Origin of the sequence: Vibrio sp. B1ASS3 (genome assembly GCF_905175355.1) — a bacterium.
GTDB lineage: Bacteria > Pseudomonadota > Gammaproteobacteria > Enterobacterales > Vibrionaceae > Vibrio > Vibrio owensii.
Map to the genome: position 1 here is coordinate 1,787,815 of NZ_HG992743.1, position 115,343 is coordinate 1,903,157.

General features: G+C 46.0%; 103 protein-coding genes and 6 pseudogenes (1 of these 109 running past the window's edge). 61 read left to right on the forward strand and 48 right to left on the reverse strand.

The genetic code is table 11. The features are described from left to right. Positions 1–197, reverse strand: a pseudogene (locus tag KJB05_RS26235) (IS5 family transposase) (its annotated part extends 586 nt beyond the left edge of the window); the annotation flags it as partial. Positions 198–252: 55 nt separating this feature from the next. After that, entirely contained in the window at positions 253–1,173 is a 921-nt protein-coding gene (locus tag KJB05_RS26240) for an IS5 family transposase (protein ID WP_213053073.1), read from the reverse strand. A 422-nt stretch (positions 1,174–1,595) separates the two neighbouring features. Here KJB05_RS26240 and malI point away from each other — a divergent pair. After that, positions 1,596–2,480: pseudogene (malI, locus tag KJB05_RS26245) on the forward strand (Mal regulon transcriptional regulator MalI); the annotation flags it as partial. Here malI and KJB05_RS26250 read toward each other — a convergent pair. Further along, on the reverse strand, positions 2,477–3,217 hold the full coding sequence (locus KJB05_RS26250) for a DNA-binding transcriptional regulator YciT (protein WP_005436345.1): 741 nt from the start codon (positions 3,215–3,217) through the stop codon (positions 2,477–2,479). The pseudogene malI and the gene KJB05_RS26250 sit on opposite strands and share 4 nt — an antisense overlap. Positions 3,218–3,308: 91 nt before the next feature. Next, positions 3,309–3,698, reverse strand: a complete 390-nt coding sequence (locus KJB05_RS26255) for a VOC family protein (protein ID WP_017189619.1) — start codon at positions 3,696–3,698, stop codon at positions 3,309–3,311. Between the two features lie 158 nt (positions 3,699–3,856). On the opposite strand from KJB05_RS26255, the gene KJB05_RS26260 reads away from it, so the two are divergent. The 12 genes from KJB05_RS26260 to KJB05_RS26315 all read left to right on the forward strand — a co-directional run bounded on the left by KJB05_RS26260 (position 3,857) and on the right by KJB05_RS26315 (position 24,160). After that, on the forward strand, positions 3,857–4,336 hold the full coding sequence (locus KJB05_RS26260; RefSeq protein WP_038894437.1) for a peptide-methionine (S)-S-oxide reductase: 480 nt from the start codon (positions 3,857–3,859) through the stop codon (positions 4,334–4,336). A 450-nt stretch (positions 4,337–4,786) separates the two neighbouring features. After that, positions 4,787–5,227, forward strand: coding sequence for a PTS sugar transporter subunit IIA (locus KJB05_RS26265; protein WP_009697925.1), 441 nt, complete (start codon positions 4,787–4,789; stop codon positions 5,225–5,227). Positions 5,228–5,238: 11 nt separating this feature from the next. Next, complete coding sequence (locus KJB05_RS26270) at positions 5,239–6,639, forward strand: fructose-specific PTS transporter subunit EIIC (RefSeq protein WP_005453038.1); 1,401 nt, start codon at positions 5,239–5,241, stop codon at positions 6,637–6,639. Between the two features lie 121 nt (positions 6,640–6,760). Further along, positions 6,761–9,592, forward strand: coding sequence for a GH92 family glycosyl hydrolase (locus KJB05_RS26275; protein ID WP_017818465.1), 2,832 nt, complete (start codon positions 6,761–6,763; stop codon positions 9,590–9,592). A gap of 134 nt (positions 9,593–9,726) precedes the next feature. Further along, entirely contained in the window at positions 9,727–12,147 is a 2,421-nt protein-coding gene (locus KJB05_RS26280) for a GH92 family glycosyl hydrolase (protein WP_208444639.1), read from the forward strand. A gap of 47 nt (positions 12,148–12,194) precedes the next feature. Then, positions 12,195–14,900 carry a GH92 family glycosyl hydrolase gene (locus KJB05_RS26285; RefSeq protein ID WP_208444640.1) on the forward strand — a complete coding sequence of 902 codons (2,706 nt, stop codon included), beginning with the start codon at positions 12,195–12,197 and terminating at the stop codon, positions 14,898–14,900. 72 nt (positions 14,901–14,972) lie between these two features. After that, the gene (locus tag KJB05_RS26290) at positions 14,973–17,429 is read left to right on the forward strand and encodes a GH92 family glycosyl hydrolase (RefSeq protein WP_208444641.1); all 2,457 of its coding nucleotides are present in this window, start codon (positions 14,973–14,975) and stop codon (positions 17,427–17,429) included. Positions 17,430–17,518: 89 nt separating this feature from the next. After that, the gene (locus KJB05_RS26295) at positions 17,519–19,999 is read left to right on the forward strand and encodes a GH92 family glycosyl hydrolase (RefSeq protein WP_208444642.1); all 2,481 of its coding nucleotides are present in this window, start codon (positions 17,519–17,521) and stop codon (positions 19,997–19,999) included. Positions 20,000–20,215: 216 nt separating this feature from the next. Next, entirely contained in the window at positions 20,216–21,778 is a 1,563-nt protein-coding gene (locus KJB05_RS26300; protein WP_208444643.1) for a bifunctional UDP-sugar hydrolase/5'-nucleotidase, read from the forward strand. A gap of 34 nt (positions 21,779–21,812) precedes the next feature. Then, complete coding sequence (locus KJB05_RS26305) at positions 21,813–23,240, forward strand: hypothetical protein (RefSeq protein WP_208444644.1); 1,428 nt, start codon at positions 21,813–21,815, stop codon at positions 23,238–23,240. Positions 23,241–23,369: 129 nt separating this feature from the next. Next, positions 23,370–23,549: a hypothetical protein gene (locus KJB05_RS26310; protein WP_009706408.1), complete on the forward strand. Its 180-nt coding sequence runs from the start codon at positions 23,370–23,372 to the stop codon at positions 23,547–23,549. Between the two features lie 107 nt (positions 23,550–23,656). Then, positions 23,657–24,160 (forward strand): ankyrin repeat domain-containing protein, encoded by a 504-nt coding sequence (locus KJB05_RS26315; protein ID WP_050567178.1) that lies wholly within the window; start codon positions 23,657–23,659, stop codon positions 24,158–24,160. A 53-nt stretch (positions 24,161–24,213) separates the two neighbouring features. Here the strand turns inward: KJB05_RS26315 and KJB05_RS26320 are convergent, their stop codons facing one another. Further along, positions 24,214–24,579: a VOC family protein gene (locus KJB05_RS26320; protein WP_104038138.1), complete on the reverse strand. Its 366-nt coding sequence runs from the start codon at positions 24,577–24,579 to the stop codon at positions 24,214–24,216. A gap of 81 nt (positions 24,580–24,660) precedes the next feature. Next, entirely contained in the window at positions 24,661–25,527 is an 867-nt protein-coding gene (locus tag KJB05_RS26325; RefSeq protein WP_208444645.1) for a LysR family transcriptional regulator, read from the reverse strand. 103 nt (positions 25,528–25,630) lie between these two features. On the opposite strand from KJB05_RS26325, the gene KJB05_RS26330 reads away from it, so the two are divergent. Beyond that, entirely contained in the window at positions 25,631–26,242 is a 612-nt protein-coding gene (locus KJB05_RS26330) for a LysE family transporter (RefSeq protein ID WP_208444646.1), read from the forward strand. A gap of 108 nt (positions 26,243–26,350) precedes the next feature. Continuing rightward, the gene (locus tag KJB05_RS26335) at positions 26,351–26,713 is read left to right on the forward strand and encodes a rhodanese-like domain-containing protein (RefSeq protein WP_208444647.1); all 363 of its coding nucleotides are present in this window, start codon (positions 26,351–26,353) and stop codon (positions 26,711–26,713) included. Between the two features lie 41 nt (positions 26,714–26,754). Here KJB05_RS26335 and KJB05_RS26340 read toward each other — a convergent pair whose 3' ends face one another. Then, on the reverse strand, positions 26,755–28,116 hold the full coding sequence (locus KJB05_RS26340; RefSeq protein WP_208444648.1) for a serine hydrolase domain-containing protein: 1,362 nt from the start codon (positions 28,114–28,116) through the stop codon (positions 26,755–26,757). Positions 28,117–28,209: 93 nt separating this feature from the next. Between KJB05_RS26340 and KJB05_RS26345 the strand changes: the two genes are divergently transcribed. The 5 genes from KJB05_RS26345 (at position 28,210) to KJB05_RS26365 (ending at position 34,012) form a co-directional block, all read left to right on the forward strand. Continuing rightward, the gene (locus tag KJB05_RS26345) at positions 28,210–29,178 is read left to right on the forward strand and encodes an AraC family transcriptional regulator (protein ID WP_208444649.1); all 969 of its coding nucleotides are present in this window, start codon (positions 28,210–28,212) and stop codon (positions 29,176–29,178) included. 105 nt (positions 29,179–29,283) lie between these two features. Further along, positions 29,284–30,186 (forward strand): LysR family transcriptional regulator, encoded by a 903-nt coding sequence (locus KJB05_RS26350; protein ID WP_208444650.1) that lies wholly within the window; start codon positions 29,284–29,286, stop codon positions 30,184–30,186. A gap of 78 nt (positions 30,187–30,264) precedes the next feature. Then, a complete protein-coding gene (locus KJB05_RS26355) occupies positions 30,265–31,260 on the forward strand; it encodes a linear amide C-N hydrolase (RefSeq protein WP_208444651.1) in 996 nt (331 codons plus the stop codon). A 231-nt stretch (positions 31,261–31,491) separates the two neighbouring features. After that, a complete protein-coding gene (locus tag KJB05_RS26360) occupies positions 31,492–31,923 on the forward strand; it encodes a DUF2000 domain-containing protein (protein ID WP_208444652.1) in 432 nt (143 codons plus the stop codon). Between the two features lie 340 nt (positions 31,924–32,263). Then, positions 32,264–34,012, forward strand: coding sequence for an ABC-F family ATP-binding cassette domain-containing protein (locus KJB05_RS26365; protein WP_208444653.1), 1,749 nt, complete (start codon positions 32,264–32,266; stop codon positions 34,010–34,012). 108 nt (positions 34,013–34,120) lie between these two features. On the opposite strand, the gene KJB05_RS26370 is transcribed toward KJB05_RS26365, so the two are convergent. Beyond that, the gene (locus tag KJB05_RS26370; protein WP_162998343.1) at positions 34,121–34,291 is read right to left on the reverse strand and encodes a hypothetical protein; all 171 of its coding nucleotides are present in this window, start codon (positions 34,289–34,291) and stop codon (positions 34,121–34,123) included. Positions 34,292–34,389: 98 nt separating this feature from the next. Between KJB05_RS26370 and KJB05_RS26375 the strand changes: the two genes are divergently transcribed. Next, positions 34,390–35,274, forward strand: a complete 885-nt coding sequence (locus KJB05_RS26375) for a LysR family transcriptional regulator (RefSeq protein WP_208444654.1) — start codon at positions 34,390–34,392, stop codon at positions 35,272–35,274. A gap of 75 nt (positions 35,275–35,349) precedes the next feature. Here KJB05_RS26375 and KJB05_RS26380 read toward each other — a convergent pair whose 3' ends face one another. Continuing rightward, positions 35,350–36,135, reverse strand: a complete 786-nt coding sequence (locus KJB05_RS26380) for a hypothetical protein (RefSeq protein WP_009706425.1) — start codon at positions 36,133–36,135, stop codon at positions 35,350–35,352. 180 nt (positions 36,136–36,315) lie between these two features. Continuing rightward, positions 36,316–36,858: an NADPH-dependent FMN reductase gene (locus KJB05_RS26385; protein WP_208444655.1), complete on the reverse strand. Its 543-nt coding sequence runs from the start codon at positions 36,856–36,858 to the stop codon at positions 36,316–36,318. Positions 36,859–37,006: 148 nt separating this feature from the next. On the opposite strand from KJB05_RS26385, the gene KJB05_RS26390 reads away from it, so the two are divergent. After that, positions 37,007–37,957, forward strand: a complete 951-nt coding sequence (locus tag KJB05_RS26390) for a LysR family transcriptional regulator (RefSeq protein WP_208444656.1) — start codon at positions 37,007–37,009, stop codon at positions 37,955–37,957. A gap of 123 nt (positions 37,958–38,080) precedes the next feature. Here the strand turns inward: KJB05_RS26390 and KJB05_RS26395 are convergent, their stop codons facing one another. The 6 genes from KJB05_RS26395 to KJB05_RS26420 all read right to left on the reverse strand — a co-directional run bounded on the left by KJB05_RS26395 (position 38,081) and on the right by KJB05_RS26420 (position 44,095). Beyond that, positions 38,081–38,512, reverse strand: coding sequence for a VF530 family DNA-binding protein (locus KJB05_RS26395; protein ID WP_208444684.1), 432 nt, complete (start codon positions 38,510–38,512; stop codon positions 38,081–38,083). A gap of 165 nt (positions 38,513–38,677) precedes the next feature. Next, complete coding sequence (locus tag KJB05_RS26400; RefSeq protein ID WP_078609968.1) at positions 38,678–40,282, reverse strand: ABC-F family ATPase; 1,605 nt, start codon at positions 40,280–40,282, stop codon at positions 38,678–38,680. A gap of 206 nt (positions 40,283–40,488) precedes the next feature. Beyond that, positions 40,489–40,947, reverse strand: a complete 459-nt coding sequence (locus tag KJB05_RS26405; RefSeq protein ID WP_009702257.1) for a hypothetical protein — start codon at positions 40,945–40,947, stop codon at positions 40,489–40,491. A gap of 13 nt (positions 40,948–40,960) precedes the next feature. After that, the gene (locus tag KJB05_RS26410; RefSeq protein WP_208444657.1) at positions 40,961–42,634 is read right to left on the reverse strand and encodes an LruC domain-containing protein; all 1,674 of its coding nucleotides are present in this window, start codon (positions 42,632–42,634) and stop codon (positions 40,961–40,963) included. 236 nt (positions 42,635–42,870) lie between these two features. Further along, positions 42,871–43,290 carry a VOC family protein gene (locus KJB05_RS26415; RefSeq protein ID WP_208444658.1) on the reverse strand — a complete coding sequence of 140 codons (420 nt, stop codon included), beginning with the start codon at positions 43,288–43,290 and terminating at the stop codon, positions 42,871–42,873. 4 nt (positions 43,291–43,294) lie between these two features. After that, on the reverse strand, positions 43,295–44,095 hold the full coding sequence (locus tag KJB05_RS26420; RefSeq protein ID WP_208444659.1) for a PhzF family phenazine biosynthesis protein: 801 nt from the start codon (positions 44,093–44,095) through the stop codon (positions 43,295–43,297). A gap of 346 nt (positions 44,096–44,441) precedes the next feature. Between KJB05_RS26420 and KJB05_RS26425 the strand changes: the two genes are divergently transcribed. Then, the gene (locus KJB05_RS26425; RefSeq protein ID WP_244142904.1) at positions 44,442–45,341 is read left to right on the forward strand and encodes an MBL fold metallo-hydrolase; all 900 of its coding nucleotides are present in this window, start codon (positions 44,442–44,444) and stop codon (positions 45,339–45,341) included. 10 nt (positions 45,342–45,351) lie between these two features. Then, on the forward strand, positions 45,352–45,459 hold the full coding sequence (gene cydX, locus KJB05_RS26435) for a cytochrome bd-I oxidase subunit CydX (protein WP_010453186.1): 108 nt from the start codon (positions 45,352–45,354) through the stop codon (positions 45,457–45,459). 75 nt (positions 45,460–45,534) lie between these two features. Here the strand turns inward: cydX and KJB05_RS26440 are convergent, their stop codons facing one another. From KJB05_RS26440 to KJB05_RS26450, 3 genes are all read right to left on the reverse strand, one after another. Further along, complete coding sequence (locus KJB05_RS26440) at positions 45,535–46,029, reverse strand: GNAT family N-acetyltransferase (RefSeq protein ID WP_208444660.1); 495 nt, start codon at positions 46,027–46,029, stop codon at positions 45,535–45,537. An 11-nt stretch (positions 46,030–46,040) separates the two neighbouring features. After that, positions 46,041–46,370: a hypothetical protein gene (locus tag KJB05_RS26445; protein ID WP_208444661.1), complete on the reverse strand. Its 330-nt coding sequence runs from the start codon at positions 46,368–46,370 to the stop codon at positions 46,041–46,043. A gap of 114 nt (positions 46,371–46,484) precedes the next feature. Beyond that, positions 46,485–47,438 (reverse strand): AraC family transcriptional regulator, encoded by a 954-nt coding sequence (locus KJB05_RS26450; protein WP_244868327.1) that lies wholly within the window; start codon positions 47,436–47,438, stop codon positions 46,485–46,487. A gap of 306 nt (positions 47,439–47,744) precedes the next feature. Between KJB05_RS26450 and KJB05_RS26455 the strand changes: the two genes are divergently transcribed. Then, positions 47,745–48,989 carry a membrane dipeptidase gene (locus KJB05_RS26455; RefSeq protein ID WP_208444663.1) on the forward strand — a complete coding sequence of 415 codons (1,245 nt, stop codon included), beginning with the start codon at positions 47,745–47,747 and terminating at the stop codon, positions 48,987–48,989. 61 nt (positions 48,990–49,050) lie between these two features. Here the strand turns inward: KJB05_RS26455 and KJB05_RS26460 are convergent, their stop codons facing one another. Together KJB05_RS26460 and KJB05_RS26465 are read right to left on the reverse strand one after the other, a co-directional pair. Next, positions 49,051–51,474, reverse strand: a complete 2,424-nt coding sequence (locus tag KJB05_RS26460) for a formate C-acetyltransferase/glycerol dehydratase family glycyl radical enzyme (protein ID WP_208444664.1) — start codon at positions 51,472–51,474, stop codon at positions 49,051–49,053. 2 nt (positions 51,475–51,476) lie between these two features. After that, on the reverse strand, positions 51,477–52,418 hold the full coding sequence (locus tag KJB05_RS26465) for a glycyl-radical enzyme activating protein (RefSeq protein WP_033906693.1): 942 nt from the start codon (positions 52,416–52,418) through the stop codon (positions 51,477–51,479). A gap of 256 nt (positions 52,419–52,674) precedes the next feature. Between KJB05_RS26465 and KJB05_RS26470 the strand changes: the two genes are divergently transcribed. After that, positions 52,675–53,349 carry a fructose-6-phosphate aldolase gene (locus KJB05_RS26470; protein ID WP_199459670.1) on the forward strand — a complete coding sequence of 225 codons (675 nt, stop codon included), beginning with the start codon at positions 52,675–52,677 and terminating at the stop codon, positions 53,347–53,349. 112 nt (positions 53,350–53,461) lie between these two features. Here the strand turns inward: KJB05_RS26470 and KJB05_RS26475 are convergent, their stop codons facing one another. Further along, positions 53,462–54,463 carry a GGDEF domain-containing protein gene (locus KJB05_RS26475; RefSeq protein WP_208444665.1) on the reverse strand — a complete coding sequence of 334 codons (1,002 nt, stop codon included), beginning with the start codon at positions 54,461–54,463 and terminating at the stop codon, positions 53,462–53,464. Between the two features lie 146 nt (positions 54,464–54,609). On the opposite strand from KJB05_RS26475, the gene KJB05_RS26480 reads away from it, so the two are divergent. Beyond that, on the forward strand, positions 54,610–55,788 hold the full coding sequence (locus KJB05_RS26480; protein WP_208444666.1) for a linear amide C-N hydrolase: 1,179 nt from the start codon (positions 54,610–54,612) through the stop codon (positions 55,786–55,788). A gap of 187 nt (positions 55,789–55,975) precedes the next feature. After that, positions 55,976–56,488 (forward strand): DUF2799 domain-containing protein, encoded by a 513-nt coding sequence (locus KJB05_RS26485; protein WP_208444667.1) that lies wholly within the window; start codon positions 55,976–55,978, stop codon positions 56,486–56,488. Positions 56,489–56,522: 34 nt separating this feature from the next. Here KJB05_RS26485 and KJB05_RS26490 read toward each other — a convergent pair whose 3' ends face one another. Continuing rightward, the gene (locus KJB05_RS26490) at positions 56,523–56,981 is read right to left on the reverse strand and encodes a GNAT family N-acetyltransferase (RefSeq protein ID WP_020195349.1); all 459 of its coding nucleotides are present in this window, start codon (positions 56,979–56,981) and stop codon (positions 56,523–56,525) included. Between the two features lie 162 nt (positions 56,982–57,143). Here KJB05_RS26490 and eno point away from each other — a divergent pair, with 162 nt between their 5' ends. Further along, a complete protein-coding gene (gene eno, locus KJB05_RS26495; protein WP_038879500.1) occupies positions 57,144–58,427 on the forward strand; it encodes a phosphopyruvate hydratase in 1,284 nt (427 codons plus the stop codon). A gap of 70 nt (positions 58,428–58,497) precedes the next feature. Here the strand turns inward: eno and KJB05_RS26500 are convergent, their stop codons facing one another. Continuing rightward, the gene (locus tag KJB05_RS26500) at positions 58,498–58,968 is read right to left on the reverse strand and encodes a GNAT family N-acetyltransferase (protein ID WP_208444668.1); all 471 of its coding nucleotides are present in this window, start codon (positions 58,966–58,968) and stop codon (positions 58,498–58,500) included. A 132-nt stretch (positions 58,969–59,100) separates the two neighbouring features. Here KJB05_RS26500 and KJB05_RS26505 point away from each other — a divergent pair, with 132 nt between their 5' ends. From KJB05_RS26505 to KJB05_RS26515, 3 genes are all read left to right on the forward strand, one after another. Continuing rightward, positions 59,101–60,291 carry an MFS transporter gene (locus KJB05_RS26505; protein ID WP_005436248.1) on the forward strand — a complete coding sequence of 397 codons (1,191 nt, stop codon included), beginning with the start codon at positions 59,101–59,103 and terminating at the stop codon, positions 60,289–60,291. After that, a complete protein-coding gene (yidZ, locus tag KJB05_RS26510) occupies positions 60,266–61,237 on the forward strand; it encodes an HTH-type transcriptional regulator YidZ (protein ID WP_208444669.1) in 972 nt (323 codons plus the stop codon). The genes KJB05_RS26505 and yidZ overlap by 26 nt, the downstream gene beginning before the upstream one ends. A gap of 183 nt (positions 61,238–61,420) precedes the next feature. After that, a complete protein-coding gene (locus tag KJB05_RS26515; RefSeq protein WP_208444670.1) occupies positions 61,421–62,260 on the forward strand; it encodes a class I SAM-dependent methyltransferase in 840 nt (279 codons plus the stop codon). 92 nt (positions 62,261–62,352) lie between these two features. Here the strand turns inward: KJB05_RS26515 and KJB05_RS26520 are convergent, their stop codons facing one another. Both KJB05_RS26520 and KJB05_RS26525 read right to left on the reverse strand, forming a co-directional pair. Next, the gene (locus tag KJB05_RS26520; protein WP_208444671.1) at positions 62,353–63,225 is read right to left on the reverse strand and encodes an aspartoacylase; all 873 of its coding nucleotides are present in this window, start codon (positions 63,223–63,225) and stop codon (positions 62,353–62,355) included. Positions 63,226–63,286: 61 nt separating this feature from the next. Next, entirely contained in the window at positions 63,287–64,165 is an 879-nt protein-coding gene (locus tag KJB05_RS26525) for a 6-carboxytetrahydropterin synthase (RefSeq protein WP_208444672.1), read from the reverse strand. 202 nt (positions 64,166–64,367) lie between these two features. Here KJB05_RS26525 and KJB05_RS26530 point away from each other — a divergent pair, with 202 nt between their 5' ends. The 8 genes from KJB05_RS26530 to KJB05_RS26565 all read left to right on the forward strand — a co-directional run bounded on the left by KJB05_RS26530 (position 64,368) and on the right by KJB05_RS26565 (position 73,323). Then, the gene (locus KJB05_RS26530) at positions 64,368–65,237 is read left to right on the forward strand and encodes a DMT family transporter (protein WP_208444673.1); all 870 of its coding nucleotides are present in this window, start codon (positions 64,368–64,370) and stop codon (positions 65,235–65,237) included. 391 nt (positions 65,238–65,628) lie between these two features. Beyond that, complete coding sequence (locus KJB05_RS26535; protein ID WP_208444674.1) at positions 65,629–67,809, forward strand: FUSC family protein; 2,181 nt, start codon at positions 65,629–65,631, stop codon at positions 67,807–67,809. 10 nt (positions 67,810–67,819) lie between these two features. Next, on the forward strand, positions 67,820–69,505 hold the full coding sequence (locus KJB05_RS26540) for a TolC family protein (RefSeq protein ID WP_208444675.1): 1,686 nt from the start codon (positions 67,820–67,822) through the stop codon (positions 69,503–69,505). Further along, a complete protein-coding gene (locus KJB05_RS26545) occupies positions 69,505–69,708 on the forward strand; it encodes a DUF1656 domain-containing protein (RefSeq protein WP_005453214.1) in 204 nt (67 codons plus the stop codon). Before KJB05_RS26540 ends, KJB05_RS26545 begins: the two co-directional genes overlap by 1 nt. Positions 69,709–69,720: 12 nt before the next feature. Continuing rightward, positions 69,721–70,608, forward strand: coding sequence for an HlyD family secretion protein (locus KJB05_RS26550; RefSeq protein ID WP_005436231.1), 888 nt, complete (start codon positions 69,721–69,723; stop codon positions 70,606–70,608). A gap of 19 nt (positions 70,609–70,627) precedes the next feature. Beyond that, positions 70,628–71,314, forward strand: a complete 687-nt coding sequence (locus KJB05_RS26555) for a potassium channel family protein (RefSeq protein ID WP_005436230.1) — start codon at positions 70,628–70,630, stop codon at positions 71,312–71,314. Then, positions 71,307–72,458, forward strand: a complete 1,152-nt coding sequence (locus tag KJB05_RS26560; RefSeq protein WP_005436229.1) for an AI-2E family transporter — start codon at positions 71,307–71,309, stop codon at positions 72,456–72,458. The genes KJB05_RS26555 and KJB05_RS26560 overlap by 8 nt, the downstream gene beginning before the upstream one ends. A 193-nt stretch (positions 72,459–72,651) precedes the next feature. Further along, on the forward strand, positions 72,652–73,323 hold the full coding sequence (locus KJB05_RS26565; RefSeq protein WP_199455160.1) for a DUF2057 domain-containing protein: 672 nt from the start codon (positions 72,652–72,654) through the stop codon (positions 73,321–73,323). Positions 73,324–73,382: 59 nt separating this feature from the next. Here KJB05_RS26565 and KJB05_RS26570 read toward each other — a convergent pair whose 3' ends face one another. The 3 genes from KJB05_RS26570 to KJB05_RS26580 all read right to left on the reverse strand — a co-directional run bounded on the left by KJB05_RS26570 (position 73,383) and on the right by KJB05_RS26580 (position 75,675). Beyond that, positions 73,383–74,219 (reverse strand): DUF481 domain-containing protein, encoded by an 837-nt coding sequence (locus tag KJB05_RS26570; RefSeq protein WP_208444676.1) that lies wholly within the window; start codon positions 74,217–74,219, stop codon positions 73,383–73,385. A 126-nt stretch (positions 74,220–74,345) separates the two neighbouring features. Beyond that, positions 74,346–74,789 (reverse strand): RDD family protein, encoded by a 444-nt coding sequence (locus tag KJB05_RS26575; protein WP_038894516.1) that lies wholly within the window; start codon positions 74,787–74,789, stop codon positions 74,346–74,348. Between the two features lie 121 nt (positions 74,790–74,910). Next, positions 74,911–75,675 carry a ferredoxin--NADP reductase gene (locus KJB05_RS26580; protein WP_208444677.1) on the reverse strand — a complete coding sequence of 255 codons (765 nt, stop codon included), beginning with the start codon at positions 75,673–75,675 and terminating at the stop codon, positions 74,911–74,913. Positions 75,676–75,884: 209 nt separating this feature from the next. Between KJB05_RS26580 and KJB05_RS26585 the strand changes: the two genes are divergently transcribed. Beyond that, a complete protein-coding gene (locus KJB05_RS26585) occupies positions 75,885–76,337 on the forward strand; it encodes a thioesterase family protein (protein WP_005436218.1) in 453 nt (150 codons plus the stop codon). 174 nt (positions 76,338–76,511) lie between these two features. Here KJB05_RS26585 and KJB05_RS26590 read toward each other — a convergent pair whose 3' ends face one another. Continuing rightward, complete coding sequence (locus KJB05_RS26590) at positions 76,512–76,730, reverse strand: VF530 family protein (RefSeq protein WP_005429327.1); 219 nt, start codon at positions 76,728–76,730, stop codon at positions 76,512–76,514. Positions 76,731–76,862: 132 nt separating this feature from the next. On the opposite strand from KJB05_RS26590, the gene KJB05_RS26595 reads away from it, so the two are divergent. After that, complete coding sequence (locus KJB05_RS26595; protein ID WP_208444678.1) at positions 76,863–77,792, forward strand: LysR family transcriptional regulator; 930 nt, start codon at positions 76,863–76,865, stop codon at positions 77,790–77,792. Here the strand turns inward: KJB05_RS26595 and KJB05_RS26600 are convergent. Together KJB05_RS26600 and KJB05_RS26605 are read right to left on the reverse strand one after the other, a co-directional pair. Further along, positions 77,789–78,079, reverse strand: a complete 291-nt coding sequence (locus KJB05_RS26600) for a putative quinol monooxygenase (protein WP_005436210.1) — start codon at positions 78,077–78,079, stop codon at positions 77,789–77,791. The two genes, KJB05_RS26595 and KJB05_RS26600, sit on opposite strands and share 4 nt — an antisense overlap. A gap of 5 nt (positions 78,080–78,084) precedes the next feature. Next, a complete protein-coding gene (locus tag KJB05_RS26605) occupies positions 78,085–78,738 on the reverse strand; it encodes an oxygen-insensitive NAD(P)H-dependent nitroreductase NfsB (protein WP_009706468.1) in 654 nt (217 codons plus the stop codon). A 195-nt stretch (positions 78,739–78,933) separates the two neighbouring features. On the opposite strand from KJB05_RS26605, the pseudogene KJB05_RS26610 reads away from it, so the two are divergent. Both KJB05_RS26610 and KJB05_RS26615 read left to right on the forward strand, forming a co-directional pair. Beyond that, positions 78,934–80,111: pseudogene (locus tag KJB05_RS26610) on the forward strand (helix-turn-helix transcriptional regulator). Between the two features lie 129 nt (positions 80,112–80,240). Further along, entirely contained in the window at positions 80,241–82,898 is a 2,658-nt protein-coding gene (locus KJB05_RS26615; RefSeq protein WP_208444679.1) for an alpha-amylase family glycosyl hydrolase, read from the forward strand. A gap of 128 nt (positions 82,899–83,026) precedes the next feature. Here the strand turns inward: KJB05_RS26615 and KJB05_RS26620 are convergent, their stop codons facing one another. Continuing rightward, positions 83,027–84,193 (reverse strand): D-alanyl-D-alanine carboxypeptidase family protein, encoded by a 1,167-nt coding sequence (locus tag KJB05_RS26620; protein WP_208444680.1) that lies wholly within the window; start codon positions 84,191–84,193, stop codon positions 83,027–83,029. Positions 84,194–84,446: 253 nt separating this feature from the next. Here KJB05_RS26620 and KJB05_RS26625 point away from each other — a divergent pair, with 253 nt between their 5' ends. From KJB05_RS26625 to KJB05_RS26640, 4 genes are all read left to right on the forward strand, one after another. After that, positions 84,447–85,742 (forward strand): alpha/beta fold hydrolase, encoded by a 1,296-nt coding sequence (locus tag KJB05_RS26625; protein ID WP_208444681.1) that lies wholly within the window; start codon positions 84,447–84,449, stop codon positions 85,740–85,742. Between the two features lie 188 nt (positions 85,743–85,930). Beyond that, positions 85,931–86,146: a DUF4177 domain-containing protein gene (locus KJB05_RS26630; RefSeq protein WP_005447484.1), complete on the forward strand. Its 216-nt coding sequence runs from the start codon at positions 85,931–85,933 to the stop codon at positions 86,144–86,146. Between the two features lie 20 nt (positions 86,147–86,166). Beyond that, positions 86,167–86,373: a membrane protein insertion efficiency factor YidD gene (yidD, locus tag KJB05_RS26635; protein ID WP_226982152.1), complete on the forward strand. Its 207-nt coding sequence runs from the start codon at positions 86,167–86,169 to the stop codon at positions 86,371–86,373. After that, positions 86,373–86,762, forward strand: coding sequence for a hypothetical protein (locus tag KJB05_RS26640; RefSeq protein WP_208444682.1), 390 nt, complete (start codon positions 86,373–86,375; stop codon positions 86,760–86,762). The genes yidD and KJB05_RS26640 overlap by 1 nt, the downstream gene beginning before the upstream one ends. An 82-nt stretch (positions 86,763–86,844) precedes the next feature. Here the strand turns inward: KJB05_RS26640 and KJB05_RS26645 are convergent, their stop codons facing one another. From KJB05_RS26645 to KJB05_RS26670, 6 genes are all read right to left on the reverse strand, one after another. Continuing rightward, entirely contained in the window at positions 86,845–87,333 is a 489-nt protein-coding gene (locus tag KJB05_RS26645; RefSeq protein WP_208444683.1) for a GNAT family N-acetyltransferase, read from the reverse strand. Between the two features lie 231 nt (positions 87,334–87,564). After that, on the reverse strand, positions 87,565–87,807 hold the full coding sequence (locus tag KJB05_RS26650) for a glutaredoxin domain-containing protein (protein WP_026000276.1): 243 nt from the start codon (positions 87,805–87,807) through the stop codon (positions 87,565–87,567). 25 nt (positions 87,808–87,832) lie between these two features. Then, on the reverse strand, positions 87,833–88,765 hold the full coding sequence (locus KJB05_RS26655; RefSeq protein ID WP_005447479.1) for a ribonucleotide-diphosphate reductase subunit beta: 933 nt from the start codon (positions 88,763–88,765) through the stop codon (positions 87,833–87,835). Between the two features lie 156 nt (positions 88,766–88,921). Next, a complete protein-coding gene (locus KJB05_RS26660) occupies positions 88,922–89,842 on the reverse strand; it encodes an IS5 family transposase (RefSeq protein WP_213053073.1) in 921 nt (306 codons plus the stop codon). Between the two features lie 311 nt (positions 89,843–90,153). Further along, the gene (locus KJB05_RS26665) at positions 90,154–91,167 is read right to left on the reverse strand and encodes an IS110 family transposase (RefSeq protein ID WP_102778931.1); all 1,014 of its coding nucleotides are present in this window, start codon (positions 91,165–91,167) and stop codon (positions 90,154–90,156) included. 28 nt (positions 91,168–91,195) lie between these two features. Further along, positions 91,196–92,716: a ribonucleoside-diphosphate reductase subunit alpha gene (locus KJB05_RS26670; RefSeq protein WP_279612218.1), complete on the reverse strand. Its 1,521-nt coding sequence runs from the start codon at positions 92,714–92,716 to the stop codon at positions 91,196–91,198. 465 nt (positions 92,717–93,181) lie between these two features. Here KJB05_RS26670 and KJB05_RS26675 point away from each other — a divergent pair, with 465 nt between their 5' ends. Then, a complete protein-coding gene (locus tag KJB05_RS26675; RefSeq protein ID WP_208446458.1) occupies positions 93,182–94,162 on the forward strand; it encodes a rhodanese-related sulfurtransferase in 981 nt (326 codons plus the stop codon). Between the two features lie 57 nt (positions 94,163–94,219). On the opposite strand, the gene KJB05_RS26680 is transcribed toward KJB05_RS26675, so the two are convergent. Continuing rightward, complete coding sequence (locus KJB05_RS26680) at positions 94,220–94,531, reverse strand: DUF6482 family protein (protein WP_208446457.1); 312 nt, start codon at positions 94,529–94,531, stop codon at positions 94,220–94,222. Between the two features lie 110 nt (positions 94,532–94,641). Here KJB05_RS26680 and KJB05_RS26685 point away from each other — a divergent pair, with 110 nt between their 5' ends. The 3 genes from KJB05_RS26685 to KJB05_RS26695 all read left to right on the forward strand — a co-directional run bounded on the left by KJB05_RS26685 (position 94,642) and on the right by KJB05_RS26695 (position 97,435). Then, the gene (locus KJB05_RS26685; RefSeq protein WP_208446456.1) at positions 94,642–96,123 is read left to right on the forward strand and encodes a deoxyribodipyrimidine photo-lyase; all 1,482 of its coding nucleotides are present in this window, start codon (positions 94,642–94,644) and stop codon (positions 96,121–96,123) included. A gap of 80 nt (positions 96,124–96,203) precedes the next feature. Further along, positions 96,204–96,704 carry a fasciclin domain-containing protein gene (locus tag KJB05_RS26690; RefSeq protein WP_208446455.1) on the forward strand — a complete coding sequence of 167 codons (501 nt, stop codon included), beginning with the start codon at positions 96,204–96,206 and terminating at the stop codon, positions 96,702–96,704. 41 nt (positions 96,705–96,745) lie between these two features. Then, on the forward strand, positions 96,746–97,435 hold the full coding sequence (locus KJB05_RS26695) for a flavin reductase (protein WP_208446454.1): 690 nt from the start codon (positions 96,746–96,748) through the stop codon (positions 97,433–97,435). 17 nt (positions 97,436–97,452) lie between these two features. Here KJB05_RS26695 and KJB05_RS26700 read toward each other — a convergent pair. After that, positions 97,453–97,635, reverse strand: a pseudogene (locus KJB05_RS26700) (DUF6363 domain-containing protein); the annotation flags it as partial. A 106-nt stretch (positions 97,636–97,741) separates the two neighbouring features. Here KJB05_RS26700 and KJB05_RS26705 point away from each other — a divergent pair. Further along, positions 97,742–99,121, forward strand: coding sequence for an IS4 family transposase (locus tag KJB05_RS26705; RefSeq protein WP_213053075.1), 1,380 nt, complete (start codon positions 97,742–97,744; stop codon positions 99,119–99,121). Here the strand turns inward: KJB05_RS26705 and KJB05_RS26710 are convergent. Both KJB05_RS26710 and KJB05_RS26715 read right to left on the reverse strand, forming a co-directional pair. Then, positions 99,050–99,838, reverse strand: a complete 789-nt coding sequence (locus KJB05_RS26710) for a patatin family protein (RefSeq protein ID WP_348542145.1) — start codon at positions 99,836–99,838, stop codon at positions 99,050–99,052. The two genes, KJB05_RS26705 and KJB05_RS26710, sit on opposite strands and share 72 nt — an antisense overlap. Before the next feature lie 182 nt (positions 99,839–100,020). Next, a complete protein-coding gene (locus tag KJB05_RS26715; protein WP_005437917.1) occupies positions 100,021–100,662 on the reverse strand; it encodes a MarC family protein in 642 nt (213 codons plus the stop codon). 212 nt (positions 100,663–100,874) lie between these two features. On the opposite strand from KJB05_RS26715, the gene nfsA reads away from it, so the two are divergent. Next, entirely contained in the window at positions 100,875–101,597 is a 723-nt protein-coding gene (gene nfsA / locus KJB05_RS26720; protein WP_208446416.1) for an oxygen-insensitive NADPH nitroreductase, read from the forward strand. A gap of 77 nt (positions 101,598–101,674) precedes the next feature. Here nfsA and KJB05_RS26725 read toward each other — a convergent pair whose 3' ends face one another. Then, positions 101,675–102,574 carry a hypothetical protein gene (locus tag KJB05_RS26725; RefSeq protein WP_208446415.1) on the reverse strand — a complete coding sequence of 300 codons (900 nt, stop codon included), beginning with the start codon at positions 102,572–102,574 and terminating at the stop codon, positions 101,675–101,677. A 459-nt stretch (positions 102,575–103,033) separates the two neighbouring features. On the opposite strand from KJB05_RS26725, the gene KJB05_RS26730 reads away from it, so the two are divergent. The 3 genes from KJB05_RS26730 (at position 103,034) to KJB05_RS26740 (ending at position 106,916) form a co-directional block, all read left to right on the forward strand. Further along, complete coding sequence (locus KJB05_RS26730; protein ID WP_208446414.1) at positions 103,034–104,152, forward strand: polysaccharide export protein; 1,119 nt, start codon at positions 103,034–103,036, stop codon at positions 104,150–104,152. Positions 104,153–104,255: 103 nt separating this feature from the next. Then, on the forward strand, positions 104,256–104,693 hold the full coding sequence (locus tag KJB05_RS26735) for a phosphotyrosine protein phosphatase (protein WP_045414366.1): 438 nt from the start codon (positions 104,256–104,258) through the stop codon (positions 104,691–104,693). 54 nt (positions 104,694–104,747) lie between these two features. Continuing rightward, the gene (locus KJB05_RS26740; RefSeq protein ID WP_208446413.1) at positions 104,748–106,916 is read left to right on the forward strand and encodes a polysaccharide biosynthesis tyrosine autokinase; all 2,169 of its coding nucleotides are present in this window, start codon (positions 104,748–104,750) and stop codon (positions 106,914–106,916) included. A gap of 39 nt (positions 106,917–106,955) precedes the next feature. On the opposite strand, the pseudogene KJB05_RS26745 reads toward KJB05_RS26740, so the two are convergent. The 3 genes and pseudogenes from KJB05_RS26745 to KJB05_RS26755 all read right to left on the reverse strand — a co-directional run. Then, positions 106,956–107,600: pseudogene (locus KJB05_RS26745) on the reverse strand (IS3 family transposase); the annotation flags it as partial. Positions 107,601–107,619: 19 nt separating this feature from the next. After that, entirely contained in the window at positions 107,620–108,999 is a 1,380-nt protein-coding gene (locus tag KJB05_RS26750; RefSeq protein ID WP_213053097.1) for an IS4 family transposase, read from the reverse strand. A 107-nt stretch (positions 109,000–109,106) separates the two neighbouring features. Continuing rightward, positions 109,107–109,708: pseudogene (locus tag KJB05_RS26755) on the reverse strand (IS3 family transposase); the annotation flags it as partial. A 279-nt stretch (positions 109,709–109,987) separates the two neighbouring features. Here KJB05_RS26755 and KJB05_RS26760 point away from each other — a divergent pair. Next, on the forward strand, positions 109,988–111,259 hold the full coding sequence (locus tag KJB05_RS26760; RefSeq protein WP_208445837.1) for a DUF1835 domain-containing protein: 1,272 nt from the start codon (positions 109,988–109,990) through the stop codon (positions 111,257–111,259). Positions 111,260–111,276: 17 nt separating this feature from the next. Here KJB05_RS26760 and KJB05_RS26765 read toward each other — a convergent pair whose 3' ends face one another. Further along, positions 111,277–111,873: a TetR/AcrR family transcriptional regulator gene (locus KJB05_RS26765; RefSeq protein ID WP_009706494.1), complete on the reverse strand. Its 597-nt coding sequence runs from the start codon at positions 111,871–111,873 to the stop codon at positions 111,277–111,279. A gap of 281 nt (positions 111,874–112,154) precedes the next feature. On the opposite strand from KJB05_RS26765, the gene KJB05_RS26770 reads away from it, so the two are divergent. Genes KJB05_RS26770 through KJB05_RS26780 form a run of 3 tightly spaced genes read left to right on the forward strand, consistent with a single transcriptional unit; the run spans position 112,155 to position 115,172 of the window. Beyond that, positions 112,155–112,961 (forward strand): TonB-dependent receptor, encoded by an 807-nt coding sequence (locus KJB05_RS26770; protein ID WP_199481891.1) that lies wholly within the window; start codon positions 112,155–112,157, stop codon positions 112,959–112,961. A gap of 12 nt (positions 112,962–112,973) precedes the next feature. Then, positions 112,974–114,098 carry a BamA/TamA family outer membrane protein gene (locus KJB05_RS26775; RefSeq protein WP_208445838.1) on the forward strand — a complete coding sequence of 375 codons (1,125 nt, stop codon included), beginning with the start codon at positions 112,974–112,976 and terminating at the stop codon, positions 114,096–114,098. Positions 114,099–114,107: 9 nt separating this feature from the next. Next, a complete protein-coding gene (locus KJB05_RS26780; protein ID WP_208445839.1) occupies positions 114,108–115,172 on the forward strand; it encodes a DUF4056 domain-containing protein in 1,065 nt (354 codons plus the stop codon). The last annotated feature ends 171 nt before the right edge of the window (positions 115,173–115,343 follow it).

Here is a 115,343-nt window from a genome sequence, read left to right on the forward strand (position 1 = left end):
CGGTATTTGACCTGGACTGTTTTCGAGCGTTTACTGATACAGGTGTAGTCTGGGGACGTCAGCGGCGCATCCAATAACTTAAAGATAGAGTCGATAAAACCTTGAAGAGCACGCAATGGTAGTGAGAATATTCCTTTAATCATCAAGGCAGTATCAATCGCTGTATCAGAGTATTGAAAGCCTCTACCACGTTTACCAGGCTTTGTTGCTTAATTCGGTGAGAAGACATGGCAGTCCCATGTTGAACGCTTCTTAAACAACATACTGAGTTTCAGGCATACCAAGCCCTGTTAGCTTGTTCAGCGCTTTGATCATGGCATAAGTTTCGCCAACCTGAGCGTTGTAGTTTCTTAAGCTTAATTTTCCACCTAACAACTGTTTCACCCGATGCATTGTTGTCTCTGATAGTGAGCGCTTATGATAGCCATACCGCTTTTTCCACTTCTCGTTGGAACCGTAGAGCTTCTGGCAACCTACTGCTAAATTTCGAGGGTGTCCTTGCTCCCAGAAGGCTGCCCCTTCTCGTGGCGGAATGAGCGGAACTGCTCCCTTGATTCGTATAGCATCGTGACAACTCCTTGTGTCATAAGCACCATCACCTGATATCTCGATGATTTTACGACGTGTCTGCTTGAGTAAGTTGGGGAGCACTTCGGCATCGGTTACGTTCGATAAACTCAGCTCTGCTGCGATTATCTCGTGGGTGCTCGTATCTACTGCGATATGCAACTTACGCCATACTCTGCGCTTCCCATCAGTACCATGCTTCTTAGCCTTCCATTCACCTTCGCCATAAACTTTGAGGCCAGTGGCATCAATTGCCAGGTGTTGTATCGCACCTCTGGTTTTAGTTTTAAATGAAATCTCAACTTCCTTGGCTCGACGGCTTATACAGGTGTAGTGTGGACAAACTAGCGGGATATTAGCTAGCTTAAATACAGAGTCTAGAAAACCTTGTAGCGCTCTCAATGGCATAGAGAAAATGCGTTTCACCATCAGTGCAGTAGTAATGGCTAAGTCGCTGAACCGGCGAGGTCTACCACGCTTGCCTTGTTTGTTTTGTTTCCACTCAGCTATCGTTTCCTCATCAATCCAAAAGGTCAGAGAACCACGGTTGATTAAGGCTTTGTTGTACTGCTTCCAGTTAGTTGTTTTGTAACGAGGTTTAGGCATGAGGCTACGACGATTGATGGGTGTAGCCGATCAGATCGTAGCTTCTAGATTTAGTTCCATCGATTTAAGCAACAAAGCCCAACAACGCCTTTATTGTCAACTAACAAAGCAAATTTCAGGCATACCAATCCCCAGAACGCAGCCCCTTCTCTTAACTTTATCTTAATCACGAATCTAGTATTCGAACAGTTTGGCTTTTCGGTTACTGACCGAGATAACATCTAACCTTTTATCGCTTAGGCGTTCAAAAACACCGCTAGAAGGTTGTTCCAATCTGTAGCTCTCTTTCTGATTAAAAGGAACGCGAGCGGGTTGGTGTTTTTGCCCACGCTTAGTAATATCTCGGCTCCATAGTTGTGGCTCTATGAGACCTCAAATGGTCAGACTTTGTGGGGCAAAAAGTATAGTAGAATGTGCGCAGAGAGCTCGGCTATATCCGTAACCGTGCCGCTGCCAACCTACGATCCAATTCCAGCGAAATCATTGGATTGATCCTCAAAGACATCAGTGATCCCTATTACGCAGAAGTCGCAGCAGGATTGAGTGAAGAAATCGAGCAGCAAGGTTACATGCTGTTTCTGGCTCAAAGTGGGGATAGCCAAGAAAAGTTTGAGAAGTGTGTATTAACCATGGCACGCCAAGGTGTCGGTGGTATCGCATTTTGCCCGATTGGTGAAAGCCAGCAGTTCAACGTCGAAAACCTCAAGCAACACAATCTGCCAATGGTGTGCATTTCACGCGCTTCGGTGGATAAGCAAATCGACTATGTAGGGCCAGACAACATGTACGCAGCCAAGTTGGCGACGGAGCATCTGGTTAAGCAAGGTCATCGCAGAATCGCTTATGTCGGCGGTGCGAGCAGTTCTTTGTGTCGTGCTGAGCGTATTGGGTATTGTTCAACTCTGATGCAGTTTGGTTTGCCTTTCAAACCAGAGTGGGTGGTCGAATGTGAGAAAAGCCAAGCATCTGCCGCTCAAACTGTGCAGCAATTGTTGTTGGAGCATCCACAGATTACCGCGGTTCTTTGTCACCATTCCTCGACGGCACTAGGCGCGGTTTATGGCATACATCGAGCAGGGAGATCCATCGGTAAAGATCAGTTTATCGGCGAGCAAGTCTCGGTAATTGGTTTTGATGACGTTGAAGAAGCAGAGTTAATTGAACCGCCGCTCACCTTCGTTAATTCCAATGCACGAGAGATGGGAAGACAAGCGGCAAAACGATTGATCAATCAATTGAAGCAAGAAGACAGTGAGCCTTACAGCTTGATCCTGCCTCCCAAACTCATTGTTCGTGAGTCGGCTTAACCCAACACCACTTCCACACCTTGCTTTCTCAGTTGTTCGAGGTCGCTTTTCGGAGCGGCTTCGTCGGTTAACAGCACCGAGATTTCACTCGTTTTACCAATCGAAGATGGGTAGATTTGCCCAAACTTGCTTGAGTCCGTCAGTACGATGTTACGACGCTTTTTCGCAATAATGGTTTCAGCGATTTCTGCACGCATCATGTCTCGGCTAGTAAAGCCTGTGTCTTGATGGAAGCCGTCAATACCCAAGAAAGCCGTGCTGAAATGAATGTTCTCAATACACAGCTTAGTCAGCGGTCCAACCAAGCTCTCGCCTTGATGCTGATACACACCACCAAGCAAGATGATGTTGGCTGAAGTGTTTCGGATGAGATGGGCGATGTACGCCGATGGAGTAATGATGGTGACGTCACCACGTTCAGCTAACGTGCGAGCCAAAAGCGCATTAGCACTGCCCCCTTCGATCAATACAGTTTCATTTGGTGATACCAAATCTGCCGCTTTGTTGGCTAACGCTTGTTTGATGTCGAAGCGCACTTCGAGTCGCGTATCAATATCGTCACTTTGTAGCGCCGTCGCAGCGCCATGAACACGCTTTAAGTAGCCTTGTTGCTCAAGGAAGTTCAAATCCTGCCTGATGGTCACGCCCGACACGCCAATGATGTCAGAAAGCTCCGTCACTTGAACGCGTTTGCGGTCATTAACCAATTGCAGGATTTCATTTTGTCTTGAGTTCACAGGCTCGCTCCTTATAGATGAGCTTGCAGTATACGCCCGAACACTTTCATATGAAAGCAGCCTGTGAACGATAGAATTAAGCTAAGTCGCGTTACACCGTAAGCTCAAGACGGTTGCCATCCGGATCTAAGATGCAGCTTTCGTAGTAACCGTCACCTGTTTGTCTCGGGCCGTCGATCCATTGGTAGCCATCATCCACTAAGGTTTTGGTTAATTGATCCACTGCCTGCTCTGATCCTAAGGCGAAGGCAAAGTGTGCTAATCCTGTTACCTGCATCGCATGAGATTTTTCACAGGCGGTCACACCTTCCATCGACATTAACTCCAGTCGTGCACCACTTTCAAACGAAAGAAAGTAAGATGAAAACTGTTTAGTTGGGTTGTGGTATTTGTCGTTAGACACGGCGTTAAAGTATTTCTCATAGAAGGCTTTTAGCTCTTCCAAACGTTCAGTCCAAATCGCGATATGTTCAATTTTCATTAGGATTCCCCCTAGCTCTTAACTGCGTTCAATCTAACGAGGAAAAGCAGCACAAAAAAGAGAGCAAATCACCACCGAGTTGTTCCTGTTTTATGGTTGGAGTTGTGTTTGAGTGAAAGTGATGCCCATAATGGCGCAAAGTTTTTCAGGACAGAATGATGGAAGAAATTTACTTCGCAGGCGGCTGCCTTTGGGGCGTTCAAGAATTTATGCGCCACCTTCCGGGCGTAATTAGCACCGAAGCAGGACGAGCAAATGGCACGACGGACAACACTCAATCCGAATACGATGGCTACGCAGAATGCGTGAAAACCCAGTTCGACCCTGAGCAGGTTTCGGTTGAAACTTTAATCGGGTATCTGTTTGAAATCATCGACCCGCACAGTGTTAACAAGCAAGGTGAAGACGTAGGTGAGAAGTACCGTACTGGTGTCTATAGCCAAAACGAACAACACCTAGCAATTGCTAAAGCGTTTATCGCAGCAAGACCAGATGCCGATAAGATCGCCGTAGAAGTGCTGCCACTCACAAACTACGTACCAAGTGATGATGAGCACCAAGACCGACTCACGCGCTTTCCCAATGACTACTGCCATATCCCGTTAGATTTGCTGCATAAGTACAAGAATCCGTCTTAATGGATTAGCCAAATTCAACGTAGCAACCCTTCCTAACCTCCTCTTGGCTTCAAATTAGGAGCTTACATTCGCCAATGTGTATCAAGGGGAGGAACTAGCTGGGTTCACTATCAGCTCTCCTAAGCGCTTTATTTCTTTTCTCAAAGAGACAGAAAATTACCTTAAAAAAAGGTTATTGGAGGAGCTTTAGCACAAAGCATCTTTTTTATAGCAAAATTGAACCATATTTGATTCCCTTCTCGTTTATTTTCAAGCTTCATTATTAATTTCAAAATAAATGGAATATAAGTCACAATACTAATTCCCTTCTAGCTCATTGATATTAATGACTTCTATCACACTTAGCTCTCAGTGATACAAAAATATAGTTATTGGATTTTTTTTACTATTTCAGAAAACCGTAACATTAATTAAATTTGCCTCATTACTTCAGTACCAATGAGTCAAAAAATGATTACAGAACTAACAAACGTCAATTTAATTAAAGGCAACCTTCAAGCAAATAATAAAAAAGAAGTCTTTGAAGAGTTAGCGCAAATGCTATTCGAAAATAATCGAATCAGCAGCAGAGAGGCTTTTTTAACCGACATCGAAGCGCGTGAAGCATTAAGCGTAACTTCAATGGACGGCATCGCTTACCCACACGCAAAAAGCAAAGCGGTTACAGAGCCTGCAATCGCTGTTGGCGTAAAGCGCGAAGGCATCGAGTATGGCGACGAAGAGGGAGTCAAACCGACCGTATTCTTCATGATTGCCTCACCAGATAACGGTGCCGACCACCATATTTATGTTCTTCAAGAATTATTCGGTAAATTTAGCGAAGAGTTTATTGAAGATATTCATAACGCAAAAGACGAAAACCAAATACTAAATATTTTAATTAATTCATAAGGCGTGAAATTATGAGTACAATCACAGCTCAAGCTAGTAATAATAGCGATTTCAAAAAAATCCTAAGTACCATGAAAGGTCACCTTTTATTCGGTACTTCTCACATGCTTCCATTTATCGTTGCGGGTGGTGTACTACTGGCGCTGGCGGTAATGGCATCAGGTAAAGGTGCGGTTCCTGCGGACGGTTTATTGGCTGATATTTCTAATATCGGTATTAAAGGTCTGGTGCTGTTCCCAATTATTCTTGGTGGCTTCATCGGTTACTCAATTGCAGACAAACCAGCACTAGCGCCAGCGATGATCTCTTCTGGCATCATGGCTGACATGGGCGGCGGCTTCCTTGGTTGTATCGTAGCGGGCTTCATCGCAGGTGGTGTGGTATTCCAACTTAAGAAGATCCCTCTTTCTGCTAACATGACTGCGTTGGGCGCTTACTTCATCTACCCTCTACTAGGTACGCTTATCTCTGCAGGTATCGTTCTATGGGGTATCGGTGAGCCAATCAAGATCTTCATGGCGTCTATGAACGAATTCCTAGCTTCTATGGCTGGCGCTTCTAAAGTGGTTCTAGGTACGATTCTTGGTGGTATGACTGCATTCGATATGGGCGGTCCAATCAACAAAGTAGCAACGCTATTCGCTCAAACTCAAGTTGATACTCAACCATGGCTAATGGGCGGTGTTGGTATCGCAATCTGTACGCCTCCTCTAGGTATGGCACTAGCAACATTCCTATTCAAGAAGAAGTTCACTAAGCAAGAACAAGAAGCAGGTAAAGCAGCAGCAATCATGGGTTCTATCGGTATCTCTGAAGGTGCTATCCCATTCGCAGCAAACGACCCTGTACGCGTTCTTCCTTCAATCGTTGCTGGTGGTATCGTTGGCTGTGTGTTCGGCTTCCTAACAGACGTACTACTACACGCACCATGGGGCGGTCTAATCACAGCTCCTGTATCAAGCAACATCCCAATGTACGTTGTGGGTATCGCACTAGGCTCACTAACAACAGCAGTTATCGTTGGCTTCTGGAAACCAGTTGCAGAAGAAGAAGCAGAAGACGAAATCGTTGAAGCAGCACCTGCACAAGCTCAAGCGGCTCCAGCAGCAGGCGAAGGCGAGTACGACATCGTAGCAGTAACATGTTGCCCATCTGGCGTAGCACACACATTCATGGCAGCGAAAGCACTAGAGAAAGCAGGTGCAGCAGCAGGTCTGAAAATCAAAGTAGAAACTCAAGGTCAAAACGGTATCCAGAACCGCATCACTGACCTAGATGTAGCAAACGCGAAGCTGGTTATTCTAGCTCACGATATCCAAGTAAAAGACGCTCACCGCTTTGCAAAAGCAAACGTTGTTGAGTGTTCAACGAAAGAAGCGATGCGTAACGCAGCGACTCTTGTGAAAGCTTAAACCTTAAGCTCCTCCCCCTAAGAGCCCTTTCCCCCAAAGGGCTCTATTTCAAGTTTTTAAGTTTTAGTAATACCCCTGATTTTTTTAATTATATAACCCTACAATTTACAAGGCTTTAAAAATGAAATTCAAACCTTCCCTACTCGCTTGCGCAGTTCTCAGTGGTCTAGTCGGTCTGACTGGCTGTAACGACGACACAACCAACATTTATGAAGGCGGTGACACCAACCCTGCACTGCCGGATATTCCTGACGGCGGCAAGCCAGTATGTCCTCCAGTTGGCGATGGCGACTGTGATGACAAGCCAAACCCAGAAACACCTGAAATCGACATGGGCGTTCACATCCCAGTAGATTTCGCCGATATGGACGTAACACGCTACGTCAACCCATTCATCGGCACAGGTAACCTAGGCAACACCTACCCTGGTGCAACCACACCACACGGCATGGTGCAGCTTTCTCCAAACAACGGTTCTAACGGCTGGGAATACATTTCAGGCTACTACTACCACGACGCACGTACTTCCGGTTTCTCTCATACTCACCTTTCCGGAGCAGGTGCTGGCGACTTGAACGACATTCTCGTCATGCCAATCAACTCGCGTTCGGATTACATGATTGATGAAGGTTCGGCAACGCTAAACCTAGAAGCGTCTCGCTTCCAACATCGTGACGAGCAAGCGACGGCAGGCTACTACAAAGTCGATCTATTGGATTACGACATCAAAGCTGAGTTGACAGCATCTGATCGCGTTGGTGTACACCGTTACACCTTCCCTCGTGATGAGAAGTCAGAAATCATCGTGAACACTGGCTTCAAAATTAACTGGGACTACACCTCTGATTCTTACTTGAAATGGGACAAAGACAATAACCGTCTAGAAGGTCACCGTTTCTCTGATGGTTGGGCCCCAAGCCAAAAAGAATTCTTCGTGATGGAATTCGACCAGCCAATCAAAAACGTTCGCTTTGCTTACTACGATAAAGAGCAAGGTCGTTACATGGACGTGCCAGAAGGCATTACAGAAATCGGTAACGAAACACGCGGCAAGTACCAATACGCGCGTGCTTACGTAGAGTTCGACACATCCAAAGACGGCTTAACGGTTGAAGCGAAATTGGCGCTATCAAACGTTGAGATTGGCGAAAATGGCAAGTCTGGTGCTTCTCTTAACATGACAGAAGTTGCGGGCATGAACTTCGACCAAGTACGCGAAGCGGCAACGAAGAAGTGGGAAGACGAACTCGGCAAGATCCAAGTCTCTGGCGACGAAGATTACAAACAGACGTTCTACACCGCGATGTACCACTCGTACCTAGGTCAAACCATTCACTCTGACTTAGATGGTCGCTACCGCCAAGTTCACCAAGGTCGCAACGCTTACCCAGATGGCAACACACCTTGGGGTGATAAGATTGATACGCTGAAGGAGTCAATCCGCACTGCCGATGCTAACAAAGATGGCAAAGCAGACTTCACGCGCTACGACACTTTCTCTTTGTGGGATACCTACCGCGCAGTTCAACCGCTGTCTTCGATTCTTGAACCTGACCGCCTAGCAGACGTGGTGCTGTCTATGTTGTCTTACGCTGAAGAAGAATGGGTGGATGACAAAGGCAACGTGCGCAAAGGTCGCCTGCCTGAGTGGACATTCAAAGGCAACGAAACAGGCATGATGATGGGCATGCACTCAACGCCTGTGATTCACGATGTGTTGTCGAAAGGCTCACTAGAAAAACGCATGATCGATCTTGGCTTCACAGAAGCAGAGCGCAAAGACGTTAAAGAACGTTTAGTTGAAGCGATGATCACTGACGCGCGCGCCGCAACGAGCCAAGGCGTAGCATGGATCAAAGAGTACGAAGAACAAGGTTACGTGCCAGCGCAATTGCACGATACTCCACCAGATTCTTACGGCGGTCACTCACCATTTAAAGACTCTTGGACAGCATCTTACTCGCTTGAATACTCAATGAACGACTGGGCAATCGCGCAATCGATCAAGGAAGTCTTCGGTGAAGAAGATCCACGCTACACCGAGTTCGCTAACCGTTCTAAAAACTGGCAAGCGCAATTCGACTTCGGCGGTAAGCAATACCAAGGTTGGTTTAAAGCACGTGACTATGATGGCGAGTTTATCGATGCAGGTTGGGTAGACCCAATCACCGGTCGCGCGGTTGGTAAAGACTGGCGTCCAGACATGTTCAACTGGTCATTCTCTGAATCGAACGGCTGGCAATACTCGTTCAGTGTTCAGCACGACATTCATGGCTTGATTGACCTGATGACACGCTTCGACAAGACACAAAACCCTGAAGCAGAACGCGGTGACTTGTTCGCAGCACGCTTGGATGAGTACTGGTCAACCTACCCAGACCGCAACGCAGGCGACAACCAATTCCCAGTGTTCAACACAGGTAACGTTGGTCAGCACGTGCAAGGTAACGAACCAGATATCCACGTACCGTACCTGTACAACTACGTGGGTCAACCTTGGAAAGGTCAGGCAGCCATCGCCGCAGCAACCAACATTTGCTACAAGAACACCGCTGACGGCATTTGTGGTAACGACGACTTCGGTACGCTCTCTGCGTGGTTCGTGTTCCGTGCACTTGGCTTCTACCCAGTGAACGCTTCTTCTGGCATCTACGAAATCGGTACTCCGCTGTTTGAAAGCGCGTCTATCGATGTCGGCAACAACCAGAAGTTCACGGTGACCGCGAAGAACGTTAGCCGCGAAAACATCTTCATTCAATCGGCTCGCTACAACGGCAAAGACTTCAACCGTACTTACTTGACTCATGACGAAATCATGTACGGCGGTGACTTGGAGTTCGTGATGGGCGACAAACCAAATCAACGTTGGGGCTCTCTAGAACAAGATCTTCCACCAGCACAAGGCATCGGTGAGTTCTTGCATGAAGACGAGATGCCAGCAGGTTCTCGTTAATCCCAATAGTGACAACTCAGCCGGGGGGAGCGCATCTCCCGGCTATTCCTACAAGCAAATTTTATAAGCAGTCCTTTATAAACAGTCTCTTATAAACACTTTTTATATACGAATAACGACAAAACGGTATGCACATGTTTAAACGTAATCTTATCTCTTTGGCTATCCTGGTTGGTCTGACGGGTGGCTTGGCTGGCTGTAACAGCGACAACGATTCTTCCTCTTCACTACCGGGCGATCCAATTGTTGATCTTGCGGTATTGAAATACGTCGATCCTATGATCGGCACAGCAGCTTCTGGTCATACATTCCCGGGCGCGACGGTACCGGCAGGTATGGTTCAACTGTCTCCAGATACTTTCATCGGTTCTAACACTGATCACGAATCAGGACTTAACCCTTGGCACTCGGCATCTGGCTACTGGGATTCATCCAACTACGAAACTGGCGAAGTAGTTAACACTGACGTTCCGCTGTACGGCTTCTCCCATACTCACCTTTCAGGTACAGGCGCAACGGACTTAGGCGACATCTTGGTTCTGCCATACGCAGACATGGCAAACACACAACTGAACTCTTTCGACAAAGCCAATGAAGAAGCAAGCGCGGGCTACTACAAAACCAAGCTGAACCAAGGTCAAATCGAAGTGGAACTGAGCGCAACCAAACGCGTTGGTTTACACAAATACACCTTTGCTGATGGCGCAGACCGCAACGTGAAGTTCGATTTAGGTCATACCCTAATGAACAACAACGGCAAGTCTTTGAAGAACAAAGTAGAAGTGGTGGACGAATACACCATTCGCGGTCGTAAAACCTCAACTGGCTGGTTCCAAGGGCAAGATCACCAAGGTCAAGACATCTTCTTCTATGCGAAATTCAACCAACCAATCGCCAAAGCACTATTGGGTGAACAAGACAAAGAACCAACGCGCGAAATGCGTAATGGTGCGGTTTACTCAGGCGATGATCTAACGGCTTACCTAAACTTCGGCACAGGCAAAGAACCAATTGAAATCCGCGTGGGTATCTCTCCAGTTAACTGGCAAGGCGCACAGAAAAACTTAGAAGCGGAAACACCAAGTTTCGACCTAGCACAAGTGAAAGAAGACGCGGAATACGCGTGGGCTGAGAAGCTAGCGAAAATCAAAGTAGAAGGCGGCACAGACGCAGAGAAAACCAACTTCTACACCGGCATGTACCACATGATGATCGCACCAATCGAGTTCTACGATGTGGATGGTCAATACGTGGATATGCTTGGCACAGTGCGCACACTGAAAGATGGCGACACACCAAACTACTCGATTTACTCAACGTGGGATACGTTCCGCGCGGTTCACCCAATGTGGACCATCATCGACCCAGATCAAGCAACACTATACGTGAAAGACTTGATTCGTAAATCCAACGACGAGTTTGGTCTATTGCCGAAATGGGAAGGTCACGGCTCAGAAACCGGCACTATGATCGGCTATCCATCGGCTGCGATTCTGGGCGATGCGGTAACCAAAGGCTTGATTGATGCAGAGCAAGCTTACACCGCATCAGTGAAATCAGCTCGATACACACCGCATGAGTACCCACAGATTCATGACGACATCCTAAGCTCACTCATGGCAGGTCAGTTGAACTACCACGAGAAAGAACAGTGTGTTCGTTACCCGAACTGGAACTCAGTGTCGTACTCGTTGGAATTCTCATTCTACGATTGGACGATCGCAGAAATGGCGAAAGCCGCTGGCGATATGGACGCGTATGAAGAGTTCAAAGCTCGTTCTTACAACTCTTTGAAACACTGGGATGCAGAAGCAGGTAACGCAGACGGCACTGGCTTCTTTGTACCGACAGAACTGAAAGAAGGCGACCCATGTGCGCTGAAATACGCTTCAACTGACTTCGACCCTTACAAGTCTGACGCGTTCTACTACACAGAAGGCAACGCGTGGCAGTGGCAATGGGCGTTCATGCAAGACTTGGACAAGCTGACTGAAATCATGGGCGACACTCAAGGTCTGAATGACAAGCTGAACAACCTATTTACCGCCGATCCAAATGGCGGCGAAGCGCACCAAGACATGACTGGCTACATCGGTCAGTACATTCACGGTAATGAGCCTTCGCACCACGTCATCTACTTGTACAACCGTACTGAAGAGTCTTACAAGGCGCAGGAATACCTAGACCAAGTTTACGACCAGTTCTACAAACCGACGCCAGACGGCATCATCGGCAACGAAGACGTAGGTCAAATGTCGGCGTGGTACTTGATGTCAGCACTGGGCTTCTACCAAATCTCGCCAACCGATCCAACCTACAGCATCGGTCGTCCAATCTTCGACAAAGCGACGGTAGACATTGGTTCTGGCACGTTCACGGTAACGGCTGAGAACAACGGTCCAGACAACATGTACATCAAAGAAGTAACCATCAACGGTAAGCCTCTGGATGTGTACAACACCTTCCAGCACAGCGAATTCAAAGCAGGCGGCGAACTGCACTTCGTGATGACAGCTGACAAGTCTGAAGCAATGCAAGCCAACCTAGGCGAATAATGATTTTGAGGGGACCTGGTGTCCCCTTTTCTCGTGGAATAAAGACAATGAAACTAAAAAGAACCCTACTCTCTACTGCAGTGTTAACCGCCATGCTTGGTCTTGCTGGTTGTGGCAGCGACTCTGATCCAGAAACTCCAGTTGTCTCTACCCCTACTTTGGAATTCGTTGATACCTTGATCGGCACCAAAGGTCTTGGCAACGTCAACCCGTCTCCAGTTATGCCAGAAGGTATGATTCAACCGTCCCCAGATAACTTCGATCCAAACGGTTGGAATGGCAAAGGCTCGCCAGTCGAATACGATCCTGTGCACAGCCTGCTTTCTGGCTTCTCAATGACCCACATTTCTGGCGCAGGTAAAGGCGATTTAAACGACTTCGCCTTCTTGCCATACACAGGCTTCAATACCGATGCCGTGACCATGGATAAAAGCTCGGAAGTGGCCGAAGTTGGTTACTACTCGGTTGACCTTGTAGAAACAGGCGTAAAAGCTGAACTGTCGGCAACCGACCGCGTGGCGTTCCAGCGTTACACCTTCAAACCGGGTGAAGACCGCAAAGTACGCATCGACCTCCAACACGAACTGTTAGAGCAATACGGCAACCACTCTCGCAGCATTTACTACAAGCGCGTAAACGACACCACAGTCGTAGGCGCGCGTACCTCAAACGAATGGGGTCAATGGCAAACCGTGTTCTTCGCAGCAGAATTCTCTGATCCAATCATTGAAGAGAACCTGTACACCAAGCTGGCTTCTGAGAGCAAACTCACTCCAACTGACGCTACCGAAGTCGGCTTAGAAGATTACCGCGGCTACGCAGAGCACAAACCAATGCTGGGTGAACCAGAACCTGACCCAGAACGTTTGGCAAAACGCGCAAACGATGTCCTGACGCATTTGAACTTTGGCAAGAGCGATGAGCCATTGGTGGTCAAAGTAGCGATTTCTGGCACTGGCGTTGACGGCGCACTGAAAAACCTAGAAGCAGACACCAACGGTTGGGATTTCGACAACGTCGTACAACAAAACCGCGTGGCTTGGGAAAACATCCTTGGCGAGTTTGAACTGGAAGGCGGCAACAAAGCCGACAAGACCATGTTCTACACCTCGCTCTACCGTACGTTTGTTGCTCCATTCCTATACCAAGACGTGGATGGCAAATACCGTGGTATGGATGGCAAAGTGCACCAAGCAGAAGACGGCTTAGTGAACTACTCAGTGTACTCAATGTGGGATACCTTCCGCGCCGCACACCCCCTGAAAACCATCATCGACAAAGACCGCGCGATTGAACACGCACGCGATCTATTGAACAAATACCAAACGGGCGGCGTGCTGCCAAAATGGGAACTGCACTCGGATTACACCGGTGAAATGGTCGGTCATCCTGCGGTCTCGGTTATCGCCGATATCATGGTCAAACACCCAGAAGCCTTTACCGCTGCTGAGTTTGATTTGGCGTTAAAAGCTGCAGACGAAACAGTCAACTTCAACCTCGATAAAACAGAGAGCTGGGTGCCTTACCAAGATGCTTGGAACGGTGACAAACGCTTCACGATCATGACGCGTCACAACGACTACCAAGAAGACGTCGGCTTTATTCCAGCTAACACCAAATGGGCGCCGGATTCTGGTGACAAACCGGGTTACGTAGAAGGCTTAAAAGTCGATAAATACGACGAACTGGTGAACGAGTCAGTGTCTTACGGTCTTGAGAATGCTTACTACGACTGGTGTATCGCTCAGATCGCTAAACTTGCGGGCAACGACCAACAGTACGACCGCTACATGGCACGTTCTGAATCGTTCAAGAACTACTTCGATTACAACCCAGAGCAATACGGCAAACTGCAAGACACCAAAGGCAACGCATTGGGTGCGACGGGCTTTATGCGTCCGGCTTACATGAACAGCGGCAGCAAGGTTTGGGCAAACAACCTGAAAGCAGAATGTTTGGACGAGAACATGGCGCTGTCTATCCCAGACGGTATGGACTACAACGCCTGTAAAGACCGCAAAGCGCTGAATGAAAGTGACGTGTTCTGGCCTTACCGTGCTGAGCACCGAGGCGAAGACTTCACCGAAGGCAACACGTGGCAATGGACATGGTTTGCACCACACAACTTGAACGGTCTGGCCAACGTGATGGGTGGCGAGCACATCGACCGTACTGACTTCTCTCTTCCTGAAGACGTAACCGAACAAGGCAGAGCGGCATTCCTCGCTAACTTGAATGCGCTGTTTAATGCAGACTCCAACGCCGATACGAGCCAATCACACGACATGTCTGGCTACATCGGTCAGTTCGTGATGGGTAACGAGCCAGATCATCACGTGCCTTACCTCTACAACTGGACGGCAGAACCTTGGAAGACACAAGAAATCGTCGACCAAGCGATGAACGAGTTCTACCACCCAACGCATGAAGGCCTGATTGGTAACGAAGACGTCGGTCAGATGTCGGCGTGGTATGTGATGTCTGCATTGGGCTTCTACCAAGTCACTCCGGGCGAAGCAAGCTACACCATCGGTCGCCCTCTGTTCGACAAAGCCGTGATTCCAGTCGCGGACGGTAAATTCACCATCACCTCAGAAAACAACAGCCAAGAGAGCATCTACGTGAAGTCGGTGACCATCAACGGCAAACAATTGAGTGACAACTTCAGCTTCGTGCACAGCGATTTGAAAGACGGTGGTGAGCTGCATTTCGTCATGACTTCAGACAAATCCGAAGCGATGAAAGCGCAGTAACCGATACCTATCCAAATAACGAAAGGGGGCACCTAGCCCCCTAAAAAACTTCACTTCAGTGGAACCATAAAAATGAAACTAAAAAGAACCCTTATCTCTACCGCTATACTCGCTGCCATGTTTGGTCTTGCTGGTTGTAACAGTGATGACGACAACAGCAAATCTGGTACTCCATCCCTCGACATCACGCTAACCCAATACGTCAACCCATTGATTGGTACAGGCGCAGATGGTCACACCTTCCCTGGGGCGGTTGTGCCTTACGGTTTGGTACAACTTTCTCCTGATACCGAAATGGAAGGCTGGGGCTCTGCCGCTGGTTACTTCGACCACGGCAAACTGACTGAAATCCCAGTGTATGGCTTCTCCCACACTCACCTTTCTGGCACAGGCATTACCGACCTTGGCGATATCTTAGTTCTGCCTTTCACTAAGAAAGAAAACGCCGTTTTCAATACCTTCGATAAAGACAACGAAACCGCAGAAGCGGGTTACTACGCGGTTGAACTGAACAAAGGCGAAATCAAAGCTGAGCTAACTACCACGCAACGTGTTGGCTTCCACCGCTACACCTTCAAAGAAGGCACGACACCACACATCAAGTTCGATTTAGACCACACTCTCAATAAAGGTCACTTCAACAACCGCACCATGAAGGGCGACTTGGAGTTTATCGACGCTTACACCATCCGCGGTTTACGTAGCTCAAACGGCTGGGCGAACAACCAGCACGTGTACTTCTACGCCACCTTCAACCAACCTATCGTCAAAGCCATTGCTTTAGTTGACGGCGCAGAAACGGAAATCGATGTGAACAACGACAACATCGACGCAGTGAAAACCATCGCTTACCTAGAATTCGCACCATCATCAACACCGTTAGAAATCCAAGTAGGCTTGTCACCAACAGGTACAGAAGGTGCGGAGAAAAACCTAGAAGCAGAAGCAAAAGACGTGTCATTTGATACTGCGCGCGCTCAAGCCAACGACGCATGGCACCAAGAGCTTAGCCGCATGATGGTATCTGGTGGCACGGAAGATCAGAAAGAGATCTTCTACACCGCGCTTTACCACGCTTCTATCGCGCCAATGATTTTCCAAGATGTCGACGGCCAATACCCTGCGATGCGTACTCGCATTCAAAAAGACGCGGGCGACACACCAAACTACTCTGTGTATTCCATGTGGGATACTTTCCGCGCAGCCCACCCACTGAAAACCATCATCGATCCGGAACGTGCCGAAGAGTTTGCCAACGACCTGATTCGTAAATACGAAGACGGTGGCATCTTGCCGAAATGGGAACTACACAGCCACTACACGGGCACTATGATCGGCTTCCCTGCGGTTTCTATCATTGCTGACGCGATGGCGAAAGGTTTAGACATCGACCCACAACTTGCCAAAGAAGCGGCTGAGTTTACGGTGCGTTACCACGAGGCATCTGAATTCCCAGATTGGACGGAAGACAACAACATCGGCGCAGCAAACGTTGTGCAAGTGAAGGTGTACGAAGAAAACGGCTTTGTTCATCACGGCTACTGGAACAGTGCATCTTATACGCTTGAGTTTGCTTACGGTGACTGGGCAATGGCAGAAATCGCGCGCATGGCTGGCGATGTAAAACTGCAAGAAGAGTTTATGACTCGTGCCGACAACTGGCTTAACCATTGGGATGCAGAGACAGGATTCTTACGTCCGAAAAACCACCCGCTAAGCTCATCACCAAACAAACCGCCTTTGGAGTTCAACCAACCAATTGATGAAGAGCGTTTGGATGAGTGTGAAATGGTTGAGTGGCCAGAAGGCTCAGGCGTGATGAAAGAGAAATGCCCACTGCTGCCATTTGACCCTTACTACGTGGACGAGTTTGCCTACACCGAAGGGAACGCGTGGCAATGGAAGTTCCAACCAATGCACGATTTCAATCGCCTAAAACAAGAAATCTATCAAGCCGACTTGGCGCAAGGCAAAGACACCACGCCAGAGAAAGCGTTCCGTGAAGACTTGGACGAGCTATTCAACGCGCGTTCTTCAAACACAGGCGAAGAGCTGCCAGACCTAACGGGTTATATCGGTCAGTACATGCACGGTAACGAGCCATCGCACCACATTCCTTACCTATACGCGCTAACGGATGAGCCATGGAAAGCGCAAGAGTACCTAGACCGCATCATGTCAGAGATGTACACCAGCGAACCAACTGGTTTGATTGGGAACGAAGACGTGGGTCAGATGAGCTCTTGGTACTTGATGTCGGCAATGGGCTTCTACCAAGTGACGCCTGCGGATCCGGTCTACACCATCGGTCGTCCTATGTTTGATGAAATCACCATTCCAGTGGAAGGCGGCGAGTTCACAGTCATCGCAGACAACAACAGCCCACACAACAAGTACGTGAAGTCTGTAACCATCAACGGCAAACCGCTGGATGCCAACTTCACCTTCAAGCACAGCGAAATCAAAGCGGGCGGCGAGCTTCACTTCGTCATGACGGGTGACAAGCAAGAAGCGCTTCAAGCTCAGTAACGTTTTATGTAATTCGTGTTTAAAGAATAAGCAGATAGATTAACTCAGTGGCAGGAAGTGACGCGCTTCCTGCCTAAGGAATCAAGATTATGAACTTTACGAAAACCGCTATCGCCACCGCTGTGATTGCAAGTGTTATTGGTTTGGCTGGCTGCAACGATGACGACGATAACATCTCACCAAGCGTCGATACTTCCAACCTAAAATACGTCGACCCATTCATTGGTACCGGCTTTAACGGACACACCTTCCCGGGTCCTGTTGTGCCAGAAGGCATGGTGCAACTTTCTCCAGATACCGAGCTGATCGGCTGGCACTCTTCATCAGGTTACCACTTCGATAAAAAGACTCTATTTGGCTTTTCACACACTCACCTATCTGGCACGGGTATGGGCGGCTTAGGTGACATTCTGTTCCTGCCGTTTACCGAAGACAAAGCTAAATACATCGAAGACAGCGACGATTACCGCGAAGCGATTTCGGTCAAGATGGACAAAACCTCAGAAGTGGCAGAAGCGGGTTACTACTCGGTGAAAATTGCAGAGAACGGTATCAAAGCGGAGCTTACGGCTTCTGAACGTGTCGGCTTCCATCGTTACACCTACCCGCAAGGTCAACCACAACGTCTGAAGATAGACCTCAATTCCATCCTTAACAGCGACTGGGGTTCGACCTCTCTGCGCAACAAACTGACGGTGAGCGAAGACGGTCATACCATCACGGGCGAGCGCGATGCAGCGCACTTCTCTGGTTGGGCGAAAAACCAAAAAATCTTCTTCTATGCGACTTTCGATAAGAAGATCAAAGACGTCTACATCCTTGCCAACGGCGAACCTGTTGACGGCCTAACAGCAGAGCACGTTTCTGAATTGATTTACGATGACCAAGGCAATGCCATCAAACGTGTCAAAGCGGACGTCACTGCCTACATCGAATTTGAAGATGAAGTCTCACAAGAGTTGAATGCGCAAGTGGCGTTATCTGCGGTTGACCCACAAGGCGCAGAAAACAACTACGATGCTGAAGCAAATGTCTCTTTCGATACTGCGCGTAACAACGCACGTGAGAAATGGGCAAAAGCACTCAACTTCTCTATCGAAGGGGGCACAGAAGATCAGAAAGAGATCTTCTACACCGCGCTTTACCACACCAAGATTGCGCCGATGGTGCATCAAGACGTGGATGGTCGATTCCGTGGTATGGGCAAAGGCTCAATTCGTGAAGGCGAAGGGGAATACTCCATCGCTTACGATCAAGCAACGGAAGAGCAGCCAAACTTCTCGGTTTACTCTCTATGGGATACCCAACGTGCATTACACCCACTAAAAACCATCACAGAGCCAACCCGCGCGGTGCAATACGCGAAGAATCTAGTTCAGAAGTACACTGAAAGCGGCTTGCTGCCGAAGTGGGAGCACTTAGGTGACGAGACAGGCACCATGGTCGGCTACCCAGCGGTAGCAGTGATTGCGGATGCGATGACCAAATTCCCAGAAGAGTTTACTCAACAAGAGAAAGACCTGGCGCTGAAAGCAGCGATCGACTCTTCGACTTACGACAACTACCCAGCACTGCAAGCCGATTGGGATCAGGGCGTATTGGATCGCACTTTAACCAAGCACATCGATTACATTGAGAAAAACGGCTTCACACCTGCCATCCAACGTGTCGATGGTGAGCCAGTCTTTGAAGACTACACGGTTGAGTCTGTTTCTTACGGTCTGGAAAACGCGTTCTACGATTGGGCTATCGCACAAATCGCCAAAGCCGCGGGTGATACTCAAGCGGAAGAGCAATACCTTGAACGCTCAAAAGGCTACAAGAAGTACTTCGATTACAACCCAACGGAATACGCAGAACATGGCGTGACAGGCTTTATGCGCCCAGTGATGATTGATGAAACCTTCATGACGCCATTCGACCCATACGGCACAGAACACGAGACAGGCAACTACACCGAAGGTAACGCGTGGCAGTGGACTTGGTTTGTACCGCATGACATCGCAGGCTTAAAAACCATCATGGGTGGCGATGCTGAGTTCCAGAAGAACCTAGAAGCAACCTTCACCGCAGAAAGCCAAGGTACAGAAACACCGGATATGTCTGGTTTGATTGGTCAAGTTGCGTTTGGTAACGAACCTTCGCACCACATTCCTTACCTATTCAACTGGACCGCAGAACCTTGGAAGACACAACAAGTCGTCGACCACATTCTTGATGACATGTACTTTGCAGCGCCAGAAGGCGTCATTGGTAACGAAGACGTAGGCGCAATGTCCGCTTGGTATGTGATGTCTGCATTAGGCTTCTACCAAGTGAACGCGGCAGAACCTATCTACACTGTGGGTCGTCCGCTATTCGACAAAGCGGTGATTCCGGTGAAAGGCGGCACGTTCACCATCACCACAGAGAACAACGCCGATGACAACATGTACATCAAGTCTGTCACCATCAATGGCAAAGCTTTGGATAACGGTTTCTTCTTCGACCATTCCGAGTTCAAACCGGGTGGTGAGTTGCACTTCGTGATGACGGGCGAGCAATCTGAAGCGATGAAAGCGCCTCAATAAGCCTCTATGACTCTTACCTCTTCAAAGGTCAGTTCGCGAGAGCTGGCCTTTTGTTTTTAGCCTTTAATCTCCACCAACACAAACGATCACTTCGCGACAATTAATCATAAGCTCAGTAAATTTATGTGATCCAATTCAAGCGAACTAAACGTTTGCCTTTTTAAAGTTGTCCCGTTTCGCGAAACCCAACATTCATTCGACTTAACCGGATCAGCTATGAACACATTTTCTAAAAAGCCGTTACTTTGCGCCTTGGCTGCAATTTCTATCGGTGCTTCATTTTCTTCATTTGCGGAAATTCGCAATGTCACGCTGCTGCACACCAACGATATCGAGAGCGTTTACGAACCTGTAGATGCCTTTTGGAATCCAGACATCTCACACATCGGTGGTATTCCATATCTAGCCACGTTGATCAAACAAACCCGAGCGCAGGAAGAGACCAGTTTCTTGTTTGATGCGGGTGATATTTTCACGGGTTCACTTGCTAAGAAGACTCAAGGCAAGCTCTCTTTCGATTTGTACAGTGCAATGGGCTACGACGCGATTACGCTCGGCAACCATGAGTTTGAATACGGTTGGCAAACGCTGAAAGAGAACATGCCGAGAGCGGCTTACCCAGTGCTGAACGCCAACATCAAATTCGAGCAAAACAGTGCCCCATTTGCTTCGCCCTACACTATTATTGAGCGCGATGGCGTTCGTGTAGGCGTAATAGGTGTCATGGGCGTAGATGCGTTCTACAACACCATGTGGAAAGGCAACCGCAAGGGTTTAACCATTGATGACCCTATCGAAGTCACTCAATACTGGGTTGATAAGATTCGTGATGAAGTGGACATGATTGTCGTACTGACTCACCAAAACAAAACAGCGCCAATGCAAACCGACAAAGAAGCAGACCCAGAAGTGCAACGTGGTTTTGATGAAGACTACGACATGGCTGGCAAGCTAAAAGGCGTGGATGTGATCTTTGGTGGTCACTCAGACCATGGCTTGTGGAAGCCAGTTGTGCACCCGGAAACTGGCACCGTCATTGGTCTTACATTCGGTCAGGGCAAATACTTGGGTTACACCAAGTTCGCGGTGGATACAGAAAAGCACGACGTAAAACTGCTTGATGGCAAACTCATCCCTGTTGAATCCGACAAACTGGAACGAGACAAGAAAACCAGCGACCTTATCGCCAATGCACGCAGCAAATTCCCTGAGTTAAGCGAGCAACTGGCGACCATCAACGACACTGCTTACCGCCGTTACTACCGCGAATCAAACGTCGGTAACTTGGTGGCGGATATGATGCGTGAAGCAGCCAATGCCGATGTTGGTATGATCAGCTCTGGCAGTATTCGTGTCGACTTAAACAAAGGCCCAGTGACAATGGAAAACGTGATGGATCTTTTCCCATTCACGGATAAACTCTCGGTCGTGACATTAAGCGGTGAACAGCTGAAAGAACTGTTGGAATACAGCTACACCTTGCCTTACGGTCTGGCGCAATTCTCTGGTATCGAAGCGCGTTATAACAACGAAAAACCAGAGGGTCAACGCTTGGTGAGCCTAAATGTAAATGGCAAACCAGTAGACAATGCTGACTCATACAAAGTCGCGACTTACTCTTACGCAGCAAGTGGCGGTGACGGCTATCATGTGTTTGAGAAAGGCACGTTTGAATCGGAAGGCGATTCAGTAACACAAGTGTTGATTGACCAGTTCAAAGCGAAGAAACAAGTGACCGTACCGGAACTCGGTCGCCAAGTAGACGTAAGCCAAAACTAAATCCATACCGGACTTAGCTCGGAGAATAAGCACCATGACATTTCGTCAAGAATACAATGGCTGTAAGTCGTTTGGTTGCGCCAATTGCGGCGTACCTGACTTGCGCTTGTATTCGCGCTCAAACCGACTCGGTTACGATGCGTGGCATTGTTCTGAGTGTGGTGCTTATCCTCCTGTTTTGGTTAACGAGCCCATTCTCGCGTTAGCCAATCAACTGGAACAGCACGCCTTTAAATTCGATTTATTGCCTCAATGCCATTGTTCAAAAGCGTCTTGGCAACGTTTCGGACGCACAACCTCTAGCACCGAACGTGTGCAATGTCGGCAATGCAAAAAGACCGCAACGCTGATCAACTCAAGTAAAGCATCATCAAACCTGCAACCAATGCTGGATGCTTTGATTTCTGGCGTTCCTCCCCAAGAACTGCAACAGGTTTTGGGGCTCAATCACCGCGCGTTTTCTCTGCGGATGGAGCAATTGGCTGAGCTACTCAATACCTTCAGCCGTTTGTTTGAAGCGCAGCTTGATTTCTCAGTCCTACAAACTCGTTCGTTTCTTCAAGTCGCACGATCTGGATTTAGACACGATAGTCGCTCTCAAAGTAGCGCGCATATTTGGACACTATCGACGGCCGATGCCAAGACGGGATATGTACTGTTGATCAGTGATAACGCACTGATGGAGAAAGATTCGTTACCTGAAGACGTGCAAGAGCAGAGCCGTTATCGACTCACCAAGAAAGAGCTCGCTCCCACAGAAGAAGACGTACTGCTTCAAGCGCAGAAGACGTACGACAAGATCTTAAATCGCAGCCAGTTTGATCAACTCGGTTACTGCGATGCCCAACATGCCCAATCCAAGGAAGTGTTCTTAACTCGTCCTGTATTTGCCGCTCATGCTCACATGCAGAACTTAGCAAAGTATCTAAAATCTCAGCCACCAAAAGCCTTATTGCTAGAGCATGAAAGCTTTATTCGCGGCGCTGCGATTACCGCATTTACACCAAAAGTAACCAGTGGAAGCACGCATCTGTACTACTGCCATGTCACCTCGCGCAACGTGCACGACATTAACAAAAGCGGTAAACAAAACATGAGTTGGTGGGATGAAACGTGGCGACGCCTGAATATTGAAAATGCACTGGGCAAGTGGCAAATCGGCTTGGGTTTATTGACCAAAAAAGGCGAGCTCGATGATGCCACTATTCACTCCCTTTTCCCCACGCATCCAGATTGGAATTCGCGCTTCTGGCAACACTATACCGAATGGCTACAACCTAGCTACGCGTCTCACCTCAGCTTGGCTCGAATACAACAGTGGCAAAGCATTTATCGCTTTTTGCACAATTTCACACTGTGCCAGCATGAAATCAAAATTGGATCTCGATTCATCGAACCAAGCCAAGTTACTGACTTAGTTGACTTCATAAACCATTATTCACTAACAAGTGAACAACCATAAGCATCTGATTAAAAATGCTTTTTTATTGATAATGGCATTTTCATTTTTGGCTCTTTGTACAATGCCGTATTGCAGGTTAGAGAACTCTGTAATGTATAGTTTTCCGAATGATAAAAAGGACGAACTATCATGAAAGACTATGACGATGGCGGGCTTCAATTAGTTGACGAAGTCGTTGGCAAAGGCAAGCTGGCATTTATCAATAACATCCCATTTGACCAAAACCCCTACCCAATCGTGACCCTTGAGTTCATGAGTTGGTGGTACGGTTGGTTGCTAGAAGAAGAACGCCAAACCATGGCTGCGTAAACCGCGTAATGACACCTTATTTCCACAATTAAACCGTTTCCAAGTTTACCTAATGCCAACAAGCGTCAGGTGCGCTTGCGGCTTTTTATTTTTAAATACAGGTAGATATGGACATCAATACAACAATTAGAACCACAATCTTTACCCTATCGTTTATCACAACTTCATTCGCACTGTTTTTGAAGCATTCACTCACCGAAGAACGAATGATGTTGTGCGCATTAGGAAATGATATTCCAGTGTTTGATAGCGAAGATTGCTTATTCTATTTTGAGACGTTTGGCGTTTCGCAAGATTTACTAAGCTTAGTCGAGTATCAATATGGTATTTCGTCGATTCTAAGTGGTGACAGTCATAGCCGCTTTCGTATGGCAAACACCTTAATCGCACATGGGTTTGACGTAAATTGGCTGAACGAAAGTAACAGTCCACCTCTGCACTCCGCCATCATTCATGATGATTTCGAAGCGTTTAAATGGCTAATGCAGCAAGGGGCAAACAAAGATCTTTATTGCCCTAAAGTAGGAAAGAACGCCACTGAGTTTTTGGATTGGATTTACACCGAGAACCCGACCGCCAATCGCGGCGCTATGTATGCGCTATTGCACTAGAGCAAAAACAAAGGGAGCCGCTCGCTCCCTTTGTTGTTTTTATACAGTTGAAATTAATCGATATTCTGACCAATTCGCCACAGCACGCCACTAGGATCGTGCAAACAGAATTCTCGCATCTTCCAAGGTTGATCAACCAGCTCCGTCATCTTGGCTCCGAATGATTCCAGATCGACATTCGAAACATGTTCATGCCAGCTGGCAACATCTTCCACCAACAAATGCATCATGAAATTATTGCAGTGTTTTGGCTCATAAAAATCTTGCAGCAAGAATGAGCAACTGCCCTTGAAGAAGTACGCCACACCACCAAAATCCGAAGGCATCTCAAAACCCAATGCCTGATAAAAGCGCTTTGATAGCTCGTAATCTTTCGCAGGAACAAAAGATTTAATTTCAACAATATTGAGGTTTTCCATTCCCTAAGTTTCCATTGTGTAGCACATATTTAACCACTCTAGGTAACTCAACGCGCCCTGACTAGGATCTCTCTGAATTTCTTAGGGGTAAGGCACACACTCCGCCATTTGGGTTTGCAGCCAAAGCACAAATTTTTGCTCCAATTCAGAGTGAGTCTTATCTTGAGTCAACAAGACATAGTCATGCCCTGACGGCACAAAACCAAATGGTGCAACGAGATTGCCACGTTCGAGATCGTCCATCACCAAAGGATAAGAGCCCATCGCCGCGCCTAAGCCGTCGACTGCTGCTTGAATGCAGAAATAGAAATGCGCGAAAGACTGTTCTGCTTTTCCGCTTATCGACGCACCACCAGAGCGCTGAATCCATTCTTGCCAAGCTTCGGGTCTGGTTTGGCTGTGTAATAACTTCACGGAGTTCAAATCACTTTTCACTTGCTGCCAGTATTCAGGTGAAAACACGGGCCCCACCCACTCTTCCACTAACTTGGTTTTTGGGTAGTGATACAAAGGCTCAAAGTCATCTCGACGAATCGCCATAGCAAGACCCGTCGAGCCAAGCGTTACAGGTCCTCCCGCAGTCGAAAGACGAACATCTGCGTCACAACCATCATTAAACGCGGAAAGCCTTGGCATCAACCAACGCATGGTTAACGTTGGCTCACAAGAGACTTCAAGGTATTGATGCTTTTCCTGCACCAGCTTGTTCACGCCAGTTTCCAGCGCTTGGAATGCTTGCTCGGTGTAGCTTTTCAGCATCTCACCCTCTTCAGTGAGCAGCATATTACGCCCCTGTTTGTAGAACAGAGGTTGAGCCAGATAGGTTTCCAACACTTTGATCTGCTTACTCACTGCGCCATGCGTAATATTGAGCTTGTTTGCTGCTTCACTAAAACTCGCAGACGATGCCGCGACATGGAAAACATGGAAGGATTTAAGATGCCTCATCTGTGACTTTTTCTCACACTTAGCAGAATTTGTTTCGATTATAGTCTCCGAACTCTCGACCTACAATTGCCCCATTCATAACAACGAAGAAATAGGAAACACTATGGAGCTTTTCAGCCTTGCCTTATTAGGCATACTCCTCGTTATCAGTCCCGGCGCCGATTTTGTATTGGTTCTTAGAAATAGCCTCAACAATGGCAGACAAGCGGGGATTTGGAGTGCCGTGGGCATTAGTCTTGCGATTTCGGTACACATTACCTATTCCTTGCTCGGTATCAGTTACTTAATTTCACAGAACGAATGGTTGTTCAGTTTGATTCGCTACCTAGGCGCGGCTTATCTGATCTATCTCGGATTGAAAGGGGTTTTTGGGGCTGATTCTCAACAGAAGATAGAGGGGGAAACACAACAAAGCATCTCCATTTGGCAGTTCTTTTTCCAAGGCTTTTTGTGCAACGTACTTAACCCAAAAACCATGTTGTTCTTCTTGAGTATCTTTAGCCAAGTCATCGACCCGAATGCAGCATCACAGCACCTAGCTTTAGGTTACGGTGTCTACATGATTGCGTTACACGGTATTTGGTTTTCTATGGTTGCCATCTTGTTCACCTCACCGCGATTACAGAGCTTATTACTGCGCGTGAAACATAGGTTGAATCAAGCTTGTGGCGCTGGCTTATTGGTGTTTGGTGCCATGTTAGGATTGAAGTCATAACACGCTGAGTTACGACATTTCGACCGATACCACATCGAAGTTTGATAATCGCACGTATAATCTTCATCAGAACGATTAAGGGCAATTGACCTTGAGGAAAGGAACTCAATGAAAAAACTACTTCTGATTGTATTCACTTGTTTGAGCTTAGCTTTCACCGCACCATCGGCATTTGCTTCTGAACGTGCAGAGCAAGGTTGGCAATGGATTGAGCAAGGCGCAATGATTGTCGATGTGCGTACGCCACAAGAGTTTTCCGATGGTCACTTGGACAATGCGGTTAACTTCCCACTTTCAGAGTTAGATAAACACTTTGCTAATGTCGATAAAGACACGCAAATCGTGCTCTACTGCCGCAGCGGTAATCGCTCAGGGCAAGCTTATCAATACCTGCAATCACAAGGGTTTACCAACCTTCATAACGCGGGTGGCTTGGTTGAGATGCAGCAAGCGAAGTCTTATTCCGAATAAAAACCTAAAAGAGGCTCCGTCGAGCCTCTTTGTCATTTCTCTTATTTATCAGCCAATAACTTGGCAGCAGAGCGCATTAATGCAGGTGCTTTGATTTCACCATAGCCCGAATGGTACGGATTATTTGAGAACACCACGCCAACGAAATCACGTTTAGGATCGATGTAAATCATCTGTCCTAGGTTGCCACTCTTCGCCATGGCTCCATCTTCAAAAATGAAATCGAAATGGTACGAGTTGTACTGTGCTTTCTCATTGAATGAATGTAGCGAACTCACCTCTTTCGCTGTGCCGACAAATGCGTTGTGGTCACCATTATTTAAAATGCGATCGATAACAGCAGGAGAAATCACTGCCTCATCGGCAACCGCATTCCAACTTGGCGTAAACAATATCCCCCAGCGTGCCATGTCTTCTAAGGTTGTCGATACGAGACCAACCGCAATTGCCATACCATCTGGCGTTTGATTAATCATCATTGGTTGGCGTGCTTTGACTTTAGACCAAACGCGATCTTCGAATACTTTAGTCCAAGTCGTTCCCTCGATATTCTCTACAATTTGCGTCAGAACAATCGTATTCATCGACGCATAACGGAAATGCTCACCAGCCTCTTCGTTTGGTAACTTATGCGTATCTAAGGCCACATCCAACCAACTTTCAAGCTTGCCAGTCGAGTAACGTGGCGAACCAAACGCTGAAGCAAAGAAGCGAACCACTGGAGAGTCAGGGGTCATGATCGACTCACCGGTTTCCTCATTGTCCAAACCTGTCGCATGATTGAGTGCATTTAGTACTGACACATCATCCCATACCGTTCCCTTTAACTCTGGAACGTACTCAGAAACCGGTTTGTTTTGGTCAACTTTTCCCTCTTCTACCAGCATCGCTATCACAGCACCCACTGTGGTTTTCGCCGCAGACGCCCAAATATGACGGTCAGTCGGCTTCATTCCCGGATACGCTTCATAAACAATTTTACCTTTGTGAATCAGCATGAAACCCTGAGTACGAAACTGAGGATCAGCCAAGTACTGATCCATGGTCATTTCGCCTTTTGTTTCTGTTTCGACTTTAAGGCTGCCGAGTTCTGGGTTAATGGCTTTGACTAATGGCTGGTATTCATGGCTTGGAGAGGCAACCGCCGTCGGCATAAACTCACTCATGTGCATGTTGTAGTAAAGGGAGTGGTCACCGCCCATTTGCCAATGAAAGTTATTGAACTGCTCACGAGCCGAATCTACAAACTGATTGGAATAAGGTTGTTTTGCAGCGCTCACAGGTAAAGTCACTTGCGCCCCCTCTGCCTTTAGTGCGGCTTTGACTGGGTTTTCGTCGGCTGCGAATGCAGGTTGGCTAAGAACGATGGCGCTTAAAATTAGGGTACTTGGTTTGAGTGTCATATGTGCATCTCCCGTGTTGTCTTGGGAGAACTATACTGATACCGTGAGGAACAAATTAGGTCATTTCCCGCCATATTATCTAACGAGAAAAGAATGCCTGAAAACATCAATATCACTCAGACTAACAACTTATTGCCCTTTATTAGTTACTTTGACTCAAAGGGCATTGAATGGAAGTCGGCGGCTCGTCTACATAACATTCCTGAAGATATTGACGTTCAACCTAACTGGGTTCCCACTCATCAAGTGATGGCGTTTTTAATGGCAATGATGAGGGAGAGTAAAAAGCGGATTGGCATTGAGGTAGGACGCCTGATTACGCTTGAACAAATCTCTCCAGAATTACATCAAACACTGTCGAATTGCCATGATTTAGGCGATGCACTGCATAAGCTGATTGAGATAATGCCGACACTCAATAGTCACGTAATGGTCTGGGTCGAAAACATTCAAGATCAATGGTTTCTGTGTCATCGAGGAGCCTATCACCCATCAACAATTGGTTTTGATCAAGCCGAATGGTTTCGTAGCTTTGCGCTACTATCAATGTGTCGTATGTTCATCGGAGAGGCTTGGCAACCACAGCAGGTCTGGATGAGCTCTGCAGAACACCTCAGCTCAAAGTTGCCAGCCACGTTTGACAACACCGAGTTTCTGTTTGAAAAAGACTATGGCGCAATCGCGATAAATTTACCGAGCAACTTCGTCCCAATTGATAGGCAAACTCTAACCACAGACTGGTTGGACAAAGTCGAACAGTTGATTGCTACCTACGCTGTGTTGCCTTGGTTTAATATCGACTGGTTTGTCAAACTGATTGGCACCTCTTCTCGGTCATTGCAACGCCAACTTCACATGCGCTGTACGAGCTTTCGAACACTGCGAGATCAAGCAAGATGCCGCTCAGCCAAAGTACTACTTACGCAAGGACAACTCACTCCATTTGAAACGGCTTGGCAATGTGGTTACAACGACCTCTCCAATTTTAATCGTGCTTTCAAAGCTTGGACGGGACAAACACCTGCTCAATATCGCAATGGTTATCTAGCTTCCGCTCGTTGAATCGTAGAGAACTCTCAACTCATCACAACTTGCTCTTCTCTGTCTGGACTCTGCTTGGGTCTTACATTAGGTTTGAATAAGACACTTTTGTAGGACCAAACCATCATGCACATCAGTTATGAGCAAGTCACCGCCTTTGTCGCTGTTGCGGAATGTGGCTCCTTTAGCGCTGCAGCAAAACAATTAAATAAGCATCGCACGACGCTTGGCCAAGTGATCACCAATCTCGAAATTGAAATCAACATGACCTTGTTTGATCGTTCGACCCGCTATCCTCAATTGACGGAAGAAGGCTTAGCACTGTATCAACATGCTAAAAACCTAGCGGAAACGACCAAGTCTTTTGAGCGTCTTTGCCAGAGCACCGAACAAGGGAACGAGAGCCAAATTACGATCTGCCATAGTGAATTGGTGCCAGGAAAACTGATTCAAGATGTGATGATTGGGATTCGCAAAAAATTCCCGTTGGTCAAAGTGAACTGGCTTCACAAAAACAATAACGAAACAAAAGCTCTGTTCGAACAAGATGCCGCAGACCTTGGTGTCATGCTTGTTCCGACGGGCAATGCCACGACAGCATTCAGCTACACCTATCTGCTCAATCTTCCGTTTGTTGTGTGTGCCACCAGCGAATTTATTACGCACCATCAGATTGTTGACCTCACCTCTCTAAAGCGAGCAAGGCAACTGTTGATGGCGGATTTTCACCATACTGGCATCGCGCAGACGCTGACGATATCGAATCTCGCACAACAAATCGAAAGTGTGAATGTACTCAAAAACCTGTTAGTCGCTGGTGATGGCTGGGCAATTGTCCCGACCCATTGCGTGGAGGAGCTTTTAGCCACCCAGCAATTACAGACCATTGAGATAGACGAACTCCATGCCGTACTTCAGTTCCCCATCAACCTTTGGCAACACAACCGCTTAGCCGGTCCTGTCACGCGAGAAATGATTCGACTGTTTAAAGAACACAGCCATGCTCATAGCATTCAAAGTGAGGATTGAATACTCACAACGTGATTTAAGCTTTTTAGTTTTCCACCTTACACTCCAAATCGTTCCTAAACATGAATCGGAGTTACTATGAAATTGAAAGCAATCACCCTAGCTCTTCTTGCTGGCACTCTTACTACTGGTGTAGCGCACGCTTGTACCTCAGTCGCATGGAACACCGACTTGGGCACTTTCACTTCTAGAACGATGGATTGGATGGAATCAACCTCACCCGTGCTAGGTACCATTAACAAAGGCGACGTTCGTTCGCTTCAAGGTAATGGGCTAGGCAATACCTACACGGTGAAATACGACATGGTTGCGGTACTGGCTTATGGTGAATTGGTGGCCGACGGCGTAAACAGCGAAGGCATGCAAGTCAACGCTCTGTTCTATCCAGGCATGACCATGAAACAGGCGGAAACAGGGTCAGAAGTCACGCAATTTACCATCGCTGAGTACTTACTTGCCAATTATGCGAATGTCGGTGAGGTCGTTAAAGCTCTGCCAACACTAGACTTCGCATCAATTCCTATGGAGGGCATGCCTGTTGAAATGAAACTACACTGGTCTGTCACAGATAAGAGCGGTGACCGCTTAGTGATTGAGATGGATGAAGATGGCTTGCACACCTACCGTGGCGAAGAAGCGATGGTAATGACGAACGACCCTTCGATGAAAGAGCACATCGAAATGCGCAAGAAGGTTCAACCAACGTGGGAAAACGCGAGTCGTGATACTGACTATGGCTCCATTGGTAACGGCAACTCGCACAGTCGCTTTGTTCACGCGAGCTACTTTATGAGCAAACTCACCGAGCCGACCAGCATCACAAACGGGATGATGAAGCTGTCGACTGTTCCTTACCGTGTGCCTGCAGATGCGCCATACAAAGACTTTGGCAACGGCAATGGAATGTCTAGCTACGCGACAGAATGGACTATGACACAAAGCTTGGATACTGGTGACAGCGTGTTCGAATACAACTTTGAAGAAAACTGGAACACGGTGAAATTCAACGTTTATGAAATGATGGGCAAAGATTTCCGCTTGCCACTGACTAAGTCATTTATGGCGAAGTTCTAGTCGCTGACAAAGAACTGAGCGCCATTTCGCACTCTAACAAAAGCACCGCAATGTCGGTGCTTTTTTTTATAATCTTCACCCGAACAGTTATTGCATGAAAAACGATTACATCGGTCGTTTATTGCAAACTTGGCTTTCCGAAAGCAATGTTAGAAACAAAATTGCGCGTGCGAGGAAATACAATGGAGACAGCTAAACAGTATTCAGATCTATAGAAAAACGAGGTCCTCCATGAATCAACTTCCCGACGAAAACCAAAAACGATTTGTTGCCGTAATCAGTAAAAAAGTCGAAGTGGGACGCGCCGTTAACGTATTAGGACATTTGAGCGTAAGCCTTGCGAATCAACTTTCTGATGACGACGCAGTCTACACCGACTATCACGACCTTGATGGTAATCTTCATCCAAATATCTCTCACTATCCGTTTATCGTCTTGAGAGCGGACAACTCCAACAAAATCAGAAAGCTTCGCCAAGAAGCACTCGATAAAAGCATCCCCTTCTCCGACTTTACTCACACCATGGTAGAAGGCGGCTCTGAAGTTCAACAGCAAACCACCAAAAACACACCAGAAGCCGAGTTAGAATACTTGGGTATTTGTTTGTTCGGCGAGACTGAAACTCTTCGAGAATTGACCAAGAAGTTCAGCTTATATCGTTAAAAGCGCGTGATACCTTGGTGATCCTCTCATCATTTTTTCATCAAGCTATCTGTACATTGCCACTTTTAGGGTTAGAATCTAGCGCATCTATCAACCAAAAGTGGCAACACTTACAACGAAATTAAGGAGGAATTTATGTCTTTGTGGTGTTCAATCAACCCACGTTTTTATGGCATGAAGGACCGCTCAAGAGTTTCAGATTTCGCGCTGCGATAATCTCGACTTGAGCGAATAATTACCTTTCGACGAAAACACGTCACCCGAGTACTTTCCCTCAAGCTCGAAGAATTATTGTCAGCTATGACAACGGCGTCTTGCGCCCAAAATTCTTGAGAACACTATGAGTACTTTTTTAACTGCACAATCACTAACCCTTTCTCACACAGCAACACCAATCTTCAAAGATGTAACGTTTACGATTCATCGTGGCGACAAAATTGGTCTTATCGGTCATAACGGCTGTGGTAAAAGCTCCCTACTCAAACTGCTTAGCGGTCCATTTAAACCAAGCCAAGGCACGGTTGCCAAAGCCAGTTCATGTTTGATGCGTTATGTTGACCAGCATTTACCTGAGTCTTTAAGCACACATTCCGTATTGGACGCGTTAGCGGAATCCTTATCCGATGATGAGATTTGGCGCGCCGAACTCTTATTGGATGAACTCGGATTTTCGACCACAGAACGACACATGCCGGTTGAGAATTGCAGCGGAGGTCAGCAAATGCGACTCCTGCTTGCTCGTGCGATTATCCATCAACCTGACTTACTGCTTCTGGATGAACCAAGCAACCACTTGGACTTGCCATCGCTCCTTTGGCTAGAGCAATTCCTATCGAACTGGAAAGACTCATTCGTATTGGTATCTCACGATCAAACCTTACTCGATCGCGTCACCAACACCACTTGGGTCATGCGAGATCGCTCTCTGCATCATTTCTCTCTGCCTTGTTCTCAAGCAAGACAAGCATTGAAAGAGAAAGATGAAGCCGATCAACTTCGCCATGCCAGCGAGCAGAAAGAGATCGACCGAATCGAAAAAAGCGCCAAGCGTTTAGCCACTTGGGGCAAAGTCTACGACAACGAAGATCTTGCTCGAAAAGCCAAGACGATGTTTGCGCGCAAAGAGCGTTTAGAAGAAGAGCAAACCGAGCTGACAGAAGGCACACCGTGGGCGCTACAACTTCAAGGTGAGTCAATGCCAGCAAATCGACTGTTAGAGGTTCTGCCTTTCTCAGTAACACCACCAAACAGTGATTATCACTTGTTTGATATGGCAGAAATGCGCGTGAAAAGTGGCGACCGGATTGCCGTTCTAGGCAGTAATGGTTGCGGTAAATCGACTTTGTTGAATCTGCTTTATCGTCAGTATGAAGCCATCCAAGCCAACCTAGGCAACCAACATGAGAGTGTGACTTTCCACGATCGTTGTCGCTTGGGTTACTACGATCAATCTCTAAGGCAACTCGACGATCATCAATCCATCACGTATGCGTTGCAGTCGTTTGCCAGCATAAGCATTGAACAGGCAAAACGTTCGCTAATTGGTGCAGGATTCGAGTACGCAAGACACGAACAGAAAGTCGTCAGTCTAAGTGGTGGAGAGCGAGCAAGGCTGCTGTTTGTTGGCTTAACCCTCGCTCGTTATCACATGTTGTTTTTAGATGAACCGACCAACCATTTGGATATGGAAGGCAAAGAAGAGCTGATTGAAACTCTGCAAAACTTCGAAGGTGCCGCCTTATTGGTGAGTCACGACCGAAGCCTGATAGAGCAAAGCTGTAATCGATTCTGGTTTATTGAAAATGGCTTACTGACGGAGTATTTAAGCGCGGAAGAGGTGTATCAACGCGTAACTGATACAGCACCGAAATCAGCCATCTCGCATCATTGCAATGAAGTAATGTCGATGGAAACAAACACCGCGTCTGATGAGCAATCCGAAGAGCAAATGCTAGAAAGACTGTTGGAGCTGGAAAGCTTGCTGGAAAGCTTGCTGGAAGCCGATTTAGGGCGGAAAGCCAAACATCAAAAACCAGCGATGCAAAAACAGTGGCAGCAAGAGATAGAGGAAATTACGGCGCAGCTATAAAAACAAAAGGCACCATCAATTGGTGCCTTTCTACTTGCTACTTTCTATTTTCTGTTTTCTGTTTTCTGTTTTCTGTTTTCTGTTTTCTGTTTTCTAGGAAGGAGCTTATTAGTCTTTTTCGAACGTCGCTACCGTCTTAATCACGCCAGACATCATTTCGTTAGCGTCTGATTTCTTAGCCGAACTTTGCATGGTTTGAGTGTTTTGACGCAAGCGTTCACGCAATGCTTCTAGTTCCTTTTGTGTATCCGATAATTCCGCAGATTGGTTGTTACTCATCTTATTCTCTACTTGTGCTTGACGATTAATGGAGCGATTGTCATCTAAACTTTTTATAAGATATAGTTAGCTACCATCTAAAAATTAGATACATCGTTATGTTCAATCTTCAACAACTTGAAACGTTAGTCATGTGCGTGGAATGTGGTTCGTTTTCTGCGGCGGCAAGAAAGCTTGGTAAAGCACAATCTGCGGTCAGTACTACGATTTCAAACTTGGAAATCGACACAGGGCTGACCATCTTTGATCGCACTTCTCGATTGCCTACCTTGACGGCACAAGGCGAGCGATTGCATGCTCAAGCCCTCTCATTGTTAGAGCATGTACAACACGTACAAAATATGCTGCAAACGTTCAATGTGGGAGTAGAAGATAGGTTCTCGATAGGGATCAATGCGCTGTTATTAACACCGCAATTCTTTGGCGTTATTGAGGAGTTCTATCAACAATTTCCGCACACCGAGCTCAATCTCAATGTCTTGAAAAACAATGACATTGCTGATGCTGTCGCGAGTAATGAAGTGGATATCGGTTTTATGTTGTGGGGCAGCACACAGCCTAAGAACGTGCTTTTAGGTTCGATTGGCTATGTGCCGTTTTCTATCGCTGTACATCAATCACATCCGCTACTGGCTGAAGGCTCCGTTCCTTTTGAAACGCTTAAGGCGTATCGACAAATCGTATTGCAAGATTACCCTGCTCACTACAACGCGAACTTGTCTAATTCACTGACCAAAGTGAATGACTTAGAAACCGTAATAGAGTTGATTAAATTGAATAATAACTGGAGCTTGATACCTGACCACTTGTTTCAAAAACACTCAGATATCGTTCCTCTTAAACTACAAGGGGAAGAGAAAGATTGGCTTTTACAAATTGACCGTGTGACGGGCAAAGCAAAAGAAGCAGGTCCTGTTATGCAGTGGCTTACTGAACGTTGCTTGGATTTCTATCCTAGCGTACAGCCCAAGCAACAACATTAATGATAAAAAGAGAATATCCATATATATATTTACTTCAATAATCAACTTTAAACTATTACCAATAAAAACTAGTAGTTAAAATTGATAGTTGTATTCGATGCGATGATCACCATCATTAAAGTCAACGTTTTCACTCCAGTTTGCATAGTAACGAATATTCGATCTTTTATTTAATTGGTAAGAAAGCGTAAACTCATGGGTTAGAATATCTTTCTCTTCAGCATAATAATTATCTTTGTAATCACTCGAGCCAGATAATGTGTGCATGTACATTGGGTTGTAGTTAATCCAGATTTTATCTGTGATGTCGATTTTAGAGTACATACCAACCACCATAAACGTGCCCGGAATTTCATAACCATTGTCTTCACCACTGTAATCGTTCGCGACCGTCACACCGACACCACCAAGAGGGTAGAGTTGTACAATACCAAACTTAGGAAGCGATTGGACATAGCTATAAGAGGCATCAAGTCTGTCGTTATCAACATCATAATTGATATCGATTTGACGGCCTCGACCTGTAGTTAAGTCTGATTGAAAGTTACGAAGTCGAAGTGAGTCAATACTATCATCTACTCCCTTGTATAGTGGATCATCGTTGTCTCTGATACCCAATAAGTCACCACCAATACCCTTCACTTCAATAACATTCATAGCAAGCGTATTTGGCTTATTTGAGTCATAGGCTTGGCCGACTTTAATGTTAATGCCTTTATCACTGATACCAAAACCAGCTTGTGTATATACCGCAAGTGGATCAGACATATCTTGCAGTTTTTCATCTTTATTTTCTTGAGAGACAGCAGGAATAGAGGCTAAAACACTTAGCGCTAATATAGGATATTTAATAATATTCATAGTATACACCTTTATATTATTTTTATATTTACGAACAAAAAACACCACTCACTATAAATTTTTATAGCAAGATATAACTTCAAATTTAAAATGTAGAATTTAAGGAACAACCTGTTGCTATTACTAATTTAATAGCAACTAAGTTAGTAATTAAATAGTTTGTATAGAAATATAATAAAACTAATTAATAGCATGTTCGAAAGAGGCCATTAACTCGCTCAGTTCTGCCGAGGTCGCAGGGTCAAATTCACCGTCTTGGAACTTGTCGTAGAAGCCACCCAAGCTGTAAGTGCCTTTTACATCGCCGCCCCACCAAGGCATCAACTCAGCCATGGTTTTGATATTAGTTGCGCCACCGTTTGCACCTGGAGATGTGCTCACTAGCAGAACTGGTTTCTTAGTGTCACCAAAGAAAGATGTACCTTGAGGTGCAACACGTGATAGCCAATCGATCGCATTTTTCAGGAATGCTGGCATTGAGCCGTTGTGTTCTGGTGATGCAATGATGATCGCATCGTATTCGTTTAACGTTGCACGCAGTTTGTGTGCGTTTTCTGGGATACCCTGACCTTCAACGTCCAAACCGTACATTGGCAATTCAAAGTCGTTTAGGTCAATGGTGTTTACTTCTGTTTGTGTAGCTTGGTTTGCCAACGCTTGAACCAATAGGCTGTGGATTGATTGGCTGTTGTTGCTACCGGTAAATGCGACGATCTTTTTCATATTGGAATCCTAGTTACGCTGCCCCTACTCAGCGGGGCACTCATTGAATGAGGTGATATTAATTAACTCCAATCAGTGAATAAACTCTATAATAGTGTCTATATAGTTCACCAATCGTGAACAATAATGAGTTCAAGGTATCAATTACATGGATAAGATCAGAGCATTAACCGTATTTCGTCGAGTAGTGGAGCTAGGTAGCTTCGTCGCGGCTGCAGAAGATTTAAACCTCTCAAAAGCCGCCATCAGTAAGAACATCAATGAATTAGAGAGCTACTTAAAAAGCCCTTTGATTAACCGTACGACGCGTAACTTGCACATTACCGATAATGGACAGCTCTATTATCAACAAGTGTGTCAGGTTCTTGATGCACTTAACAACGCAGACCGCTCTGTGATTGAATCCTCCCACACATTAAAGGGCACGCTAAAAATCAGCATGCCGATGTCATTAGGGTTGATTGAATTAAACCCGATCATTTGCGAGTTTATGAAGCTGCATCCAGAGCTTTCCGTAGAGGTAATCATGAGCGACGAACACCTCGACTTGATTGAACAAGGGGTTGATATTGCCATTCGGGGTGGCGAGGAGCTTGGAAATTCCACTTTGCGTTCGAGAAAGCTGCTAGACATTCGACGTGTACTTTGTGCCTCTCCTCATTACTTGGATTCATCTGCACCCTTACTCTCGCCTAGTGATGTGGTAAATCATCGCCTACTGAGTTACAGCTTGTCATCGGCATCACGTCGTTGGACTTTTAATAACGGCAATCAGATTTTAGATGTTGCGATTCCACCTTGTGTTTATATGGTCAACAGTGGTCTTGCGCTTACCCAAGCGGCATGTGCCGGACTCGGTGTCGCACTACTACCGGATTTCTTTGTTGAGCCTCAATTAGCTTCAGGTGAATTGGTTGAGATTACTCCTGAATGGCAGATGGAAAAGCACGCGCTGTATATCGTCTACCCTTACCACAAAGAGCAATCACAAAAGTTACGTGCCTTTATTGATTATGTCGTAGAGAGCTTCCAAGCGCGATTCAGCCGTCAGTCAGACCCGCAACAGATGTACTCTTCGATTATCAAGCTAGGGTCTTGATAACAAGGTTTAGCTAAAGAAAAGGCAACAAAAAAGCCAAACTGGATAGTTTGGCTTTTCATCATCTTTCTTGTCTCCGAAGCATCAAAGCACATGAGAACAAGTGTAAGTATTTGATAGATTTTATCGGCGGCGGCTGTTAAAGCGAGCACGATCTGAGCGTTGCTTTGCTGAACGCTCTTTGTGCGCAGACGCAGCCTTTGCTTGTGAAGCCAGAATCGATTCAACCGTCAGCTCCATTGGCTCACGAGGCTCCAATCCATGACGGAAAGTACGTGCGCGTGGTGGTAGGTTGTATTCGTATTCAGACGCCTTTGGCATGCGCTTGTAGCGGTATAGGTAGAAGTTCTCTACACGCTCACGGGCCCATTCTGTTTTCTTCAGGTATTTAACACTGCTCGCAATGCTTGGCTTAGTGTTGAAACAGTTCATACGCATTGCTGTGTCGAGGATTTCCCAACCGTAATGGTCAACAAGCTGCTGCAACATGTCTTCTAATTTAAGACCGTGCAGAGGGTTGTTCTTCTGCAGTTCAATACGTTCTTCGTCGGTCATAAATTCATGGCTCATGAACGGCTCCTTAATTGTGGGTGGCGAGCGTTGTACTCACCACCTTACCTCTATTAGGTTTAGATTAAATCACTATTGCAAATAATCTGTTGTATTCTTCGTCTCAAAGACGAACTTTACGTCCAATTATTCACGATGATCGGCGCTTGATTACGCAGCGCTAAGCACCTTTTGTTGGTGTGCCATGTACTCTTCAAATGTACCTTGGAAACTCACCAACTGTTTGTCTTTTACATCAATGATTGAAGTCGCCAATGACGATACGAACTCACGGTCATGACTAACAAAGATCAAAGTGCCAGTGTAGTCTTTTAATGCGCTATTTAACGCTTCAATCGCTTCCATATCCATGTGGTTGGTTGGCTCATCCATCACCAAAACGTTGATGTCTTGCATCATTAGCTTACCAAACAGCAGGCGGTTCTTCTCACCACCCGAGCAGTTTTTCGCTTTTTTGTTGGCATCGTCAGCGGTAAACAACAAGCGACCTAGAATGCCACGCACCATTAGGTCATTGTGCTTCACGGTACGCCATTGTGAGATCCACTCAAAGATGGTCAGATCATTATCGAAGTCCGCACTGCTGTCCTGTGGGCAGTAACCAATCGAAGCGTTTTCAGACCACTTTACTACGCCCTGAGTTTGCTCTAGTTCGTTCACTAGGCAACGCAGCAAGGTCGTTTTACCCACACCGTTTTCACCGATGATCGCAAGGCGAGTGCCTGCTTCGAGTAACAAGTTGCCTTTTTCAAACAACAGCTCATCACCAAACGAGTGACCAAGGTCTTGCAGTTCCAATGCTAAACGATGCAGTTTTTTACCCTCACCGAAATCAATCGACGGGCTAACACGGCTACTTGCTTTCACTTCGTCGAGTTGGATTTTTTCCATCTTCTTCGCGCGAGAGCTGGCTTGTTTCGCTTTCGATGCATTCGCACCAAAACGGTTTACGAATTCTTGAAGTTCATTGATTTCAGCGGTTTTCTTCGCGTTAGAAGCCAATAACTGCTCACGACGAAGACCAGACGCCTCAAGGAAGTATTCATAGTTGCCAGGGTAAATGCGCAGTTCGCCGTAATCGATATCTGCCATGTGAGTACACACAGAGTTTAAGAAGTGACGGTCGTGCGAGATGATGATCATCGTACACTTACGTTGGTTCAACTCTTCCGCCAACCAGTTGATGGTGTGAATATCCAAGTTGTTGGTTGGTTCGTCGAGCAGCAAAATATCTGGGTTAGCAAACAGAGCTTGCGCCAAAAGCACACGCAGTTTCCAGCCCGGAGCAACTTGCTGCATCAAACCAAAATGCAGCTCTTCTTCAATACCCGCTTGAAGCAAAATATCACCAGCACGGCTTTCTGCTGTGTAGCCGTCCATTTCTGCGAACTCACTTTCAAGCTCAGCGACTTTCATGCCGTCTTCTTCGCTCATTTCAGGTAATGAATAGATGCGGTCACGTTCCTGCTTCACTTCCCAAAGCTTGCGATCGCCCATGATCACAGCGTCAATCACGCTGTATTGCTCGAACGCAAACTGATCTTGGCTCAATACGCCCAGTTTCAGCCCCGGAGTAATAGAAACGTTGCCCGAGCTTGGCGCAAGTGCCCCACTCAGGATTTTCATGAATGTCGATTTACCACAGCCGTTTGCGCCAATCAGACCATAACGGTTACCGTTGCCAAATTTAGCGGAGATATTTTCGAACAGTGGCTCGGCACCAAATTGCATGGTGATATTGTTTGTACTAATGATAGCGGCGTCCTCGAAGGAAATTTCTTTTAAATAACAATTTGTTAATTCACTTTCGAGATACGGTTAGAAAAGGGCATATTGAAAGTGGCCGCCATTCTATCTGATTCGTTCAATAGGTGATATAGATCACGCTAATGTTGCGAAGGATTTTTATCAAAAATAAAGCGTGGCTTTAACCACGCTTTGCTTATTAACGACATCTTGGATTAAAAATCGAGATGGTAATTGTTGTTGGATTGATTCAACGAAATCACCCAGTTCTTCTCAGATTCACCAGCATTCATTGGGACCCATTGCGCGTACAACTTGGTCCAATTGCCATTCACCTCTAACTCAACCTGATTGGTTCGGGTCGGATAAATAGTGGTGATGCGTGACATTGGGTCTGCAATCACATCGCCGTTTTCCGCCGTAAATGCCTCTTTGGTGTAGAGATGTAATGCACCATCAGAAGCCCCTTGGTAGTTCATAGACAAGGTAATGGTCTCGCCAACATCAAAGGAAAAGTCTCGTTGTGCCACAATGTCTTGTGTGTCATCAGTCTCATCCACCACTGGCGCAGGAGCTGGGGTTGAAGAGCCGCCCCCTCCGCCGCCACCGCCTCCACAAGCAGCTACTAGAGTTGAAGCAAACATGATGGTCAGAAGTTTTGTCGAAGTATTCATGTGATGCTCCTTGCTATTCCGTTGTTGAGATAACTTTGCCACTCGCTGGCGCGTTGTACCAACTGGTGTCCGTTTCGCCACTGCTGGTTACCCAAGTTGGAAATCCTGTGTAGGCATGGCTGATATCTGTGTTCTCGGTTGGGTGATCCCATTCATCACGAATGTTGATTGCCCAAGGCATGTTGTTGCTGGTTAAGAAGTATTCCGAGCCGCCTGTGTCATCATCATGCAGGTTGAACAATGCGTTATTCATGTCCCCAGTGCCTGAGAATGCCTTAAAGTGGGTTTGCCATGTCATGCCCGGGAAGGTCGCAACAAAGTCACCGTGGTACGTACCTTCTGCCGCAAAGATGAATGAGTCATAAGGCGGGTAACCGATTTGATCTCGTGCGACTGGCGTGGTCAGTTCGACGACCATCTGGTAGCTGAGGATGTCGGTCGCTTGCTGATTCAAACAATTGCTCTGAGTGCGGTAATAAGTACAACTTGAAGTCAGAACACCAAGCGCATCCAATTCAGCTCTTAAATCCTCCGATACCACCAACACAGTTTCGCTGCCAGATTGAAGCACCGTATGTTCCACTGCTTGCCCATTTTTGGTCACCGTTACCGATGCAACGTTGGACGAATCCACATTAGGCAGCTTCACGGCAAAACCATTGGAATAACCCGCCCCCATCGCTTGCAGGGTGTAATCGACGGTAATGGTCTTCAATTCACGTTGGCCATTCAAAAGTTCGGTCACACGATAGCGCCACACCACATCGTTGAAGTCGTAGTCGCCCATTAACGGCCAGCGATCTTCGAATGCCATCGTCGCATAAGTATCAGAACTTGGGTAAACCGACGTCACCGTGACCTCTGGGTTGTTCTCTTGAACCAACACTTCGTATTTCGAGTCAGTAGTGCCATCGGTGTTCACACCATCCACCGCCGAGAAAGGTGAAATGTCCACGGTAAAAATCAAATCGTTGAAGTCGTTATCGCCGCTCGGACGGCGAATGTCTTCAAAACCAAGCACCAAAAACTCATTCTCGGTATCTAAGAACGCAACGTTATGGCGACGGTAATTGGCGGTCGTCTCTGGATTCAAACTGGATAAGCTGTAAAAAGGTGTGTTCCAAGGACCAAGGTAAGGAATGTTGTTATAGGTACTCACATACCAACCATTCGGGATGACGAAAAATGCAAGCGTCTGACCCGCGGTTAACTGCACATCGAGATCGATAGTGTCACCTTCCTGCATGTCACCATCTGGCGCTTTCGAAGCATTTGGGAAGATCACCATGTGCGTTTCGATATCGTCTTTACTGGTTGGCGGGTTGTTGGTGTCGTAAACAAAATAGCCTAGCGAATTTCGATAGCCAGCCCCCTCATTAAGAAACGTCACTGAGGCCGTCGCGTACTCAGCGCCATCAAGCTCGTCATCGATATCAATATTTGAATAGCGTTCCGGTGCAATAAACGCACTATTAACGTAAGTCCCTTCAGGAAGCATCGAGTACACATTCGTCAGCGTATCCTGAGGTAAGGTTTCCGCAATAGAAGTGGTCTCTAATGGTTTACCTTTGATGGTGTAGTTTGCATTGTCACTGCCTGATTCGAACGATAAATCACTGGTAGTGAGCGCGTATCCGGACATCGACACGCAGCAACTGGTTAGCGCAATAAGTTTCCCTGCTTTCATGTTATTCCCCTCATCAACTGAATCGTTGGTCGTAGAGGGTTAACGCAAATATGATGCCGAAATTACCTCATTTAAAAACATAGAGTTATATTAATTTAAATATCATTCTCATTTTGAGAATTAAGCTGATAGGCAAAGTGAAGCGAAATGGGAAAAGAAGCAAGAAATGCGAAAGGCGGACACCTGAAACAAAAAGAGCGCCCCGAAAGACGCTCTTAATATCGATGAGTTCGAACCTACGAATGCGACGCCATTGGGTGGCTTGGGCTCATCTCTAGCAAGTCCCACAGGTTGCCATAGAGATCTTCAAATACGGCGACTGTGCCGTAGTCTTGCTCCGCTGGCGGGCGAACAAACTTAATACCCTGCTCTACCATTCGGTTGTAATCACGCCAGAAGTCATCTGTATTCAAAAATAGGAACACACGTCCACCAGTTTGGTTACCGATGAAGTCATGCTGCTCTGGCTTAGACGCTTTGGCTAGCAATAATGTCACACCATTAGAACCCGGCGGAGAAACCACAACCCAGCGCTTATCTTGCTCTGGTTGGTACGTATCTTCCACCAGCTCAAACTTCAGCTTATTCACATAAAAATTAATCGCTTCATCGTAGTCTGTTACAACCAAAGCAATATGGATAATGGATTGTTTCATCGCGTTATACCTTTAGTTTTCCGCTGATTACCGTCTTTGCGGAGCCAATTAGTTTAATGCGCCCATTTTCAAGCAGTTCGGTTTGTAAGTGGCCGCCACGTGCCGACGCTTGATAAGCGCGGAACTGATTTTGACCGAGCTTCTGCTCCCAAAACTGAGTCAGTGCGCAATGGGCTGAGCCTGTTACAGGATCTTCATTCACGCCCACCCACGGAGCGAAGTAGCGCGAGATAAAGTCGAGCTCTGGGGAATTCGATTGAGCAGTGACCACCACGCCACGCCCTTGAATGTTCTTTAATGCGTCAAAGTTAGGCTCGAGATCCAGCACGGTTTGTTCACTGTCGACTTCAATAAAGCCTTTGCTGTCAAACTGAGCGTAAGAAACCACTTGCTCTGCTTTCAATCCAAGTGCCGCTAGCAACGTAGCGTCTTGTTCAACATCCATTTCAAGCTGAGTCGAAGGAAAATCGAGCTCAATTGTCGACTCGTTTACTTTTGCATGAAGCTCACCAGAGAGAGTTTGAAAGGCAATGGTATCGCCAACCTTCGCTAATCCTTGTTCTTTTAAGATTTGCACTGTGGCTAATGTGCCATGACCACATAGCGCCACTTCTACCTTAGGTGTGAACCAGCGCAGTCGCATGTCTTTCAAACAGAGAAAAGCCGTTTCTGATACCGCCATTTCTTCAGCGATAGAGAACATCAATGCTTCTGGTAACGGTTCTTGTGAGAGACAGACTCCAGCAGGGTTTCCTTTGAAAGGTTCGGTGGTGAAAGAGTCCACTTGGTAGATATCGAGATCCATGATGCGCTTCCTAATACTGCTATTTTGGCAAGATGCCAAACAGCTTATCGGTTTCATGGTAAAGCGACAATACATGCCCTGATTGTTCTTGCAAAACACAAACAAAAGGCACCCTTTGCGGTGCCTTTTTACATTCTGATGCTTGTTCAGCTCAAACCAATAACGTTCAATTTACCTGAACGAAACTTTAAAATTACTAGATATAATTAACCATTCATATTGGATATCTTATTCCCGTGCTTTGACGGACATCAAAAACAAATCGTTTTTCCTGCCTCTTCAACACTTCTTTGGATGCTCACCCAAAGAAAATAAATAAGAAAAATCAAACTCATAGGTATTTGATATGAAACAGCCTTTAAAAGCGTTAGTGCTGGCTCTGGGGTTATCTCTCGGAGCCGCCAACAGTTACGCACTCTCTCTCGAACCGCTAGACAAAGATTTTACTTTGCAACTTCTTGGTTCTGGCGGGCCAATCTCTGATGACCTTCGTGCCTCGTCTGGTGAACTGGTTTGGTGGAAAGGAAAATCACGCGTGATGATCGATGCCGGTGGTGGTGTCTATCTGCGTTTTGGGCAGGCGGGCGGCAAACTGGAAGACTTAGATTTCCTTGGTTTAAGTCACTTTCACACCGACCACGTTGCCGACGTTCCAGCCCTGCTAAAAGGGGGGTACTTCTTTGATCGTGAAGATCCTCTCGATATCGCGGGTCCAGAAGCGGGCTCTGCATTTCCTAGCTTGACTGGTTACATGAAAGCGCTTTTCGACGGTGATGAAGGCGCGTACGCATATTTGAACGGTTTGTTTGATGGCAGTGATGGCTTGTTCCCTGTCACCATTACCGATGTGCCATACAAAACTTCCCAAGGCACCAAGGTGTACGAGCAAGATGGGTTAACCATTTACGCACTGGGTATCCCACACGGCGACGTTCCTTGTCTCGCTTTTCGAATCGAAAGTGCCGAAGGCGTGATGGTGATTTCCGCCGACCAAAACGGCAGTAACCCTGACTTCATCGACTTTGCTAAAGGTGCAGACATTTTATTGATGCCATCAAGCATCAATCCATCGCACAGCTTAACGTTATGGGATGCGACATCGAGTGAGAAAACGCTCGGCATTATCTCTATCGTTGCCATCATCGTTGTGCCTGTGATTCTGGGCTACACCGCATGGTGTTACTACAAAATGTTCGGACGTTTGGATAACAACTACATCCGCAGCAACAGCTCATCGCTCTATTAAGGAGGCAAGTATGTGGTACATGTGTTGGGTACTTGGCGTATTACTCGCCTGCGCCTTTGGTGTCATCAATGGTCTTTGGCTAGAGAACACAGGACGCTTTGAAGAGGAAGAGTTCTAACTTCTCACTTCAGAACGGAACATTCTCAACAACAAACGCCCTCAGTCACGAGGGCGTTTGTTCATCTCAATGAGTTTACTCTGGCGACAATCGATAGCGGCGCACTTCGTATTTATCTTGCTCTGAATAGAATGTATTGAGGAACTCGCCACCCGCTTTTTCGATCACGCGTCTTGATGCGGTATTGTTCACATCACAAGTGACGATAGCAAAGTCCTTAATGATTTCAGTTTTCACCCAATTCAACATGAATGTGGCGATGCCTTTACCTTGAGCATCTGGCGCAGTTTCGTAACCAATGTGCCCAATCACATTTTCAAGGTATTCGTTATTACCGTCACGAACTCGAATCGAACCAAGTATCACCCCTTCCTCGATACAGAAGTATGTCGAAGACGGCGTCCAACCTTCAGGCAAACCTTCGCCTTTCGCATATCCAATTCGTTTTTTCAGCAGCGCTTCGCTGTCGCTTTGGGCGGCGTCGTACATTTCCATTTCCGCATGAGCACACTTTTCAACATACTGCTCAAATGCTTCTAAATGGTTGAGGTTGGCTTTAACTATTTGCATGATCGCTCTCCTCACCAGACATTCATTTTGAAATACAACAAGAAGCAGGTAATAAAAATTAAGCCGCACCATGCGAAAAAGATCTTCGCTTTTTGCTCTGCACTGGCTTCTTCTGGATCTGGTTGCAGGATGAAGTAATAACAAATGATGGGAATGATCTCGTAGGTTTTAGCAATGTATTGATGCCCCATTTCAAGAAATGGTGGGACGTACAAATACACCACGGTATAAACAATGAAATAAAGCGTACCAAGAATGCGGTGCAAACCGATGGATTGCCCTTCTCGGAAAAACCAAACTAATGCTGCCAAACCAGCAAAGACTGCGACGAGTAAAAACATCCGTTCTTCTACCCTTCTATTTGAAACTTTCTCCTACCCTATTGAAACCACTCAATTAATCAAATGGTTATGTTGCCAAACACGATAAAGCTCAAACAGATTTGCTCAGTAAGCCTAGATCGAGGATTGATTGGCTTTCTTCCACTGCAAAGGGGTGATGCCATTCGCGCGTTTAAAGGCTCGCACAAACTGAGTGGCATCAGCGTATCCCAAGTGCACAGCAATATCTCCAACGGCACTGTTTCTTTGAATCAAAACGCGTTTGGCAAAGATAAAGTTGAGCGCCTCTTTTACCTCTCGAAAACTGGTGCCTTCTTGCTTCAAACTGCGCTGTACCGTGCGCTTTGAAATGCCAATTAACTCACTAAACACTTCCAAACACATATCAACTCGCCCAACATACGGAGACAAAGCTTGCTCAACATAGTAAGCAAAAGGCTTATCTTCCGTGCGCAAATTTATGCTTTCAATTCCTTCTAAAACGGGATACTCCAGCGCTAAGTGTTCTTGACCAAGAAACTGCGGAATATCGCTCCTGATTTGGAGCTCAGTTAAAGGCTGGCCTTGCGGGTGAAGCAAATAGTAAGCGCTCGGCTCTTGCAGATTTGGGTACCAAGCTTTCATATACGCATGAAGATAAACCGTTAGAAACAACTCGGCTTCTATTTGCTCAAAGGCACTAGCATCAGCTTCTACCCGAGTGACATGAGCTGACGTTTCAACATACAAGGCTCTTAGCCCTAAGCTCGTTATGACGTTTTCCGACGTGGCTTGATTGAACTTTAAATTAAGACTCGCTTGCCTCGCGATACGTTGTAATGAAGAGACAAATACCTTTGCGCCTAAGTGCTGCCTCAACCCAGATAGCAACCGAGAAAAAGCATGGAAAGGAATGAACTCAGCCGTTGAAGTGTCTAGCGCAAATGGCATGTCCGCTTGCTCTTGGAGTTGCGCCAGTGCTGTAGGCTCCAGAACTAACTGACCAAGAAAATCATACACGATTGTTTTTCTAATCAATGGGATGGAATGACTCACACCTTCTCCTAGGTTCAACACGTCTCTTTTCATTACACGACTTCTGACGTTACTTGACTGGCTTTTCAAAAGATAGGGCACGTGGCGCAAAATGCACATTTTCATATTCCTAACTGGCTAAGATAACCACATCGCTTGAGTGAAGTTAAGGCAAAAATTTGAGCCATAGATCGTATTTCACATCAAGTTTCCGTTATCGCTTAGAGATTGGCAGCAAGAACTTGAGTTTTGACTAATATTCAATTAGTTGAATTAAACCGTTAACGACAAAAGCCATCTCTAAACGCTAGATGCACCCATCAAAATAAACGGACTTACACTCACTATTGAGAGGTTACTATGATCAAGAAAATGTCATTGGCAGCAATCACTATCGCCGTATCAATGGGCTCCGCTTACGCCAGCGTAGAAAGCAAAACGTGGCCAGCCTCAGACAAAGCGAAAGCCTTTGTTCAAGACACCATTGTAATTGGCATGCTAGCAAGCCCTTATGGTGCTGGTTGGACAGACGATCAACAACTTCTCGATTACTTCCAGTTGGCACGCGACAACGGCATTACTGGTCATGAATACACGATTACTGCGGCTGACCATAACTTTGATGACTTCATTTTCCACCATCACAAACACCGTGCAGCCATGGCAAAAGAACCAGACAACTTCATTGTTGCCCATTCCAACCAAGACATTGAGAAAGCGCACGTAGAAGGCAAAACCGCCGTTCTTTGGAATAGCCAAACTGCCACCATTTTAGAAGAAGACGTGACTCGTATGGCGCTGCTTAAAGACATGGGCTTGAAAAGCATGATCTTGGCGTACAACGATATTTTCCGTACCGGTTCAGGTCAATTAGCGGCCTATAATGGTCGCGATATTGGCTTAACGCCTTGGGGCCAATCAGTGATTGATGAGATGGTGAAATACCGCGTAATTCTCGACTTGAGCCATACTGGTTCCAAGACCGCCAATGATGCGATGGATTATATGGAAAAGAACTATGCTGGAACGCCATTTATCTACTCTCACTCAGTCCCTGCGGGTTTGTATAAGAGTGAACCCGATGCGACACCAAAAGGCTGTTACCGTGCAATCCCTGATGATGAGGCAATTCGTGCTGCGAAATCTGGCGGTTATGTATCTCCAACCTTTACTGAGTGGATGATGGATGGTGTATGGCCTGAGGACATTTCGCCAAAACAAGCGGCAGATATGATTGATTACTATGTGAAATTGGTTGGCGTTGACCATGTTGGTATCGCAACTGATGACATGTTCTCAACAAAAGGCGTGGTCGATTTTGCGATGAAAAATGCTAAGATGTATGACGATGGCGGCTACATGATTGACGCCTTCAACAAGGGCGCAACAGGCAACGGTGAGCTATCCAAGATCTTAGCTGCAATTACTGATGACTTATGGGCACGAGGCTATAGCAACGAAGATTTGGCGAAGATTTACGGCGGTAACAAGATGCGAGTATACGCTCAAGTTTCCGAAGGCGTTGACCCGAAAGCGTTCCAAGAGCAGTATTCAAAACGCTTGGAAATGCTAACAAACATGCGCCACGAGCATATGGGTAAATAAACTCATACCAAAACGCAAAAAGGCACCAATCGGTGCCTTTTGCTTTACTTAGTGAGTGTACTTACAGCTCGTGCTCAGTACGTGCGATGATGTCATCTTGCGCATCTGGTGATAGCGCGGTGAAGAAGGCTGAGTAACCTGCAACTCGCACAACAAGATCACGATATTGCTCTGGGTTCTTCTTCGCCGCTAACAAGGTCTCGCGAGAGACGATGTTGTACTGCACGTGCCAACCTTTGTGGTGGTTGAAGAAGGTACGAATCAACATAGAAAGCTTGAGCTTATCCCCTTCAGAAGCAACCGCTGCCGGGCTTAACTTCTGGTTAAGCAGCACGCCACCCAAGATCCTATTTGCTTGGATCTTACCGACCGAATTGTACACAGCTGTTGGACCTAAACGGTCTGAGCCAGACGACGGGCTTGCACCTTCTGCTAATGGCGTTTTCGCTTTACGACCATCAGGCGTTGCCATGGTTGAAGCACCGAATGGGACGTTTGCCGAGATACTTGATGTACCTGCGTAGTAACCGCCGCCAATTGGACCACGCCCATGACGCGTATTAACGAACTGCTCTAGCTCATCAATGTACACTTGGTACGCATCTGCCAGTAGTTGGTCTACTGCGTCATCATCATTCCCGTATTTTGGTGCAAAGTTGATAAGACGTTGGCGAAGCTGTTCGTTCTCCATGCCATCGAAATCTTCTGCCAGTGCTTTTGCCAGCTCTGGTTGGGTGATTTGCGCATCATCGAAAACAAGGTGTTTGATTGCAGCTAGGCTGTTACCCAAGTTTGCGATACCGACTTGCAAGCCGGATACCCAATCGTATTTCGCTCCACCTTCTTTCACGGTTTTACCGCGAGCCAGACAGTCATCCACCAGAGTTGAACAGAAGATGTCTTGAGCTTGCTGTTCAAGCACGCTGTCGACGACTGTATCAATCTCAATCGATTTACGGGTGTAGTAGCGGATTTGCTCTGCCCAAGAAGCCGTCACTTGCTCAAAGTTCTCAAAGTTGCCTTTTGCTAATGACTTATCGTGTGGCAAGAAAGCTTTACCCGTTGTTGTATCCACACCTTCGTTCAATGAAGCGAGCAGAATACGGGCGAAGTTAATGAAGCTCATGCCTGTACAACGGTAACCCCATTTGCCCGGAACCGCCGTCTCGATACAACCGATAGATGCGTAGTTGTAAGCGTCTTCTTTCTCTACACCGAGCTTGATGAATTCAGGAATAACAATCTCATCGTTGTTGAAAGCAGGCATGCCGAAACCGCATTTAATCACTTCGATACAACCCATTAAGAATTCTTGGTTCAAACCTTCATGGTAACGCACACTCAAGTTAGGTTGCGTCGAACGTAACTGACCACAAGATTCCAGAATCGCCCAAGAAAGAGGATTCACCGCGTCTTCAGGCTCACCCTTTTCATTCAACTTCTGACCGCCGATACACACGTTTTGATACAACGGAGAACCTGCGGAGGCTTTTGAGTGCGCGCCAGAGCGAATCTTGTTTACTTCAAGCAGCTTCAACCAGCAGCTTTGTAATAGCTCTAGTGCAAAGTCTTTTTCAATCGCGCCGTTTTCGATATCGCGAACATAAAATTCGTTTAGGAATTGGTCCATACGACCGAAAGAAACCGAGTGACCATTCGATTCGATTTGTAGCATCAACTGAACGAAATAGCTCAACTGCAGTGCTTGCCAGAAGTTTTCTGGTGCGTGGCTCGCGACATGACGACAGTTTGCCGCAATGCTTTCTAACTCAGCTTTGCGCAGCGGGCGTGTCTCTTCTAGCGCCATTTTTGCCGCCAATTCAGCGTAGTTCACTATGTGATCTTGAATCGCAAGCAGTACGATTTCGACCGATTTGTAGAACTGCTCTTTCTTCAAGCCTTCAAAGGTCGAAACATCATTGTTAGCACGGTGCTGACGAACATCCTCTAACAAACCGTTCATGCCTAGCTTAAGGATTTTCTCGTTATCCACCGCAAGGTGCGCGTCACCCGAAGTCATGTTGCCTTCAGCTTTAATGATGGTGCTGGCTAAAATTTCTTGCTGCTCATCAGTAAACAAGCCATAACAACGGTCTTGAACAGTTTTACCGCGCCAGTACGGTGTGATGCTGTGAATGCTTTGCTTATCTTCTTCAGTGACCGCAAAGCCTGCACCAGGGCGGTCGGCTAGCTCATCAATTTCCGCTTCAATCCAACGTACAGTGTATTCTGGGAAAATAGGCGCAGCGCGTACTTTGCTCGCTTGGTTACCGACGATTAACTCATCATGCTTAATCCAAATCGTACGAGTGCGTAAGTGCTCTTGCAGTGCTAGCGCACGTTGGACAATTACAGGTTTGTCTTCGTTCGCTTGATAAGCACGAGTGTATGCCTCTGCACGCTCGGTACAGACAGGTGGCGTTACGATATTTACCAGTGCCGATTTGTGCGCTTTGATACGCTCAGGAAGGTAATTCAGGTCCATAGTTAACCTCTTACAATCACGTTAAGTTGGGTGTTTTCGCTTGCGTATTGCATGGCGCTTTCTAGCAGTTCTGGTTTGTTTAATGGCTTGTCAGAACACTCGTAAGGCATATCGAGCAAACGGTATTTATTGATGCCGAGCGTGTGGTACGGCAGCAAGTGAAGTTCTTGGCAGCTTTCTAGTGAAGCCGCAAAATCGATGATGTCTTTCAACTCTTCGATGGTGTCATTGAACCCCGGCACAACGGGAACGCGAATCACAATGCGCTTCGCGATAGGTGCCAGTTTTCGGAAATTGTCTTTGATGCGTTTTAGTGAACCTTTCGCCCAGCTAAGAAACTTTTCTTCATCGGTGTGTTTTAAATCCGCCAACCAGCAATCAATATGCGGCGCGGCTTTTTCGACGTTCTTCCACGGCACATGCATGCACGATTCAATAGCGGTAGAGACTTGGTTGTCATGCAGACGTTGTGCGAGTTCTGCCACCAAATCGGCTTGCATGAGTGGCTCACCACCGGAGAATGTCACGCCACCTTGGCTTTGGTCGTAGAACGGTTTGTCTTTCATTAAGGTGTCGAACAACATGTCTGATTTCGCCTCTTCACCGCAGACAGTCAGTGCTTGCGTAGGACAGACGTCTCGCAGCGCGATCAGTTGGTCTTCTTTGATGGCTTTGCGATTGATGATGATCTGGTTGTCGATACGTTGAATACCATCACCCATCATTTCACTACCCGCTGTAGATTGAGTTGTGGCTTGATAAGCAGAAACGCACAGCTGGCAACCTTCCATGCAGCTTCGCTGATCAAACAACAGTGAATGCTTTTCGCTGCGACTTTCTGGGTTTTGACACCAAGGGCAAGACAAGCTGCATCCTTTAAGAAAAAGAATGGAACGAATGCCATCGCCATCATGGGTAGAGAATCGTTGGATATTGAAATACATCTCTGCTTACCTCTTGGTCTGTGCTACCGCTGTGTACCTAATTCGCTTCTTTTGCTCGTTGAGTCTTATGAACTGCTTTTCTGTTTTCTAACTGAAAGCTTCATTTGAGCGTTTACAAGTTTCGCTTAACTTTCATTTAATGAAATTATTATAGTTTCAAATGAAATTTCAATTGATCAAAATCAAGATCTCGTTCGATTGTCAGATCTATAGTGATCCCATCATCAAAACGAAGATTTTGTTTAAGGTAGAAACCATGATTGAACTTTATTTAGATACTGCTGATGTGGCAGAAGTAAAACGCTTTAACCAGTGCCTACCGCTAAAAGGCGTGACGACAAACCCAAGCATTTTGGCGAAGTCAAAACAGGGACTGAATGAAACCCTAGCAGGCATGCAAGAAGCACTTGGCGGTACACCTCGCTTTCATGCTCAAGTCGTGAGTTCAACCGTCGAAGGCATGGTGGCAGAAGCACGCCAATTGAATGAATTGCCTTACGATATGGTGGTAAAAGTGCCAGCAACAGAAACCGGCTTAGCTGCAATTAAGCTAATGAAAAAAGAGGGAATTCAGGTTCTTGCTACCGCTATCTATTCAGCTCAACAAGGTTTCCTAGCGGCACTGTGCGGTGCTGACTACCTAGCACCTTACGTAAACCGCATTGATGCGATGAACGGCAACGGTGTTGAAGTGGTCGCGGATCTTCAATTGTTGCTCGATCAAAACCAACTACCAGCGAAGATTTTGGCAGCCAGCTTCAAGAACACTCAACAAGCGATGGAAGTGATGAAGCTAGGCATCGAAGCCATTACATTGCCAACCGATGTGGCGGCACAAATGTTCGCTCACCCAGCAGTAAAACCGGCGGTTGAACAGTTCGATAAAGACTGGAAAGAGACGTTCGGCAAGAAACTTTCATTTGAAAGCTGATTAAAAGTAAGAACTCAATATCTTAGTCAATAATAAGGGCATCTTAACTCACCCTGTGCGCCGGTGAGTTAAGGTTCCCTTTTGTTTTTGTATTGTGGTTGAAGCTAATGTTCTAAGCGGCTTTAACACAGTGAGTAATTTGATCTTTTCCATTAACCTTGGCTTGGTACATTAATTGATCTGCGTACTTCAATAATTCAGACTCATTCGTGTACTCATTTCTAACGAGGCCTCCGCTTAAAGTAAGACAAACGTGACGACTCCCTGCTTTCACTTGAATATTTGAAATTACCTCTCTCAATTGATCTGCTTTGATTACAGCTTCTTGAGTATCGTCAGCGGATATCCAAACACAAAACTCCTCACCACCAACACGAAAAACTCTTTCATTGCCCATTTCGGTGTTCAAACAGCGACCAATGGCGGTTAAAGCTTTATCACCAGTATCATGGCCGTATTCGTCATTAATATGTTTGAAATCATCGATATCAAACATCAGTAGGTAGTCCCCAGCATATCCAGCAAAAGAGTTAGTAAAAGCAAGGCGGTTATTGGTATTTGTCAAAACGTCAGTAAGAGCAAGTTTAGCCAACGAGGCATTCGCTTGTGCTCGACTCATCTCAAAAAAGTGCGTCACACACCAAATCGTCACGTAGCATGTGGCAAAGTTTATCATCACGGGCTCGTAGGCAAAAAATGGGTCGTTTAAAAGACGCTGCAAGAGTACGCCTCCTACTGCAGCAAAAACAATGGCAGTAAGCTTGAACCCTAAACTCCCTCCAAGCAGTAAGTATGAGATGGTAGGGAAGAAAAACGCCCATAAAAACACGACATCGGTGAAAGGAAGGATCAAGTTTGCCGCTAGAATCAAGGACGCAATGTTCAATAAATAGAAAAATACTAAGTACGGATGGCAACCCCCCTGGCGACATTTATAAAAAATATATAGGGATAAAACTGCGAATAATGCCTCAATGAATGCTAGGAGATATTGCGAATGATAGAGGACATTAAATGTAACAAGGGCGCACATTACAAACGTAAAGATAAGACTAACTGCACTTAAGACTCTATTCCTTATTCTTTCTGTGTATTCCAAGCTTTCAATGCTCATAAATCTGTTTCCATACAAATTCAAAATATAAATTGCGTATCACAAAACCAATTAGCGGTACTTTTATTGACATGAATGATGATGATATCAAATTATTAACATACAAAGTAACTCATCAATAAAATTCGAGAAGGAGCTCAAATCTCATGTGTACGCGTATTTTCAATAGTTTAAACCCATCATTTCCTATGACTGGAAGAAACTTTGATTGGCATAACCCATTAACAACTTACTTATACCGACTACCTTCCGGTGGTTCAGTTCGTTTTGGAATAGATAAGTCACCAAATAACGAGGCTATACATTCATGGAGAGCGAAGTATTCCAGCATATGCACTTATCTCGGTGATGATAATCTGGGACTGGCGGCAATTGATGGTATCAATGAAAAAGGGCTTGTTGTAAATGGGTTAGAAGACCTGTTCGCTTACTTCAAAAACGTAACCTACATAGTCAACAGTGATAATGCGATCCCACAAAATCTCATCGATATGATAGAGGCAGATAAAACTACGTATTGCGAACAGGCTGCTGTCCCTGATGGAGCCGTACTAATGAGCTCATTACGCTGGGTTCAATTCACGTTAGACAGCTTCAAGTCTGTTAGAGAAGCAGCCAATTATTATAGAAAGAATCCAGACCGATTATTTGTGTTCAGTGAGTTCGTTCCAGATGGCGAAAAAGACGATGAGAAAAAAACACTCACTAAGCTCCACTTGGCAATATCTGACTCTAGTGGAAACTCAGCGATAATAGAGCTGCGTGGCAATGGCTTCAGTGTAAATGAAAGCCCAAGTAATAATGTTGTGACAGTAACACCTCGTTATGAAGTACAACAATTGTTACTGCAACATTGGAAAAAGAAATGGGATACTCAAAATGAAAAACGTAAATTCAACCTTCATTCAGTACCGGGAGGTACAGCTACGCACCAAAGATTTGCCCGAGCAAGCTACTTTTATCAATTCTCACAACCATCAGAATCTAATCAGGGTGTTCTAGGTCAAACACGCTCTTTGATGGCGACTTGTGCAACGCCTTTGAACTGCCATTTTGAATCAGAGGTTAAGTCTGAGGGTGACACAATACCATCTGCAACAACACTTTGGTGCAGCATTGGTGAGCACGTTCACCTTCAATACCACCTTGTAAACTCATCTACGTTAGCCCACCATTGGCTTGATTTTAAAAATATGTATCCAGAACCTCAACGCATTAAACTTGTTGAAAATACAAACAATAAAACTGAATTTTATTCAGCAAACCTATATGGAAGTCTAGCTAACGAGCTAACTTCTTGCCCTGCCCCCTTCGAAAAATACTAAACCACTGATATTAATCATCTAAAAAGCACCTTGGAGTTCACATTCTTAATGAACTCCAAAGCTCGATGCCCCTAATATATTCATCTATCACTACAATTGTGAATACAATGATTTCAACCATTGATATGAACAGTGTTCATTTTACACTCGAGTTATCAATTCGATTTTGTTTAAAGGACAGTAACTGATGAAAAGAGCGCTAATCCCCCTAGCTTTACTCACTTTGCTCTCTGGTTGCGCCAGCATGTCTCCGGATGAGTGCCAGACGGCGAACTGGTACAAGGTAGGTTATCAAGATGGCCGAGACGGCAACGATCCAAACGTTATCAATAGCTATACCGAAGACTGTGGTGAAGCGGGTGTGACACCAGACCGAGCGAAATGGAAAGAAGGTTTTGATAAAGGCACTATCCAATATTGCTCACCAGACAATGGTTACACTGTCGGTATCGAAGGCAAAGAATATTACGGCGTGTGCAGCAGCAAAGAATTCATTGAAAACTACCAGTTAGGTCATCAAGAATATCAACGCCAGCAACGCATCCAAGAGATCGATACTGAAATCTCGGTCATCGATAATCAACTTGATGGCAACCCAGACAAAGACAATGCCAAGCGTCTGAAAGAGAAGAGAAAGCGATTAGCTGACGAGCGCTCAGACTTGTTGTCGCCAACCATCAACTTGAATCTGAATTTCTAAATCGATTGGATTTAGCTTCTAAAAATTCATGGCCCTAGCTCAGTTCTAGGGTCATGAATTGACTGTTTGGATCGAGTTCGTAATCCCCGAACGGCTCGCAGTACACAAAGCCATGCTTTTCATACAACAGGCGCGCAGGTTTAAAAAACTCCATCGAGCCCGTTTCTAAACTCAAGCGCTGCAAACCTTTTTGCTTCGCTTGCTCAATCACATGAATCAATAACTGAGACGCCACTCCTTGGTTTCTTGCCGCTGGCGTGGTGCGCATGGATTTCAGCTCCGCGTGTTGGCCATCCAATTCTTTAATCGCAGCACACCCAAGCAGTTGCTCCCCCTTCCATCCGGTCCAAAATGTCACTTCTGGCGCTTTGAGCTTATCTAAATCTAGCGCATGCACACTCTCTGGTGGCGACGTGGCGTACATGTCTTGCAAATGTTCTTCTAGCAATGCAATGACTGCTGTTCTTTCTAAATTGTCGACTTCTATCTTCACGACTCTTCCTTGATAACCAATGGCCTTTCTGGAATTTATGTGAAAACAGCCACATAAACAACTGTCTTCAACATCAAAGATATCAAGAGTCATCGTAATCAAAAATCTGTGTCTACACTCTTAAAGTCATTTCCCCACCTAACTGATCATTGAGGACATACTATGGATTTCTTGATTGAGGATATTCTGGCGCGCGAAATTTTGGATTCACGCGGAAATCCGACTGTGGAAGTCGAAGTCACACTCGGCTGTGGCATTGCAGCAAGAGCATCGGTGCCATCGGGTGCCAGTACAGGTTCACGAGAAGCGGTTGAACTGCGAGATGGTGACGACACCCGCTTTGGTGGCAAAGGTGTGCTCAACGCCGTTCAACTGATCAACACCGAAGTGCTTGAAGCCATTGTTGGTTTAGACTCGCGCGATCAAGCGTTAATTGACCGCATTATGATCGAGTTAGATGGCACCGAAAACAAATCCCGTCTCGGCGCGAATGGCATTCTTGGTGTCTCCCTCGCCGTTGCCCGCGCAGCCGCACTAACCGCTGACGTACCTCTGTATCAGTATCTTGGTGGTGTGGGCGCTAACCTATTACCTGTGCCTTGTATGAACATCCTCAACGGCGGCGTGCATGCTCGCTGGCAAGGTCCGGATTTTCAGGAATACATGATTGCGCCATACGGTGCTGAAAACTTCAGACAAGCGGTGCAATGGGGCAGCGAGGTGTATCATGCATTGCGCCAAGTCCTGTTGGAGTCTAATCACTCAGTCGGTGTGGGTGATGAAGGTGGCTTTGCGCCAGCTGTGAAGTCCAACCGCGAGCCGTTAGAGTTGATTGTCAAAGGCATTGAGAGAGCTGGATTAAAACCTGGTGTCGATGTCGGTATCTGTATGGATCCAGCCTCTAGTGAGTTCTATGAGAATGGTAAATACAAGCTACGCTCAGAGAACCGTGAACTGACCTCTGCAGAGATGATTGAATACTACGAAAAGTTGGTAGAAGACTTCCCTGTGGTTCTTCTAGAAGATGGACTTGCCGAAGACGATTGGGATAACTGGCCACTACTGAATGAGAAGCTTGGCGGTAAGATCGAAATCGTTGGTGATGATCTTCTGGTTACTAACACCAAATACATCCAAAAAGCGATCGACATGAATGCAGCTAACTCAGCATTGATCAAACTGAATCAGATTGGCTCGCTAACCGAGACCATTGAAGCGATTCAAATGTGTCACCACGCTGCATGGGGCGCGTTTGTCTCTCACCGTTCGGGTGAAACAACAGACAGCTTTATTGCCGATATGACTGTTGCACTCCGCACAGGTCACCTTAAAACAGGTGCACCATGTCGCGGCGAACGTGTCGAAAAATACAATCAGCTAATGCGCATTGAAGACGAGTTAGGCTCAATGGCGGTGTTCGCTGGTCGCAAAGCCTTTGTTCGCTAATCGATCAATACATCTAAAAGAAAGCCGCCCAGTGCAGAACTGGGCGGCTTTTTAGTGTCTGGAAAGCTAATTACAAGGCTTGTCGCATGATGTGCTGAGGCCCAACCGGACCACCATGATACAGCTCATTAGTATCTTCAAAACCTGCTTTCAAATAGCACTGATAAGCCGGTACATTGCGGCAATTAACCGTCAAATAGAGAAAATCAAAGCTCGGAAAATGCAATTTCGCATAATCAGCAAACTGGCTGATGGCTCGCTTAGCAACTCCTTTGCCTTGATGGCGATGACCCACCAGTAATGAGCGAACACCTAAACTTCTTTGAGGGCAAAAGTCATAGTCTTCACCGTACGCAGCATCAAACAAAAAGAACCCGACCACACGGTCATCTTCAAGGATCAAATGAGGCAGCTCTGTCGGTTTAAGGCTTTCCAATAACTCAGGAATATTTGCGACTGTGTATTGGACTTGATCCTCTAAGACTTGCAGCTCAAGGGTTTGCTCATGACGGCATGGCGTGTACTTTTCAATGGTAATCATAATCATCCTTGCTGTTTTTATACCCATTTCACACAGGGTATGTCGTAAATGGAAAAACCTGCTGTCGTATTTCCCACTCGCAGGCAAACGTTTAGCACACTATTATCCTCATCAACTGTTAGTGAGGTTGTCATGTTTCGTTTTCTGCTTTGTAGTTTCTCTCTTGTTTTACTCTATCCTACCGCCATTGATCTTTATCTTGTAGGTTTGCCTCAAATTGCCGCGGATTTAAACGCCAGTGAGTCACAATTACACATCGCGTTTTCTATTTACCTTGCTGGTATGGCAACCACCATGCTGTTTGCAGGAAAAATCGCCGACTCCGTTGGCCGTAAACCCGTAGCGATGGTAGGTGCAGCCATTTTTATTGCAGCCTCATTGCTTGGCGGAATGGCAGAACAATCCAACACATTTTTAATCGCACGTTTTGCACAAGGTATTGGGGCAGGCTCTTGCTATGTGGTTGCATTTGCTATTCTGCGCGACACATTGGATGACAAACGCCGTGCGAAGGTGCTGTCGATGCTTAACGGCATTACCTGCATCATTCCTGTCATCGCCCCCGTTGTTGGCCATCTCATTATGCTCAAATTCCCTTGGCCAAGCCTGTTCACCACAATGGCTGGCATGGGTGTGGTGGTTTGTTTGCTTTCGATGGTAGTTCTGAAAGAATCCAAGCCTAGTGCATCGCCACAACAAAACACCGCTTCAGCTTCTACCCAAGAAACGTTCGCGGAGCGCTTTTTCATCAGCCGACTCATCATTACGGCCATCGGCGTGACCACCATTCTTACCTACGTGAATGTCTCTCCAATGCTGGTGATGGGCGAACTTGGTTTTGACCGTGGCGGCTATTCTTCTGTCATGGCAGGCACTGCGCTTGTAAGTATGATCACTTCTTTCTCTGCGCCATTGGCATTGTCTTACTTTAAGCAACGTACTCTGATGCTGACTTCGCAAACCTTGCTTGTCAGTGCGGCGATGGTGATTGGTTTTGCTCATCTAAACCAATGGGGAATCCCATTTTACTTATTCGGATTTGGGCTGATTTGCGCTGGCTTCTCAATTGGCTTTGGCGTGGCCATGAGTCAAGCGCTCAGCCCTTTCTCTCTGCGTGCTGGTGTAGCAAGCTCATTACTGGGCATCGCTCAAGTGTGTTGCTCTGCCCTCTACATCTGGTTTATGGGTTTAATCGGCGTTAATGCGCTGAATATGTTGGTGTTTGTGCTAGCTATAGGTGGCGCAATCAGTTTGGCTCTAATACTATTTATTCCTAAGCCTGCTCATGAAAGCCACTATGAAGAAATCACTAGCCCGTCTTGATCTCAACTTGTTGTTCACTCTGCAATTGCTGCTGCAAGAGCAGAGTGTTTCCAAAGCGTCGAAGAAATTAAACGTCACGCCGTCAACGGTAAGTAAATCGCTCAATAAGCTCCGTGACTGGTTTGATGATCCTCTGTTTGTGAAAACACCAAAGGGATTAGCACCCACTCCATTAGCGCAAAGCATGGAGCAAGATCTGGCGGAATGGTTGCAAATTGGCAGCCAAATTGCGGAGAAACGCAGCGATATAGCACCAAAAGGTGTGCGCTTTGATCTGACCATTGAATCCCCGTTAGTGCTGACGATTCTTGATGATCTTCTTGTTGCAATCCACCAGCGCTACCCAGATGCGAAAGTCAAAACCAGTAACTGGGATTACGATTCACTCGATGCGATTGTGCGCGGAGAGGCAGACATCGGCTTTACTGGCAGAGAGAGCCATCCTCGCTCGAAAGAGTCACTCGACCTGCTCCCTTACTTCCTCGATTTTGAAGTGCTGTTCTCAGACCTACCTATGGTGTACCTGCACAAAGATCACCCTGCTTTGAAGCAGGAATGGAACCTTGAGACCTTTTTGAGTTACCAACACATCAATATTGTTTGGGAAAAGAGTGAAACATGGGCACTGGATGAAGTATTGAGTGAACTTGGCTTACAGCGCTCCATTGGCTTAACCATGTCGAGCTTCGAACAGTCTCTGTTTATGGCCGCGCAACCACACCACAATATGCTGACCACAGCGCCGCAATACTGTGAGAGTTACACCAAGAAGTTGCATCCAGATTTAGTGTGTTTACCCATTCCGTTAGAAGAGCCACAACAAGAAAAACTGCTGATCCCGTTCACCATGATTTGGCACAAACGTAATGCGTACAATCCCAAACTGGTGTGGTTGAGAAACACCATCAAGTCGCTTTATGGGGAGAAGAGCAGCAGCAATACGTGATTGCTTCTTCCACACATTACTGATAAATTTCGCGCGTTTTTAACCCTATTTTCAAGGAGGTATTTCCAATGATTCGTTTTCAACACACTCATTTTAATCAACGTCCTTACGTTGTTTTAGGATAACTAAAACCCCTAAATTCAAGTAAGGACGACAAGCTAACTTATTGTCGGAATTACAACTATGTTTAAAAAACTGAATGAAGCAACTGCCAAACCAGCCGTTTGGTCAGCATACTCTGCAGACGTACTGTGGACAGATAACCACATTGCGAAACAGATGCTCAGCTTCCACCTTAACCAAGAAATCGAAGCCGCGTCGCGCTCATTCAACTTCATTGATGAATCTGTTGACTGGCTGGTGTCTGAATTTGGTCTCAACCAAGATTCAAAAACCATCGATTTTGGTTGCGGCCCTGGCCTTTACACCCAACGTTTAAAAACGCGTGGTGTAGGCACGGTGCTGGGATTGGATTTCTCGCAAAACTCACTGGAATATGCGACTCAACAAGCAGCGTCTTCTAACCTCGCTATTGAGTATCACTTAGGCAATTACCTAGAGTTCAGTGACACACGACAGTTTGATTTGATCACGCTTGTTATGTGTGACCTTTGCGCGCTCAATCCAACTCAACGTGCGACGTTGTTTGCTAAGTTCAAAACACTGTTGGCTGAGAATGGAGCGATTGCATTAGACGTGTACACGCAAACACGTTTTAACAAGCAAGCCGAAGCGCTGACACTCAATCAAAATGCCATGAACGGTTTTTGGAGTGCAGAAGATTACTGGTGTATTCAGTCTTCATTCAAATACGACACTGACCTTGTCACGCTAGACAAGTACGTGATAACTGAAGCGCAACGAGAATGGACAGTCTATAACTGGCTGCAACATTTCACTTTAGACATGCTTAAAGCAGAACTTGCGCCACATGGTTTAGAAGTTCAAGCAACCTACAGCGACTTGCGCGGAAAGCCGTTCGCAGATGGTGACGAAATGGCGGTGGTGATTCGTCATAAATAATGACCAATCCAAGCTAGAGCGACACTGCTACCAATAGCAAAAGGGGCGATATTCTCGCCCCTTTTTTCGTGTTTCGCTATTCGCTTTGGTACTTATTCCGCGCTCACAACCTTTTTCTCAGCAAGAGCCATGGCAATATTGGCTTTGCTGTATGCACTCTCATTGATGAAGTGCGGATAGATATCCTGTTTGCCTTCCCAGAAAATGTCGTAACCAAAGAAAGTCGCGAGCAGTGGTTCGCCCGGTTTGACTACCTCGAAGTCTCGTCCACAGATCATAGGGTGTACTGTCGCGACACGCATACCATCGTGATCGACAGGGATCATCACTTCTTCAGTGTAAAAATACGCATCGTAGTCGTTCAGCTCACCAACTTGTCCAAGGTTATGCTGTTCAAGGTAATCGAGCACCATGGTCAGCATCTTCTTCATTAGCTCTAGCGTGTCGTACTTCAGTGAACCATGCGCTTGAGCTCCAACTTCGATCATCACGCCATGTTGCCCTGTGGTGCACAAGTATGGTTGGTCATCCCACGCTTTTCTGTCTTCAAACAAGATGTTGGCTTCTGGCATACGTTGCTTCACATACGCACCCATCTTGCGATAGAACACGTCGTTAGAAACCAAAATCAAGGTCGCGCCCATGTTACTGGTGGTGTTGTGCAGGTCGATGATCAATTGATTCTCTTGGTGAGCATGTACTTGCGTGAATTGCTGCGCGATTTCAGTTTCTTGCTGAGTCGCAGGTAATGATTGATTCGCCAAGGCAAATTCACGGTTGAGATCGGTTTCAACATAACGAACGTTTTGCTTTACCGCTTCAGGGTTGCCAAGCACGCACTGAGTATTGAACGTCGAACGGTCGGCAACATAAAGACGATCTTTGATGAGCTTTTGAAGATAAATGCCAGAAAGCTCATTACCATGCGTACCTGCCACAAGCAGAACACGATTAAGTTTGTCCATAAAAGTGATATTCCAAATATTGAGTAAAAGTGAGTTTTGATTGAGATTGAGCGGCGCCCTCTTAGCGAAACGCCATTGCTCCTTTCCCCATGCCTTCATAAGCGATGATTTGTAACGACTGCCCTTCATTCAACGAAGGAGCGATTTCATTGGCGATAAACACAGCCAACAACTCTACCGTCGTATCGGTGTTCAATACCTCGGTTTCGCTGTGCGCAATAGCAAGTTGGAAGTCACCTTGTGAAGTGGTGTATCGGAAACCAAAATGCGTATCGCAGTTGATGAGGCTCGCATGTTCACTCAGTTCCAAATGACTAATCTCAACCAGATCTTCGATAGAAGCGAGGTAGATATCCTGCCAGCGCTGCGCAAAAGCGTCCTCACGAGCGGCATCGCGCTGACCATCAACCAGAATTTGGATAGGCGAGCGATGACCATGTGCAATACGCTGACAATTGCCATCGTGCTTTTTTAAACCGTGGGTGTAGTGATAGTAAGCGCCATCGAGTTTTTCATGACGCAAGGTCACGTCAATCGATGCCACATTAGTTGGTAAATGACCTTGCAGAACTTGGTGGATGTGTTGCGTTACACTCTCTATTGAGATTTCTTGTGCATCCACGAAGCAAAAGGCTTCATCTGGGCAATGCAGGTGAATGCTCTTTTCTCCGCGCATGAGATCGACTTGGGTATAACCGGCTTTAGTATTCGCCCTTTCGACTGCGGAATTTTTTACAGGGACAAGCAAGCGGTGATCAACGTACTGATCGACCAACTGTTTGATTTGTTTTTTAACTTTCGAGAAATCCAGCACCATGCTCATCTCATTGAGATCGCCGTGCATTACTACGTCCAGAATCCAACTCTCGCCGACCATGCCTCGTGTTTCACACAAGTACGAAGCATCAATAACCGTGAGATCGTTAACAAATAGATTCAATCTGAATTCCTCATTTTATGTTGAGTCTAAAAATCAAATGTTATGTTATAACACTTACCGCTCTCGCTCAATTTCGCAACGTGATGCTCTTTACGCTCTGCGTTGCGCTATGGTTTCAGCTATAACTAATCACTTTGTCAACTAATTAGCCCTTTCGATTTAGCGCTACACTGCGACTCTTGATGATATTTGAGGATAAGGAATGTCGACATTTTTACTGACCGTAATTGCCATGTTGGCGTTTGCCGCCAACTCGCTGTTGTGCCGTTTGGCATTGGCAGCAGGTTTGATTGATGCGGGCAGCTTCACTCTCATCCGTTTACTCTCTGGCGCCTTGACTCTCATCGTCATCATGCTTTTGCGTGGCAACTGGCGCAGCCAAATTCCAACGACTCGATTCAGTGTGTTCGCTGGTGTGGCCTTATTTGGGTATGCAGCGCTGTTCTCTTTCGCTTATGTAAAACTAGCAGCTGGAACCGGAGCCTTGTTACTTTTTGGTGCCGTGCAGCTGACTTTACTCGCACTCTACTGGTGGCAAGGGCAACGGTTTAAACTACTCGAACTTATTGGTATTGCGGTTTCTTTGCTTGGGTTTGCGTGGTTAATGCTGCCATCAGCAACACGTCCTGATGTGTGGTCAGCTTTGTTAATGGTGTTGTCAGGCATTTGTTGGGCAGGGTTTACCGCCTTGGGTAAGCAAGCTCCCACTCCTAGCAGCGGCATTACTTGGGGATTCATTACCGCTTCTATCTTTGGGCTTTTACTCTCCCCTCTTCTATTGGAATCGGTTCATGTTACGTTGCAAGGCGTAATGCTCGCGGTTGCATCCGGCGCCATCGCCTCTGGTTGCGGTTACGTCCTTTGGTATCAAGTGATGCAAAAACTGACCTTGCTGCAAGCGGCAGTCAACCAACTTTCTGTCCCTGCAATTGCGTTAGTCTTAGGAAGTGCGTTGTTAAGTGAGCCACTCACTACCCACTCAATCTTCACCAGTGCCATCATCCTTGGTGGTATCGCTTTAGTATTTTTATCTCGCTCCCAAAAACCGACAAAGACTCCAGCAAGCCAATAAAAAATAAAAACTTTCCTCTCAACTTATCTCCCATCATCTATGCTTTTTGTTAGGCACTTGTTTTCACAGCACTTTGGACGTGAGCAATGCCTAACACGCTGGCGATGAGCCTTGAATAGAAATTTGGTTTGGTAACTCCTGCAAAACTGTATCAGTAATGAGATTTTCTAGTTAAACGTTTTCTTGGTCATTTTTCCCTCACGCCATAGGTAACGGGGTGTGAACGGCGATTTGAGCATTTTAACCCAATTTGGTTTTGACAAAGGATTTACAAACCACCTCTTTTCAATCGCTATATTCCGCCTCCGCTATTTTTTCAGAACGAAATTCTGATTATTGATTGAGTAAATTCATCCACTTACAAACATAAGCCTGAGCTAACTTTGAGACTATGAACGATAAAAGCAAATTCGCCACAAAAGTAGCCCTTAGCCTGACTCTGGCTTATCTGATCCCATTTGCCATGGGTTGGCCGCAAGCGTCGACGGCAGCAACGACAGTCATGTTGATCGCTTCAACAGGCAGCCGCCGTGAATCGCTAGCGAAAGGCACATTGCGTGTGTTGGGTACTTTGGTCGGTGCTGTGATTGGCTTGCTGCTAGTTGGAATGTTTGCTCAAGACCGCTTCATGTACATGCTCAGCGTCTCTGTGGTTGTGTCCTTTATCTTCTATTTCCGTAACGCTTACCAAAAAGACCCAACGCTGCTTGCCCTAACCGGCGTAATGACTTTGATGATGTCTAACGGTGGCGATGCAGAAGGCGCGTTTATGTACGGCGTTGACCGAGCGTACATGACCATCTTTGGCGTGGTGCTTTACACCTTGGTAGGCACATTCTTATGGCCAACAAAGACAGAGCAAAACCTTCGTCAGCTTATTGAACAACTTAACCAAGCTCAGCAAGCGTTGTTCGCAGCGATTTTACAGAACTTCGAACAAAGGCATGCTCAACAGCAAGGGTTGATTCCGGCTTCGGGTACTCAGGACAATGAGGAAGACGAAGAACCAAAGCCCACTATCGACGAGTTGCTAGACAAAGTCTTTGCCGCGCAAAACGCACTAGAGCAACGCTTCGCAACCGTGAGTGTCGAGTGCAGCGATGTCTCGGCCTACATGAAAGAATGGCAACTTGCCGTCCACTTCAATAAGCAAATCACCCAAGAACTCAGCGTGGCAGCACACAGTCACTTTAGCCACCAGCAAGACCGAAGCTGCATCAACAACTTCGATCAAGCCATCGAAGAAATTCAAACTCTATTCAAAACCTGTCAAGAGATTTGGGACAACGAAGGCCCAGCCTATCGCGCGCAGGAATTTAAAGTTGATTACAACCAACAGGCTTTATCGGATGCCCCACACCTTGCAAAAGGCTCTGCGCTCACGCTTGGTCACTTGCTTAAATTAATGCACCAAAGTTTATCTCGCTTAGCAGAGAGCATCAGCTGTATTGATTCTGTGACCAACAATGTTTCGTTCAAACAAGAATTGCCGAAGCAGAAGAGCAAGTTCCTTTGGTGGGATGCCGAAAACTTCAAAACCGCAGTGAAAACCTTCACCACCTACTGGGTGGCAGGGTTGATTTGGATTTACTTCAATCCACCGGGTGGCTACTCGTTTGTTACCTTCTCGACCATCTTTATGTCACTGCTGTCGTTCGTACCTGTTCACCCATTCATGTTGCTGATTTTGTTTACGTTTGGCTTCCTATTTGCGGTGCCTTCGTATGTCTTCATCTTGCCGGGATTAGAACTCGGCGGTGAACTCGGCTTGTTCATCTTCATCTACACCTTTATCGGCTTCTACTTGTTTAAAGGGCCGGTGACCATCTTCTACATGATTGGTTTGTTTGTCCTCGGTCTCGACAACAACATGACCTATCACTTCGGCATTCTGATGACGATCATGACCTTGTTCTACATGGTGGTGTTCATGATCATTTTCGCTCACTACTTCCCGTTCAACTCCCGTCCGGAGCACTTGTTCTTGACCATGAAGGAGCGGTATTTCAGGCATGTGGGCGATTTGTTTTCCAGCTACCACGAACAGTCTGAATCGGCTTACAAGAAAATGAAACGTTCACTGCACTTGGTCACACTGAACGTCTCTTCGAAAAAACTCAAAGTGTGGGGGTCGAAGATCAACCACAAGCTGTTCGACAAGACACCGCCCGAAGCGATTGGTGCATTCAGCAAGTCTTGTGACGCCCTGAGCAACCACGTCAACATTCTGATTGCTGCCGAACAAAAGCTGTTAAGTAATCCACTTATCAAACAGTTACGCAGCAAGCACACCGATTCCATATTACCTCTGATGGCAGGCGCACTCGCAAGCCATCAGGCGACCGACGAACTCGATTCTGTGTTCGAAAAATACAGCCAGGATTACCAATCCTTTGAAAATAAACTGGAAGATTTCTTTAGTGAGTTGGATTTATCTGACTACGCTTATTCAGAGATTGCCGGTTTTTATATCTTGCTGAATTTAAAACGGAACGTGTTCGAAGCGATCAACCAATGCAAGCAAACCTACGAGGATATCGATTGGGTGAACTTACGTCAGAAGCGGTTTTAAAGGTGAGGATATGATGCTTCTAAAACTAACTAAACCAAGCCTCGCCATACTCTCTGTACTCGGATTGAGTGCGTGTACAACTTTGGGTCCGGACTACGTCCATCCAGAGCAAACCGCCTTGCCAAGTGATTGGTCGGTAGAAAAAGCGGCGCAAGACACACAACAATCCGAGCAAAAACTGCAGCAGTGGTGGCAGCAGTTCAACGATCCAACACTGAACCAACTGGTTGAGATGGCGAGCCAACAAAACCTCGATCTTGAGGCGGCGGGTTTGCGCATCGTCCAAGCACGTTCGCTATTGGGTATCTCCACAGGATTGCAATACCCACAAGTGCAAACTGTCTCCGGTAACTTAGCCAGAGCTTATGTGAACGACCAAGGCGTGAATAACGCTGCGCTGTCGTTTGATGCTGGTTGGGAGATGGACATCTGGGGCAAATACGCTCGTGGCATTGAATCGGCTGAGGCTGGTTACTACGCATCGATTGCGTCATACCACGACATCATGGTGACCATCACCTCTGAGGTAGCACGCAACTACATCAACTACCGCACGTTCCAAGAACGTATTTTGCTTTCTCGTCGAAACATCGAGATCCAAGAGCGCGTGGTGAATATTACTCAGGTGCAGTTTGATTCGGGTAACGTAACCGAGCTCGACGTTCAGCAAGCAAAGAACCAGCTCTTCAATACTAAAGCGGCGCAACCTTCGCTTGAAATTGCAATGAAGCAGTCGCGCACGGCATTGGCATTGCTTTTGGGTGTCCTGCCAGAAGACGTTGAAAAGCTATTGCAATCTGATGGTTTTGCCCAGCGTATGGCTGATTACGAAAACCAGTTTAAATCCTCAGGCAGAAAACCAGCCTTGTCTGGTAATGATGAACGTTCCATCGTACCTCGCCCTCCTCTGTTGGATGACAAAGTGGATGCGAATCTAGTAATGCGTCGACCTGACTTGCAGGTTTCAGAGATGCAAGCACGAGCGCAAAGTGCTCAGATTGGCGTTGCAGAAACAGCACTGTACCCAAGCTTCACCCTGTTCGGCTCGATTGGTATCGACAGCACAGTACCTGACGGCAGCAGCTTTAGTTTCAGTGACTCGTTGACCATGGTCGCGGGGCCAAGCTTTAGCTGGAACATTTTTCAGTACGGCCGAGTGAAGAACAACATCCGATTTGAAGATGCACGCTTCCAAGAAACCATCACCAACTACAACAAGAAGGTGCTGCAAGCGGTCAATGAAGTAACCAATGCGCTAGAAGCTTACGACTTGTACTTGGAGCAAAAGTCGTTGCGTCTGCAATCGGTGAACTCGTCCATTCGCGCGTTCAACATCTCGATGACCCAATACGAAAACGGTCAGATTTCTTTTGAGCGTCTGTTGAATTCAGTAGAGAAGATGACTCGCGCAGAAGACAGCTACGCCACCATCAAAGGTAACGTCGCAAACCAAGTGGTTGCCCTCTACAAAGCACTCGGTGGCGGTTGGGAAACCCAAACTGGTAAGCCTTTCTTATCAGAAACCGTTGCAAAACAGATGCAAGACCGCAGCGATTGGGATGATTTGCTAGACGAGGAAGAACGCGTTCTACCGCCACTGCTTCTTGAGCAACCATCAGACAAAGCGCAAGCGGACAGTGCTGAGGAAAAAAGTGCTGACCAAAACAGCGCCGAGCAAGATGGGGAGGTGCAGTAATGCCACACGAACTCTCTTGGGGTGACGTTTACTTCTCGCCGCTGCTCTTGGTGCTGATTCTAGCGGTCACCGCTACATGGATAACGGTGATCATTTTGAACAAGACGCGCTTGTCTCGTTTCATTGCGTTTCCGTCTCTGACATTCATTGCCATCATGGTGTTCTACGTGGTGGCCATCGACAGTTTTTATATACAGTTTTAGGTGCCCAACAAGATGAAAAAACTACTCGTTATTGCACTCAATCTTGTCATTCTTGGTGGCGCGGCGTGGTTCGGCTATCAGAAGTTCGAAGAGTATTTTAATAACCCATGGACCCGCGATGGTCAGGTACGTGCGAACGTTATCAAGGTCGCACCTCGTGTGTCAGGCCCTATCGTCAATGTTGCGGTGATGGACAACCAAGAAGTGAAGAAAGGTGATCTGCTGTTTGAGATCGACCCAACCACTTACGAAGTTGCCCTATCACAAGCCGAAGTGGCGTTAGAGAAAGCCATCGTTAGCTCTCGCGGTAAAAAGATCGAATACGATCGTTTGAAAGACATTCGAGCGAAAGACCGTGGCGCTGTCTCTCACAAAGATCTGATTCGTCGTGAGATCACTTACGAAGAGTCACTACTGCAAATCAAATCAGCAGAAGAGCAACTTAAATCCGCACGCCTGAATCTTGGTTACACCAAAGTGTACGCATCGGTTGATGGCTTTGTATCGAACCTCGATATCCGTGACGGTACACAGGCAGTTGCAAACCAGCCGTTAGTGGCACTTATCGACAAAAACAGCTTCTGGGTGTTTGGCTTCTTCCGTGAAAACCAATTGGCTCAAATTGCTCCGGGTAGCGATGCACGCGTGACCTTAATGTCTCATCCAGATACGCCAATCGATGCAACGGTGGACTCAATTGGTTGGGGTATCGCACCAAAAGACGGCACCGTGGGCTACAACCTGCTGCCGAACGTGAATCCCGTATTCCAGTGGATTCGCCTAGCGCAACGTATTCCGGTTCGCGTCTCTCTGCATGAACTGCCAGAAGGTGTCGATCTTCGATTCGGGCTTTCTGCTTCCATCATGGTGATGAAGGACTCATCACAAGAACAAGAGTAGGAGTTAAACAGGCATAACCATGGTTATTGGAAAAAAACTCAAAAACATCAATGAAGAAAACAACTTCTTCTATCTGACCTTAGCGCTCATCGGGCTTTTGATCGGCGGTGCGTTTGTACAGGTCGTTGGAGAAGGTGCGATGGAGCACTTGCTGCAAGGCTTCACCATCATCACCTTTATCGTCTGTATGGCGAGCTTGCGCTTTGACAAAAATTGGTCACGTTTCCTCTATACCCTATTGGGTACTTGGGTTGTGGTGATTGGTATCAAAGCCGTGCTAGGCATCAAAGAAATGGACGTAGTGATGCTCGCCCTCACCTTCGCGTTCTTCTTCGGCACATTTAAGTCTATCGCAAGGCAGATTCTGTTCACTGGGCATGTGAACACCAACAAAGTCATTGGCTCTGTTGCTCTATTTTTGCTGCTGGGTCTGATGTGGGCAATTGCTTACCTCATTCTTCTTGAGTTCTCTCCAAACTCATTCACTGGGATGGAAGCCATCTCTTGGGGTCAGAACTTCTCTAATGCAGCGTATTTCAGTTTCGTCACCTTAACCACACTCGGTTATGGCGATATCAGCCCTCTAACACCATTGGCGCAAGTCGTTGTGTATTTAGAGGCCATCGTAGGCGTGTTTTATATGGCGATTGTTGTTTCAAGTCTCGTCAGTTCCAACATTGAACATCAGGTAAACAAAAATGGATAAACAATCGGTAAAAATCGAGAGTAAGGTTTTCATCAGTAATATGGTGGAATCCGCAATACGTATCGGCTTGATCTTAGTCTTGCTGATGTTTACATACGACATCATCAAACCTTTCATTCTTCCTGTTATTTGGGGTGCCATCATTGCCGTTGCATTGATGCCGATCTGTAAGAAGCTGGCAAAAGTGTATGGTGGCAAACGTGGCCTCGCGGCAACGACAATCGCCTTGTTGGGTATCGCACTATTGGTTACACCTTTAGTCATGGTATCTGGCTCTATCGTCGATGGTGCAACACACGCGCTAGACGTTTTACAAAGTGGCGATATTAAGATCCCAGGTCCAAAACCTTCTGTTGCAGAATGGCCGTTGGTCGGTGACAAGCTTTACGAAGTATGGACACTGTTCGCAACCAACCTAGAAAAAGCCATCCAAACCTTTATGCCTCAAATTAAGGCGGGTCTGACTTCTCTGCTTGGCATGGTCGGTGGCGCACTGGGTAGCTTACTACTGTCAATCATCTCTCTAGCAATTGCCGCTGGCTTTATGACTTACTCTGAGTCTTTGGCTTCTGGTCTGAAAACCATCGCGGTTCGTACTGCAGGAGACAATGCGAAAAGCTGGACCACGCTGATTGCCGCAACCATCAAGAGTGTGTTACTTGGCGTAGTGGGTGTAGCAGCTATTCAAGCACTATTGATTGGTGCGGGCTTCTTCATCTTTGGCGTTCCGGCTGCAGGTCTACTAACGCTAGTGCTGATGATTCTTTGTATCGCACAGCTACCTGCTCTATTGGCAGTCCTGCCTGTCGTTGGCTACATGTACATGACACAAGATACCAGCACAGCAACCATGTTTACTGTTTGGGTTGTGGTTGCAGCGCTGTCTGAAAACCTATTCAAACCAATGCTAATGGGACGTGGTGTTGATGTACCAATGCCAGTCATTCTACTAGGTGCCATCGGTGGTATGTTGTTCTACGGTATCGTTGGTCTGTTCTTAGGTGCGGTTATTCTTGCGATTTGGTACGAGCTATTCGTGTGGTGGTTGAACATTGAAAAAGCTCAACAACAGCAAGAAGCGTTAGCGGAAAATGCCGAACAAGCTTCAGAACAAAACGAAGCTGGACATGGCGCTGGTATCTAATCGTTCTATCAATTGAAACAAACCGCTGCCCTTTGCAGCGGTTTGAGCTATTTAGCTCACAGTTTCATAGTTTGGTATCCGATTAAAATGACGTTCTTGTTAAATTTTCAATCTTCTTACATTCGGGAGTTGCAATCGAACAATGAACGATGCACTCTCGATGACCACTAATTCAGTGCTTAGGATAAAAACAATGAAATTGATCAAGCCTTTAACTTGCGCGCTTGCTTTGGCTATGAGTGGCATGGCATTCGCGGATGTGACAGTAACCGTTCCTGACGACGTTTCTATTTTGGCGGCTAACGGCGAGAAGGTGAAACTATCTGGCGGCTTCTTTGCTTCAGAAAAATCATTCACGCTACCTGACGGCGTAAACCAAGTTGTGTTCCGCTACGCACCTTACTTCAGCCAAGGTAATGATCGCCTAAGCGTTGAGAGTGACGTTATCGTAACTCGCTTCGACGCAGCAGACGCTGAACTAAGCCTACAAGTTCCTGAATACCGCGACCTTCGCCAAGCAGAAGACAAAATCAAAGACCTAGATTGGAAACTGGTTGATGCTTCTGGCAATGCAATTGCGGTAGAGCAAGACAAGCTAATCAAGCCTGGCATGCAGATCGGCCGTGACTACGTACGTGAAGTGGAAGATTACAACAAAGCTGGCGGTGTAGCGGCAGTAGGCGTTGCAACAGCTGCAGCGGTTCAACCTGTTACTCTTCCAGCAGCGATTCCATCTGACATGAAGCAAACTAAGCCTGCGACAATGAAAGCAGACTCAACCGCTGAAGAAATGCTGCATTTCTGGTACCAAAAAGCAGACGCTGAAACACAAGCGCGCTTTAAGGACTACATCAATAAGCAATAAGCACGTTGGTCAGCAATAGAATATATTTGAAAAGCCACACTCTTGTGTGGCTTTTTCATTCAGAATTTATAGGCCATTGTTAGCATCGGGCCATAAAATCGATAGGTAACATCGAGCGCTGAATTGTCGCTCTCGTAATCCACCCCGACTTCATAATAGTTAAATGACCCAGTCATACTAAACTGATCCGTGAAAAGATATTTCGCGCCAAAATCGACTTCCAACAAGTATCCCTCAATATCGTCTACTGCGAGATAAAAGACTTGGGCGTGACTTTTCAAAATCCAATCCTGATTCAATGAATATTCGGCTCGAATCCCTAAATCTGGCAAAGGTGCCGTAACATCACTCAGTACCGTCTCGTCGACAAACATCACCGGAAACTCATCAACGCCACTTGCCTTGGCGCCAAGCTTACCGTCCAAACCCAGCGACAGCCACATCACGTGTAATCCAGCCAACACATCGACTGCCCACTTGTCACTGGTGTAAAACTGGTAGCCATAACCTAGGCGCGCAATATCGATATTTAGCTCTGTGGTCAGCTTTGAACCCGCCTGAACCGCGTAAGTCGTTCCATCCACCGTGACTTCAAAAGGCTTAGTCACTGCGGTGCGGGTAGCTTCTCGGTGTAGGCTTCGCCAATCCACATAGACGCTGTGTTTTTTATTGAAGTAATACTCTACCTCAACATAAGGCAGAATAGTAAACTCTTTCAAATCGAGATCCGATTCGAAATCAATAGTGCGTATTTGATCGAGGTAAGGGTCGTAAGCGTTCAGTTTGGTGTCAGTGCGAGAGAAAAATCCGCCCGCTTCAATCTCCCACTCACCAGCGATAGTGGCAAAGGAAGTAAGCGTGGCAAGGCACACTGTCCAACCAGCTTTGTTCATCATCCTTGAATCCTAAGCGATTGAATTTATGTCTGAAGTAAGTGTAGTGGTAAGAATAGAAATATGGAAAGTTGACTCGCTCGCAACTCTGAGTGAAACAACAGCTTTAATACAAGATCAGCGAGTAATTTAACAGTTGACGACTTTAGTGCCAGAGAGCATGTCGTGTAACAAGCGACGTTCTGGGTGACAAAAGAGCAAAATGACGTTCACTAATGGCGTAAATGGAATCAGCATTTCAATTAAGTAGCTGATGCACAATCGAAGTGAAGCGGTGACTTTCGTCGTGTCGTGGCCGTTCTTCATCACCACTTTAATCCCCACTAAACGCATACCGATCGTTTGCCCTTCGCGCAGTAAATTCCAATTCACTAGCATCAACATGGGGATGGTAAGTACGTAGCTTGCCTTAGTATCCTTTACCAGTTGAAGGTTCTCACTCACAGAGAGTTCAAAGTCGTTCACAAATGAATTGATGGTCAACGCAATCAGTAATACTAACCCAGTTACGATCATCAGATCGATGAGACCACCAATCATCCTTCGTTTTCTATTGGCAATTGAACACCACATACCTTATCCCCTCAAATGCAAGCTGATGCATTCTAGGGATGAGGGTAAGTGTGCTCAATTAAGAGAAGTCATATTTGTGACCCTCTCTCAGAAGTGAGATGGTTTAAAAATTGATCAGCGCTTACCAATATCTCTCGTAAATGATATTGCCACCCGTTCGGGCTCGATACTTTTCCAAACCGATATCTTGCAGTACTGGAGAGGTGTCTTTGATCATCTCCGGATTACCACACATCATCACAAAACTGCTTTCCTTAGAAAACGGTAAGTCAGCGCGATTAACAAGCTCTCCCGACGCAATCAGATCTGGAATACGGCCTTGAAGCTTACCCGGAATACTCTCACGGCTGACAATCGGCACATAACGAAGACGACCTTCATACCTCTGTTGAAGTTGCTCTATCAAGTATTTGTAAACTAAATCTCTTTCGTAACGCACACCATGTACCAGCACAATATGATCGCTGTGTGGGAGTAAATTAATGTCGTCTAACAAGGAGAGAAATGGACCAATGCCTGTGCCGGTGGAAAGCAGCCATAGATCGTTTGCGTGTTTGGGAATGGTATCGTGGATAAGATCGCCATGAGCCGTTTCACCAACATAAATGCCATCGCCAGTTTGAAGCTGTTGCAGCCTTGGTGTCAGTTGCCCTTCTGGGTTCGCGACGACTAAGAATTCGAGCCATTCGAACTGCTCACTGGGCGCATTCACTACCGAGTATGCACGGCTAATGGGATTGCCCTGTTCGTCGAGCAAGGCGAGTTTGGTAAATTGTCCGGCTTTGAAGGAGAGAGGCGCACCGGAAACTCGTAAACTGAACAGCTCACCTGTCCAGTCGATTCGTTTTTCTACTTTGGCAAGATTGAAACCTTTCAGTTCTGTCATTGGACATCTCCTTTTGGTTACGCTTACTTAAACCTACGCCTCACAACTGACTATGTAAAGTTTTTAGTTTACAAAAATAAGCATCTAATTCATTTCACATTTTACATACAATTTTATTACATTTTAATCAGTTCCATCTAGAATAAATACTCAAAGTGATAAGTCGCTTGGCAAATTGCGGCAACGTCGATGAAAAAGGAACATGAGTAATGGATACGTTATTAAAGGAATTCCCAGTGATTACAGAAATCAAAGTCGCTTGGGGAGAGATGGATGCCCTGCAACACGTCAACAATGCGGTGTATTTTCGTTACTTCGAGACTGCGCGTTTGGACTACTTCAACAAGATTGATCTGTTGGTAGATTTGCAGACGTCTCACATCGGTCCGGTTCTAAGTGAAACCCAATGCCGCTATAAGCTACCCGTTACGTTTCCAGATACGCTTTTGATTGGCTCACGCGTAATCGACATGCAAGAAGATCGCATCACGATGGAATACCAAGTGCTGAGTAAGAAGTGGGGCAAGATTGCGACCATTGCGACCGCTACTGGTGTGATGTTTGATTTTAAGAACAATGTGAAAGCCGCGATTCCAGATCACGTTCGCCAGTCGATTTTAGACTTGGAAGGTACCGTGGGCAGTACGCATCATTTGGAGTGATAAAGAAGCGAGATGCGAGAGATTAGAATCGAGATTCCCGACTGCGCTCCTTCGTCGCTATCGGGAATGACGCAGAGGAACTATTCCAGCCTATGCGATAAGAAAGTTGCGTCATTCCGGACGAGCCTAAGCGAGCCATCCGGAATCTCTCTTTTAGACGTGTACCAAATCCAATTAGCAGAACGTCTCGATGTACAGCGCTTCCACTTTATCTCTTGCCCACTGCGTTTTGCGCAGGAACTTCAACGACGATTTGATTGAAGGATCTTTCTGAAAACAATTAACACGGACGCGCTCATGCATTCCCTTCCACCCGAAGTGCTCAACTAAACGGGTAAGGATTTTCTCTAAACTCAACCCGTGAAGTGGGTTATTCGGCTGCTGTTGGCTCATGCTATTGATCCGGTAAAGTGAAGTTGCGCGCTAATCTAACTCAAACTCGCCGTGCAACCTAATGTTTTAACCTTGAATTGCCCTGCGACTCTCCCCTATAGTAGCCCAAACTTCTTAAAAGCCCTTTTCATTATGAAAGCCCTCAACGATCTGAATATCTTTGTCGAAACCGCACGCCAAGGCAGTTTTTCGAAAGCCGCCAACAGCATGGACATGACACCAGCAGCCATCAGTGCATCGATCAAACGTCTTGAGGGACAAATAGGCTTTCCGCTGTTCGTGCGCTCCACTCGCAGCCTTCGCTTAACGTCGGAAGGTGAGGTGTTCTTAGACAAAACCACTCAAGCACTCGCAACACTGCAAGAAGGGTTAGATCAGATCTCAAGCGCGCGTGGCGAGTTATCAGGCCAACTGCATATCACCGCGCCATCTGATTTTGGTCGCAACATGCTGCTTGATTGGGTTGATGAGTTTATTGATGTTTACCCGAACGTCTCTATCAAGTTAGAGCTGTCTGATAGTTTAACCGATATGTACACCAAACCTGTCGACATCGCGATTCGTTACGGTGAGCCTGCTGACTCTAATCTCGTCGTATTGGCGTTATGTGGTGCAAATGAGCGAATCCTGTGTGCCTCTCCAGAATACGTCGCAAACAATCCTGTGCTGACCAAACCGGAAGATCTCAACCAACACAACTGTTTGTGTTACATGGTGGCAGATTCGGTTTACAACAAATGGACGCTGACTCGCGGAGACGAAACTGAACAGGTTGTCGTGAGTGGCAAGCTACTTAGCAACGACAGTGACTTATCCCATCGCTTAGCAATCAAAGGCAAAGGGATCGCCAACAAATCACTGATGGACATCAGCCAAGATTTGATTGAGGGAAGATTAGTAAGAGTATTGCCTGAGTGGGATTGTGGTCCGGTACCGCTATACATGGTGTGCGCCGATCGTCGTTTGCTGACGCCAACCATTCGCACCTTCCGTGAATTCATTCATGAAAAATGCTGCCAGCAACGTAAGAAAGTGCTGGCAACATTTTGCTCGGAAGGTTAGCCGACAAACGTCATTGGGCGAATCTGAGAATATTCAACCCAATCGTTATCTTCTAGCGTCGAGATAAACTGTGCGATATGTGGGCTTTGTAGGTGCTTATCTAACGCTTCTTGCGATGCCCAAATTTCTTGGAACATAAACAAGCCTTCGATCTTTTGATCCAAATACAGTTCGTATTGGCAACAACCCTCTTCTTCACGAGAAGGTTCTAGTAGACCAGAAAGTAAGTTGGTTACGTTGTCGATACTATCTGGGTAGGCTTTAATTTCTGCAACTAAATGAATCATCTTGATCAGATCTCAGTAAACACAGAGCTTTCTTCCCAGCGTGACTTCGGCGTCTTGGCATTGAAGTCATCTTCCGCGTGGTAGCCAAGCGGTACAATCACAACGCCAGTGTAGCCTTTTTCACGTAGACCAAATTCTTCATCCAGCACTTTCGGGTCAAAACCTTCGATTGGCACCGCATCAATTTCTAACGTTGAAGCGCCCAGTAATAACGTACCGACGTTTAGATAAACCTGTTTCTCCATCCAATGATTGGCGTCTTTCAGGTCAAAACGGTGCATGTTCACAAAGTAACTACGACCGCCACGTACCGCTGCTTTTGCCTCTTCGGTTGGGAATCGACCGTCTTTTTCTTCCTGCGCCAATAGCGCTTCGATGTAGTCGTTATCGATGCCCGTTTTGGCACAGAACACCAACACGTGTGACGCATTCAAGATCTTCGCAGCGTTGAACGCGTAGTTCTCTTGTGCTGCTTTTGCGATACGTTGCTTGCCCTCTTCTGTGCTTGCCAGAATGAAGTGCCACGGCTGAGAGTTCACGCTCGATGGACTAAAACGAATCAGCTCTTTGACTGCGTCGATCTTTTCTTGAGGCAGCTTACGAGTTGGGTCAAAGACTTTGGTTGAGTAGCGAGATTTAGCAGCTTGAACGATGTCCATCGGGTTCTCCAGTCGAGTAATTTATGCTGGTTACCACTTTAACCTTATGAGTTACAGGGAAAAACCAATTTCAGTTAAAAACATCTTCAAAATAAATTTGAAAATCGCCGATGTAACAAGCTTTGAGCACTCTCACTGAAGCAACACTTGGTTTAAGCAATAATGTCGCCTTTGCTCTGTTACCGAACCACTTTCATGCTGCCTCAAGACAACATCATCACGCCCTTTCTCTGCAAAAAACTTGGGCATAATCACCTAAGAATTGCTGGCGAATATTGGCATATTGAAAAGCTGGTTGCCTTGCAATGTATGATGTTGCAAGAGGCACCGACGCTACGTGAAGGTCTGTTGTGTTCGACTTGGTGAAACATGTCTATTTGCTGCTGTCTCACCAACCAATTGAACAGCCAGAATTGCTAAGCGTGCTTAATGCTCTGTTCGTCAAAAACAGCAATTACGCACTGAAACTAGAACAAGCCGCACTGCAATTGGGCGTATCCAAGCGCACCTTGCAACGTCGCCTGCAAGAAAAACAAATGAGCTATTCGCAATGCGTCGACTTCGCCAAGAAAAAGCACGCATTAGCCCTACTTGCAGACACTCAACTCACGACACAGCAAATCGCTTATAAACTGGGGTATGAAGAGCCTTCCAACTTCCATCGAACCTTTCGCCGTTGGTATCCGTTTTCGCCAATGCAATATCGTCAGCAGTGCTTGGATAACCGCACTCATCTCAATAACCAACCCATCCGCTTGTACTACGCCAAAGCCAATACTTTAGCCGATAACGACATTGACCAACCCGTCGGTAAAATCTGGATGGAAGTGGATAATATTGCGTTTGAAAAAGTGGTCTCCGTTGAGTGTCGAGACCGTGATGGCGCGTGGCGTCGCTACCCAGCCTTCTTCGAGCGTTTTCTGAATAATGGCACCGAACTATGGGCGACAACAGAGCTTCCTGTTGCTCATCCACTTACGTTTAGACTGTGTTATGAAGTCTATGGTGAACGCTACATTGATAACAACCACCAGCGCGATTACGTGGTTTCTAAAGGGCTTTTAATTGGCGCAACGGAATACATTGTCCCGACAAGGCAACTTATTCAACTCGGCACTCAGCACACCTTGTTTGTGGAACTTGCGTGTCGATTAAAAGACGTGGCGAAGATCAAGTGCTATGTCGGTGAAGCGCCAGCTCCGCACGCAATGAGCCAAACTCAGAATGCAGAAGATTACACATGCTGGGTACTGCAGCTGCCCCTCACCCAAACGGCTAAACAGTGTCGATTCCGACTCTATGATCATTCTGGTAATGAGTTAGCCAAAGACCATTACCCGATTCAATACCCAATTGTGCAACCACTCAGTTAAATATGTAGCGCAGTTCAAATTCAGCACGTCGTGACATCATTTCACGTCTCTTTTGGCGTGAAATGACACTCTCAATTTCAAACCTTTGATTTATCGTTTCCGCATTGCTGCATAACGGAGACAAAAACCGTGTTTGAAACCTTACCTAACCCTATGAATAAAATAAAAATACTACCTTTAGCGATCGCCCTAGCTCTTTCTGGCTGTGGTAGCGATGAAACTACGCCAGCCGATACAGGAAGCCACGTGGCATCTCCTGATTGGCAAAACCAGATCATTTACTTCTTGATGATCGACCGTTTTAACGACGGCGACAGCACGCTTAACGATCAAGGTCAGAATGAATACGATCCTACCTCAGACAAGAAATTCAGTGGTGGTGACCTTGTTGGTGTCAGTGACAAACTGGGCTACATCGAAGACCTAGGCGCAACCTCTATCTGGATTACGCCGCCAGTGGCAAACCAATGGTGGGACGCAGAACAAAACTACGGCGGCTACCATGGCTACTGGGCGCGTGACTTCCAAAAAGTGGATGAGCACTTTGGTGACATGGAAAGCTACCAAGCGTTAGCACGAGAAGTACATGCTCGTAATATGTTCTTGATTCAAGACATCGTGACCAACCATGTGGGTAACTTCTTCACTTACGATGACCCATACAATTACGATCCTAGCCTTCCTTGCCAAGGTTTTCGCTTGATTGAAAATGCGCTGCCAGCAGGACAAGAACTGCCTTACCCACTCAACATGAATGAGTGTAAAGAAGACGGTACTGGCATTTACCACTGGACGCCAAGCATCACCGACCATAACGACCCAGTACAAGAAAAAACCTGGCAACTGTCGGATCTGGATGATCTGAATACGTCCGATCCTGAAGTACGCGCTTATCTAAAAGAGAGCTACCGTAAATGGATCCGTGAAGTGGGCGTTGACGGGTTCCGTATCGATACCGTGAAGTTTGTTGAGCACGATTTCTGGAACGACTTCCTGCATGCCGACGATGGTGTGATGACTCAAGCCGTTGATACAGGTCGCGATAACTTCCTGACCTTTGGTGAAGTCTTCGAAACATCTACGCCTTACAATACCGAAGGCGAAGAGAAGATGCTGACTTACATCGGCGAAAGCGGCTCACCGGAGCAGTTAACCTCGGTGTTAAACTTCCCATTACAAGCAACCATGACGCGCGTGTTTGCAGCAGGACAACCGACCGATTACTTACGCTTCCGTCTTGAGAAAATGATGGAGATGTTCCCGAATCCATACATTATGCCGAACTTCATTGATAACCACGATATGCCGCGTTTTCTATCGCAAGGCAGCGTCAACGATATGAAACAAGCGCTGATTACCATGATGGCGGTACCGGGCATCCCTGTGATTTACCAAGGTACTGAACAGGCAATGTCAGCGTCGCGCGATGCAATGTTTGCTGGCGGTTACCGTGAAGACGGCGACTACGTAGATTCATTCGACCAAAACAGCGAGATGTACTTGTTCATCCAAGAGCTTGCTAAGTTACGTACCGAAAACAAAGTCATGACACGCGGCGAAATGAAAGTAATTGGCAGCGATAAAGCTGGCGCCGGTGTGTTCGCCTTTACCCGAACGTTGGATAACGACGAAGTCTTAGTGGTAATGAACACATCGAATTCCCCGATGTTGATGAACCAACTCGATGTAGAGCAAGCGGGCGGCACCGTCTTCCAACAACAAATCATGTCGAACTGGGCAGACGCTCCAGAGCAGTTAATCACCGATGAAAACGGTCACGTCACCCTTGAGCTACCAGCCAAATCTGCCGTGATTTACTCGAAAACTAACGACACCCAATCGGTAGATACCCCAGATCTCAACATCCAACTGGCACAGGATTGGGAAGGACAAACCATCACTGATGACATAGTGATTACTGGTACTGCTAACGCAAACGAGAAATTGAACCTTGTCGTCGACGGTAATCTAGAAACCGCACAAGCGATTACCGTTGGTGCTGACGGTCAATTTAGCGTCACTTTATCTACCCGTCACTTTGCGATTGGCGAACAGCAACACCGCTTCGCGATTTACTCCACTGAGAAAAAAGCAGGCATTGAAGATGTGAACTTTGTGTCGGACTTAAGCTGGTCAAACACGCCAGACGACACGATTGATGACGCAGGTGATGCACAAGATGGTATGGGCGGTCCTAACGGTAACTACTCGCTACCAACGGATCCAACGTTCGACAAAGACAACAGCCAACTCGCAATCAACAAAGCCGAGGTGTTTACCGTCGGCAGTAACGTACGCTTGACCTTCACCATGGACAAGATTACCGATACTTGGTTGCCGCCAAATGGCTTTGACCACGTTGGTTTCACCATCTTCATTGATTTACCGGAAGAAGCAGCAACCAACCTAACGGAACTGCCTAAGATCAACGCTTCTATGCCAAGCGGAACATGGAGTCGCAATGCTGTGGTCTTCGGCTGGCAAAGCTCGATTTACAACACCCAAGGCGCAAACGCGACAACATGGGGCGAAGCAGTAACGCCAGCACCAATGGTCACGGTAGACAAAGCCAACAACACCATTTCGATGGACTTCGCGAGTGACGCACTAGGTCGACCTGATTCACTGGATGGCATTCGATTCTATGTGACAACTTGGGACTTGGATGGATTGTCTGCCACTTACCGTCCACTGGAACAAGACAAAGGTCCTTGGAACTTCTCTGGCGGCGCTTCGGATGAGAGCAAGATTTGGGATGACTTACCAATCATCACCTTGTCTGAATAATCACTGAACCCGCAATAAACGCGAAAGTCGTCTCAGCTATAAAAAGAAAAGCAGCTCACATTCGAGCTGCTTTTCTTTGTCTGAAATTCTGAAATTCTGAAATCACTATTGCGAAACTCGCACTTGCGCTAGCTAAACAGAGACTTCACCCACAGCACTAAACTGTCCCATAACTTCCCAATCCACGAGCCCTCTTCCACTGCTTGGTTACTCACCAACGGATAGCTCGCCACGGTTTTATCGTCACTCTTCCACACGACTTTGCCAACTACATCCCCTTTTGCGATCGGTGCAATCAACGGCTCATTCACGACCACGCTTTTATCTAAGCCAGCTGTTAGAGAGCGAGGCAGCGTCAGGTACGCATCTTGAGCGAAGCCCAAATCAATCTCATTGACATCGCCTTTCCAGACTTTTGCACTCGCCTGAACTTCTCCCTGTTTTGCCACTTGTTTGGTGTCATAAAATCGGAAGCCATAGCTAAGTAGGTTCTTAGACTGGCTAATACGCGACTGTTTGCTTGGCGTTCCCATCACTACCGAGATCAATCGCATCTTTCCTTGCTTAGCAGAACTCACCAAACTGTACCCTGCATTGCTGGTGTAGCCCGTTTTGCCGCCATCGACATCCATCGATTTGTCCCACAACAGTTTATTACGGTTGTATTGGGTGATCTTGTTCCACTTAAATACCTTTTCACTATAAAGCGCATAGACTTCGGGCACATCATTGATGATGGATTGCATCAGCGTCGCCATATCATTAGGAGAAGTTTGAATACCCTCGCTATCCAGACCATGCGAGTTAACGAAGTAGGTATCGTTCAAGCTGAGCTTATCCGCCCAACCATTCATCAAGGCGACAAACGCCCCTTCACTACCGGCAACATGTTCAGCAAGCGCCACACAAGCATCATTACCAGATTGAATAATCACACCACGCATTAGGTTGGCAACGGTGATTTCATCTTTGGGTTGGATAAACATTTTTGAGGAGTCTGGGAATTTGGCTGACCACGCGTTTTCACTCACCGTCACTTTATCATCCCATTGGAGTCGCCCGGATTTGATTTCTTGCCCCACGACGTAAGCGGTCATCAGCTTAGTTAAACTGGCTGGAGCTAATCCGGCACGTGCGTTTTGCTCAGCAATGATGGCACCGGACTGAAAGTCCATTAACACATAGCCTTTTGCCTGCAACTGAGGCGGATTCGGCGTCACGACCGCCAATGCAGGGGCACTGATGATCTGTAGTAATAAACAAGTGAGCGTGATTCGGGTAAGTGACGTGTTCATCAAGCATCCTCCATGGTCAATGACCGCCAAATGTCTCGTTTCATAAAAACGGTAAGACAGTGATGTCTAAACTGCACCTATCAGATCATAGTTCACTCAGTGCATACCAACACGGAAAGATCGAAGAGTTTCTGTTTTGAGTGCCATTACTTGCCTTTCAGGCTTCAAAAATCGAGTTCTTACAACAAATCTATTGTTTCTAATAAGGAATTCGATATCGTAAAGCGACTATAAACAAGGACAGACCATAACAATGAACGCTCAATCATTTATCGACGCAGGACTGCATTACACACCCCACTCATTTACCGTGCCGCTGGATTACCAAGATCTAAGCAAAGGCACGATCAACGTCTTCGCTCGCTCCGTTTGTTTAGTCGGCGATGAAGACTCCGACAAACCATGGTTAGTGTATTTTCAAGGCGGTCCGGGCTTCCCTTCTCCTCGTCCAAACGGAAACAACGGTTGGATCAAACGCGCACTGAGTGAGTATCGTGTATTGCTGCTCGACCAACGCGGCACTGGCAACAGCAGCGTGATTAATCACCAGACGCTTGCGCTCCTCACGCCAAAGCAACAGGCAGACTACTTAAGCCACTTCCGCGCAGACAACATTGTTCGCGATGCGGAATTTATCCGTGAACAATTTGGTGTTGAGAAGTGGGCGATTTTGGGTCAGAGCTTCGGTGGTTTCTGCTCACTAACTTACCTATCGCTGTTCCCGAACAGCTTGCTGCAAAGCTACATTACAGGTGGTGTGCCTTCGGTTTCTCGCCATGCGGATGATGTGTATCACGCAACCTTTAAGCGCACCATGGAGAAGAACCAAGCCTTCTTCCAGCAATTCCCACAAGCGCAGCAGCTATGTCAGAACATTGCTAATCACTTATTGGAGCACGAAGAGTTTCTGCCAAATGGTCAGCGCTTTACTGTCGAACAGTTCCAACAAATTGGGATTAACTTTGGTGTCAGTGATACCTTCTTGCCAACTTATTACTGGCTAGAAAGTGCCTTGATTGAAGTGAACGGTAAGCCTCAGCTTCGTTATGAATTCCTCAACGACATGTTGGCGCAGCAAAACTTTCAGACCAATCCAATTTACGCGATTTTGCACGAGTCAATTTACTGCCAAGGGTTTGCTTCTCAATGGAGCGCGCACCGAGTGCGCCAAGAGCATGATGCGTTCAATTACGAACAAAATAAGCCGTTTTACTTCACTGGAGAAATGGTATTCCCTTGGATGTTCGACCAATACGTGAACTTAAAGCCACTGAAAGAAGCGGCAGAGTTATTGGCAGAGAAAGCAGATTGGACGCCGTTATACGATGCGCAGCAACTGGCAAACAATAAGGTGCCTGTGAGCTGCGCCGTCTATGCCGACGATATGTTTGTAGAAATGGACATTAGCCGCGAAACACTCGCTACAATGCCAAACTCAAAAGCGTGGATCACCAACGAATATGAGCACAACGGTCTTCGTGCAGATGGTGAGCGTATTCTCGACAAGTTAATTGCGATGGGTAAACAAACCGCAGCAACATTGAAATAAACAGCTAGTACTCAGAATTCGCTAAAAACCTAGATAGAAAAACGCCTCTTTATCACAAGATAGAGAGGCGTTTTTGGTTCAGCATCAAATATTAATAAATACCATTAGGCAAACCCGACAAATGCATCTTGATGCATTTTATTTCTTATTGTAACATCCTGTTTTTATTAAATTAGTTGGTTATAAAAATGACAAAGTTTACAGAATATAAAGTGGTTCACATTGTTGAAGGTGGTTGCGGCACAATTCTACTAGGTGCAAGTGGCTTGCCTGTGCAAAAGATGGAAGCAGAGCTGAACAAGTACGCACAAGATGGTTGGCAAGTTGTATTCCAAGTAGTGGAACAAAAACGCTTTATGCTATTTTGGAAGCGTGAGGCTGTAATTATCACTCTCGGCCGATAAGTTTGCTTAAATATATCTCTTTGAAATTGATCCATCGCTACCAGGCTAGCGGTGGTTCAAAGCAGTTATTGAATATTGAATGTAATTTTGAGCCCACTTGCTCAGAGTACACCAAACAATGTATTGCTAAGTATGGGGCAATAAAAGGTTGGAAACTTGGTTTGGCAAGAATTAAGCGGTGTAACCAACCCGACCTCATTGAAAAAATATATGACGAGGTACCGTAATGCGCTTATTTGAGCCAATTGAACAGCTAGAGAAACAGGAAGAATTACTGAGAAGTCAGGTAAACTCATTACCTGAACATCAAAAGAAAGAATTCTATGAACGCCAGTCTAAAAATCTCAAGGACCCCGATACCTACGCAACGTTAAACTGGTTCTTTCTTGGCGGTTTTCACCATTGCTACCTAGGTAAATATGCTTTGTTTGCTTTAGAGCTAATATTGTTAATCGTAAGTATCGTTGGCTTTGTTCTTGGACATCCTAGTGCGTTCCTTATCCTCGCGTTACTCATTATATATGAACTACCACAATTGTTTTTTTCACAGAAAATAGCAAGACAGCACAATTATCAGTTATCTTGTGAAATCTTCAATGAAGTACGAAGAAACTAGATGATTAAACGATATAGCACTCCCCAACGTTTGGCTTTTTCAGTTTAAGGTTGGGGAGCGTGTCTCACAACATAATGTGGCGTTAGTCTTTGACTCGCTTGGTCATCATTTTGGTGATCACTCGGTAGCCCATCTTATGGTAGAAATCTTCACCTTCGTGATTAAATGACGCTACGGTTAAACCGAGCTCTTCAATATCTTGGCAGCACAAATCACTCTCGATTTTATCCATCAAAGACAAGCCAATACCTAAGTTACGGTGGCTTTCAGACACCACCAACTCATTGATATATCCAACGCGTCTTTCCGGAGAGAGAATCGAGTTTACCTCTCGCACGGTACCAGAGATAAAACCAACCACCTGTCGGTTCGAACAAGCTATAAAAGCCGTGATGCTGCCATCAAAATATTTATCGAAGATGTTGCGATCTTCCCTTAACTGCGCCATTTCTTCCGGAGAACGGTAGAAATCTGGCTCAGCATCATGGTGAGAAGTGTCGAGTTCGACCAAGAGCGTTTTCAACAGAGGGACGTCTTCTTCTCTTAGTCTTCTGATATGAAACTGTTGCATGTTGAATTCCTTTGCCAACCGACCTGTATCAAGCACAGATCTTTGCTTCAACTGATTATCGGATAAGAAGTTTTAGGAATGTGAAGCGAATCAACAGTACAAATTTCGACCATTTATGTCGAGTGCGTTTTCAACAGTTTTATGAGTTTTTACTGATAATTTGAACATCCACAAAATTTAAGTGGAAATAAAAATCCCCTTTTCTCAATAAAAGGGGATTAGAGACCTAACTTAGAAAGCAGCGCTTTGCTCAAAAGCGAGTGCCGATTTTAAGCGACTGAAATCACCAATGGGTTCGCCATCAAGCATAAACTGCGGGTAGCTTCTTGCGGTTGGGAATAACTCGAACAAAGTTTCGCGCTCAAACTCCACACCTAACTTGAGCGTTGCCACGTTAAAGCCCTGATTTTGCAACCACATTGCCGCGGTTTCACATTGGGAGCACTGCTCCTTGCTGTACATTTCTATTTTCATCACTCTTCTCTGCTATTCCTTGCCGTTAGAAATCTGCATCAAAACTCAATTGGCGATCTTGAGGTCGTTTGTACTCAGTAACGCGTTTTTCGAAGAAATTGGTCTTTCCTTCCATATCCAATAAGCGCATGTAATCAAATGGGTTTTCAGCACCAAAGATCGGGTTGAAACCAAACAAACCAGCGATAACATCGGCAGTATGCTCAATGTATTGGCACATCAGCTCAGCATTCATACCAATCAAGTCCACTGGTAGGGCTTCCGTTACAAACTCTTTCTCAATTGAAACCGCTTCACGGCAAATCTCTTCAAACTCTTGTTGTGTCACTTTACCCTGCCCCAAGGTTTTGAATAGCAGCGCAGAAAAGCTAAAGTGCAACCCTTCATCACGGGCAATCAAGTCATTGCTTGCTGCCAAACCAGCCAGCAAACCACGTTTACGGAAGTAGTAAATGGCACAGAAGCTGCCAGCGAAGAACAAGCCTTCCACCAAGCCAAAGGCGATCAAACGCATTGCCAATGGTTTATCGGAAGAGATCCACTTCATTACCCACTCCGCCTTACGCTTCACGGTCGGGACGTTTTCAATCGCATTGAACAAGCGCTCACGCTCTTCAACATCGGGAATGTAAGTTTCGAGTTGCAGTGCGTAAGTCTCTGCGTGAATGACCTCATTAAACGCCTGCAAAGCAAGGAAGCAGCGCGCTTCTGCGATTTCAATTTCGCCATAAAATCGAGTCAATAAGTTCTCGTTGATCATCCCTTCGCTCTGAGCAAAGAACGCCAACACATGTCGAATGAAGTGCTTTTCGCCTTCGGTCAGCTTGGCAAGATCAGCAAGATCTTGAGCAAAATCGAGTTCTTCTGTAGTCCAGAAAGCCGCTTCGTGAGTTTTGTACGCTTGCCAAATCTCTTCGTATTGAATGGGGAACAAGCTAAATTTGTTTTTAACAATCATACCGTTTCCTTACTTTCGGTTGATGTGAATCTTTTTAATTGACGAGATAGGTTTATGCGCCGCAGTTTAGGCAATCTTCATCTTCACTTTGCTGACCAACGGGGCTTTGTTGCTTAATTCGGTGAGAAGACATGGCAGTCCCATGTTGAACGCTTCTTAAACAACATACTGAGTTTCAGGCATACCAAGCCCTGTTAGCTTGTTCAGCGCTTTGATCATGGCATAAGTTTCGCCAACCTGAGCGTTGTAGTTTCTTAAGCTTAATTTTCCACCTAACAACTGTTTCACCCGATGCATTGTTGTCTCTGATAGTGAGCGCTTATGATAGCCATACCGCTTTTTCCACTTCTCGTTGGAACCGTAGAGCTTCTGGCAACCTACTGCTAAATTTCGAGGGTGTCCTTGCTCCCAGAAGGCTGCCCCTTCTCGTGGCGGAATGAGCGGAACTGCTCCCTTGATTCGTATAGCATCGTGACAACTCCTTGTGTCATAAGCACCATCACCTGATATCTCGATGATTTTACGACGTGTCTGCTTGAGTAAGTTGGGGAGCACTTCGGCATCGGTTACGTTCGATAAACTCAGCTCTGCTGCGATTATCTCGTGGGTGCTCGTATCTACTGCGATATGCAACTTACGCCATACTCTGCGCTTCCCATCAGTACCATGCTTCTTAGCCTTCCATTCACCTTCGCCATAAACTTTGAGGCCAGTGGCATCAATTGCCAGGTGTTGTATCGCACCTCTGGTTTTAGTTTTAAATGAAATCTCAACTTCCTTGGCTCGACGGCTTATACAGGTGTAGTGTGGACAAACTAGCGGGATATTAGCTAGCTTAAATACAGAGTCTAGAAAACCTTGTAGCGCTCTCAATGGCATAGAGAAAATGCGTTTCACCATCAGTGCAGTAGTAATGGCTAAGTCGCTGAACCGGCGAGGTCTACCACGCTTGCCTTGTTTGTTTTGTTTCCACTCAGCTATCGTTTCCTCATCAATCCAAAAGGTCAGAGAACCACGGTTGATTAAGGCTTTGTTGTACTGCTTCCAGTTAGTTGTTTTGTAACGAGGTTTAGGCATGAGGCTACGACGATTGATGGGTGTAGCCGATCAGATCGTAGCTTCTAGATTTAGTTCCATCGATTTAAGCAACAAATGTATGGTCCGCCCCGTTATTGCAACTACAATTTAGTAATAACGGAGTTGGTTTGCGCTAATGTATTCGGAGTCCACGTTGGGAACATTAACTTCCCGCTCCACGATGATATCCGCGCCAGATTATCCTTAAAAGCCCCAAAGCAACTAGGTGCTATTTTTTGTATCAGGTTACTAATCTGGCCGATCGACCGTTTTTGTCATCACGTTCATTGGCGTTGCAAACTTGGTTATGGCTATACAGCCTTAAAAGCTTGGCGGTGGTACAACACCGCCCAAGCTATTCTTGCTAGCTTATTGGCAAGTGCGACTACCACTACATTAAACGGCTTTGTTGCTCGTAAATTGACTAACCAATCTCCAAACACTTTTCCTGTTGTTTCTATCCTAGATAGCACGGACCTCGCTCCATGTATAAATAGAGCGCGAAGGTGTTTGTTCCCTCGTTTACTCATGCCTAATAGCTTTGATTTGCCACCCGTTGAATACTGCCTTGGAACGAGTCCTAGCCATGCAGCCATCTCGCGACCTCCACCAAAGTTTGAAGGAGAACTGATATTAGCCACACACAGCGTTGCTGTTAAATCACCAATACCAGGAATACTCTTCAAAAGCTCGGCATTTTCATTATTTTCAGTAATTGCTTTCAGTTTTCTATCTTGAGTAGATACTTGCTCATTTAGGTATTTATAGTGCTCATGAATCGAGAGCAACTCAGCGACCAGACTCGGTGGTAGTTTTATATCTTGCTCGGCCAACCACTGAAATAGCGCTTTCATCTTGGCATGGCCTTTAGGAAAACTCAGCCCAAACTCAAGTAGTATTGCTCCAATTCGGCTCATACAAGCCGTTCGTTCTTTTATATAACCATCCCTCACTCGATGGATAGCTGCGATTACCTGAGCTTCCTCTGACTTGGCAGAGACAAATCTCATGCTTGGTCGACTCGCTGCTTCTGCTATCGCAGCTGCATCAATAAAGTCGTTCTTGTTACCTTTGACGTAAGGTTTTACATATTGAGGCGGGATAAGTCGAACTCGATGCCCATAGGCTTCACACTTTCTCGCAAGCCAGTGAGCACCACCACAGGCTTCAAAAGCGATGATGGTAGGTTCAAGTACAGATAAGAAACGGAGTAGTTGGCTTCGACTAAACTTACGGCGAATAACGTCTTTGCCAGTGTGATTGTTACCAACCGCATGAAAGCAGTGCTTGCCTAAATCGATACCTAAGATGTGAATGGTAGACATATGGTTCACCTCGTTCTGAGAGCCTACTCTAAGCGTAGGGCTTGAGAGTGAGGCGGACCATATAATTAGCCCCTTGAATACCCAAACCAACAGGACGATGCGCGTGGTTCGATTTTTCAATCTTATCGGTTGGGTGATAATTCACATCGATAACGCGGTCGAGGTTCTTAATCGCGACTTTGGTAACTTGGTGAAGTTTGTCGAAATCAAATCCCGTGTCTGTAACGAACTTAGGCAGTGCCATAGACGCCAAATTACAAGCCGCCGTTTCATCTGGCGTTGAGACTTCCATGATCTCTGCGCACAAGTTACTAGATTTGATGGTGCCGAGGTTTTTCTGATTCGACTTTTCATTACACGCATCTTTGTAGAGCATGTACGGCGTACCCGTCTCGGCTTGCGACTCAATGATTTGCGTCATCAATTGGCGGGCTTTGATGGTCTTCACGCCCAAGCCCATTCGCTCGTATTCTTGGTACTTCTGAGTAAATTCAGCACCATATAAATCAGACAAGCCCTTGGTATTGTGAGGGCTAAATAGAGTCCATTCCGCGTCGTTTTCGACACGTTCCATGAACAAGTCTGGCACCCATAGCGCGAGGAACAAATCACGTGCGCGGAACTCTTCTTTACCGTGGTTTTTACGTAAATCGAGGAAGGATTCGATATCCGCATGCCAAGGTTCCAGATAAACCGCAAACGAGCCCTTGCGCTTACCACCACCTTGATCCACATAGCGAGCCGTTTCATTGAAGACTTTCAGCATTGGCACGATGCCATTCGACACACCGTTAGTGCCAATGATTGGCGCACCCGTCGCTCGAATATTGTGGATGTGTAGCCCAATGCCACCCGCCGATTTAGAAATCAGCGCACAATCTTTGAGGGTGTCGTAAATACCGTTAATGGAATCTTCTTGCATCGCTAATAGGAAACACGAAGACAGTTGCTGCATCTTACAGCCAGCATTAAACAGCGTTGGCGTAGCGTGGGTGTAGTAGCCAAGACTGAGCAAATCGTATAGCTCTCTAATTTCTTCAAGATCGTCACCCGCGACAGCGACCGCTACACGCATGAACATATCTTGCGGTCGTTCAACGACCACACCTTTTACTTTCAATAAGTAGGAACGCTCGAGAGTTTTGTAGCCGAAATAATCAAACTGATAGTCGCGTTTATAGTCAATCATGTCTTCGAGCGCAAACTGATTCTTGGCAACAAAGTCGACGTAAGTATCGGAAAGAATACCGATTTCAGAGAGCTCACGTGTTGCAGTTGCGTATCCGCTGGTTTCTTTTTGCAGAGAACTCACCATCACGCGAGCCGCAAGCTTGGCATAATCAGGGTGTTCCGTCGCAAGGCTTGCTGCCGTTTCAGCGAGGAACACATCGATTTCCGTCACCTTAATGCCGTCGTACAAACCGCTTACCACGCGTTGTGCAACCGCAATAGGTTCGACTTTTAGTCCATCAGCCAGCGCTTCGGCTCTTCGAGTCACCTTATCTAGACTGGCTTTTTCTTTCCGTCCATCTCGTTTTATAACGTCCATAATCTATATCTTGTGTGTAGTTTAAATATTGAGCACCATATGTACGCAATAGATCTAGATGATAATGGTTATCATTACAAGAAAGTTTTTTAAAAGTTAGAACTGACCATGGAGAGGGTAAGGAAACATATTGACACTGACACCAAGCTCGATAGGAACAGCAATCAGAGGCAAGCACCGCAAACGTGATAAAGTGATGAAGTTTTCCACAAAGCTTTAATTTTCATTAACTTAGTTCATTTCTAGAAAAGAATAACAAATGTGATCTGGTTCAAACTTTCACACCCTTTAACTTCCAATGCTACGCGTTGAAATTTGTTGAAAAAAACGCCGGGGAAACATGACTAAAAATATCCGCATAGTTTGTCCGTATTTCCGACTAAATTACTCAGGTATACTCCGAGCCGCTAAAATTGTTAGGTATCGAGTCGTCGAACCATCAACCTTTTAAAGTAAGGAATAATCATGAGTCAGTATGTTGTCTGCGCCCTGTATAAATTTGTGGAACTGGAAAACTACCAAGAGTTACGCGAGCCATTGCTTGCACTAGTGGAAGCCCACGGTGTACATGGAACGTTGCTACTGGCGAGTGAAGGTATTAACGGTACGATTGCAGCGAAACGCGAAGGTATTGATACACTGCTTGCATGGCTAAATGCCGAGCCTCGCCTTACTGGTATTGTTTACAAAGAGTCGTACTCAGATACTCAGCCGTTTAACCGCACCAAAGTAAAGCTAAAGAAAGAGATCGTGACATTGGGCGTTGAAGGCATCGATCCTCGCCATGTCGTTGGCACCTACGTAAAGCCGCAAGATTGGAACGATCTGATTGCTGATCCAGAAGTATTTGTGGTTGATACTCGTAATGACTATGAAATCGAGATCGGAACATTTAAAGGTGCAGTTAACCCAAATACTGACACGTTCCGCGAATTTCCTGACTATGTAAAACAAAACATGGCCCCAGAGAAACACAAAAAAGTCGCAATGTTCTGTACTGGTGGTATTCGCTGCGAAAAGTCGACCGCTTACATGAAAGAGCAGGGCTTTGACGAGGTATACCATCTAGAAGGCGGTATTCTAAAATACCTTGAGGAAGTGCCAGAAGAAGAAAGCATGTGGGAAGGCGACTGCTACGTATTCGACGGTCGCGTTGCAGTTAACCATCAGCTGGAAAAAGCAGACTACGACTTGTGTAACGCTTGCCGACTGCCAATCACAGAAGAAGACAAACGATCAGAGCAGTTTGAGCAAGGCGTAAGCTGCCCAAAATGTTTTGGTAAGCACAGTGACGAACAGGTAGCGCGCTTCCGCGAGCGTGAAAAGCAAGTGTCGTTAGCAGCGGTTCGTGGCGAACAACACGTTGGTGGTGAAAGTGCCAAACAGCGTGAGCAGCGACGCGCAGAAAAACTGGCGAAGAAAGACGCACAGCGCAAACGAGCGTAATAATTCAGGTGCGGGCTAACAAACCTAGCTCGCACTTCCTCCCCTTTTTATCTAATTTCAATAGAGCTCGTTGTCTTTCAGCAACACTTCTAGCTCATTAGTGCCACTCCTGCTTGGCTGCCCAACCATTTCATCATAGGCACTTTGTTGGCGAAGCACCTGCTGTTTCGCTTTCAAGTGACGACATTGCTTTTGCAACTCCAGTATCGAATGCGCTCTCAAAAACTTGCCTTTATCGTCGGTAACAAAGTGTTCCTCTCCATCGACTAAGACGGATACTTGATACAGAGCGAGATCGAGATCGAGAGAGTGGATAACGAGCTTGTCGATATAGAAGAATTTTTCCAATTTACTGAGTGGCATAGACATAAAGCACCTCCTTGCTCCGTGCCTTTACGTCAACATCAATAAAATCGATCACTGAGTGAGAAATACGCCCCGCAAACACGTAGAAATCGAAAAAACAAGCGAGGGGCACAATGCAAACAATCAACTTAGTGTGGCTAAAACGCGATTTACGCCTGACCGATCATAGGCCTTTGCAACACGCTTTATCTTCAGAGCATCCAACTGTGCTGCTTTATATTGTCGAACCCATGTTACTGGATGACCCACATTACTCTGCTCGTCACTGGCGTTTTATATGGCAATCGCTCCAAGACATGGACGAAACACTCTCGGCTCTTGGTCATCGAGTATCCATAATGTCGGGTAGCGTAATAGATTGCCTCAGCGCGATTCAAAACCAGTTCAACATCAATGCCATTTTCTCCCACCAAGAAGTCGGACTGCGTTGTACGTTTGAACGAGATAAACAAGTATCAGCATGGCTTCAAGCACAAGGGATTCCGTGGCGCGAATTTGAACATGGCGCAGTCATTCGAGGAGCAAAAGACCGACTCGGCTGGGATAAGCATTGGGATACGGTTATGCGAGCCGAGATTGAAGCTATCGACCTTGAAAATGCTTCTCTTATTGCCCTTGATGCTGAGGCTCTTGGTTATTCGTTTACGCCCCCACCCTCTTGGTTGGAAAAAATAAAAGGGATGCAAACGGGCGGAAGTTCACTCGCTTGGCAAACCATGGAAGACTTTTTTCAACGTCGGGGACGAGATTATTATCGAAGTATTTCTAGCCCAACAGCATCTCGAACTGCATGCACTCGCCTCTCTCCCTATCTCGCATGGGGCAATATATCGCTTCGAGAAGTGTACCAATACCTGCTGCAACATTGGCAAGTGGCTGGGTTTCGTCGCAGCTTAATTGCGCTGTCTTCGAGACTGCATTGGCATTGTCACTTTATGCAGAAGTTTGAATCCGAATGCGAAATGGAGTGTCGTTGTGTCAATAAGGCTTATGAACCTTTATTACATCAAGCAAGCGTCAAAGATGAAGCACGGTTAGACGCTTGGAAGTCAGGCACAACCGGGATTCCGCTCATCGATGCTTGCATGCGTTGTCTTCATCACACCGGATACATCAACTTTCGCATGCGCGCGATGTTGGTGAGTTTTTTGACTCATCATATGAACATGGATTGGCGCGATGGCGTGACTCACTTAGCTCAGTTGTTCCTCGACTTTGAACCGGGAATCCATTACCCACAATTTCAAATGCAAGCTGGTGTGACTGGCACCAACACGATTCGCATCTACAATCCAACGAAACAAGCACAAGAGCACGATGCTAACGGTGAGTTCATTCATAAATGGATCCCAGAACTTGCAATGGTTCCTACTCCCTTGTTGTTTGAGCCATGGAAAATGACCGCAATAGAAACCGTCATGTACCAACTGGATCCCGATTCCCGATATCTCGCGCCCGTCGTAAATGTAGAGGCAAGCGCAAAAGCAGCAAGAGAGCGATTGTGGGCATGGCGCAAACGCACAGAAGTGAAAGTAGAGGGCGCGAGAATTTTGGCACAACACGTTCGGCCTTCGAACAAAAAGAAAGCAAGTTGATCGTCTAGAAAGAAGCGCGCGTACAAACAGGGACTTTTATCAGGGAGAGAGCGGTCCCCAAACAACTAAAGGAATGCACTATGTTGAAACGTATTTTGGTTACGACCACGGTTTTGTTTGCCACCTTTTCATTTTTACTGCCAGCAAAAGCCCACGAACACGGAATGATGAAAGAAGACATCGTTGATGTGGCTGTTGCAAATGGCTCTTTCAATACTCTGGTAGCAGCAGTCAAAGCCGCAGGCTTAGTGGATACACTGAAAGGTGAAGGCCCATTTACGGTGTTTGCACCGACTGACGAAGCATTTGCTAAGCTTCCAGATGGCACGGTGGATATGTTGCTGATGCCAGATAACAAAGACAAGTTGGTCGCGATTCTTACTTACCATGTGGTTCCGGGGAAAGTGATGGCCGCAGACGTAGTGAAAATGGATAAAGCGACGACAGTCCAAGGGCAAGACGTGATGATCAAAACCATGGGCGATAAAGCGATGATCAATAACGCTACCGTGATTGCCACCGACGTCAAAGCAAAGAATGGCGTGATTCATGTCATTGATGAAGTCATCATGCCGAAATAAAATCAACAAGGAGGGCGGGCTCACCCGCCCCTTTCAAGGATATGGAAAACATCAAACTCTCGAAGCACGACATTCAAGCGATGGAGCAAAGCCAACGCACCCGATTGATCAACTCTCTAGCAGGGTACAAAAGCGCTAACCTCATCGGCACAAGGGACAGGCAGGGACAAGAGAACCTTGCTGTGGTGAGCTCGGTGGTACATTTGGGTTCGCATCCACCTCTATTCGGCTTTATCGTTCGTCCACGTAAAAGTCGCCGCCACACGCTAGAAAACATCCTCGACACCAAGCAGTTCACTATCAACGCTATCGGCGTAGACTTTGTGCAAAAAGCCCATCAAACCTCCGCGCGCTACCCAAAGCATATCTCAGAATTTCAAGCCGTAGGCCTGACACCTTATTACGATGATGCGTTTCCTGCGCCTTTTGTCCTTGAAAGTAACCTCAAAATGGGCCTAGCTTTGAGAGAGCACATCAAGATTGAGAGCAACCAAACAGAGATGCTGATTGGTGAAGTGTTAATGGTGCACGCACCGGAAAGAGCGATCATGCCAGACGGTTATCTTGATTTGGAACTGCTCGACTTGGTGACCATTTCTGGGCTAGACAGCTATCACGTGACTCAGCGTCTGCATCGATTAAGTTATGCCAAACCTGACTCTCGTCTGTTCCCTCTAACAAGAGAAGGAGAACCTTCATCTTGGGGAGCGCTTGAAGTCGATTTGGACTAACTCCTCATACTCAAGAATTAAATACAAAAATGGCAGTTTTCTCTGTCCAAGCCGTGTTCACCAGCCCGATTGGTAAGGTGAGCGCGCCCAGCTTCCAACCCCATTTCATAGCCTTCGAGCAAGACAGATTGACGCATAGACAATCGCTGAACGTTGAATTCATCTGGCGGAGCAACCACGCGAACACGCGTTCCTTTGGGCTGTCTCTTATACACAAATCCCTAAGCTTGTAGCTTAGGGATTTTTTTTGAACTCTTTCAAGTGTGTGCGATCTGATCACTTAAGAATCCTTACTGAAACACTAAGATGACACACTCAGACGCTAAACTTTGGGCGCAAGAACAATTTGGACAAGCACAACTTAAAGATCCTCGAAGAACACAACGCCTCATCAGTTTAGCGACTTCCATTGCTAATCAACCAGGAGTCTCCGTGGCTAAACTTCCTTTTTCTCCCGCCGATATGGAAGGGGCATATCGCTTTATCCGTAATGAAAACATCGATGCAAAAGACATCGCTGAAGCTGGCTTTCAATCAACCGTATCCCGAGCTAAAGAGCATGAAGAATTACTTGCGCTTGAAGATACAACAACGCTCAGTTTTCCTCATCGAAGTATAAAAGAAGAGCTCGGGCACACGAATCAAGGCAATAGAACCCGAGCTCTCCATGTACATTCGACGTTACTTTTTGCACCACAAAGTCAGACCATTGTTGGTCTTATAGAGCAACAACGATGGAGCCGAGATATTACTAAGCGTGGGCAAAAGCACCAACACGCGACTCGTCCTTACGAGGAGAAAGAGAGTTACAAATGGGAGCAAGCTTCTCGCCGTGTCGTTGAGCGCCTAGGGGATAAGATGTTAGATGTTATCTCGGTCTGTGACCGAGAAGCAGACCTATTCGAATACTTAACTTATAAACGTCAACATCAGCAGCGCTTTGTCGTTCGCTCAATGCAAAGTCGTTGTCTAGAAGAACACGCTCAAAAGCTTTACGACTATGCGCAAGCGTTACCAAGTGTCGAGACAAAGGAGCTTACCATCCCCCAAAAAGGAGGGAGAAAAGCGAGAGATGTAAAGCTTGACGTTAAATATGGTCAGGTGACATTAAAGGCTCCGGCAAACAAAAAAGAGCACGCAGGCATACCTGTTTATTATGTTGGTTGCCTTGAGCAAGGGGCATCAAAAGACAAGTTAGCATGGCACCTCTTGACGTCGGAGCCAATAAACAACGTTGAAGACGCCATGAGAATTATCGGTTATTACGAGCGTCGATGGCTGATTGAAGACTTCCATAAAGTCTGGAAAAGTGAAGGTACGGATGTGGAGTCACTAAGACTCCAAAGTAAAGGTAACTTAGAGAGGTTAAGTGTCATCTATGCCTTTGTTGCGACTCGTTTATTGGCGTTACGTTTCATTAAAGAAGTTGATGAGCTATCAACAGAAAGTTGTGAAAAGGCCTTGGGCACAAAAGCTTGGAAGCTGCTGTGGTTGAAACTAGAAAGCAAGACATTACCTAAAGAAGTACCCGATATGAGCTGGGCGTACAGAAATCTTGCTAAATTAGGCGGTTGGAAAGATACCAAGAGGACGGGCAGAGCTTCAATAAAGGCACTATGGGAAGGATGGTTTAAACTGCAAACCATCCTTGAAGGCTACGAGCTCGCAATGTCTCTTGATCACTAGACTTGTGATCAAGAGACAGCCTTTGGGAGGGTTGCGAATAAACTCAAGCGACTCATTATAGTTCTCTGAGCGATGAAGCATTGCCTCTGCCATTTGTGGATGTTCAGCGAACAACTTCTTCATTAACCAAGGCGTCTTCACTGGCTTTTTCTCATAAGCCAAAGGATGAGAAAGAACGACCGTGATATCACGGGCACCACGACGATAGGCTTCTCGTACAGGAATGGAATCTGCTACACCACCATCGGTATAACAACCACCGGAGAAACACGGAGTATGTTTGTAAGCAATAGGCAGAGCGGTTGTTGCTTCCATCGCATTGTGGAAGTTATGACGATTCACTCGGTAGTAATCCGCTTTACCTGTATTGATGTTCGTCGTTGCCGCTAAGAAAGGAATGCCTTCAAACAGTTTTGCTTCATCGACTGGGTACAAACGATTTGACTCTTCAAACAACCATTTCACGTCGATCAAATCCCCACCTTTCAAAAAGCGGGTAGGATCGAAAAAGCGTTTGCTGGTTGCTAATTTAGTGATGACGTTGATGCTACGGTGCGGGTAATCAGTTAGATAACCGATCAAGTTTGAAGCCCCAGCTGATACGCCAATCGCAAAATCAAATGGTTTGTAGTCTTGCTCCAAGAATGCATCTAATACGCCGCTGGCAAAGACGCCACGCATTGCACCACCTTCGACTACGATTGCTTTTGTTGCCATGTTTCCCCCCAATAAAGACGTTAAAAAGATTACTGAAATTCGTGCTACAGCAACAATCGGTTATTCTTATTATTGAGATAGGCGAAGTCTATGTGTTTCTTGCACTTTAAGTGGAAACTTAGGATCAAAAAATCCACATCAACCAAAGTGTTGATGTGGATTTTTAGTCGTTCAATCAGATATTACGCAAAGACGGTTTTATACGCCTCGGCAGCACCTTCAATAAACATCTGTGTGCCAATCACCGCAAGAATCAATCCCATCATTTTGGTGATCACATTCAGTGCGCTTGGACCAACAGCTTTCACTAACTTGTCACCAAACAAAAACAAGACATAAGTCATCACGCAAAGGACTGCGAATGAAGCAATGGTAATGATGGTTTCGGTGATTCCACCCGTTGTTGCAAAGTTCATCGCCGTCGCAAGTGTTCCTGGCCCCGCCAATATCGGCATTGCTAATGGCGAAACGGCAATGCTCAACGCAGCTTGTTCTTGCTCCGGAGAATAAGCCTTTTCCTTAGTCTTCTTGTGTGTCGATTCCCCTTGCAACATGTGGAAGCCAATGAGGAATACTAAGATACCGCCAGTAATGCGCAGTGCGTAAAGGGTAATACCAAATAGGTCGAAGATGACTTTGCCAGCAATAGCGAATACAGCAACGATAACAAAGGCGATAAACACAGAACGAAACGCAATTGAGCGCACGGTTTGCTTGTCTTCATCCGCTGTCAGGCTTAAGAAGATAGGGATATTGGCGATTGGGTTCATGATGGCAAAAAAGCCCATGAATACAGTGACAGTATGAAGTATCAGTTCTTTCATGTTTTCTACATTTGGTAAGTTATTGATTATTAAAAATCATTATATACCCAACTTTATAAATAACGTCACTTTATGTTCACTGTACTTTCCAAGCGCCTCACCTTTTGCTCATCGCCACAGTTTGAAGCCCATGCTGGTTTACGCTCAATATAAATAGCGTTATGGTGAAGATTCAGCCAATACAAAGAACAAACTAAGGAAGTTGATTGATCATGAACAGTACGATTGAAACCATTCTCGGTCATCGCTCTATTCGTAAGTTCACCTCTGAGCCTATTGCAAGTGAGCAACTACAAACGATTCTCCAATCTGGATTAGCCGCCTCTTCTTCTAGCATGCTTCAGGTGGTCTCTATCATTCGTGTGACAGACACAGAGAAGCGCAAACTGCTAGCACAATACGCTGGCAATCAGGCTTACGTTGAAAGTGCTGCAGAATTTTTGGTGTTTTGCATTGACTACCAGCGTCACACAACCATTAACCCAGACGTTCAAGCCGACTTTACTGAACTGACCCTGATTGGCGCTGTAGATTCCGGCATCATGGCTCAAAACTGTTTGTTAGCTGCCGAGTCTATGGGGTTAGGTGGCGTATACATTGGTGGCTTAAGAAACAGTGCAGCACAAGTCGATGAGCTACTCGGTTTGCCTAAAAACGCCGCTATCCTGTTTGGTATGTGTTTGGGCCGCCCTGATCAAAATCCAGAAGTAAAACCACGCTTACCCGTTAACGTTATTGTCCACGAAAACCAATACCAAACGCTGAATGTAGACGATGTGCAAGCCTACGATCAAACCATGCAAGAGTACTACGCGAGCCGCACAAGCAATCAGAAGCAGAGTGCATGGTCACAAGAAACCGCCGGAAAGCTATCAGGAGAATCTCGCCCGCACATCCTGCCTTATCTAAATAGTAAGGGATTGGCTAAGCGATAATGAGAAAGATCGTTTAATCAACCAAAGATCAAAAAAGGCCTCGAATGAGGCCTTTAGTATCAATTTGTTCCTAGCGATTAGTTACCGCCAGTACCGCCTGTGCCACCACCCGGTGGATCTTCAGGTTCGATAGGTTCACCTACTTCAGGATCAGGGATAGTTGGTACGTCAGGTTTGATATCTTCAACAGGTGTACCTGCTTCAATCGCGTCCTTAACTTCTTCAACAACCTTTTGTGTATCTTCTGCTGGGATCTCTACGTAAATCACATCACCAGTTTCGCTTAGCGGGTAAGCCGGGTTTGCAGCAATAACTTCTTCAGTGATTGCTTTAGCTGCTACAGAAACTGCCTCAGGTGATGCGTCTGGGTTCGCCTTAATAACATCTGAAACAACGTTTGCTGTTGCGATTAGCTGTGTAGCGATAGCCGATGCGCCATCATCGCCTTGCTCCTGTAGATCCTGAACCACTTGTTCAGTATTCAGTAGAAGCTCATCAACAGAAACACCGATTGCGTTGATATCGATACCTAGATCAGAAAAAACCTTCTCAGCTACGTCAGCTGAGTAAATTTCACCTTCACCTAGAGAACCTGCAATAAGTGTTGTAAACGGAGAGCCCGTAACTAAACCATCTGCCTGCGCAAGACCTTGTGGAATCGCATAGTCAGTGGTGATTGGCTTACCGTTTGATGCATCACGACTTGAATCCGTATGAGTCAATACAAACTCACATTGATCTGGTGAGTCTACAACAGCAAGGTTTTCAAAGCGCGCTTGACCAACCATGCCTTTGTAGTTTGTAGTAAGCTCAATCGCTTCATAAGTCTCACCACCACATACCGCTTCAACCTTCATACCAATTACTGCTGGATCGTAAGCCTGAACTGCATAGGTTTTCACTACAGGGTCGCTGTCACTGCCACAGCCAGCCAGTAGCACCGCCGCCACACTTGCCGTTAAAAGTTTGATTTTCAAAATTAGCTCCAATATTTTTTGTTATATCCGACCGCATCGGAAAGCATAACGGCAGTTGCATATAGTGTAAATAGGATGCATAAAACTTTGGTATGAGTTTTTTCACATTAATAGCTGTTTTCATGTGCAAAATGGCGCATTTTCGCTATTAACTTGAGATAGCCCCATTTTTGTCAGGTATTTGTCAGTATTTTTAAGGTTCTGGTTGCCTTCATTGCAACAAGATGGATAATAGTTGTCTATTTTTTGATGGTCAGATTTTCAACCTTCATAAATAAAAATGAGGACTCTGAATCGTCAAGTGCGTTTTTGGAGCTTTTATTACATAAATAATACTGAATGGAATCGTTTTATAAAGGCTAAAGACGATGAGAGAAGCGCAATTTATAGACGCACTCACGTCATACAAAAAGTGAACCAATTTCAGTCGGCAAATTTTCTTTCGGTAGCTAGAAACCAATGAATACATTTAACAAAGTTTTGGGGATTACGTTTCTTCCAATCGTTCTAGCTGGGTGTACCGTACCTGGCAGCCACCTCTCCACAAGTGACAAAACGGTAATGACTACCAAAGCAACGGACATTGAGTCTCAAGTCACGGTTTATCCCCTAACGTTAGATCGCGTCAGTTCTTTAAATGCAGCAGAACCATTTTCTAAACCTAACCCAGAGCTCGACATCGAGATTGCTAAGTACGAGTACGTCGTTGGTCCTGGTGACATTCTGAACATTACTATTTGGGATCATCCAGAGCTTACTATCCCGGCTGGTTCTTACCGTAGCTCTGCCGAAGCTGGTAACTGGGTTCATGCAGATGGCACCATCTTTTATCCGTACATCGGTATTGTAGAAGTTGAAGGTAAAAACGTTCGTCAAATTCGAACGGACATTGCAAAGCGCCTAGCTAAGTATATTGAAAGCCCACAAGTTGATGTGAGCGTCGCGGCTTTTCGTTCAAAGAAAACCTATGTAACTGGTGAAGTGAACAAACCAGGACAACAAGCCATCACGAACATCCCACTGACCCTTCTTGATGCGGTTAACCGTGCAGGCGGTCTGGCGCAAGATGCAGATTGGCGCAACGCAACATTAACGCGTGGCGGTGAAGTTCAGGACGTTTCTCTTTATGCATTAATGCAACAAGGCGATCTCACTCAAAACCGTCTACTTCAGTCAGGCGATATTGTTCACGTGCCGCGTAATGACGCACAAAAAGTATTCGTAATGGGTGAAGTTAACGATCCAAAGCTACTCAAGATCGACCGTGCGGGTATGAGCCTAACAGAGGCGTTAAGTAACGTCGGAGGCATCAGCCAAATCTCAGCTGACGCAACGGGCGTTTTTGTCATCCGTCGTTCAAAAGAAGAATCTAAGATGGCTGATATCTACCAGCTCGATGTGTCAGATGCCTCTGCACTTGTGATTGGTACCGAGTTTGACTTAAACCCTTACGATATCGTTTATGTCACAGCAGCACCAATTAGCCGTTGGAACCGCGTTATTGCACAGTTAGTACCAACAATTTCTGGCTTCAACGAATTGACGGAAGGCGCACTGCGTATCCGCAACTGGCCTTAAACCGAATATGTCTAGAGGGAGTAACTTAACTCCCTCTAAAAACATCAATTTTTAAGCAGCAAACGTTATTCGTAACATTTGTTCACTTAGAAAGGAAAAGAATTTGTTTTCTAACATTTTAGTGGTTTGCGTAGGTAATATCTGTCGTTCACCAACAGGAGAGCGACTTTTGCAGTCTCTTTTACCAAATAAAAAGGTGGCATCTGCTGGTATTGCCGTAGAAAAAAGCCACTTAACTGGCAAGTCTGCTGATGAAATGGCAACTAAAGTTGCACTTGAACACGGAATAAGTTTAGAAGGGCATTGCGCTCAGCAGTTAACCCCTGAGTTATGTGCACAATATGATCTGATTTTAGTCATGGAGAAAGGCCACCAAGAAGCCTTAACCAAGATTGCTCCAGAAGCTCGCGGCAAAACAATGTTGTTTGGCCAGTGGATTGGAAAGAACATACCCGATCCATATCGCCAGAGCAAAGAAGCATTCGACCACGCTTATGCTCTCATAGATGAAGCGGCACAAGCTTGGACTAAAAAACTATAAGCCGAAAGGCTCATTTTCAAACGCCTATGGCAAGGTATTTAAGAAGTTAATGTAATGACAACACAAACTATTAAGCAATCACGTCAAGTCGACGATGAAATCGATTTGGGGAAGCTATTTGGGATCATCCTTGATGCCAAGTGGTTTCTATTATGTACCGTCTTCCTATTCTCTGTTGTAGGTGTCGGTGTTGCCATTCTATCGACACCCATATACAAAGCTGACGCGCTTATTCAAATTGAGAAGAAGAGCTCAGGTGGCATTTCGGCAATGGTTGGTGATATGGGCGAATTGTTTTCTGCCGAATCATCTGCAACGACCGAAATTGAGATCATCAAGTCACGTATGATCCTTGGTGATACCGTTGATAAATTCAACTTAACCACCGTAGTAACCCCAAACTACCTGCCTTTCATTGGTAAAGGACTTGCTCGCCTTCAAGGTGAACAAAACCGCCTTTCTGTTTCGCGCTTTAACATTCCATCATATGCGGTCGGCATCCCACACACGCTAGAAGTGATCGATGCAGAACAAAAAACGTTCAAACTTCTTCAAGACGATGGCCGCGTGGTTCTGGAAGGTAAAGTTGGTGAATTGATCGACAAAGACGGTTACCAATTTATGGCAAATGAGATGTTTGCCCAAGATGGCGCTACCTTCACGGTTAGCAAAATCAGTAAGCTTGATGCAATCAACCAGCTTCAACAAAACTTGTCTATCAGTGAACGAGGCAAGCAAACTGGAATTATTTCTTTAAGCTTCTCCGGCGAAGATCGTGCTCGTATCCAAGCTATTTTGAATGATATTAGTCAAAATTACTTCTTACAGAACGTTCAGCGTAACTCTGCAGAAGCAGAACAAAGCCTAGAGTTTTTAAAGGGTCACCTGCCAGATATCAAAGTCAAGCTGACTGCTTCGGAAGATATCTTGAACCGATTCCGTCAAGAGAACGAATCTATTGACCTCGGCCTTGAAGCGCAATCAACACTGAAAGTAATGGTTGAATTAGAAGCGCAATTGAATGAGCTTACTTTTAAAGAAAGTGAAATAAGCCAACGCTTTACTCAAGACCACCCTGCGTATAAGTCTCTTCTTGATAAGCGTCAAACACTTCTAAAAGAGAAAGAACGCTTAAACAAACAAGTACAAAAACTGCCTAAAACACAACGTGAAGTACTTCGTATGACACGTGACGTTGAAGTAAACCAACAAATTTACATCCAGCTTCTAAACAAAGTTCAAGAGTTGAACATTATCAAAGCTGGTACCGTTGGTAACGTACGTATCTTAGACAGTGCTCAGTCATTCTCTAAACCAATTAAACCGAAGAAGGCGCTTATTGTTGTATTAGCCACCTTGCTTGGTGGTATGGTTGGTGTTGCATTTGTGCTTATTCGTGCGGCTTTCCATCGTGGTGTAGAAACACCTGACCAGATCGAACAAATGGGTATGCCTGTATACGCAAGTGTACCGAAGTCTATTCAACAACTTGAATTCGCAAGTAAACTGAAACGCAATAAAGGTAAAGCAAATAAAGAACTTGTTTTGCTCGCTGAAGCAAACCCTGCTGACCTTTCTATTGAAGCACTTCGTAGCCTCCGCACAAGTTTACACTTCGCTATGATGGAAGCGAAAAATAACATTTTGATGATTTCAGGTCCTGCTCCGTCTATCGGTAAAACTTTTGTTTCTACCAACTTTGCGGCTGTTGCTGCGAAAACAGGTCAAAAAGTGCTACTTATCGATGCGGATATGCGTAAAGGCTACTTGCAGCAATGTTTTGGTCTGCGTTGGGACAACGGTCTATCAGATCACCTTAGTGGTAAAGTAACCGCCGATGACATCATCAAAGAAACATCAATTGAAAACCTTGATGTTGTCACTCGCGGCCAAGTACCACCAAACCCGTCAGAACTACTAATGCACCCACGCTTCAAAAACTTCATCGAAGCGATGTCAGAAAAATATGACTTGGTTATTATCGATACACCACCTGTACTTGCGGTAACGGATCCGAGTATTGTTGGCGCGCTAGCAGGTACAACCTTGATGGTTGCTCGTTTTGACCAGACGACATTGAAAGAGATTGAAGTTGCCCAAGGCCGATTTGAACAATCAGGCGTAGAGGTAAAAGGCGTAATTCTGAACGCAGTAGAGAAGAAGGCATCAAACTCTTACGGATATGGCTACGGTTACTACAACTACAGTTATAAAAGTGAGTAACATCTATGTCTCGTCCTAAAATACGTTGACAGTTTTACACTAAGCCAACTGCCCCAGCAGTTGGCTTTTTTCATGCACCTCATTTGGGGTTCTCATCCCGAGACTAAGGTGCGGCCTCATATTGTTATAGATACTAACGGACTGCTTTACTAGCTGTTTGAGCTCTTTGATATTCCGACTCCTATGAAGTAAGAACTCTTGCTTTAGTATCCCGTTGACCCTCTCTGCTAACGCGTTCTGATAACAGTCATATCCATCGGTCATTGATGGTTTTATATCGCCAACCTTTAACAGCGTTTGGTAGACGCTTGAGCAATATTGGAGCCCTCGGTCTGAATGATGAATACATGGACACCGATATTGGCGAGCTTTTATCGCCATACGTAATGCTTTTACAACATCGGTTGCTTTCATCTCATTACTCAATTCATATCCCATAACTTTACGGCTAAATGCATCTGTCACGAGTGACAAGTAATGGACGCCTTCGTCTGATTGAACATAAGTAATGTCACTAACTAATGCTTCTTCGGGGCGACTAGGCTTAAACTCCTTAAGCAAGTTAGGATGCTTTTTCATCCAATGACGACTGTTGGTTGTCTTTGTATAGCTGCGCTTTGGTCGAATAAGAAGCCTTTCATGACGTAAGTAGTCAAAAAGTGCATCTCTACCCAGCTTAATGCCCTGTCTCTTGATCACAAGTCTAGTGATCAAGAGACATTGCGAGTTCGTAGCCTTCAAGGATGGTTTGTAGTTTAAACCATCCTTCCCAAAGTGCCTTTATTGAAGCTCTGCCCGTCCTCTTGGTATCTTTCCAACCGCCTAATTTAGCGAGATTCTTGTACGCCCAGCCCATATCCGGCGTTTCTTTAGGTAACGTCTTACTTTCTAGTTTCAACCACAGCAGCTTCCAAGCTTTTTTGCCCAAGACCTTTTCACAACTTTCTGTTGATAGCTCATCAACCTCTTTAATGAAGCGTAACGCCAATAAACGTGTCGCAACAAAGGCATAGATGACACTTAACCTCTCTAAGTTACCTTTACTTTGGAGTCTTAGTGACTCCACATCCGTACCTTCACTTTTCCAGACTTTATGGAAGTCTTCAATCAGCCATCGACGCTCGTAATAACCGATAATTCTCATGGCGTCTTCAGCGTTGTTTACTGGCTCCGACGTCAAGAGGTGCCATGCTAACTTGTCTTTTGATGTCCCTTGCTCAAGGCAACCAACATAATAAACAGGTATGCCTGCGTGCTCCTTTTTGTTTGCTGGAGCCTTTAATGTCACCTGACCATATTTAACATCAAGATTTACATCTCTCGCTTTTCTTCCTCCTTTTTGGGGGATGGTAAGCTCTTTTGTCTGGACGCTTGGTAACGCTTGCGCATAGTCGTAAAGCTTTTGAGCGTGCTCTTCTAGACAGCGGCTTTGCATTGAACGAACGACAAAACGCTGCTGATGTTGACGTTTATAAGTTAAGTATTCGAATAGGTCAGCTTCTCGGTCACAGACCGAGATAACATCTAACATCTTATCCCCTAGGCGCTCAACGACACGGCGAGAAGCTTGCTCCCATTTGTAACTCTCTTTCTCCTCGTAAGGACGAGTCGCGTGTTGGTGCTTTTGCCCACGCTTAGTAATATCTCGGCTCCATCGTTGTTGCTCTATAAGACCAACAATGGTCTGACTTTGTGGTGCAAAAAGTAACGTCGAATGTACATGGAGAGCTCGAATTCTGTCGCCTTGATTCGTGTGCCCGAGTTCATCTTTTATACTTCGATGAGGAAAACAGAGCGTTGTTGTATCTTCAAGCGCGAGTAATTCCTCATGCTCGTTAGCTCGAGATACCGTTGATTGAAAACCTGCTTCAGCGATGTCTTTTGCATCGATGTTTTCATTGCGGATAAAGCGATATGCCCCTTCCATATCGGCGGGAGAAAAAGGAAGTTTAGCCACGGAGACTCCTGGTTGATTAGCAATGGAAGTCGCTAAACTGATGAGGCGTTGTGTTCTTCGAGGGTCTTTAAGTTGTGCTTGTCCAAATTGTTCTTGTGCCCAAAGTTTAGCGTCTGAGTGTGTCATCTTAGTGTTTCAGTAAGGATTCTTAAGTGATCAGAGCGCACACACGTTAAAGAGTTCAAAAAAAATCCCCAAGCTATAAGCTTGGGGATTTGTGTATAAGAGACAGGCTTAATGCCAGCCTTTATCAGCTTTGGTTTGAGTAAAAAGTGTAGCTTTCTCGTTCCAATTCGAGGCATATAACGGCGCAACTCTAGGACCATTTCCTTTACTGGTTGGATTTCTATTTTCCGCACAGTTGTTCGTTTCTCTCTTTGGTAAACACTTTGTCTCGATATTCCACATAAGCGACAGACTCTGGCTAAACTGAGTCCTTTCTGTTTTTGAAGGCTTCTCGCTCCTTGGCAAGATACTTTTCTCTCAGGTTTGTCCCATGCTCAGAGTCAAGAATATCGACGACTTCATTCAAGAACAGATTTCTTATCCGCTCGTCTTCGAGTTCTCTTTCAAGACGTTTAATTTTTTGAGCGGGTGACTCATTCGGCTTTGTAGTTTTATACATGGCGTTCTTCCTTGGGTTATGCGTCCAATCCATTTTTCCATGTTTTCTTAGCCAAGTTAAAACGGTTGAGCGACCTTGGATACCATAAACAGCTTGCGCTTGTTTGTAGGTCATTTCGCCTTTTTCCACGGCATCAACGACCTGTAATTTAAAGCCTAATGTGTAATCACGCTGAGTGCGCTTAATGTAGGATGTATTTGAAGTTGTCATAATTAGTCCTCAATGTGTAAACACATTTCAGGACGAGACACAGAAATGAAAAAATGTATGGTCAAAAGCAGTTTTGCTTGTTTATATGATTCTAAGTTGCGAACCCCATTTCGATTACATACCATTGAAACAGCTCAAGCCTAAAGCACCCAACACTCGCGGAAAGAACTCGGTTCATGGCAACTCAACTTCCCTGCTTTCGTTAGCAGGAACAATCTGTTTTTACCTTCTTTTAAACTTCTAATAAGGCGAGTGTGGAAGAGATAAGAAAGGTGAAAAATGCAATCTCACAATAGCTTCTCTATTAATCTTAACCAGCAAAAGTCCGTAGCGAAAAAGCGTCTAAAAGCGATCCGCCAAAATGATGCCAACGCACTTGAGCAGGTTAGACTGTTTCATTCCCTACCAGAAAACCTTACGCCAGAGTCTATCCAGCTTGCAGATGTTCAACACGCCCTAGCTAGAGAGCTTGGCTTACCCAGTTGGAACAAGTTAAAAGCTCACGTGGAAGAGCTAGAAAGTCACAAGCTCGCCATTAACAACCAAGCAAACCCACTTGATGCCGAACTAACAACACTGCATGTCCGCTGTGGGCACGATATTCAACAGCAACTAAAGACATGCGGGTTCGAAGGTGACTTTTTACCTATGATTGATCCATTGTGCATAGGCCCCATTCCGAGCAATGAAAAAGGATTTGTCGCTATTCGAGCACAATACGTTGTGGACACATTACTGCCTGTTATGGGGAGAAAAGACTCGGTGCAAGAGGTAGCTCAGTTTGAGCAAGGCAATATCCATACCCTGCTCGATCAGCAATACGAACGTATCGTTTTTTGGGTCGAACATGATGCCTACGATCAATTCATGCTACTTCGAGGGATCTCTCTGCTAGAGGAAACCGAAGGCAAGATCATTGAGATCATCGAATTCAATCAGTTTCCGGGAACTGAGCGGTTTATTGGCTTCGGGCAACTTCCTGCTGAAGCGATTCGCTCATGTTGGCAGCATAGAAAGCCAGTGACAGCAAAGCTTTTTAGCCAAGGTAAACACTGCTGGCAGGCCATACAAGCTCCTACACCACAGCCACTCGTTAATCTATTAGAACAACATGAACTAGATTGCTTGCCGAACATCAAAGCAGTGATGAAACGACACCTTCAAGAACTGCCACATTCAGAATCAGGATTAAGCTTCACACAACGTTTGGCTTTGCAAATATTGAACGAACAAAACGCGCCAATCAAAGTGAAAGATTGGTTTCAGAAGTACCAACAACAAGATCCACTCCCTACACTTGGCGATGTCATGTTCTATGTATTACTGCTGCCACTCGCGCAAGCAGAAAACCCACTGTTTACTGTTGATTCATTGGATAAGAATTGGTGGGAACAACAAGTGAGTATCAACGAGAAAGGTCGTGAATGCCTTAATGGACACTCAACTTTCTTACAAGATTATTGGGTAGGCGGAATCCACAACCAAGCAAATCGCCACTGGACATGGAACCACATCCAGCTCTCATCTTTACACCACTTAATCACGGCTTAGGTAATAAGGCGGATAAGCTAGCAACGGTAGCCATCGAAAAACAGCGTGAGAATATCTTCGACGATTTTCTTGCGCTGCTCGGCACTAGGCACAGCTTGATTGGCAACCAATTGTGGCCACAAGCAGTTCCCCTTTAATAAGCACATCAACATACAGCTCATCATTGCTGGGTCGAGCGCTTTGACCTTGTTATCCGCAATAGCCTCTGTAAACCAGTTCTCCAACAGCTCATCTTGGCGTTGAAGTTGATGTAAGTAGTTCTCTGCCAGTTCTGGTGTGCGCATAAATTCACTGATGACCATTTTGGCCAATGGCAAGCCGAAGTCCTCATACATGGAGTCCAGTTTTGCATGCAGATAAGTTCTAAGCTGGGTTTCGACATCAATGTCTGATGTGTATTTAAGCTGCAAACGCGCACGCTGAGTTTCGAGCACAGTTTGAATAGACTCTATAAACAGCACATCCTTGCTTTCAAAATGGCGATACAAGGTGCGCTTTGACGTCCCTGCTCGCTCACATACTCTGTCCATGTTGGCACAGCTGAAACCGTGCTCAATAAATTCCTGTTGAGCCGCTTCAATCAGCGCTAAGCGTTTTTTTTCTGACAGTTTCATCGCTCTAGATTCACCAACCTCATGTAAGTGGACGCAGAGTATAGCGCACAATGATCAAAAGTATACTTTGAAGTTTACTTTTTTAATTTTAGGAGTAAGATGCGCTCGCCGAAGTTAAGATCCTAAGAAAAATTTCAAAATAGAATCACTCTTAACTCACGCTGTGGCGCTTTATCTGCCAGATAAAGCTGTGATTTTTCCGTGACACAAACTCCAGAGTCGATGCCCTTATTACAAGGCCCCTGGTGTTGTTGTGATCGTCACGTTTAATGAAGTAACTTATGAAATTACGCTCCTTGCTCGTTGCCGTTTCCTGCCTACTTACTGGTGCGGCAAACGCTGATTCGATTTCTCTGCCAATCTGGAAAGATAAAGCAGAAGCACTCGGTTATGACTTACCAAAACCCTTTGGCGTCAACCTGAGCTATATGAGTATGGAACAAGGCATCAACGTCGACTCCATTTCTCTGAGTGGACTACATGGCTTAGAAAAACTATTAAAGATGGAAGCCAGCGGGGGAAAACAAGCCAGCGATGTTATGACACTTCGTGGTGACGTTTGGTTGTTCCCATTCTTAAATGTTTATGGCTTAGTTGGCACACTTGATGGCTATTCAGAAACCAATGTCAAAGTCAGCCTGCTTGGCAAGCAGTTGGGCGAATTCCCTTTCCGTCTAGATCTCGATGGTTACACCTATGGTGGTGGCTTCGTATTAGCAGGAGGCTACGATCAAATGTTTGCTCTTGTTGATGCCAGCTACACCCAAACGAATTTGAATGTTATCGATGGTGCCATTGATGCCATCGTAGTCTCTCCACGAGTCGGTTACGACTTCCATAAAAATGGCGTCCCTTTGCGTTTCTGGGTCGGTGCCATGTACCAAAACGTTGAGCAAGAATTATCCGGAACATTAAAACAAGCGGGTATCAATCTCTCTGGTCGCTTTGACGTTAAGCAGCGCTTGGAATCTGAGTGGAACACCCTTGCCGGCATGCAATACCAGATTAATGACGACTGGTACTTATTGGGCGAAGCTGGCTTTGGCGACCGTCAAAGTATCTTCTTCTCTCTCGATCGCCGTTTCTAAGGTAAAGAGAAGATGAAAGCTTCTTATCCCCTAGTAATTGCAGCACTGTTTTGCACACCACACGTTTTTGCTATGCAGCAAGACGAAAGCAGTTTGGTGGATGACATCCTAACCAAACTAGGCTCTAGCGAAACCGTGGATGAGTCGAAATTGATCGACTGGGGCATCTTACCGGGACCATTCGTCAATCCAGAGCAAGGGTTTGGCATCGGCGTTGCCGCGGTGGGCTTGTATACCCCTTATGACTGGCAGAAAGGCGACCCGTACTCAACCGTCACCGTCACATCTTACGGTTCAACTTCTGGCTCTTACGGCTTGGGGTTAAACAACCGCACCTATTTGAAGGGTGACAAAGTACGTCTACTTGGTGAAGCGTGGATCAGCCATACTCCCGGATACTATTGGGGTATCGGCAGTCAAGCAGCCGAGAACGATAGTAATAAAGTGCAATACGAAGGCCAACGGTTACAGCTGAGCCCCAAAATCGCCGTAGAGATTGCGCCAAATACTTACGCTAAGCTCGGCTGGCAGTGGCAATCATTCAACAAAGTAGACGGTGTAGATGGCGATATTCTTCCTTCAGAAGTTACCAATGCCACCAGCAGCGGTGTGTTACTGGGGATGGAATACGATACACGCGATTTCGAGCCGAACCCAATGCGAGGGCAGTTTCTCGATATTGAATGGATTGCCAACCGCGATTCACTAGGTAGTGATGAAGACTACGACAACCTCGTGGCCAACTATCGTCTCTACCAACAATGGTCAAACAGTACCATCATCGCGATGGAAGTTTACTCACAATCGATTTTTGGTGATGCCCCTTGGTTTGATTACGCCCAGTTAGGTGATGACCAACGCATGCGTGGCTACTACCAAGGACAATATCGCGACAAACATCAACTCTCCACACAAATAGAAATCCGCCACACCATTGCTGGTCGTCATGGTGTTGTGGGTTGGTTGGGTGCAGGCAATATCGCACCAACTTATCACGACTTATTCGCAAGCAGTTGGCTACCAACTGTCGGGGTTGGTTATCGATTTGCCTTTAAGGCACGTATTAACGTGCGCGTCGATTTAGGGGTAGGTAAAGACAGCACCGGTTTTTATTTCCAAATTAATGAAGCATTCTAGGAGTAGGGTTTGAAGAAAGCAGCACTATTACTACTGAGCCTTTGTAGTGGGTTTGTCCAAGCACAAGAATTGAAAGCACCGGTTGGCGTCAGGCCATGCTGTGCGTTCGGTGTAGACCTCAAAGCGCAACTAGGAAGCGTACCTGTTCCTTTCTTCTCCCTTGAGAATGTCTTGTCCAGCAACGAAGTGGGTACTCACCACTATAACGATGGCAGTGAATCGGTGCCAGGCAGTCTGCTTGGATTAAATGAAGAAGCGAATGGAATAATCTTTACCGAGCTTGGTGGATTTATTGATACGGCACACGTTCGTGACACAGCCGATTACACCTACTATTTGTTTACTCTCAACCAACATTATCTCGGACGCGCGGCGCATCTGGATTTACCAGAAGAACTGCGTATTCGCCGCATTCGTTGGTATGAACAAGAAGAGAAGCTCAGTGAAGAAGAGAAGCTCGACCGCAGTGCTCAAGCAGCGGCGCTAACGGCATTTCGTCTTGCTCAATGGCACGAGATCGCGCAATGGTTTGGTATGGTATCGGTGAGTGGCTTTAAAGAGCTGGCGTCTGCCTTCTCATCCGAAGACCTCTACTCCAACATGCTTGGTGCGAACTTGGCCAAGCAAGTCCTGTTGGATAATCCCGACCTCGATCAAAAGGGCTTTTCTCAGGCCATGGACACCGCTTTTAAACAAGCCTTAAAAGAGCTAAAAGCGCAACCGAAAGGCGTCGCTAAACAGAAAATTCAGCAGCTTGATGGAGATTGGTGGGACAGTTCAAGACGCCTACCGGATAAGTGGGTAGTGCGATTCCGCGATTATCATATGGCATTGAGTTTGACACCAAACTACCCAGGCGCAAGCCATGAACTCTCATTGTCTAACACCTTTGATGATCAACAACCAATCGACCAATGGATGAGTGTCGAGTTTAGAGCAAGCGACAATGAAAAATCTTTTTCTGCATTACCTAAGCCATTGACCTCAAAATCAATTTGGACACCCGCAGATTATCAACAGATTTCAGATTTTGCTCGTGCCGTCGACGAACAGACTCGCCCGTCGCTGAAGTAACTTTGCAATCAGCAAATGAATAAAAGATGCCTAGTTATGCACTTGGCGTCTTTTACATCATCGTTATGCATCCAGTTTTCTACCACTTGAGAATGTAAGAATTCATTTCTATCGGTTGTAAATTCGATAAATTTGTTAATCAACAAACTTTTCAACCAGTCAAATCGTTAA

Excerpts from the sequence above, each read along its gene's own strand:
- KJB05_RS26240 (WP_213053073.1), bottom strand. The coding sequence starts at position 1,173 with ATGCCTAAACCTCGTTACAAAACAACTAACTGGAAGCAGTACAACAAA.
- KJB05_RS26255 (WP_017189619.1), bottom strand. The coding sequence starts at position 3,698 with ATGAAAATTGAACATATCGCGATTTGGACTGAACGTTTGGAAGAGCTA.
- KJB05_RS26260 (WP_038894437.1), top strand. The coding sequence starts at position 3,857 with ATGGAAGAAATTTACTTCGCAGGCGGCTGCCTTTGGGGCGTTCAAGAA.
- KJB05_RS26265 (WP_009697925.1), top strand. The coding sequence starts at position 4,787 with ATGATTACAGAACTAACAAACGTCAATTTAATTAAAGGCAACCTTCAA.
- KJB05_RS26270 (WP_005453038.1), top strand. The coding sequence starts at position 5,239 with ATGAGTACAATCACAGCTCAAGCTAGTAATAATAGCGATTTCAAAAAA.
- KJB05_RS26275 (WP_017818465.1), top strand. The coding sequence starts at position 6,761 with ATGAAATTCAAACCTTCCCTACTCGCTTGCGCAGTTCTCAGTGGTCTA.
- KJB05_RS26280 (WP_208444639.1), top strand. The coding sequence starts at position 9,727 with ATGTTTAAACGTAATCTTATCTCTTTGGCTATCCTGGTTGGTCTGACG.
- KJB05_RS26285 (WP_208444640.1), top strand. The coding sequence starts at position 12,195 with ATGAAACTAAAAAGAACCCTACTCTCTACTGCAGTGTTAACCGCCATG.
- KJB05_RS26290 (WP_208444641.1), top strand. The coding sequence starts at position 14,973 with ATGAAACTAAAAAGAACCCTTATCTCTACCGCTATACTCGCTGCCATG.
- KJB05_RS26295 (WP_208444642.1), top strand. The coding sequence starts at position 17,519 with ATGAACTTTACGAAAACCGCTATCGCCACCGCTGTGATTGCAAGTGTT.
- KJB05_RS26300 (WP_208444643.1), top strand. The coding sequence starts at position 20,216 with ATGAACACATTTTCTAAAAAGCCGTTACTTTGCGCCTTGGCTGCAATT.
- KJB05_RS26305 (WP_208444644.1), top strand. The coding sequence starts at position 21,813 with ATGACATTTCGTCAAGAATACAATGGCTGTAAGTCGTTTGGTTGCGCC.
- KJB05_RS26310 (WP_009706408.1), top strand. The coding sequence starts at position 23,370 with ATGAAAGACTATGACGATGGCGGGCTTCAATTAGTTGACGAAGTCGTT.
- KJB05_RS26315 (WP_050567178.1), top strand. The coding sequence starts at position 23,657 with ATGGACATCAATACAACAATTAGAACCACAATCTTTACCCTATCGTTT.
- KJB05_RS26320 (WP_104038138.1), bottom strand. The coding sequence starts at position 24,579 with ATGGAAAACCTCAATATTGTTGAAATTAAATCTTTTGTTCCTGCGAAA.
- KJB05_RS26325 (WP_208444645.1), bottom strand. The coding sequence starts at position 25,527 with ATGAGGCATCTTAAATCCTTCCATGTTTTCCATGTCGCGGCATCGTCT.
- KJB05_RS26330 (WP_208444646.1), top strand. The coding sequence starts at position 25,631 with ATGGAGCTTTTCAGCCTTGCCTTATTAGGCATACTCCTCGTTATCAGT.
- KJB05_RS26335 (WP_208444647.1), top strand. The coding sequence starts at position 26,351 with ATGAAAAAACTACTTCTGATTGTATTCACTTGTTTGAGCTTAGCTTTC.
- KJB05_RS26340 (WP_208444648.1), bottom strand. The coding sequence starts at position 28,116 with ATGACACTCAAACCAAGTACCCTAATTTTAAGCGCCATCGTTCTTAGC.
- KJB05_RS26345 (WP_208444649.1), top strand. The coding sequence starts at position 28,210 with ATGCCTGAAAACATCAATATCACTCAGACTAACAACTTATTGCCCTTT.
- KJB05_RS26350 (WP_208444650.1), top strand. The coding sequence starts at position 29,284 with ATGCACATCAGTTATGAGCAAGTCACCGCCTTTGTCGCTGTTGCGGAA.
- KJB05_RS26355 (WP_208444651.1), top strand. The coding sequence starts at position 30,265 with ATGAAATTGAAAGCAATCACCCTAGCTCTTCTTGCTGGCACTCTTACT.
- KJB05_RS26360 (WP_208444652.1), top strand. The coding sequence starts at position 31,492 with ATGAATCAACTTCCCGACGAAAACCAAAAACGATTTGTTGCCGTAATC.
- KJB05_RS26365 (WP_208444653.1), top strand. The coding sequence starts at position 32,264 with ATGAGTACTTTTTTAACTGCACAATCACTAACCCTTTCTCACACAGCA.
- KJB05_RS26370 (WP_162998343.1), bottom strand. The coding sequence starts at position 34,291 with ATGAGTAACAACCAATCTGCGGAATTATCGGATACACAAAAGGAACTA.
- KJB05_RS26375 (WP_208444654.1), top strand. The coding sequence starts at position 34,390 with ATGTTCAATCTTCAACAACTTGAAACGTTAGTCATGTGCGTGGAATGT.
- KJB05_RS26380 (WP_009706425.1), bottom strand. The coding sequence starts at position 36,135 with ATGAATATTATTAAATATCCTATATTAGCGCTAAGTGTTTTAGCCTCT.
- KJB05_RS26385 (WP_208444655.1), bottom strand. The coding sequence starts at position 36,858 with ATGAAAAAGATCGTCGCATTTACCGGTAGCAACAACAGCCAATCAATC.
- KJB05_RS26390 (WP_208444656.1), top strand. The coding sequence starts at position 37,007 with ATGGATAAGATCAGAGCATTAACCGTATTTCGTCGAGTAGTGGAGCTA.
- KJB05_RS26395 (WP_208444684.1), bottom strand. The coding sequence starts at position 38,512 with ATGACCGACGAAGAACGTATTGAACTGCAGAAGAACAACCCTCTGCAC.
- KJB05_RS26405 (WP_009702257.1), bottom strand. The coding sequence starts at position 40,947 with ATGAATACTTCGACAAAACTTCTGACCATCATGTTTGCTTCAACTCTA.
- KJB05_RS26410 (WP_208444657.1), bottom strand. The coding sequence starts at position 42,634 with ATGAAAGCAGGGAAACTTATTGCGCTAACCAGTTGCTGCGTGTCGATG.
- KJB05_RS26415 (WP_208444658.1), bottom strand. The coding sequence starts at position 43,290 with ATGAAACAATCCATTATCCATATTGCTTTGGTTGTAACAGACTACGAT.
- KJB05_RS26420 (WP_208444659.1), bottom strand. The coding sequence starts at position 44,095 with ATGGATCTCGATATCTACCAAGTGGACTCTTTCACCACCGAACCTTTC.
- KJB05_RS26425 (WP_244142904.1), top strand. The coding sequence starts at position 44,442 with ATGAAACAGCCTTTAAAAGCGTTAGTGCTGGCTCTGGGGTTATCTCTC.
- cydX (WP_010453186.1), top strand. The coding sequence starts at position 45,352 with ATGTGGTACATGTGTTGGGTACTTGGCGTATTACTCGCCTGCGCCTTT.
- KJB05_RS26440 (WP_208444660.1), bottom strand. The coding sequence starts at position 46,029 with ATGCAAATAGTTAAAGCCAACCTCAACCATTTAGAAGCATTTGAGCAG.
- KJB05_RS26445 (WP_208444661.1), bottom strand. The coding sequence starts at position 46,370 with ATGTTTTTACTCGTCGCAGTCTTTGCTGGTTTGGCAGCATTAGTTTGG.
- KJB05_RS26450 (WP_244868327.1), bottom strand. The coding sequence starts at position 47,438 with ATGAAAAGAGACGTGTTGAACCTAGGAGAAGGTGTGAGTCATTCCATC.
- KJB05_RS26455 (WP_208444663.1), top strand. The coding sequence starts at position 47,745 with ATGATCAAGAAAATGTCATTGGCAGCAATCACTATCGCCGTATCAATG.
- KJB05_RS26460 (WP_208444664.1), bottom strand. The coding sequence starts at position 51,474 with ATGGACCTGAATTACCTTCCTGAGCGTATCAAAGCGCACAAATCGGCA.
- KJB05_RS26465 (WP_033906693.1), bottom strand. The coding sequence starts at position 52,418 with ATGTATTTCAATATCCAACGATTCTCTACCCATGATGGCGATGGCATT.
- KJB05_RS26470 (WP_199459670.1), top strand. The coding sequence starts at position 52,675 with ATGATTGAACTTTATTTAGATACTGCTGATGTGGCAGAAGTAAAACGC.
- KJB05_RS26475 (WP_208444665.1), bottom strand. The coding sequence starts at position 54,463 with ATGAGCATTGAAAGCTTGGAATACACAGAAAGAATAAGGAATAGAGTC.
- KJB05_RS26480 (WP_208444666.1), top strand. The coding sequence starts at position 54,610 with ATGTGTACGCGTATTTTCAATAGTTTAAACCCATCATTTCCTATGACT.
- KJB05_RS26485 (WP_208444667.1), top strand. The coding sequence starts at position 55,976 with ATGAAAAGAGCGCTAATCCCCCTAGCTTTACTCACTTTGCTCTCTGGT.
- eno (WP_038879500.1), top strand. The coding sequence starts at position 57,144 with ATGGATTTCTTGATTGAGGATATTCTGGCGCGCGAAATTTTGGATTCA.
- KJB05_RS26500 (WP_208444668.1), bottom strand. The coding sequence starts at position 58,968 with ATGATTACCATTGAAAAGTACACGCCATGCCGTCATGAGCAAACCCTT.
- KJB05_RS26505 (WP_005436248.1), top strand. The coding sequence starts at position 59,101 with ATGTTTCGTTTTCTGCTTTGTAGTTTCTCTCTTGTTTTACTCTATCCT.
- yidZ (WP_208444669.1), top strand. The coding sequence starts at position 60,266 with ATGAAGAAATCACTAGCCCGTCTTGATCTCAACTTGTTGTTCACTCTG.
- KJB05_RS26515 (WP_208444670.1), top strand. The coding sequence starts at position 61,421 with ATGTTTAAAAAACTGAATGAAGCAACTGCCAAACCAGCCGTTTGGTCA.
- KJB05_RS26520 (WP_208444671.1), bottom strand. The coding sequence starts at position 63,225 with ATGGACAAACTTAATCGTGTTCTGCTTGTGGCAGGTACGCATGGTAAT.
- KJB05_RS26530 (WP_208444673.1), top strand. The coding sequence starts at position 64,368 with ATGTCGACATTTTTACTGACCGTAATTGCCATGTTGGCGTTTGCCGCC.
- KJB05_RS26535 (WP_208444674.1), top strand. The coding sequence starts at position 65,629 with ATGAACGATAAAAGCAAATTCGCCACAAAAGTAGCCCTTAGCCTGACT.
- KJB05_RS26540 (WP_208444675.1), top strand. The coding sequence starts at position 67,820 with ATGATGCTTCTAAAACTAACTAAACCAAGCCTCGCCATACTCTCTGTA.
- KJB05_RS26545 (WP_005453214.1), top strand. The coding sequence starts at position 69,505 with ATGCCACACGAACTCTCTTGGGGTGACGTTTACTTCTCGCCGCTGCTC.
- KJB05_RS26550 (WP_005436231.1), top strand. The coding sequence starts at position 69,721 with ATGAAAAAACTACTCGTTATTGCACTCAATCTTGTCATTCTTGGTGGC.
- KJB05_RS26555 (WP_005436230.1), top strand. The coding sequence starts at position 70,628 with ATGGTTATTGGAAAAAAACTCAAAAACATCAATGAAGAAAACAACTTC.
- KJB05_RS26560 (WP_005436229.1), top strand. The coding sequence starts at position 71,307 with ATGGATAAACAATCGGTAAAAATCGAGAGTAAGGTTTTCATCAGTAAT.
- KJB05_RS26565 (WP_199455160.1), top strand. The coding sequence starts at position 72,652 with ATGAAATTGATCAAGCCTTTAACTTGCGCGCTTGCTTTGGCTATGAGT.
- KJB05_RS26570 (WP_208444676.1), bottom strand. The coding sequence starts at position 74,219 with ATGATGAACAAAGCTGGTTGGACAGTGTGCCTTGCCACGCTTACTTCC.
- KJB05_RS26575 (WP_038894516.1), bottom strand. The coding sequence starts at position 74,789 with ATGTGGTGTTCAATTGCCAATAGAAAACGAAGGATGATTGGTGGTCTC.
- KJB05_RS26580 (WP_208444677.1), bottom strand. The coding sequence starts at position 75,675 with ATGACAGAACTGAAAGGTTTCAATCTTGCCAAAGTAGAAAAACGAATC.
- KJB05_RS26585 (WP_005436218.1), top strand. The coding sequence starts at position 75,885 with ATGGATACGTTATTAAAGGAATTCCCAGTGATTACAGAAATCAAAGTC.
- KJB05_RS26590 (WP_005429327.1), bottom strand. The coding sequence starts at position 76,730 with ATGAGCCAACAGCAGCCGAATAACCCACTTCACGGGTTGAGTTTAGAG.
- KJB05_RS26595 (WP_208444678.1), top strand. The coding sequence starts at position 76,863 with ATGAAAGCCCTCAACGATCTGAATATCTTTGTCGAAACCGCACGCCAA.
- KJB05_RS26600 (WP_005436210.1), bottom strand. The coding sequence starts at position 78,079 with ATGATTCATTTAGTTGCAGAAATTAAAGCCTACCCAGATAGTATCGAC.
- KJB05_RS26605 (WP_009706468.1), bottom strand. The coding sequence starts at position 78,738 with ATGGACATCGTTCAAGCTGCTAAATCTCGCTACTCAACCAAAGTCTTT.
- KJB05_RS26620 (WP_208444680.1), bottom strand. The coding sequence starts at position 84,193 with ATGAACACGTCACTTACCCGAATCACGCTCACTTGTTTATTACTACAG.
- KJB05_RS26625 (WP_208444681.1), top strand. The coding sequence starts at position 84,447 with ATGAACGCTCAATCATTTATCGACGCAGGACTGCATTACACACCCCAC.
- KJB05_RS26630 (WP_005447484.1), top strand. The coding sequence starts at position 85,931 with ATGACAAAGTTTACAGAATATAAAGTGGTTCACATTGTTGAAGGTGGT.
- KJB05_RS26640 (WP_208444682.1), top strand. The coding sequence starts at position 86,373 with ATGCGCTTATTTGAGCCAATTGAACAGCTAGAGAAACAGGAAGAATTA.
- KJB05_RS26645 (WP_208444683.1), bottom strand. The coding sequence starts at position 87,333 with ATGCAACAGTTTCATATCAGAAGACTAAGAGAAGAAGACGTCCCTCTG.
- KJB05_RS26650 (WP_026000276.1), bottom strand. The coding sequence starts at position 87,807 with ATGAAAATAGAAATGTACAGCAAGGAGCAGTGCTCCCAATGTGAAACC.
- KJB05_RS26655 (WP_005447479.1), bottom strand. The coding sequence starts at position 88,765 with ATGATTGTTAAAAACAAATTTAGCTTGTTCCCCATTCAATACGAAGAG.
- KJB05_RS26660 (WP_213053073.1), bottom strand. The coding sequence starts at position 89,842 with ATGCCTAAACCTCGTTACAAAACAACTAACTGGAAGCAGTACAACAAA.
- KJB05_RS26665 (WP_102778931.1), bottom strand. The coding sequence starts at position 91,167 with ATGTCTACCATTCACATCTTAGGTATCGATTTAGGCAAGCACTGCTTT.
- KJB05_RS26670 (WP_279612218.1), bottom strand. The coding sequence starts at position 92,716 with ATGGACGTTATAAAACGAGATGGACGGAAAGAAAAAGCCAGTCTAGAT.
- KJB05_RS26675 (WP_208446458.1), top strand. The coding sequence starts at position 93,182 with ATGAGTCAGTATGTTGTCTGCGCCCTGTATAAATTTGTGGAACTGGAA.
- KJB05_RS26680 (WP_208446457.1), bottom strand. The coding sequence starts at position 94,531 with ATGTCTATGCCACTCAGTAAATTGGAAAAATTCTTCTATATCGACAAG.
- KJB05_RS26685 (WP_208446456.1), top strand. The coding sequence starts at position 94,642 with ATGCAAACAATCAACTTAGTGTGGCTAAAACGCGATTTACGCCTGACC.
- KJB05_RS26690 (WP_208446455.1), top strand. The coding sequence starts at position 96,204 with ATGTTGAAACGTATTTTGGTTACGACCACGGTTTTGTTTGCCACCTTT.
- KJB05_RS26695 (WP_208446454.1), top strand. The coding sequence starts at position 96,746 with ATGGAAAACATCAAACTCTCGAAGCACGACATTCAAGCGATGGAGCAA.
- KJB05_RS26705 (WP_213053075.1), top strand. The coding sequence starts at position 97,742 with ATGACACACTCAGACGCTAAACTTTGGGCGCAAGAACAATTTGGACAA.
- KJB05_RS26710 (WP_348542145.1), bottom strand. The coding sequence starts at position 99,838 with ATGGCAACAAAAGCAATCGTAGTCGAAGGTGGTGCAATGCGTGGCGTC.
- KJB05_RS26715 (WP_005437917.1), bottom strand. The coding sequence starts at position 100,662 with ATGAAAGAACTGATACTTCATACTGTCACTGTATTCATGGGCTTTTTT.
- nfsA (WP_208446416.1), top strand. The coding sequence starts at position 100,875 with ATGAACAGTACGATTGAAACCATTCTCGGTCATCGCTCTATTCGTAAG.
- KJB05_RS26730 (WP_208446414.1), top strand. The coding sequence starts at position 103,034 with ATGAATACATTTAACAAAGTTTTGGGGATTACGTTTCTTCCAATCGTT.
- KJB05_RS26740 (WP_208446413.1), top strand. The coding sequence starts at position 104,748 with ATGACAACACAAACTATTAAGCAATCACGTCAAGTCGACGATGAAATC.
- KJB05_RS26750 (WP_213053097.1), bottom strand. The coding sequence starts at position 108,999 with ATGACACACTCAGACGCTAAACTTTGGGCACAAGAACAATTTGGACAA.
- KJB05_RS26760 (WP_208445837.1), top strand. The coding sequence starts at position 109,988 with ATGCAATCTCACAATAGCTTCTCTATTAATCTTAACCAGCAAAAGTCC.
- KJB05_RS26765 (WP_009706494.1), bottom strand. The coding sequence starts at position 111,873 with ATGAAACTGTCAGAAAAAAAACGCTTAGCGCTGATTGAAGCGGCTCAA.
- KJB05_RS26770 (WP_199481891.1), top strand. The coding sequence starts at position 112,155 with ATGAAATTACGCTCCTTGCTCGTTGCCGTTTCCTGCCTACTTACTGGT.
- KJB05_RS26775 (WP_208445838.1), top strand. The coding sequence starts at position 112,974 with ATGAAAGCTTCTTATCCCCTAGTAATTGCAGCACTGTTTTGCACACCA.